This window comes from Thiothrix sp. (assembly GCF_028714775.1).
Classification (GTDB): Bacteria; Pseudomonadota; Gammaproteobacteria; order Thiotrichales; family Thiotrichaceae; genus Thiothrix.
This window is the reverse complement of the sequence record NZ_JAQTLS010000005.1, coordinates 1-114,690: the sequence shown is the minus strand read 5'-3', so window position 1 is coordinate 114,690 and position 114,690 is coordinate 1. Positions and strand designations below refer to the sequence as shown.

The 114,690-nt window shown below is 53.8% G+C and carries 106 protein-coding genes, 3 tRNA genes and 2 pseudogenes (1 of these 111 only partly in view); 66 read left to right on the top strand and 45 right to left on the bottom strand.

Annotated elements, in window-relative coordinates; genetic code table 11:
* Both PHE17_RS05940 and PHE17_RS05935 read left to right on the top strand, forming a co-directional pair.
* Positions 1-207: the 3' portion of a spherulation-specific family 4 protein gene (locus PHE17_RS05940; RefSeq protein ID WP_301014901.1), read on the top strand. It extends 561 nt beyond the left edge of the window; 207 of the gene's 768 nt are visible here — the last part of the coding sequence; its start codon lies off the left edge, out of view; its stop codon occupies positions 205-207.
* A 156-nt stretch (positions 208-363) separates the two neighbouring features.
* Positions 364-3,261, top strand: a complete 2,898-nt coding sequence (locus tag PHE17_RS05935) for a type I restriction endonuclease subunit R (RefSeq protein ID WP_301014900.1) — start codon at positions 364-366, stop codon at positions 3,259-3,261.
* Positions 3,262-3,279: 18 nt separating this feature from the next.
* Here PHE17_RS05935 and PHE17_RS05930 read toward each other — a convergent pair whose 3' ends face one another.
* The 5 genes from PHE17_RS05930 to PHE17_RS05910 form a co-directional block, all read right to left on the bottom strand.
* Positions 3,280-3,606 carry a type II toxin-antitoxin system PemK/MazF family toxin gene (locus PHE17_RS05930; protein WP_301014899.1) on the bottom strand — a complete coding sequence of 109 codons (327 nt, stop codon included), beginning with the start codon at positions 3,604-3,606 and terminating at the stop codon, positions 3,280-3,282.
* Entirely contained in the window at positions 3,603-3,836 is a 234-nt protein-coding gene (locus PHE17_RS05925; protein ID WP_301014898.1) for a ribbon-helix-helix domain-containing protein, read from the bottom strand. Before PHE17_RS05925 ends, PHE17_RS05930 begins: the two co-directional genes overlap by 4 nt.
* Positions 3,837-3,923: 87 nt before the next feature.
* Positions 3,924-4,529, bottom strand: coding sequence for a DUF1007 family protein (locus tag PHE17_RS05920; protein WP_301014897.1), 606 nt, complete (start codon positions 4,527-4,529; stop codon positions 3,924-3,926).
* A gap of 19 nt (positions 4,530-4,548) precedes the next feature.
* Complete coding sequence (locus tag PHE17_RS05915; RefSeq protein WP_301014896.1) at positions 4,549-5,079, bottom strand: HupE/UreJ family protein; 531 nt, start codon at positions 5,077-5,079, stop codon at positions 4,549-4,551.
* On the bottom strand, positions 5,079-5,669 hold the full coding sequence (locus tag PHE17_RS05910; RefSeq protein ID WP_301014895.1) for a HupE/UreJ family protein: 591 nt from the start codon (positions 5,667-5,669) through the stop codon (positions 5,079-5,081). Before PHE17_RS05910 ends, PHE17_RS05915 begins: the two co-directional genes overlap by 1 nt.
* Positions 5,670-5,877: 208 nt before the next feature.
* Between PHE17_RS05910 and PHE17_RS05905 the strand changes: the two genes are divergently transcribed.
* From PHE17_RS05905 to pnp, 4 genes are all read left to right on the top strand, one after another.
* On the top strand, positions 5,878-8,331 hold the full coding sequence (locus tag PHE17_RS05905) for a multicopper oxidase domain-containing protein (protein ID WP_301014894.1): 2,454 nt from the start codon (positions 5,878-5,880) through the stop codon (positions 8,329-8,331).
* A gap of 15 nt (positions 8,332-8,346) precedes the next feature.
* Positions 8,347-9,144, top strand: coding sequence for a caspase family protein (locus tag PHE17_RS05900; protein WP_301014893.1), 798 nt, complete (start codon positions 8,347-8,349; stop codon positions 9,142-9,144).
* Positions 9,145-9,216: 72 nt separating this feature from the next.
* Positions 9,217-9,486 (top strand): 30S ribosomal protein S15, encoded by a 270-nt coding sequence (gene rpsO / locus PHE17_RS05895; protein WP_301014892.1) that lies wholly within the window; start codon positions 9,217-9,219, stop codon positions 9,484-9,486.
* 192 nt (positions 9,487-9,678) lie between these two features.
* The gene (gene pnp / locus PHE17_RS05890) at positions 9,679-11,772 is read left to right on the top strand and encodes a polyribonucleotide nucleotidyltransferase (protein ID WP_301014891.1); all 2,094 of its coding nucleotides are present in this window, start codon (positions 9,679-9,681) and stop codon (positions 11,770-11,772) included.
* 74 nt (positions 11,773-11,846) lie between these two features.
* Here the strand turns inward: pnp and glnD are convergent, their stop codons facing one another.
* Together glnD and map are read right to left on the bottom strand one after the other, a co-directional pair.
* Positions 11,847-14,477 (bottom strand): [protein-PII] uridylyltransferase, encoded by a 2,631-nt coding sequence (gene glnD / locus PHE17_RS05885; protein WP_301014890.1) that lies wholly within the window; start codon positions 14,475-14,477, stop codon positions 11,847-11,849.
* Positions 14,474-15,280 (bottom strand): type I methionyl aminopeptidase, encoded by an 807-nt coding sequence (gene map / locus PHE17_RS05880; protein WP_301014889.1) that lies wholly within the window; start codon positions 15,278-15,280, stop codon positions 14,474-14,476. Before map ends, glnD begins: the two co-directional genes overlap by 4 nt.
* Before the next feature lie 186 nt (positions 15,281-15,466).
* On the opposite strand from map, the gene rpsB reads away from it, so the two are divergent.
* Both rpsB and tsf read left to right on the top strand, forming a co-directional pair.
* Positions 15,467-16,240, top strand: a complete 774-nt coding sequence (rpsB, locus tag PHE17_RS05875; RefSeq protein WP_301014888.1) for a 30S ribosomal protein S2 — start codon at positions 15,467-15,469, stop codon at positions 16,238-16,240.
* A 36-nt stretch (positions 16,241-16,276) separates the two neighbouring features.
* Complete coding sequence (gene tsf / locus PHE17_RS05870) at positions 16,277-17,143, top strand: translation elongation factor Ts (RefSeq protein ID WP_301014887.1); 867 nt, start codon at positions 16,277-16,279, stop codon at positions 17,141-17,143.
* Positions 17,144-17,247: 104 nt separating this feature from the next.
* Here the strand turns inward: tsf and PHE17_RS05865 are convergent, their stop codons facing one another.
* The 6 genes from PHE17_RS05865 to PHE17_RS05840 form a co-directional block, all read right to left on the bottom strand.
* The gene (locus PHE17_RS05865) at positions 17,248-17,649 is read right to left on the bottom strand and encodes a DUF3037 domain-containing protein (RefSeq protein WP_301014886.1); all 402 of its coding nucleotides are present in this window, start codon (positions 17,647-17,649) and stop codon (positions 17,248-17,250) included.
* Complete coding sequence (locus PHE17_RS05860) at positions 17,646-18,383, bottom strand: HipA family kinase (RefSeq protein WP_301014885.1); 738 nt, start codon at positions 18,381-18,383, stop codon at positions 17,646-17,648. Before PHE17_RS05860 ends, PHE17_RS05865 begins: the two co-directional genes overlap by 4 nt.
* A complete protein-coding gene (locus PHE17_RS05855) occupies positions 18,380-20,962 on the bottom strand; it encodes a hypothetical protein (protein WP_301014884.1) in 2,583 nt (860 codons plus the stop codon). The genes PHE17_RS05860 and PHE17_RS05855 overlap by 4 nt, the downstream gene beginning before the upstream one ends.
* Positions 20,963-20,964: 2 nt before the next feature.
* A complete protein-coding gene (locus PHE17_RS05850; protein ID WP_301014883.1) occupies positions 20,965-21,654 on the bottom strand; it encodes an SEFIR domain-containing protein in 690 nt (229 codons plus the stop codon).
* Positions 21,655-21,812: 158 nt separating this feature from the next.
* The gene (locus tag PHE17_RS05845) at positions 21,813-21,935 is read right to left on the bottom strand and encodes a hypothetical protein (RefSeq protein WP_301014882.1); all 123 of its coding nucleotides are present in this window, start codon (positions 21,933-21,935) and stop codon (positions 21,813-21,815) included.
* A gap of 23 nt (positions 21,936-21,958) precedes the next feature.
* On the bottom strand, positions 21,959-24,874 hold the full coding sequence (locus PHE17_RS05840) for an SEFIR domain-containing protein (RefSeq protein WP_301014881.1): 2,916 nt from the start codon (positions 24,872-24,874) through the stop codon (positions 21,959-21,961).
* A 140-nt stretch (positions 24,875-25,014) separates the two neighbouring features.
* Here PHE17_RS05840 and pyrH point away from each other — a divergent pair, with 140 nt between their 5' ends.
* The 15 genes from pyrH (at position 25,015) to rnhB (ending at position 38,488) form a co-directional block, all read left to right on the top strand.
* Positions 25,015-25,749 carry a UMP kinase gene (pyrH, locus tag PHE17_RS05835; RefSeq protein ID WP_301014880.1) on the top strand — a complete coding sequence of 245 codons (735 nt, stop codon included), beginning with the start codon at positions 25,015-25,017 and terminating at the stop codon, positions 25,747-25,749.
* Between the two features lie 4 nt (positions 25,750-25,753).
* Positions 25,754-26,311 carry a ribosome recycling factor gene (gene frr, locus PHE17_RS05830; RefSeq protein WP_301014879.1) on the top strand — a complete coding sequence of 186 codons (558 nt, stop codon included), beginning with the start codon at positions 25,754-25,756 and terminating at the stop codon, positions 26,309-26,311.
* A complete protein-coding gene (gene uppS / locus PHE17_RS05825) occupies positions 26,311-27,039 on the top strand; it encodes a polyprenyl diphosphate synthase (protein ID WP_301014878.1) in 729 nt (242 codons plus the stop codon). The genes frr and uppS overlap by 1 nt, the downstream gene beginning before the upstream one ends.
* Positions 27,032-27,835, top strand: a complete 804-nt coding sequence (locus PHE17_RS05820; protein ID WP_301014877.1) for a phosphatidate cytidylyltransferase — start codon at positions 27,032-27,034, stop codon at positions 27,833-27,835. The genes uppS and PHE17_RS05820 overlap by 8 nt, the downstream gene beginning before the upstream one ends.
* An 8-nt stretch (positions 27,836-27,843) precedes the next feature.
* Complete coding sequence (gene ispC, locus PHE17_RS05815; protein WP_301014876.1) at positions 27,844-29,040, top strand: 1-deoxy-D-xylulose-5-phosphate reductoisomerase; 1,197 nt, start codon at positions 27,844-27,846, stop codon at positions 29,038-29,040.
* Between the two features lie 3 nt (positions 29,041-29,043).
* Positions 29,044-30,417, top strand: coding sequence for an RIP metalloprotease RseP (rseP, locus tag PHE17_RS05810; protein ID WP_301014875.1), 1,374 nt, complete (start codon positions 29,044-29,046; stop codon positions 30,415-30,417).
* 2 nt (positions 30,418-30,419) lie between these two features.
* On the top strand, positions 30,420-32,711 hold the full coding sequence (gene bamA, locus PHE17_RS05805) for an outer membrane protein assembly factor BamA (RefSeq protein WP_301014874.1): 2,292 nt from the start codon (positions 30,420-30,422) through the stop codon (positions 32,709-32,711).
* 92 nt (positions 32,712-32,803) lie between these two features.
* Positions 32,804-33,322 carry an OmpH family outer membrane protein gene (locus PHE17_RS05800; RefSeq protein ID WP_301014873.1) on the top strand — a complete coding sequence of 173 codons (519 nt, stop codon included), beginning with the start codon at positions 32,804-32,806 and terminating at the stop codon, positions 33,320-33,322.
* A 6-nt stretch (positions 33,323-33,328) separates the two neighbouring features.
* The gene (gene lpxD / locus PHE17_RS05795) at positions 33,329-34,318 is read left to right on the top strand and encodes a UDP-3-O-(3-hydroxymyristoyl)glucosamine N-acyltransferase (RefSeq protein WP_301014872.1); all 990 of its coding nucleotides are present in this window, start codon (positions 33,329-33,331) and stop codon (positions 34,316-34,318) included.
* 7 nt (positions 34,319-34,325) lie between these two features.
* Positions 34,326-34,784 carry a 3-hydroxyacyl-ACP dehydratase FabZ gene (fabZ, locus tag PHE17_RS05790; RefSeq protein ID WP_301014871.1) on the top strand — a complete coding sequence of 153 codons (459 nt, stop codon included), beginning with the start codon at positions 34,326-34,328 and terminating at the stop codon, positions 34,782-34,784.
* A gap of 8 nt (positions 34,785-34,792) precedes the next feature.
* Positions 34,793-35,563, top strand: a complete 771-nt coding sequence (gene lpxA, locus PHE17_RS05785; RefSeq protein ID WP_301015003.1) for an acyl-ACP--UDP-N-acetylglucosamine O-acyltransferase — start codon at positions 34,793-34,795, stop codon at positions 35,561-35,563.
* A gap of 3 nt (positions 35,564-35,566) precedes the next feature.
* The gene (lpxB, locus tag PHE17_RS05780; protein ID WP_301014870.1) at positions 35,567-36,715 is read left to right on the top strand and encodes a lipid-A-disaccharide synthase; all 1,149 of its coding nucleotides are present in this window, start codon (positions 35,567-35,569) and stop codon (positions 36,713-36,715) included.
* Positions 36,712-37,362 (top strand): class II aldolase/adducin family protein, encoded by a 651-nt coding sequence (locus PHE17_RS05775; RefSeq protein ID WP_301014869.1) that lies wholly within the window; start codon positions 36,712-36,714, stop codon positions 37,360-37,362. Before lpxB ends, PHE17_RS05775 begins: the two co-directional genes overlap by 4 nt.
* Positions 37,350-37,889: a hypothetical protein gene (locus tag PHE17_RS05770; RefSeq protein WP_301014868.1), complete on the top strand. Its 540-nt coding sequence runs from the start codon at positions 37,350-37,352 to the stop codon at positions 37,887-37,889. The genes PHE17_RS05775 and PHE17_RS05770 overlap by 13 nt, the downstream gene beginning before the upstream one ends.
* Positions 37,889-38,488: a ribonuclease HII gene (rnhB, locus tag PHE17_RS05765; protein ID WP_363320079.1), complete on the top strand. Its 600-nt coding sequence runs from the start codon at positions 37,889-37,891 to the stop codon at positions 38,486-38,488. The genes PHE17_RS05770 and rnhB overlap by 1 nt, the downstream gene beginning before the upstream one ends.
* Here rnhB and PHE17_RS05760 read toward each other — a convergent pair.
* The 3 genes from PHE17_RS05760 to PHE17_RS05750 all read right to left on the bottom strand — a co-directional run bounded on the left by PHE17_RS05760 (position 38,430) and on the right by PHE17_RS05750 (position 43,031).
* A complete protein-coding gene (locus PHE17_RS05760; RefSeq protein ID WP_301014867.1) occupies positions 38,430-41,093 on the bottom strand; it encodes a DUF2339 domain-containing protein in 2,664 nt (887 codons plus the stop codon). The genes rnhB and PHE17_RS05760 overlap by 59 nt on opposite strands.
* Positions 41,094-41,207: 114 nt before the next feature.
* Positions 41,208-41,717 (bottom strand): TIGR00645 family protein, encoded by a 510-nt coding sequence (locus PHE17_RS05755; protein ID WP_301014866.1) that lies wholly within the window; start codon positions 41,715-41,717, stop codon positions 41,208-41,210.
* Between the two features lie 75 nt (positions 41,718-41,792).
* On the bottom strand, positions 41,793-43,031 hold the full coding sequence (locus PHE17_RS05750; protein ID WP_301014865.1) for a DUF1015 domain-containing protein: 1,239 nt from the start codon (positions 43,029-43,031) through the stop codon (positions 41,793-41,795).
* 116 nt (positions 43,032-43,147) lie between these two features.
* Here PHE17_RS05750 and PHE17_RS05745 point away from each other — a divergent pair, with 116 nt between their 5' ends.
* Positions 43,148-45,997, top strand: a complete 2,850-nt coding sequence (locus PHE17_RS05745) for a PAS domain S-box protein (protein ID WP_301014864.1) — start codon at positions 43,148-43,150, stop codon at positions 45,995-45,997.
* On the opposite strand, the gene PHE17_RS05740 is transcribed toward PHE17_RS05745, so the two are convergent.
* Entirely contained in the window at positions 45,994-47,808 is a 1,815-nt protein-coding gene (locus PHE17_RS05740) for an ABC transporter ATP-binding protein (RefSeq protein ID WP_301014863.1), read from the bottom strand. The two genes, PHE17_RS05745 and PHE17_RS05740, sit on opposite strands and share 4 nt — an antisense overlap.
* 64 nt (positions 47,809-47,872) lie before the next feature.
* Here PHE17_RS05740 and PHE17_RS05735 point away from each other — a divergent pair, with 64 nt between their 5' ends.
* Complete coding sequence (locus PHE17_RS05735; protein WP_301014862.1) at positions 47,873-48,985, top strand: transporter substrate-binding domain-containing protein; 1,113 nt, start codon at positions 47,873-47,875, stop codon at positions 48,983-48,985.
* Between the two features lie 11 nt (positions 48,986-48,996).
* Here PHE17_RS05735 and PHE17_RS05730 read toward each other — a convergent pair whose 3' ends face one another.
* Both PHE17_RS05730 and PHE17_RS05725 read right to left on the bottom strand, forming a co-directional pair.
* Positions 48,997-49,188, bottom strand: coding sequence for a hypothetical protein (locus PHE17_RS05730; RefSeq protein WP_301014861.1), 192 nt, complete (start codon positions 49,186-49,188; stop codon positions 48,997-48,999).
* Positions 49,185-50,186 (bottom strand): hydrolase, encoded by a 1,002-nt coding sequence (locus PHE17_RS05725; protein WP_301014860.1) that lies wholly within the window; start codon positions 50,184-50,186, stop codon positions 49,185-49,187. Before PHE17_RS05725 ends, PHE17_RS05730 begins: the two co-directional genes overlap by 4 nt.
* An 87-nt stretch (positions 50,187-50,273) precedes the next feature.
* On the opposite strand from PHE17_RS05725, the gene PHE17_RS05720 reads away from it, so the two are divergent.
* The 14 genes from PHE17_RS05720 (at position 50,274) to PHE17_RS05655 (ending at position 65,053) form a co-directional block, all read left to right on the top strand.
* Positions 50,274-51,473: an SUMF1/EgtB/PvdO family nonheme iron enzyme gene (locus PHE17_RS05720; RefSeq protein WP_301014859.1), complete on the top strand. Its 1,200-nt coding sequence runs from the start codon at positions 50,274-50,276 to the stop codon at positions 51,471-51,473.
* A gap of 205 nt (positions 51,474-51,678) precedes the next feature.
* Positions 51,679-52,731, top strand: a complete 1,053-nt coding sequence (gene hisC, locus PHE17_RS05715; RefSeq protein WP_301014858.1) for a histidinol-phosphate transaminase — start codon at positions 51,679-51,681, stop codon at positions 52,729-52,731.
* Entirely contained in the window at positions 52,728-53,483 is a 756-nt protein-coding gene (locus tag PHE17_RS05710) for a Nif3-like dinuclear metal center hexameric protein (RefSeq protein ID WP_301014857.1), read from the top strand. The genes hisC and PHE17_RS05710 overlap by 4 nt, the downstream gene beginning before the upstream one ends.
* A gap of 188 nt (positions 53,484-53,671) precedes the next feature.
* Entirely contained in the window at positions 53,672-54,274 is a 603-nt protein-coding gene (gene petA / locus PHE17_RS05705; protein WP_301014856.1) for a ubiquinol-cytochrome c reductase iron-sulfur subunit, read from the top strand.
* Entirely contained in the window at positions 54,274-55,701 is a 1,428-nt protein-coding gene (locus PHE17_RS05700) for a cytochrome b N-terminal domain-containing protein (RefSeq protein WP_301014855.1), read from the top strand. The genes petA and PHE17_RS05700 overlap by 1 nt, the downstream gene beginning before the upstream one ends.
* Positions 55,702-55,712: 11 nt before the next feature.
* Positions 55,713-56,477, top strand: a complete 765-nt coding sequence (locus PHE17_RS05695) for a cytochrome c1 (protein ID WP_301014854.1) — start codon at positions 55,713-55,715, stop codon at positions 56,475-56,477.
* A gap of 84 nt (positions 56,478-56,561) precedes the next feature.
* Entirely contained in the window at positions 56,562-57,191 is a 630-nt protein-coding gene (locus PHE17_RS05690) for a glutathione S-transferase N-terminal domain-containing protein (RefSeq protein ID WP_301014853.1), read from the top strand.
* Positions 57,188-57,691 (top strand): ClpXP protease specificity-enhancing factor, encoded by a 504-nt coding sequence (locus PHE17_RS05685; protein WP_301014852.1) that lies wholly within the window; start codon positions 57,188-57,190, stop codon positions 57,689-57,691. Before PHE17_RS05690 ends, PHE17_RS05685 begins: the two co-directional genes overlap by 4 nt.
* Before the next feature lie 5 nt (positions 57,692-57,696).
* Positions 57,697-58,182 carry a type 3 dihydrofolate reductase gene (folA, locus tag PHE17_RS05680; protein WP_301014851.1) on the top strand — a complete coding sequence of 162 codons (486 nt, stop codon included), beginning with the start codon at positions 57,697-57,699 and terminating at the stop codon, positions 58,180-58,182.
* Positions 58,183-58,202: 20 nt separating this feature from the next.
* Positions 58,203-59,540, top strand: coding sequence for a dihydroorotase (locus tag PHE17_RS05675; protein WP_301014850.1), 1,338 nt, complete (start codon positions 58,203-58,205; stop codon positions 59,538-59,540).
* 170 nt (positions 59,541-59,710) lie between these two features.
* Positions 59,711-60,067 carry a hypothetical protein gene (locus PHE17_RS05670; RefSeq protein ID WP_301014849.1) on the top strand — a complete coding sequence of 119 codons (357 nt, stop codon included), beginning with the start codon at positions 59,711-59,713 and terminating at the stop codon, positions 60,065-60,067.
* Between the two features lie 244 nt (positions 60,068-60,311).
* Entirely contained in the window at positions 60,312-62,237 is a 1,926-nt protein-coding gene (locus PHE17_RS05665) for a PrkA family serine protein kinase (RefSeq protein WP_301014848.1), read from the top strand.
* 9 nt (positions 62,238-62,246) lie between these two features.
* A complete protein-coding gene (locus PHE17_RS05660; RefSeq protein WP_301014847.1) occupies positions 62,247-63,536 on the top strand; it encodes a YeaH/YhbH family protein in 1,290 nt (429 codons plus the stop codon).
* A complete protein-coding gene (locus PHE17_RS05655) occupies positions 63,536-65,053 on the top strand; it encodes a SpoVR family protein (RefSeq protein ID WP_301014846.1) in 1,518 nt (505 codons plus the stop codon). Before PHE17_RS05660 ends, PHE17_RS05655 begins: the two co-directional genes overlap by 1 nt.
* Before the next feature lie 5 nt (positions 65,054-65,058).
* Here PHE17_RS05655 and PHE17_RS05650 read toward each other — a convergent pair whose 3' ends face one another.
* Together PHE17_RS05650 and PHE17_RS05645 are read right to left on the bottom strand one after the other, a co-directional pair.
* On the bottom strand, positions 65,059-65,355 hold the full coding sequence (locus tag PHE17_RS05650; protein ID WP_301014845.1) for a DUF333 domain-containing protein: 297 nt from the start codon (positions 65,353-65,355) through the stop codon (positions 65,059-65,061).
* A 104-nt stretch (positions 65,356-65,459) separates the two neighbouring features.
* Entirely contained in the window at positions 65,460-65,786 is a 327-nt protein-coding gene (locus PHE17_RS05645) for a TraR/DksA family transcriptional regulator (RefSeq protein WP_301014844.1), read from the bottom strand.
* Between the two features lie 75 nt (positions 65,787-65,861).
* On the opposite strand from PHE17_RS05645, the gene PHE17_RS05640 reads away from it, so the two are divergent.
* On the top strand, positions 65,862-66,275 hold the full coding sequence (locus PHE17_RS05640; protein ID WP_301014843.1) for a hypothetical protein: 414 nt from the start codon (positions 65,862-65,864) through the stop codon (positions 66,273-66,275).
* 90 nt (positions 66,276-66,365) lie between these two features.
* Here the strand turns inward: PHE17_RS05640 and PHE17_RS05635 are convergent, their stop codons facing one another.
* From PHE17_RS05635 to PHE17_RS05620, 4 genes are all read right to left on the bottom strand, one after another.
* Complete coding sequence (locus PHE17_RS05635; RefSeq protein WP_301014842.1) at positions 66,366-69,293, bottom strand: CHAT domain-containing protein; 2,928 nt, start codon at positions 69,291-69,293, stop codon at positions 66,366-66,368.
* A 69-nt stretch (positions 69,294-69,362) separates the two neighbouring features.
* A complete protein-coding gene (locus PHE17_RS05630; RefSeq protein WP_301014841.1) occupies positions 69,363-69,722 on the bottom strand; it encodes a hypothetical protein in 360 nt (119 codons plus the stop codon).
* 90 nt (positions 69,723-69,812) lie between these two features.
* Entirely contained in the window at positions 69,813-71,180 is a 1,368-nt protein-coding gene (locus PHE17_RS05625) for an ATP-binding protein (RefSeq protein WP_301014840.1), read from the bottom strand.
* Positions 71,161-71,844: a response regulator transcription factor gene (locus tag PHE17_RS05620; protein WP_301014839.1), complete on the bottom strand. Its 684-nt coding sequence runs from the start codon at positions 71,842-71,844 to the stop codon at positions 71,161-71,163. The genes PHE17_RS05625 and PHE17_RS05620 overlap by 20 nt, the downstream gene beginning before the upstream one ends.
* A 94-nt stretch (positions 71,845-71,938) precedes the next feature.
* Between PHE17_RS05620 and PHE17_RS05615 the strand changes: the two genes are divergently transcribed.
* From PHE17_RS05615 to PHE17_RS05595, 5 genes are all read left to right on the top strand, one after another.
* Positions 71,939-72,952 (top strand): hypothetical protein, encoded by a 1,014-nt coding sequence (locus PHE17_RS05615; RefSeq protein ID WP_301014838.1) that lies wholly within the window; start codon positions 71,939-71,941, stop codon positions 72,950-72,952.
* Positions 72,953-73,047: 95 nt separating this feature from the next.
* Positions 73,048-73,668 carry a DUF4178 domain-containing protein gene (locus PHE17_RS05610; RefSeq protein WP_301014837.1) on the top strand — a complete coding sequence of 207 codons (621 nt, stop codon included), beginning with the start codon at positions 73,048-73,050 and terminating at the stop codon, positions 73,666-73,668.
* Positions 73,665-74,933 carry a DUF4178 domain-containing protein gene (locus tag PHE17_RS05605; protein ID WP_301014836.1) on the top strand — a complete coding sequence of 423 codons (1,269 nt, stop codon included), beginning with the start codon at positions 73,665-73,667 and terminating at the stop codon, positions 74,931-74,933. The genes PHE17_RS05610 and PHE17_RS05605 overlap by 4 nt, the downstream gene beginning before the upstream one ends.
* A complete protein-coding gene (locus tag PHE17_RS05600; protein ID WP_301014835.1) occupies positions 74,933-75,100 on the top strand; it encodes a hypothetical protein in 168 nt (55 codons plus the stop codon). Before PHE17_RS05605 ends, PHE17_RS05600 begins: the two co-directional genes overlap by 1 nt.
* 28 nt (positions 75,101-75,128) lie before the next feature.
* Positions 75,129-75,341 (top strand): DUF350 domain-containing protein, encoded by a 213-nt coding sequence (locus tag PHE17_RS05595; RefSeq protein WP_301014834.1) that lies wholly within the window; start codon positions 75,129-75,131, stop codon positions 75,339-75,341.
* A 9-nt stretch (positions 75,342-75,350) separates the two neighbouring features.
* Here PHE17_RS05595 and PHE17_RS05590 read toward each other — a convergent pair whose 3' ends face one another.
* The gene (locus PHE17_RS05590) at positions 75,351-76,127 is read right to left on the bottom strand and encodes an EcsC family protein (protein ID WP_301014833.1); all 777 of its coding nucleotides are present in this window, start codon (positions 76,125-76,127) and stop codon (positions 75,351-75,353) included.
* Positions 76,128-76,233: 106 nt separating this feature from the next.
* On the opposite strand from PHE17_RS05590, the gene PHE17_RS05585 reads away from it, so the two are divergent.
* From PHE17_RS05585 to PHE17_RS05575, 3 genes are all read left to right on the top strand, one after another.
* A complete protein-coding gene (locus tag PHE17_RS05585) occupies positions 76,234-77,793 on the top strand; it encodes a polyamine aminopropyltransferase (protein WP_301014832.1) in 1,560 nt (519 codons plus the stop codon).
* 70 nt (positions 77,794-77,863) lie between these two features.
* On the top strand, positions 77,864-78,715 hold the full coding sequence (locus PHE17_RS05580) for an ATPase (protein ID WP_301014831.1): 852 nt from the start codon (positions 77,864-77,866) through the stop codon (positions 78,713-78,715).
* Between the two features lie 24 nt (positions 78,716-78,739).
* Positions 78,740-79,813, top strand: a complete 1,074-nt coding sequence (locus PHE17_RS05575; RefSeq protein ID WP_301014830.1) for a homoserine O-succinyltransferase — start codon at positions 78,740-78,742, stop codon at positions 79,811-79,813.
* Between the two features lie 11 nt (positions 79,814-79,824).
* Here PHE17_RS05575 and PHE17_RS05570 read toward each other — a convergent pair whose 3' ends face one another.
* Positions 79,825-80,247 carry a PIN domain-containing protein gene (locus PHE17_RS05570; protein WP_301014829.1) on the bottom strand — a complete coding sequence of 141 codons (423 nt, stop codon included), beginning with the start codon at positions 80,245-80,247 and terminating at the stop codon, positions 79,825-79,827.
* A complete protein-coding gene (locus PHE17_RS05565) occupies positions 80,237-80,467 on the bottom strand; it encodes a hypothetical protein (RefSeq protein WP_301014828.1) in 231 nt (76 codons plus the stop codon). The genes PHE17_RS05570 and PHE17_RS05565 overlap by 11 nt, the downstream gene beginning before the upstream one ends.
* A 132-nt stretch (positions 80,468-80,599) precedes the next feature.
* On the opposite strand from PHE17_RS05565, the gene PHE17_RS05560 reads away from it, so the two are divergent.
* Both PHE17_RS05560 and PHE17_RS05555 read left to right on the top strand, forming a co-directional pair.
* The gene (locus PHE17_RS05560) at positions 80,600-80,884 is read left to right on the top strand and encodes a hypothetical protein (RefSeq protein ID WP_301014827.1); all 285 of its coding nucleotides are present in this window, start codon (positions 80,600-80,602) and stop codon (positions 80,882-80,884) included.
* Entirely contained in the window at positions 80,874-81,284 is a 411-nt protein-coding gene (locus tag PHE17_RS05555; protein WP_301014826.1) for a PIN domain-containing protein, read from the top strand. The genes PHE17_RS05560 and PHE17_RS05555 overlap by 11 nt, the downstream gene beginning before the upstream one ends.
* A gap of 30 nt (positions 81,285-81,314) precedes the next feature.
* Here PHE17_RS05555 and PHE17_RS05550 read toward each other — a convergent pair whose 3' ends face one another.
* From PHE17_RS05550 to trpD, 4 genes are read right to left on the bottom strand one after another with little or no spacing between them, the layout of a single operon-like run.
* Positions 81,315-82,109, bottom strand: a complete 795-nt coding sequence (locus PHE17_RS05550) for a thymidylate synthase (RefSeq protein ID WP_301014825.1) — start codon at positions 82,107-82,109, stop codon at positions 81,315-81,317.
* Entirely contained in the window at positions 82,106-82,891 is a 786-nt protein-coding gene (lgt, locus tag PHE17_RS05545) for a prolipoprotein diacylglyceryl transferase (RefSeq protein WP_301014824.1), read from the bottom strand. Before lgt ends, PHE17_RS05550 begins: the two co-directional genes overlap by 4 nt.
* Positions 82,892-82,900: 9 nt before the next feature.
* Positions 82,901-83,695: an indole-3-glycerol phosphate synthase TrpC gene (gene trpC / locus PHE17_RS05540; protein ID WP_301014823.1), complete on the bottom strand. Its 795-nt coding sequence runs from the start codon at positions 83,693-83,695 to the stop codon at positions 82,901-82,903.
* Positions 83,695-84,717 (bottom strand): anthranilate phosphoribosyltransferase, encoded by a 1,023-nt coding sequence (gene trpD / locus PHE17_RS05535; protein WP_301014822.1) that lies wholly within the window; start codon positions 84,715-84,717, stop codon positions 83,695-83,697. Before trpD ends, trpC begins: the two co-directional genes overlap by 1 nt.
* Positions 84,718-84,851: 134 nt before the next feature.
* Between trpD and PHE17_RS05530 the strand changes: the two genes are divergently transcribed.
* The 3 genes from PHE17_RS05530 to PHE17_RS05520 all read left to right on the top strand — a co-directional run bounded on the left by PHE17_RS05530 (position 84,852) and on the right by PHE17_RS05520 (position 86,275).
* Complete coding sequence (locus PHE17_RS05530; protein ID WP_301014821.1) at positions 84,852-85,037, top strand: DUF2892 domain-containing protein; 186 nt, start codon at positions 84,852-84,854, stop codon at positions 85,035-85,037.
* An 82-nt stretch (positions 85,038-85,119) separates the two neighbouring features.
* Positions 85,120-85,806 carry a hypothetical protein gene (locus PHE17_RS05525; protein WP_301014820.1) on the top strand — a complete coding sequence of 229 codons (687 nt, stop codon included), beginning with the start codon at positions 85,120-85,122 and terminating at the stop codon, positions 85,804-85,806.
* 28 nt (positions 85,807-85,834) lie between these two features.
* Entirely contained in the window at positions 85,835-86,275 is a 441-nt protein-coding gene (locus tag PHE17_RS05520) for a hypothetical protein (protein ID WP_301014819.1), read from the top strand.
* Between the two features lie 63 nt (positions 86,276-86,338).
* On the opposite strand, the gene bamB is transcribed toward PHE17_RS05520, so the two are convergent.
* Genes bamB through ndk form a run of 7 tightly spaced genes read right to left on the bottom strand, consistent with a single transcriptional unit; the run spans position 86,339 to position 93,111 of the window.
* On the bottom strand, positions 86,339-87,496 hold the full coding sequence (bamB, locus tag PHE17_RS05515; RefSeq protein ID WP_301014818.1) for an outer membrane protein assembly factor BamB: 1,158 nt from the start codon (positions 87,494-87,496) through the stop codon (positions 86,339-86,341).
* Between the two features lie 6 nt (positions 87,497-87,502).
* Entirely contained in the window at positions 87,503-88,129 is a 627-nt protein-coding gene (locus PHE17_RS05510) for a tetratricopeptide repeat protein (RefSeq protein WP_301014817.1), read from the bottom strand.
* Positions 88,130-88,157: 28 nt separating this feature from the next.
* Entirely contained in the window at positions 88,158-89,462 is a 1,305-nt protein-coding gene (hisS, locus tag PHE17_RS05505; protein WP_301014816.1) for a histidine--tRNA ligase, read from the bottom strand.
* Between the two features lie 2 nt (positions 89,463-89,464).
* A complete protein-coding gene (locus tag PHE17_RS05500) occupies positions 89,465-90,784 on the bottom strand; it encodes a RodZ domain-containing protein (RefSeq protein WP_301014815.1) in 1,320 nt (439 codons plus the stop codon).
* A gap of 22 nt (positions 90,785-90,806) precedes the next feature.
* A complete protein-coding gene (gene pilW / locus PHE17_RS05495; protein WP_301014814.1) occupies positions 90,807-91,550 on the bottom strand; it encodes a type IV pilus biogenesis/stability protein PilW in 744 nt (247 codons plus the stop codon).
* 1 nt (position 91,551) lies between these two features.
* Positions 91,552-92,661 (bottom strand): 23S rRNA (adenine(2503)-C(2))-methyltransferase RlmN, encoded by a 1,110-nt coding sequence (gene rlmN / locus PHE17_RS05490; protein ID WP_301014813.1) that lies wholly within the window; start codon positions 92,659-92,661, stop codon positions 91,552-91,554.
* Between the two features lie 18 nt (positions 92,662-92,679).
* On the bottom strand, positions 92,680-93,111 hold the full coding sequence (gene ndk / locus PHE17_RS05485) for a nucleoside-diphosphate kinase (protein WP_301014812.1): 432 nt from the start codon (positions 93,109-93,111) through the stop codon (positions 92,680-92,682).
* 170 nt (positions 93,112-93,281) lie between these two features.
* Between ndk and PHE17_RS05480 the strand changes: the two genes are divergently transcribed.
* On the top strand, positions 93,282-94,958 hold the full coding sequence (locus tag PHE17_RS05480; RefSeq protein WP_301014811.1) for a hypothetical protein: 1,677 nt from the start codon (positions 93,282-93,284) through the stop codon (positions 94,956-94,958).
* A gap of 10 nt (positions 94,959-94,968) precedes the next feature.
* Here the strand turns inward: PHE17_RS05480 and PHE17_RS05475 are convergent, their stop codons facing one another.
* The 4 genes from PHE17_RS05475 to PHE17_RS05460 are packed head-to-tail and all read right to left on the bottom strand — an operon-like array spanning position 94,969 to position 97,425.
* Positions 94,969-95,388, bottom strand: coding sequence for a secondary thiamine-phosphate synthase enzyme YjbQ (locus tag PHE17_RS05475; RefSeq protein WP_301014810.1), 420 nt, complete (start codon positions 95,386-95,388; stop codon positions 94,969-94,971).
* Positions 95,388-95,558 carry a hypothetical protein gene (locus PHE17_RS05470; protein WP_301014809.1) on the bottom strand — a complete coding sequence of 57 codons (171 nt, stop codon included), beginning with the start codon at positions 95,556-95,558 and terminating at the stop codon, positions 95,388-95,390. Before PHE17_RS05470 ends, PHE17_RS05475 begins: the two co-directional genes overlap by 1 nt.
* Complete coding sequence (locus PHE17_RS05465; protein WP_301014808.1) at positions 95,555-96,121, bottom strand: zeta toxin family protein; 567 nt, start codon at positions 96,119-96,121, stop codon at positions 95,555-95,557. The genes PHE17_RS05470 and PHE17_RS05465 overlap by 4 nt, the downstream gene beginning before the upstream one ends.
* On the bottom strand, positions 96,121-97,425 hold the full coding sequence (locus tag PHE17_RS05460; protein WP_301014807.1) for a hypothetical protein: 1,305 nt from the start codon (positions 97,423-97,425) through the stop codon (positions 96,121-96,123). The genes PHE17_RS05465 and PHE17_RS05460 overlap by 1 nt, the downstream gene beginning before the upstream one ends.
* 152 nt (positions 97,426-97,577) lie before the next feature.
* On the opposite strand from PHE17_RS05460, the gene purL reads away from it, so the two are divergent.
* From purL to acpS, 4 genes are read left to right on the top strand one after another with little or no spacing between them, the layout of a single operon-like run.
* Entirely contained in the window at positions 97,578-101,471 is a 3,894-nt protein-coding gene (purL, locus tag PHE17_RS05455) for a phosphoribosylformylglycinamidine synthase (protein WP_301014806.1), read from the top strand.
* Between the two features lies 1 nt (position 101,472).
* Positions 101,473-102,162, top strand: a complete 690-nt coding sequence (gene recO / locus PHE17_RS05450) for a DNA repair protein RecO (protein WP_301014805.1) — start codon at positions 101,473-101,475, stop codon at positions 102,160-102,162.
* Positions 102,155-102,892 (top strand): pyridoxine 5'-phosphate synthase, encoded by a 738-nt coding sequence (gene pdxJ, locus PHE17_RS05445; RefSeq protein ID WP_301014804.1) that lies wholly within the window; start codon positions 102,155-102,157, stop codon positions 102,890-102,892. The genes recO and pdxJ overlap by 8 nt, the downstream gene beginning before the upstream one ends.
* Positions 102,889-103,290 carry a holo-ACP synthase gene (gene acpS / locus PHE17_RS05440; RefSeq protein WP_301014803.1) on the top strand — a complete coding sequence of 134 codons (402 nt, stop codon included), beginning with the start codon at positions 102,889-102,891 and terminating at the stop codon, positions 103,288-103,290. The genes pdxJ and acpS overlap by 4 nt, the downstream gene beginning before the upstream one ends.
* On the opposite strand, the gene PHE17_RS05435 is transcribed toward acpS, so the two are convergent.
* Positions 103,216-105,078 carry an ATP-binding protein gene (locus tag PHE17_RS05435; protein ID WP_301014802.1) on the bottom strand — a complete coding sequence of 621 codons (1,863 nt, stop codon included), beginning with the start codon at positions 105,076-105,078 and terminating at the stop codon, positions 103,216-103,218. The two genes, acpS and PHE17_RS05435, sit on opposite strands and share 75 nt — an antisense overlap.
* Before the next feature lie 142 nt (positions 105,079-105,220).
* Here PHE17_RS05435 and cysM point away from each other — a divergent pair, with 142 nt between their 5' ends.
* The 8 genes and pseudogenes from cysM (at position 105,221) to PHE17_RS05395 (ending at position 114,047) form a co-directional block, all read left to right on the top strand.
* Positions 105,221-106,114: a cysteine synthase CysM gene (gene cysM, locus PHE17_RS05430; protein WP_301014801.1), complete on the top strand. Its 894-nt coding sequence runs from the start codon at positions 105,221-105,223 to the stop codon at positions 106,112-106,114.
* Between the two features lie 20 nt (positions 106,115-106,134).
* Positions 106,135-110,019: pseudogene (locus PHE17_RS21700) on the top strand (DEAD/DEAH box helicase); the annotation flags it as partial.
* A 71-nt stretch (positions 110,020-110,090) separates the two neighbouring features.
* Positions 110,091-110,243, top strand: a pseudogene (locus PHE17_RS05420) (23S rRNA (uracil(1939)-C(5))-methyltransferase); the annotation flags it as partial.
* Between the two features lie 8 nt (positions 110,244-110,251).
* Positions 110,252-111,637 carry an RNA-binding domain-containing protein gene (locus PHE17_RS05415; RefSeq protein ID WP_301014800.1) on the top strand — a complete coding sequence of 462 codons (1,386 nt, stop codon included), beginning with the start codon at positions 110,252-110,254 and terminating at the stop codon, positions 111,635-111,637.
* A gap of 20 nt (positions 111,638-111,657) precedes the next feature.
* Positions 111,658-113,664: an NAD-dependent DNA ligase LigA gene (gene ligA, locus PHE17_RS05410; RefSeq protein WP_301014799.1), complete on the top strand. Its 2,007-nt coding sequence runs from the start codon at positions 111,658-111,660 to the stop codon at positions 113,662-113,664.
* Between the two features lie 75 nt (positions 113,665-113,739).
* Positions 113,740-113,814: transfer RNA gene (locus PHE17_RS05405), tRNA-Gly, on the top strand.
* A 48-nt stretch (positions 113,815-113,862) separates the two neighbouring features.
* Positions 113,863-113,937: transfer RNA gene (locus PHE17_RS05400), tRNA-Gly, on the top strand.
* Positions 113,938-113,973: 36 nt separating this feature from the next.
* Positions 113,974-114,047 (top strand) — tRNA-Cys (locus PHE17_RS05395).
* Positions 114,048-114,070: 23 nt separating this feature from the next.
* On the opposite strand, the gene PHE17_RS05390 is transcribed toward PHE17_RS05395, so the two are convergent.
* Positions 114,071-114,559, bottom strand: coding sequence for an SMI1/KNR4 family protein (locus PHE17_RS05390; protein ID WP_301014798.1), 489 nt, complete (start codon positions 114,557-114,559; stop codon positions 114,071-114,073).
* Positions 114,560-114,690: the final 131 nt, after the last annotated feature.

Sequence of the window (114,690 nt, the reverse complement as noted above, 5' to 3'; positions counted from 1 at the left end):
ACATGGTTATCCAATTACCCCGCCAGCAAAATAACCCATCTTGTTTATGCTACCTCAGCAGCCCAAATGCCCAATGCCGTCAAACTGGGTGCGGTGCGGAACGCCGGGGAATTGTTTGTGACCAACGACAAGCTGGATAACCCGTGGGATACCTTGCCCAGCTATTGGACGACCGAACTATCCGCGATTTTGACCGGCTGCAAATAACGCCTGTCTTGTGCTCGGAACAAGCCCTCTCCCGTTTCTTACCCCCTTCACCCCTTGCGGGGGAAGGGCTGGGGATGGGGGGGATGTTCCGCGTGAGGCTCTCCGATTCGGTTGAAAAACTGCTATGATGCTTTCCACCACCAAGGGGCATTAATCATGTGTTCAACCGAGTCGGAACAACAACTGGAAGACAAGCTGATTCAGCAACTCGGCACATTGGGCTATGAATACATCGACCTCCCCAATGAAGCCGCGCTGCTCGCCAACCTGAAAATCCAACTCGAACGCCACAACGGTATTCACCTCTCCGCCAGCGATTTCAAGCAGGTGCTAAACCATCTGGACAAAGGCAGCGTCTTTGAGCGTGCCAGAACCCTGCGCGACAAAATGGCCTTGCGCCGCGAAGGTGCAGCAGAAATGCCCGCCTATTACCGGGTGGAACAAGCCAACCAGCCTTCCAGCAGCAGCGAAACGGTCTATCTGGAATTCATCGACCAGCTTGAATGGTGCCAAAACCGCTATCAAGTCACCCGCCAAGTGACAATGGACGGCAAATACACCACCCGTTACGACATCACTCTGCTGATCAATGGCTTGCCGCTAGTGCAAATCGAACTCAAGCGCCGGGGCTTGGAACTCAAGGAAGCCTTCAACCAGACCAACCGTTACCAACGCCATTCTTACGGCGCGGGCGTGGGGTTGTTCCAGTACATCCAGATTTTTGTCATCAGCAATGGGGTCAATACCAAGTATTACGCCAATAACCGCCAGCAGTCGTTCAAGCACACCTTTTACTGGGCGGATAAGGACAATAACCTGATCACCCCGCTGGAAGCGTTCAGCAAGGCGTTTCTGGAAAAGTGCCACCTGTCGAAAATGCTCACCCAATACATTGTGCTCAACCAGACCGACAAGGTGCTGATGGTGTTGCGCCCGTACCAGTATTACGCGGTGGAAGCGATCATCGACAAGGTAAAAAATAGCACCCATCACGGTTACATCTGGCACACCACGGGTTCTGGTAAAACCCTGACTTCCTTCAAAGCGGCGCAGATATTGGTCGGTTTGCCGAAAATCCACAAAGTGGTGTTCGTGGTCGACCGCAAGGATTTGGATTACCAGACCAGCAAGGAATTCAACGCTTTTCAGGCAGGCAGCGTCGATGGCACGGACAATACCCACAAGCTGGTCAGCCAGTTGACGGATGATACCCCGCTGATTGTTACCACCATCCAGAAGCTCAATACCGCGATTACCCGCGACCGTTACAAAGCCCGCACCGATGCGCTGAAAGACAAACGCATGGTGTTCATTTTCGACGAATGCCACCGCAGCCAGTTCGGCGATACCCACAAGCGCATCACCGAGTATTTCACCGATTACCAGATGTTTGGTTTCACCGGCACACCGATCTTTGCCGATAACGTCGCCAACAACCACTTGGGCAAGCGCACCACCAAAGACCTGTTTGAAGAATGCCTGCACCAGTACGTGATTACCGATGCGATCCGCGATGAAAATGTGCTGAAGTTTTCGGTGGAATACGTCGGGCGTTACAAAAACAAGGACAGCGAAACCTACCGCGATATTGAAGTGGAGGACATTGATACCAAGGAATTGCTGGAGTCCGACAAGCGCCTTAGGCCGATTGTGGATTACATCCTCGCCAACCACGAGCGCAAGACCCATAGCCGCGATTTCACCGCGATGTTTTGCGTCAGCAGTGTGGAGGTGCTGTACCGCTACTACCAGTTGTTCAAGGAAGCGCAGGCCGGGAGATCGGATAAGTTACGCATTGCCACTATTTTCAGTTACACCGCCAACGAAGACGACAAAGATGCCAACGGTTTGCTGGATGATGACCCGTTAGCGGGGGAGGGTGCTGCGCCCAACTTGCACAGTCGCGAAAAGCTGGATAATTGCATTGCCGATTACAATGCGCTGTTTGGCAGCAGCTTCAGCACCAAAGACAGCCAGTCGTTTTACAACTATTACAACGACATTGCCAAGCAGGTGAAGGATCGCAAAATCGACATCTTGCTGGTGGTGAATATGTTCCTGACTGGCTTCGACAGCAAGACCCTGAATACCCTGTATGTGGACAAAAATCTCAAGTTTCACGGCTTGATACAGGCATTTTCACGCACCAACCGCATCCTCAACGAAGTCAAATCGCAGGGCAATATTGTCTGTTTCCGCAACATCAAGCAGGCTACCGATGACGCCATTACCCTGTTTGCCAATAAGGATGCGAAAGAAACTATCATCCTCAAGCCGTATGAAGATTACGTCGCCGATTTCAGGCAGGCGCTGGATGAACTGAAAGCGCTTGCCCCCACGGTTGAAAGTGTCAACGAGTTACCGGATGAAAAAGCCCAGTTCGAGTTCATCAAGGCATTCCGCCAACTGATGCGCTTGCGCAATGTGCTGGAAAGTTTCAGCGATTTCGACATGGCGGATGTGGGCATGGCAGAGCAGGAGTTTGCCGACTACCGCAGCAAGTACTTGGATTTGTACGACACGGTGAAAACTGAGCGCCAGACCGAGAAGGTTTCCATCCTCAATGATGTTGACTTTGAGCTGGAGCTGATCCACCGCGATGAAATCAATGTCAGTTACATCCTGCAATTACTGGGCAAGCTCAAGGACGAAAAAGACGACGGCGAACGCCAGCGCCAGAGCAAGGCCATCCTCGATATTGTTTCAGGCGATGCGCGGCTGCGCAGCAAGCGTGAACTGATCCAGAAATTCATCCACGAAAACCTGCCGAACATTACTGACTCGGCGGCGGTTGCCACCCATTTCAGTGCCTTCTGGCGGGCGGAATATGACAGTGCTTTGCAAAGCTTGTGTACCGACGAAGGGCTGGAGCCGGAAAAGGTCAAGACGATCATCCGCGACCATGTGTTTACCGAGCGCGAACCGCTGCGCGATGACGTGATTGACGCCATGACCACCAAGCCGAAGATTCTCCAGCGCAAAACGGTGGGTCAGCGGGTGCTGGACAGGCTCATGGCATTTGTACGGACGTATATTCACGACGCACCGGCGTGAAGGGATGTCGTCGCCCGCTTATTTCACGAAATCGTCCAAGCTGAGTGCAAAACTCACCGCCTGATCAACCTCTTGCAACTTGCTGGCGGAGAGTGTGGTGATCAATGCGCCCAACTTGCCTTTCTGCACGGTCTGGATGTGGTCAAAATTGATGGCGCAATCGCGGGGCATTCCGTTTTTGGTGCTTAAGACCACTTCGCTGGGGATGTCCCGAATCGTGGTGGTAATTGGCGCGATGGTGACTTCACCCAAATGTGGGATCACATCCGAACGGATCAGGATCATGACCGGGCGGCGTTTGTCCGGTTCTTTGAAGGTATACCAGCGGATTTCCCCTCGCTTCATTCATCACCCCACGCCTGCTCGTCTTCCCATACTGAAAATTCGTCGGCGGTAACAGGGTGGCGACGGTAGCCTTCACGGTGTTTTTCCACTAGCTTACGTTGGTGATAGAAGGCTATCGCCATCCGTAAGGCTTCGCGGGTAAACGCTGAACGGTTAGTCCGGGTTTCTTGGACGATCTGATCCAGTTCAGTAACAAGGTCGTCGTCGAAAGTCATTTGTACGGTGCGCATATCGGCCTCCATGTGGATAGTTATAGCTATACTAATCCACATGCATTGGTAAATGCTACGAAAGCCGAGCCAGTGGTTGGTGGGGACTCATGAAGGGCAGGTTAAACTCACGGTTTGGCTAGCTTTGCTTTGCTCTTCCGGTGTTGCATCAGCGGCTGCGGTAGCCGCACTCAAGGTGAGTTGGCAGTGGGCAGGCGGGTTTTCACCCAGCGAAAGGTGGGAACTGTCCGCGTAGCGCAAAATGCCCGAACCCTCTGGGTCAAGCATATTCCACGTCAAAGTTTTGCCTTGCATTGCCGTGGCAGCAGGTAATGGCAACAGAAAATCCAACATCAAGCGCTGGTCAGCAGTGACCGTTAATGTGTATTCCTTGGCTTCGGCGGGTTGGATCGTTTGCCCATCCAACTTCAGTTGGGTGTAGTAACCCATAGGACGCAGGTCATGCAATAAGCGCCCACCAATTTGCTGCAAGGTTTGCTCACGGTGTTCCGGCGACATGTCTTCGTCTTCCAGCATGGCTTTGGACACATTTTCATCGTTCAGCCAATGCATTTGCAAGCCGACCAACTCACCTTGGGCATTGGTTTTCAGCGCGGTATCAACGCTGATCTGGTGATGGAAGTCGTGCGCAAAACTGGGGGCCGAACACAAAGCCGTCAGGGCAAAGACCCCGGATAAAACAAACTTGTTCATGGAAACTCCGCGAATGGATTTAAGTTTTGTGGGCAAAGCGTAAGGCCAAGGTCAAGACGGCACTGGCTGTTACCCATGACCCCAATACCCGCACCGCAATGCCTTCCCACAGCTTAGACAGGTAAAAACTGAAAACACTCAAGCCCAGCAGCAAAGCGCAACTGCTAAGTGCCGAGCCTGCCAAGGTCAGGTAGATTTTATGGGCGGCAATGCCGGGTAACACCGTCGGGACAGTATCCAGCCCAATCACCGTGCTCGCCTTGACCACCAATAACCACACCAACCAACGTGGCAGCGGGTAAGCCACCACCGCCAACAGCCCCGCCAATAAGGCCACGGCCAACAAAATCAGGTTATTGTCAAACGGGAAGGGATTGCCATACACATTGCTAAGCAGTAGCCCTGCCACCAAGGTCACGGCGAAACTGGGGAAATCCAGTGTCCAATGCCGCACGCCTTGTTGCCCCAACAACAACCCCAGCGCCACCAACACGATCAGGTGCGCAGGTGTCAGTAAGGGGTGTAATGCCCCCGCCACCAAGCCATACATCACAATAGCCCGAGCAAGAAAGCGACCCCAATCAGGCTAATGACCGCCCCGCCAGCGCGGACAGCCACATGCCCCGCTGACCATTGCACCAACAAGCCCACCGCAATCCCACACAAATGCAGCAAACCCGTGGCAACTACAAAACCTACGCTATACGCCAGCGGATTCGCCGCTTGGGGCAATTCTGCGCCGTGGGCATAGCCGTGGAAAATCGCAAACACCCCGACCAAGACTGCCGCCACCCACAACGGTGGTTTTGCTGCCAGCGCCACCATCAAGCCAAGGACAATCGCGGAAACCGCAATCCCCGTTTCCACCGCAGGCACAGGAATACCCATAATCCCCATTGCCCCACCAAAGGTCATTACCAACGGGAATACCACCGGCAGCAACCAAATCGCAGGCCGCCCGAGGAACGCGCCCCACAGGCCAACCGCGACCATTGCCGCAATATGATCCAAGCCGTTTAATGGGTGGGTAAAACCACTGGCAAAACCGCCGCCGATTCCGCCGCCGGTGTGGGCAAACGCCACCGAGGTCGTCCCCACAAACAGGGCAAGCAACAATCCAGCCGAAGTGATGAAACGCATAGCTTTAATTCCGTATAGGGTTGATGGCGTAACTATAGCTGATCGCCTACCAGTCTGCGCAAGGATTCAGGCAGGTAATCGCGGGGGTGTTATTCAAATGCCTAATGTGACCTTTCGTCGGGTTTTTCCCTGCCGCGCCAGATATGCAGTTGATTCCTGACTAGTATTCAGGGAATAAGAAGTTCCACGTCAAGGAGGATGCTATCCTATGAAACCGTTGCAGACTGCGAGGCTGCTAGGTGTCTTCAGCTTATCCGCTGTTGTTACCTTGTTGGTGAATTGCCAAAAAGCCGATGTAAACCAAACCCCGGAACCACAAGCCAAAGCGGGTGAGCCGGTATGTTCGACCATTACCCAATCCAAAACTAAAAACTGTACCCTTGAATCAGGGGCGAATGGTTCTAATACCCTTAACTATTCCCTGACTGCTAGCCGTCAAGCGGTCAAAATTCCTGTGGAAAACGGTAGCCAGCCTGCGCTGACCATGAATGACGCGCTGGTTTACAACGACAGCCTTATTCCTGAGCGCTTGGAACTGCGCCGGGGTGATGAATTGCGCATCAGCTTCAAAAATATGCTGACCATGCCTGCGGACGGGCGTTTTGATGCCTTGGGTTCACACGATCCGGCGGAAAATCTGCCTGACATGAAACCGCAGTTTTCTAACCTGCATACCCACGGTTTGGTGACGGCTTGGGATTTCAAAGACAATAAGAACGGGCGTGGTGACAATGTGCTGGGCATTTTGCTGGATTCCAAACAGCAGCAGTTGCCTGCTGGGGTTAATCCTGCCGATGTGTGTTCCACCACCGGGGATAGCGTCCCCTACCGTTACCCCATCCTGCCTGACCATGAAATTGGCTTGAACTGGTATCACCCCCACCCGCACGGCACGAGCGGTTTTCAGTTGGAAGGCGGCATGTCCGGTTTGCTGATGGTTGGGGATGAACAGGCTGAAAAGCTGCTGAACCCGGTTTATTTGCAGTTGAAAGACATGCAGTCCAGCAAGCAACAGGCGGCAAATACTTACCAGTTTGAAAAGTTTGTCCCAGCAGTGGCAACCATTTGCCACGACAAAACCAGTGATGACGAATGGGCGTTTGACAGCGATACACCGGGGCGTTGCGATTACCATTCGCAGGCAAGCAAGCAGGCATATTCGTGGTTGTTCTTGGTCAACGGTCAACTTTTCCCCAGTGTGGATGTGCCGAAAGCAGCGTATTTGCGTATCGCCAACAGCAGTGCCAATGCCACTTACCGGCTGGTGCTGGAACCGGATGCTGTCCAACAGCAAAAGCCCGGTACGGAACAAACCTATTACACCCCGCCGTTTAAAGTGGTGGAAAAAGACGGTATGACAACCATCGACAAGTCGCTGACTGATGTGCAACAGGTTTGTACGTTGGCGATGACGCCCGCCACACGGGTCGGGGTTGCGGTCGATTTTGAGGCAGTGGCAGCGACTGGCTCGGCGTGTGAACTCAAAGTGGTGGTAACGGAAAAGGATGGCAATAAAACCGTCAGTTACGACGTAAAACACACCGTGCTGGATGACAGCGGCAAGAAAAAGCTGGCGGCACAAGCAAAGATTGCTTCCTATAACCTGACGCAAGAAGGCATTGATACCGGCGAAGATGATTGGCCTGCGGTGCGTTTGGCAAAGTTGACGCCCAACGACAAGCTGCACGGTGTTGATCTGGACGCTTACCAACTGGCGTTGAAGAATGCCAAGAAACCCACCAATGTCGCCCATGAGGATGTCAGAGTACCGGATGATGCTTGCACACCTAGCCAGCCGGTGGCTGACAAGGATGGGGTTAACCGTCATCTGGCCTTGTTCTATGGCGGGACAGAACCGGATGCCCAAGGTGAATTTACCAAAGAGCATTTTGGTTTAGTCGCAGCGGGTGAATTGAATGAAGGTGCGCCTGTTACTGCCGATACGATCCAGAAATGGCGCGTCGAGTACCAAAGCCAATTTGCTGACCCGGCGAAAGCAGGGCAAAGCTACAACCTCGACAAAAAGTTGCAGGAATACGGCGTTCCCAACCTTGTGGCAGATGCGCTGAAAGGCTTGGTATCCCATAAGTTCCGCATTGAAAAGACCGGGGTGATCAAAACCAATGTGTGTACCCAAACCAGCCACAAACCGGAGCGCTGGCGCGTCCATAACCTCTCGGCGCAGATACACAATTTCCACATCCACCAGATGAAATTCCATGTGGTAGGGGTGAAAGGTGCGGCATGTACGTTACCGCCGCAGGGCGATACCCCGGTCAATGCCTTCAGGTTGGTGGACAAGGATGGTTACTTGCCTGAAAACGTGGGTGATGCTGATCTGGTGGAAGGCATGGATGAGCAATGCGTGAAATCGTATGCCGAGCTGTTCCACAATGTCCCGGCTAGCTTCAAGTTGGTGGAACGCCAAGTGCCGGTAGGGACGACAGGGACAGCGGCAGCACCAATGGTAATGACCGCGCGGGTAAAGCCCGTGGAATACGGTATGCATGACACCTTCCCGGTTCCGCCGATGGGTTACATTGACATTGATGTGCTGTTCGATAAGCCGGAACAGGTGGGCGAGTATGTGTTCCACTGCCACATCCTTGAACATGAGGATGCGGGCATGATGGGCAAACTCGTTGTCAAACCGGGCGTCTGATACGGGAGGCGGGCAATGGCACAAGGCATTTCCATCCATATTGGCCTAAATGCAGTCGACCCTAGCTGCTACGATGGTAGTTGGACAGGGACGCTGGTGGGGGCGGTACAGGATGCCGAAGATATGTATGCCATTGCCCAATCCCAAGGGTTTCAGGCCAGTAAGTTGCTGGGGGAAGCTGCTACCCGTGATACGGTAACGCAGGCAATCTTTCAGGCCAGTACGGTCTTGGCGGCAGGTGACATCCTGTTGCTGTCGTTCGGTGGGCATGGCGGGGTAATCCGCGATGTATCCGGCGATGAAGCGGATTACCAAGATGAAACGTGGTGTCTGTACGACGGACATTTGCTGGATGACGAATTGTATTTGCTGTGGAGTAGCTTTGCTGCCGGGGTACGTATTTTGGTCATTTCGGACAGTTGCCACAGTGGGACGGTTACACGCGAGGCGTCTATCGGGACACCGCGTGCCATGCCGATGGATGTCGCCTTGGCAACATGGCGTAAGCAGCGGGATTTTTACCTCAACCTGATGAATGGGGCTGATGCCGATAAGGCAGTGCTGGCAACGGTGCGCCTGCTGTCTGCCAGCGCGGAAGGGGAGTTGGCTTACGACGGTATTTATGGCGGTACGCCGAATGGCTTTTTCACCAAAACGCTGAAACAGGTGTGGGATGACGGGCATTTTAGCGGTAACTATGCCAGCTTTTTCGGGCGGGTCTATGATTTGATGTATGTTTTCCAGCCGCCGGAACATTCGCTGATCGGCGTGCCAGATGTGGGGTTTGATCAGCAAAAGCCGTTTCAGGTTTAGCTGTACTGACTATCCAAGTCTATGTATAATCTCCGCCTTTTTAGCAACCTTTAATCTGGAGCCTAGGCGAATATGTCTCTGAGTGCAGAAATTAAGGCTGGTGTTGTTGAACAATACCGCCAATCAGATACAGATACCGGGTCCCCGGAAGTGCAAGTAGCGCTGTTGACAGCACGAATCAAGCACCTGACGGACCATTTTTCAACCCACAAACATGACCACCATTCCCGCCGTGGTATGTTGGCAATGGTAAACCAGCGCCGTAAGCTGCTGGACTACCTCAAGCGTAAAGACTTGGGGCGTTACCAGAAGCTGATCCTGAGCCTTGGTCTGCGCCGCTAATCAGGTGCTAGCCGACGAAACACCGCCTTTGTGCGGTGTTTTGTTATGTATAAAACGTCACTTATTATCATTCGTCACGCAGGAAGGTTGTTGATAAGGGTTTTGGGGCAAAACCTGTTGCCTCCCAAAATGTTTCTCAACAGCCTGCCCGTGACATCTCACTGTAAATAATCTCTAAGGAAAAATAACGTCATGGCAAAAATTACCAAGACATTCCAGTACGGGCAAAACACCGTTACCATCGAAACGGGTGAAATCGCCCGCCAAGCTACCGCCGCCGTTATGGTCACAATGGATGACACCAGCGTATTGGTCAGCGTTGTAGGCCAAAAAGCAGCCGTTGTAGGCCGCGATTTCTTCCCAATGACGGTTGATTACCAAGAAAAATTCTACGCAGCAGGCCGTATTCCCGGTGGTTTCTTCAAGCGCGAAGCCCGCGCGACAGAAGATGAAACCTTGATTGCCCGCCTGATCGACCGCCCTTTGCGCCCACTGTTCCCGGATGGCTTCACCAATGAAGTGCAACTGATTGCTACTGTGGTTTCCATGAACCCGGCGGTCAGCGCGGACATTCCAGCGCTGTTGGGTGCTTCTGCGGCAATGGCGCTGTCTGGTATGCCGTTCCAAGGCCCTATCGGTGCGGCACGGGTTGGCTACCGCGATGGCGCGTACTTGCTGAACCCTTCCAAAGAAGAGCTGAAAACGTCTGGCCTTGATCTGGTGATCGCGGGTACAGAAACAGCCGTGCTGATGGTTGAATCCGAAGCTGACGAGTTGAGCGAAGATGTCATGCTGGGCGCGGTCATGTTCGGTCACGAACAGATGCAAGTGGCGATCAAAGCGATCAATGAATTGGCGGCTGAAGTGGGCAACCCAGCTTGGGATTGGACTGCGCCAGAAGCGAATACTGCGCTGGCAGATGCCGTTGCCGCAGCGTGTGACGCCGACTTGGTGGAAGCCTTCCAAATTGCTGATAAGCAAGCGCGTTACGCACGCATCCACGACATTCTGGATGCAGTGGTTGAGAAACTGGCTGCGAAAGAAGGCGAAGCTGGTTTCAGTGCTGACGACATTAAAGGCGAATTCAAAAACGCTGAAAAGAAAGTCGTGCGTGGCAGTATCCTCGATGGCAAACCGCGTATCGACGGTCGTGACCTGCAAACTGTGCGCCCGATCACCGTGCGTTTAGGCGTGCTGCCGCGTGCCCACGGTTCCGCACTGTTTACTCGTGGTGAAACCCAAGCATTGGTTGTTACCACCTTGGGTACTGAGCGTGACGCGCAGGTGATCGACGCAATTACCGGCGAGTACAAAGATAACTTCCTGTTCAACTACAACTTCCCGCCGTACTGCGTGGGTGAAGTAGGCCGTTTCGGTTCCCCTAAGCGCCGTGAAATCGGTCATGGGCGTTTGGCTAAGCGTGGCGTGAAAGCCATGATCCCGCACACTGATGATTTCCCATACACCATCCGTTGCGTGTCTGAAATCACTGAATCCAACGGTTCCAGCTCAATGGCGAGCGTGTGCGGCAGCTCCCTGTCCCTGATGGATGCTGGCGTGCCGATCAAAGCCCCTGTTGCTGGTATCGCCATGGGTCTGATCAAGGAAGGCGAGCGTTTCGCTGTCCTGACCGACATCCTCGGTGACGAAGACCACCTCGGCGATATGGATTTCAAAGTAGCCGGTTCTGCTGACGGTATTACCGCGCTGCAAATGGACATCAAGATCAACGGCATCACCAAAGAGATCATGCAGCAAGCACTGACCCAAGCGAAAGCTGGTCGTTTGCATATCTTGGGTGAAATGGCGAAAGGTCTGGAAGCGCCGCGTGACGACATCTCCGAATACGCGCCACGTTACGTCACCATGAAGATCAACCCGGAAAAAATCCGCGAAGTTATCGGTAAAGGTGGCGAAACTATCCGTGGTATTACCGAAAAAACCGGCGCACAAGTTAACATCGACGACGAAGGTTTCATCAAAATTGCCGCTGTTGACGCGAAAGCCGCGTATGACGCACGCAGCATGATCGAAGCCATCACTGCCGAAGTTGAATTGAACAAGGTTTATACCGGCAAAGTTGCACGCCTGATGGACTTCGGTGCATTCGTCACCATCCTGCCGGGCAAAGATGGCCTGTTGCACATTTCCCAGATCAGCAATGAGCGCGTGGAAAATGTTACCGATTACGTCAACGTTGGCGATACCGTCAAAGTTAAGGTCATCGAAATCGACCGCCAAGGTCGTATGCGTTTGAGCATGAAAGAAGTGGGCGAAGGCGAGTAAGTTTTACTCCATCTCCCTAAAACAAAAGGCCCTTCGGGGCCTTTTGTCGTTTCTGGGGTCATGGATTGCTGCGCTTAATCCTTTAGCGCTTTTTCCAAGGTTTTACGGATCACATCTTGCTGTGCCTCATCCGTAATGCGCTCGCCGCTGCGGGTGGTGATGTAGAAAATATCTTGCGCCTGTTCCCCCAGCGTATTGATGCGGGCGTTATGCACGCGGATGCCCAAGCCATCCATCGCTTCCCCTAGCCGTGAGAGTAGCCCCGGCATATCCCCCGCGTTGATTTCCATCAGTGTCAGTCCTTTTTCGGCTTGTTGGCTAAAGATAATGCGCGTTACCACATTGAAATGGCGCAGGATGCGTGGCTTGCGGTGTACCGGGCGGCAGGGTTTTTCGCGTTCCAGATTCGCTTGCAAGGTGTCGGCAATTTGCTGCAATTCGCTGGGGCTGGTAATGACCTGATTGGCTGGCCCCAAAACGTGCAAGGTATACAGGTCGTGGCTGTCGGTAGTCGAAACAATCCGTGCCTGTACGACGTTGAGGTTGAGCTGTTCCATCGACGACAGCACACGGGTAAACAAATCGTCGCGGTCGCGGGCGTAAACGAAAATCACATTGCTGCTGCCCGAGAGGGTGCGGCGAATCTGGATAACTGTTGGATTTTCCCCGCCTTGGCGCAGGATGTGGCGGGTGTGCCAAATCACCGATTCGACCGAATGCAGTAAGTGGTAATCGCTGCCAAAGCGTTCCCACAATGATTGGCAATCGCGCTCGCGGAAGCCTTCTTGTAACAATTGTTCCAGTGCCGCGTGGCGTTTTTCTTCGATCAGCAGCGTGCTTTCGTGGGAAATGGCGGTGCGGTTGCGTAACAGGTTGCGGGTAGCGTGGTAAAGCTCGTGCAGCAGTGCTTGTTTCCAGCCATTCCACAGGGTGGGGTTAGTCCCGCGAATGTCGGCGATGGTCAGCAGGAATAGGCCGTCAAGGCGGCTTTGTGAGGCGACATGCTCGGCGAATTCTTGCACGACTGCCGGGTCGCTGATGTCCTTGCGTTGCGCGGTCAGGCTCATCAGCAAGTGGTTGCGTACTAGCCAGCCGACCAGCGAGGCATCGTGCAGGTTTAACCCGTGTTCGCGGCAGAACACGAAGGCATCTTTCGCCCCCAATTCGGAATGGTCGCCTTTGCGCCCTTTGGCAATGTCGTGGAACAGCCCCGCCAGATACAGCAGTTCCGGGTTACGCAAGGTGTTGAACACTTCCGCGCAAAACGGCAGTTCCTGTGCGCCCAACGCAGTGCTGTAACGCCGCAGGTTGCGCACCACGAACAGGGTATGCTCATCCACGGTGTACATGTGGAACAGGTCGTACTGCATCCGCCCGACGATATTGGCAAATGCGGGGATGTACGCTGCGAGAATGCCGTAGCGGTTCATCAAGCGCATCACAAAGGTAATGCCTTTGGGTTGGCGCAATATCTGGATGAATAACTGGCGGTGGCGTGATTGTTGGCGGAACCCGGCATCAATACGGTGCAAATTGTGGCGGATCAGGCGGATAGTATCCGGCGTCAGCCCCGTAACCCCCGGCGTCATCTGCAACAACAGGAACATTTCCAGCAGCGCGGTCGGGTAGAGCACGAACACATCCGGCGAGTTCACCGAAATCAGGTTGCCGCGCTTTTGATACCACTCGCCTAACATTTCTGGCGGTGGCGGATGCAAGGTCAGGATTTTCTGGCGGAAAATCCCCATCAGCATTTCACTCAAACGTTCCAACTCGGTAATGGTGCGGTAGTAACGCTGCATGAAGGCTTCTACCGCTGCATTATCGGTATCATCGGTATGCCCAAACGTATGCGCAAGATTACGCTGGTAATCGAACAGCAGGCGGTCTTCCTTGCGCTTAGCCAACTCGTGCAGGGCAAAACGGATGCGCCATAAGAGTTCACGGCCTGCCCGCAGGGTTTCAAATTCGTCGTATTCCAGCAGGCGTTTTTCATACAGCTCTTGCAGGGAAAATGTGCCGTATTCGCGCAATGTGACCCAGCCGATGGTCTGGATGTCGCGTAAGCCGCCGCGCCCTTCCTTGAGGTTGGGTTCGACCCGGTGTGAGGTGTCACCAAATTTGAGGTGGCGTTTTTGTTGCTCTTCCAGTTTGGCGAGGAAAAATTCGTGGCTGCTCCACATGCGTTCCGGCGCAATCGCGGCTTGCAGGCGCATAAACAGGCTGTCATTGCCGCTGAGGTAACGTGCTTCAATCAGGTTGGTGATGACGGTCAGGTCACGCTGCGCTTCTTCCAAGCATTCGTCGAGGGTGCGCACGCTATGGCCTACATCCAGCCCAATGTCCCACAGCAGGGTAATGAATGCGGAAAGGCGTTCGCGGCATTCCTCGCCCGGTGTTTCGGTCAGCAGCACCATCAGGTCGATGTCGGAAGCAGGGTGCAATTCACGTCGCCCGTAACCGCCGACCGCAATCAAAGTGGCACGGTTGGAAGAAATCTTGCTGTTTTCCCACAGGTGCTGGAGCAGCTTGTCGATGAATTCGGCGTGTTGCTGCAATAACTCCAGTATTTCACCCCCGGCGCGGAAGTTTTCGCCCAGCAGTTTGCGGGCATCGCGGATGGCTTGGGCGTAATCAGCAATTTTCAGCTCACTGCGTTCCAGCAGTTTATTCAAAACATCCAGCAGGGGGTTAAAGTGCATCATAGGGTTGAGCGCCAGTCTGCTTCTTCGCTGCGCAGGGTGAGGATTTCAAAACCGTTGTTGGTGACAAGCAGGGTGTGTTCCCACTGTGCGGAGAGGGAATGGTCTTTGGTGACGACTGTCCATTTGTCTGGCAATTGTTTGATGTGGCGTTTGCCCAAGTTAATCATCGGCTCAATGGTAAAGGTCATGCCCGGTTGCATGATGATTTTGTCGCTGTCTTTGCTGTAATAGTGCAGCACTTGCGGGTCTTCGTGGAAATCCAGCCCGATGCCGTGACCGCAATATTCTTCCACCACCGAGCAGCGCTGGCTGTGGGCGTAAGTTTGGATGGCGCGGCCTATGTCGCCCAAGGTTCCGCCCGGTTTGACCTGCATGATGCCTAAATAAAGGCAGCGCTGGGTCACTTCGCACAGGCGTTTTCCCGGAATGGTGGGTTGCCCGACGATGAACATCTTGCTGGTGTCGCCGTGGTAGCCGTCTTTGATCACGGTAATGTCGACATTAATAATGTCGCCTTTCTTCAAGATTTTATCGCTGGGGATGCCGTGGCAAATCTGGTGGTTAACGGAGGTGCAGATGGATTTGGGGAAGCCGTGATAGTTCAACGGGGCAGGGATGGCCTGCTGCACATTGGTAATGTAATCATGGCAGATACGGTCAAGCTCATTGGTGGAAACACCCACTTCCACGTGGGGCGCGATCATTTCCAGCACTTCTGCCGCGAGGCGTCCTGCCACCCGCATTTTCTCGATTTCTGTTGCTGTCTTGATCTTGATGTCCCGCTTCTTTTCGGTCTTCGCCATTTGCCGCACTTCCTAAGTAGCACTTAAAAGCGTTTCATGGTATAAAGCCGCCGCGCTAAGCGCAAATTGTTTTACTGATTGTTTTTTAATTCACACATACATCGACACGTCGCGCAGGGTGCTGGATGAGTTTCATCTGGTTGCGTTGATGGGATGTATGGAGGCATAACCCACAGGAGACTGACAATGCCTAAAGTTACTATGCGCCAGATGCTGGAAGCAGGTGTCCACTTCGGCCACCAAACCCGTTACTGGAACCCAAAAATGGGTCCGTACATCTTCGGCGAACGCAACAAAATTCACATCATCAACTTGGAACAGACCCTGCCAATGTTCAACGACGCGCTGAACGTGGTCGGTAAGCTGGCATCCAAAGGTGGTAAAATCCTGTTCGTCGGCACTAAGCGTTCTGCACGTGATGCAGTGCGTGATGCAGCAGTTGCTTGCAAAATGCCATACGTCAACCATCGCTGGTTGGGTGGTATGCTGACCAACTTCAAAACCGTAAAAGGCTCCATCAAGCGTCTGAAAGACCTTGAGAAAATGGCTGAAGACGGTACTTTCCAAAAGTTGGGCAAGAAAGAAATCCTGACCCTGACCCGCGAAGCTGAAAAGCTGGAACGCAGCCTTGGCGGTATCAAAGATATGCGCGGCCTGCCGGATGCTGTTTTCATCATCGACGTGGGCTACGAAAAAATCGCAGTGCAGGAAGCCAACAAACTGGGTATCCCAGTTATCGGCGTTGTCGATACCAACAACTCCCTGCAAGGCGTTGATTACATTATTCCGGGCAACGACGACGCGATCCGTGCGATCCAGTTGTACGTGTCTGCCACTTCCGATGCGGTTAACGAAGGCCACACCAGCGCTGCCGTTGCTCCACAGGAAATGGTCGCTGAAGAAACCACCACTGACGAGGCTGCTGCTGAAGCTGCCCCAACCACGGATGCAGGCGCCTAAGCCCTGTTGCCGTTGAGATAAGGAGTTATACCCCCTATGGCAATTACTGCTGGAATGGTTAAAGAACTGCGCGAACGTACTGGCGCAGGCATGATGGAATGTAAGAAAGCCCTGACGGAAACCAACGGGGAGATGGAAGCGGCAATCGACCTGATGCGTAAATCCGGTGCGGCTAAAGCTGACAAGAAAGCAGGCCGTATCGCCGCAGAAGGCCGCGTGGTCATCACCGTTTCTGACGATGGCAAACGTGCTGCGGTTGTTGAAGTCAACAGCGAAACTGACTTTGCCGCGAAAGACAGCAACTTTGCTGATTTCGCTAACGAAGTTGGCGCACTGGCATTGGCAAACGCGGTAGCAGACGTTGAAACCCTGTCTGCGATGGTGGAAGCTAGCCGTACTGCACTGATCGCTAAGATCGGTGAAAACATCCAAGTCCGTCGTTTGGTGACGGTTGATGCGGGTGAAGGCCAAATTTCATCTTACCAACACGGCGCGAAAATCGGTGTTGTTGTGTGCATGAGCGGTGGCGAAGGCGAAGTTGGCAAGCACGTTGCTATGCACATCGCGGCTAGCCGTCCGGTTTGCATCGACGAATCCGGTGTGCCGAGCGAAGTGGTTGATCGTGAACGCGAAATCCAAATCGACATCGCGATGCAAAGCGGCAAACCACGCGAAATTGCGGAAAAAATGGTTGTCGGTCGCATGAAGAAGTTCTTGGGCGAAATCACGCTGGTAGGCCAGCCGTTCGTCATGAACCCTGACCAAACGGTAGGCGACTTGCTGGCATCCAAAGGTGCAAGTATCAGCCAATTCATCCGTCTGGAAGTGGGCGAAGGCATTGAGAAGAAACAGGAAAACTTTGCTGATGAAGTAGCGGCGCAAGCGGCTGCGGCAGCGGGTTAAGGAACCCTCACCCCAACCCCTCTCCCATAGGTAGAGGGGCGAAGAGTGGAAGGGTTTTTGCGGAAAGGGGCACTGGTTGCCCCTTTCTTACGTCTGGGATTTGCTCAGGCGGCTAGCGGCTGTACCCGTTCTACGTAGCGGTTGAACAGCTCATTCGCACTGGTTTGCGGGGCATCGCCCAGAATTACGCCAGTGGGGGCGTAGCGGATAATGTCTTCGCGGGCGCGGATCAATTCTTCGTACAAGCCTGCGGGGTTTGTTACCTTGGGTAATAATTTTTGCACCCGTTGCAATTCGGTTTGCGCTAAGGCTAAGGTGCTTTGGAAAACACTGTTATCCAGTGGGCTGAAAAATCCGGTAATGCGCTGATGTTGTCCCGGTGTAAGCAGGCGGAATGCTAAGCTATGGGCGACGGGAGCGTATACGACCACGCCGATATTGGCGAATTCGCCCGTTTCCGTGTCGGGTTGGAAGCGGATGATATTGTATTGGAACGCTTCTTTCATGTGTTGAACTCCTCCCAAATAGCGCCAGTAGCGTCATGCTCCAACCGTTTTAGCACAGTTGTGCCGTCAAAAGAACCTGTGGCTTGGTTTTCGTCCAGCCATTCCTCTGGCAGTTGATCCCATGCTTGTTGCCAAGTGGCGAGTGCGTGTTGCATCTGTTGTTCAAACTGCTGTTTGTGCGGTTCATCCAGACCCCGTTGGGCGAAGGCGTGGCGGAATACGTGGGTTTGCCAGAATTCCGTCGCATCAAAGACATTGGGTAGGATGAGGTTGTAATCAATGGCGTGAAGGCTGGTCGTTGCTTTGTTCCACAATAAATTGGGGTTGCCACCAAGGTCTGAGAGGGTGCGGTCTTCATTTTGTACCCAGAAATCAAACAATAACACCGATTGTTGGATGTTGGCGGGAACCAAAGGGATTTCATCATGGCGGAGTTCGCTTGCTGCCAAAATCTGGCGGGAACCGACTGCGTAGCCTGTACCCAAATCATGGGCGGTATCATCACCGCTCGACCTGATCAGTACATCGGGAATTTCGAGTAGGCACATGGGTGGGACGGGCAAGCCGAATGCGGTTGCCAGATGGGTTCCCATCCATTCGCGGATGCGTTCACCTGTGGAAGCTGACCGACCTTTGACGTAATACACGTTGCCATCGTCGGCACGGCAAATGAAGGGGCGAGTTGCGCCTTGGTCGGTGCGGCGGATGATTTGGGTGATTTGCGGGGTGGTCATGGGGTGTTTCCTTTGGCTAATTGTTGTTGGAGTTCAGCCAGTTCGGCGTCGCGGCGGTGGTAGCCAGTTTCGTTGATCAGGCGTTCGGCTTCGGCGACGTGGTATTGAAGACCCTCACCCCCCGCCCCCCTCTCCCGCTGAGCGGTAGAGGGGGGGCAAGATGCACTTTCCCCAGTCTTAGCCCCTCGCCCGCTTGGCGGGAGAGGGGTTGGGGTGAGGGTTTCCGCCACCAACAACCGCGCCATCTCCAAATGATAATCCGTCAAATGCAGTTGCATCCCGCTGGGTTCGGCGATGTCGAAGACCTTTTGTAAGTCTTGCCGAGCGCGGGTGAATTCGTGTGTGTGGCGGTGCAGGGCAGCGCGGGCGAGCAGACCGAGTGCCACCATTTCTGCGTCTCCTGCTGCACGCAAACCAGCGACAGCCTGCTCCAGCCAGTGAAGACCCTCACCCCCAGCCCCTCTCCCAGAGGTAGAGGGGGGCAAGAGTTGTTGCAGGTGGGCGCGTCCGAGGGTGAGTTTTGGCAGTGAAAAATCCAGCAAACTCCCATTTCTAAAATGGTTCGTCCAACAATCCAAATCATATTCCGCCCGTTCCAACACCTCCGCAGTGCTGCCCTGCGCCAGCAGCAGGTCGCAGTAGCGGAAACCGGGCAGCGAATACAGGCGCGGGAACTCCGGCTGTCGTTCCTGCTGGAGTTGCTCCGCTTCCCGGAACAGGGCAAGGGCGGCGGCGGTGTCTCCTGCCTGATGCAGGGCATCGGCGTGGGTGGCGCGGAATCCCATACGCAGAAACATATCCCCGGACTGGTCGGCGTAGCGGCTGCTGCGTGCGCCGCTTTCCACCGCTTGCGCCACATCGCCGAGGGTGAGTTGCAGTTCGCTGAGGTTGCTGGCACCGATAGCTGCTTCTTTCCAATTTTTTTGCTTCACGGCTAATGCAACGTTTGCGGCCATAGGTTCTAATGCCTCATGTAACCGTCCCAATGCCCGTAAGCAGAAGCCTGCATAGCCTAACAACCTAAGTTGCCATATGTCAGGCAATTTGGCGGAAGGTTTTTTCCATACCTCGGTAAAAAAGCAGGCGATGGCGGCAAGGTCATCATTGAAAGCTCCAAGCTTCTTGACGTTATAAAATTCTTCTTTGCGCTCAATACGTGAATAATAAACTTCCGTTACCACCCGTTGATGTAAGCCTGCGGCACACCCATGTGTTACGGCATGGAATAAGGGGCGCATTTCCTCCAAAGTATCTGGGTAGGTTTTCTTAGGCAGGGCGTTGTAGTATTCATATAGTTTTTTATGTGCCTGTTGCCACGCTTTAGGTCGCTGGATTTGCAGTTGCTTGCCGAAGTACTCGCGGAGTAGCGGGTGGCAGTCGAGCAAGTCAGGACGACCTTCGTGTGTTGAGAGCAAACGATGTTTTTCACGCAAGTCACGAATAGCAACTTTCCAAGCCTTGAGCGGAATCTTATCCGTCAAACCGGGAATCTGTGCTTTCCATAACACTTCCAGCACTTCGGCCTCAATCGGGTGGTCAAACAAACTCAGCAAATACAGCAGTTGTAATTCTGGCGTATCTTTCAGCCATGTTTTATATGCCTGCATGACTTTGAAGGCGTGTCGTTCAACGTCGGTGTAGGCTTCTTCGCCAAACAACTCATCCAGTGTGTCGCGTTTGAGAATATCGCCATCCAGATAGATAGTGAGCGCATTGCCCAGCAAGTGCAGTGCCAGTGCATGACGACCGTATTCGTTTACAGCCTTGAGCAAAGCGGTGTCGCTACCTGTTACATTCAGGGATTTCAATAGCTTGACACCATCCTGCTCGGCAAGATTTTGCAAGTCATGAGAAATTACGACAGGTTGTGAATGACCACTAAGTTCGCGTATCGCAATGCGGGTGGTGATGATACAAAGGCTGGCGTGGTGCGCTGCCAGTGATTTTAACAAAGCACGCAGAGTTCGGTCTTTGAGTTCACCACGCAGTACCGCACTGGAATGTTGCAATGGCTCAAAACCATCCAGTATCAGCAAACAATTTTGCTGCCGCAGCAGATCAGCCAAATACTCGCCCATCTTTTCCGGCTGATTGGCAAAATCCGTGACCGTTTTTGATGGATCAAGCAAGTCAAACAAAAGGTTGTAAAATAGGGTTGCGCTAGGCTGCTTCTCTTCACTCGCACCTTGTGAATAGAAAGACCATGCAATCAGCTTTTCAGGGCGCACCTGATCCAGCCAGTAGCGCAGCATCTTGGTTTTACCCGTACCGCCGGGTGCTATGAATTGGATGATGTTGGTCTTGCCGTTTGTCCAAGCATCATTTAGTAGTTGTAGTTCGGCCTCACGTCCGAAGAATTCACCTTGAACGGTGGGCAGGCGGTCGATGCGGATGTTGCTGGGTGTTGGCGTTGCGCGTGAGTTTGCTGCCAACTCCTGCAAGTCTTTTTTTGTATCGCTGATAATTGCCTTGAGCCGCAACTTTTCCTCAAAACGGGTTTCTCGGTCGTATTCCTCATACAACCCCCTGAGTTTTCCCTGCAACCGCTCGCGGCGTTCCTCAATCAAGTCCGGCATCATTTTTACAATCCCTGCAAATCGCTTTCAGTCTGGTCAATGATCACCTTCATGCGCATCTTCTCTTCGACACGGGTTTCCAAATCGTATTGCTCGTATAATCGCCGCAACTTTTCCTGTAAGCGTACCCGTCGCTCATTATTGATGGATTGCATCCCTCTGCTGGGTATCGAGGTATTTTGTGTTGGTGCGGGAGCAGGTGCAACGCCGCCATTGGATACCAGTTTGCGCACCTGCCCTAGCGGTGGAGCTTGATATTCGGGTTGGGCTGTCAATACCCTGTACAGTTTATCGTAATCATCAGGTAGGCAGTAGGTTGAATAAGCTTTCAACGCTATCGGCACATTGTCCAAACTGTCATTCGCTGGGATAACCGGAATGAATTTGGTGTTGCGGTAATAGTGGTCATACAACGTTTGCGAAATGACCACGCCTTCAAACGTTACGCCGCGCCCACCTTCGGTTTCCTGCCCGCGATACCGCCGCAGGTAAGTTTCCGTGCAAACCATCAACACAAAATCAGCCGCTTCAATCTGATTTTCCATCCAACGCTGCCAGCCTTCCGGTGGAAAGCCGTTCACGTACAGGTCAATCAGGCAATCCAGCCCTTCACTGCGCAAACGGTCGGAAATACTGCGCACAAATTCGCGGTGCGCGTTTGAATCGTGGCTGTAACTGATGAAAACCTTGGTCATGTGAGTAAGTCCTGTTTTCTCGGGGCGTTAATTATGCTGTCTGTCATGACACCCTCACACATAAACATCATCATGGCTATCCCGCAATGAATCCTGATGCCCCCAGCCTTCGGTAGCATTTTTGACGATGCTGTACGCACGATCCCGGTACTCATCGGTTAGCTTTTTGAAGTCATTGAAAGCGTTACGGGCAACCGAGAACCGGGCTTAATGAGCTGTTCTTTGCTTTTCTGGGCAAGATGCTTTTTTAAATCGGTCAATGTGAAGGTTTGCTTGGTCATGTTTTCCTCGGCAATGGGTCAGTTCATACCGTCATTCCGGCTTGTTGCTTGAGTTCGGCTAGTTCTTTGTCGCGGCGGTGGTAGCCGGTTTCCGCGATCAGCTTCGCAGCGGCTTCGATGTGAGCTTGGAGAGAAATCCCCCCTAGCCCCCCTTTTTCAAAGGGGGGAACAGCAGACCCCGCAGCCTCTTGGCTTCCCCCTTTGCAAAAGGGGGATTGAGGGGGATTTTCTTCCTCCGCTACCAACAACCGCGCCATCTCCAAATGATAATCCGTCAAATGCAGCCGCATCCCGCTGCCGTCGGCGATGTCGAACACTTCCTGCAAGTCCTGCCGGGCGCGGGCGAAGTTACGGGTGTGGCGGTGCAGCGCAGCACGGGCGAGCAGACCCCACGGTAAACGAGTAATATCTCCTGCTACACGTAAACCAGCGACAGCCTGATCTAACCAGTGAAGACCCTCACCCCCAGCCCCTCTCCCGGAGGTAGAGGGGAGTAAGAGTTGTTGCAGGTGGGCGCGTCCGAGGGTGAGTTGATCCAGTGCAATGTCCAATAAACCAAGATGCTCTGTTGAAACTTTCAAAGTATATTCCGCCCGCTCCAGCACCTTCGCTGTGCTGCCCTGCGCCAGCAGCAGGTCGCAGTAGCGGAAACCCCACAGCGAATACAGGTGCGGGAACGAAGGCTGGCGTTCCTGCTGGAGTTGCTCCGCTTCCCGGAACAGGGCAAGGGCGGCGGCGGTGTTCCCTGCCTGATGCAGGGCATCGGCGTGGGTGGTGCGGTTGACCATGCGCTGGAACTGGAACATATCCCCGGACTGGTCGGCGTAGCGGCTGCTGCGTGCGCCGCTCTCCACCGCTTGCGCCACATCACCGAGGGTGAGTTGCAGTTCGCTGAGGTTGCTGACGTTGATGGCGGCTTGTTGCCAGTTTTCTTGCTTTGCGAATAAATCAACGGCTGCCTGCATCGGCTCCAGTGCCTCACGCAGCCGCCCCAAGGCGCGTAAGCCGAAGCCTGTCCAATTAAATAATTCTGCTTGGCGAGTATCTGACTGGTTTGGTGACGGTTTTTCCCAAGGGGTATCAAAAAAATGAGCAAGAGTCGCTAAATTATCACTGAATTCACCTAAGTTTCTCCAAAGGTAAAAGCATTCTTTTTGAATACGTTTCCAAAATACTTCGTCCCAAACTTGTTGATGCAACCCCGCTGCACACCCATGCGCCACCGCACTGAACAGCGGCTGCATTTCTTCCAACGTATCGGGCAATGGGTTCTCCGGCAGGGCTTTGTAGTACTCGTACAGCCGTTCATGCGCTTGCTGCCACGCTTGCGGCTGCTGCGTTTGCAGTTGCCCGCCGAAGTATTCGCGGATCAGCGGGTGGCAATCGAGGTCGCCGCCACTGTCATGCTGCGACAACAGGTGGTGTTCTTCTCGCAAACTGGCGATGGCTTCCAGCCATTCATCTTCATCAATGCCTGCGGTCAGGTGCGGAATCTGCGCATCCCACAGCATTTGCAGCACCTCTTGCCCGATGGGGTGGTCGAACAGCCCCAACAAGTGCAGCAACGCCAGTTCCGGCTCGCCCGCAAACCATTCCGCGTAAGCCTGCATCACCTTGAATGCGTGGCGGCTGTCTTGATTGCCCTTTGCTTTGACCAGTGCCTTGAGCGTATCGCGCTTGCGCACATCGCCCTGATGCCGCAGCCGCAACACATTCCCCAGCAAACTCAACGCCAGCGCATGAGCACCGTATTCACGCACCGCCTTGCCCAGTTCCGCCGCGCTGCCCGTCACCCCCAACGATTGCAGCAACTGGATGCCATCCGCCGCCGTCAGGTTTTGCAAATCGTGGCGGATGACGGTGGGCGCGTCGCGGTCACTGAGTTCATGCAGCGCAATCCGCGTGGTGATAATGCACAAGCCGCTCGGATGGCGGGTAAGCTGGCGCAGCAACTGTCGCAGTGCTTTGTCCTTGAGTTCGCCGCGCATCGCCGCGCCGCCGTGTTGCAAAGGCTCCAGCCCATCCAGCACCAGCACGTAGCGTTTGCCGTGCAACAACTCGGCGAGGTGGTCGCCCTTGTCCTCCTCCGACGCAAACCGCTCGCGGCTCGAACCCAGCTTGGCAAACGCATGGCTGAAAAACGGCGTGGCGGAAGTCTGCTTATCTTCGCTTGCACCTTGCGAATAGAACGACCACGCAATTAGCACCGGAATGTCGGCGCTGTGGTCAAGCCAGTGGCGCAGCAGTTTTGTTTTGCCCGTACCACCCGGCGCAATAAACTGAACAATGCGCGTTCTTCCTCCCCCTCGCCCGCTTCGCGGGAGAGGGGGCCGGGGGGTGAGGGCATCTTCCTGCCACGCCTCATCCAGCATTTGCAATTCCGCCACCCGCCCAAAAAATCCACCCTTAACAGTAGGCAAACGGTCGGAGTGGATGAGCGGCGATGACTGCCCATTCGCCGCAGGCATGGAACGGATTTCCCCCAATTCCGGCATTATGTACGCTGCCTGCCCGGTCAACACCCGGTAGAGCACATCATATTGGTTGGGCAGATGGTAAGTGGAATAGCCTTTCAGCGGCAAAGGCACATGATTAAGGTTGCCATTATCGGGGATGACCGGAATGAATTTGGCATTATGGTAATAGTGGTCGTACAACGTTTGCGAAATGACCACGCCTTCAAACGTCACGCCGCGCCCACCGTCTGTTTCCTGCCCACGATAACGCCGCAAATAGGTTTCGGTGCAAACCAACAGCACAAAGTCAGCCGCTTCAATCTGATTTTCCATCCAACGCTGCCAGCCTTCGGGTGGAAAGCCGTTCACGTACAGGTCAATCAGGCAATCCAGCCCTTCTTTGCGCAAACGGTCGGATAGGCCGCGCACAAATTCGCGGTGCGCGTCCGAATCGTGGCTATAACTGATGAAAACCTTAGGCATGGGGGCGTTTACCTTGGGCGGATAATCCGTCAGATGATACGGGATTTTTCCGCAACAATGAATCTGGCGCGATATTGGCTTGCCCCTTTTTCCTCCCACCTGTATAAATGCACCCAATTTTAATAAGCGTAGGCGAATCCATGTCAGCGACACCTTCCAGCCCCGAACCCCGTTTCCGCCGCATCCTGCTGAAGCTCAGTGGTGAAGCCCTGTTAGGCAAGCAAGACTCCGGCATTGACCCTGAAATCCTCTACCGTGTGGCTAGCGAAACACTGGCATTGCAACGTTCTGGCGTACAAGTTGCCGTGGTGATCGGTGGTGGCAACCTGTTCCGTGGCGCGGGTTTGGCGGAAAAAGGCATGGATCGGGTGCGTGGCGACCAAATGGGGATGCTGGCAACCGTAATGAATTCGCTGGCGATGCAAGACGCTATCGAGAAACTCGGCGGCAACTGCCGGGTGCTGACCGCGCTGGGGATTGATCAGGTCGGCGAACGCTATTCCGCCCACCAAGCCCGCCGTTATCTGGTACAAGGCGATATAGTCATCTGCGCGGCAGGCAGCGGCAACCCGTTTTTCACCACCGACACCGCCGCCAGTTTGCGCGGGGTGGAATTGCAATGCGATTTATTGCTGAAGGCCACTAAAGTGGACGGCATTTATGATGCTGATCCGAAAAAAAATCCTGATGCGAAACGCTTTGATCGGTTATCCTTCGACGATGCTATCCAACGTCAGTTGGGTGTGATGGACTTAACGGCCATGGTGATGTGCCGTGATAATAAACTTACCTTGGGTGTGTTCGATATGTTCGCACCGGGTGCGCTTGCTGCCATTGTAGGCGGTGAAGCGGTTGGAACTTTGGTTGAGGTTTGAATAAATGATTGCAGACATTAAAAAAGATGCAGAGCAGCGGATGCAGAAAAGTATTGAGTCCCTGCGCAACGATTTAACGAAAATCCGTACAGGCCGTGCACATCCGAGCTTGTTGGATCAAATCACGGTGGACTACTACGGTTCTGAAGTGCCGTTGAGCCAAGTAGCCAATATCGGTACGGAAGATGCACGTACCCTGAAAGTGACGCCGTGGGAAAAGCCGATGGCGGGCAAGATTGAGAAGGCTATCCTGACTTCCAATCTGGGTTTGAACCCATCCAATGACGGCAATACTATCCGTGTACCTTTGCCTGCATTGACCGAAGAGCGCCGCCGCGATTTGGTGAAAGTGGTTAAAGGTGAAGCCGAAGGTGCGCGGGTTGCGATCCGCAATATCCGCCGCGATGCCAATTCCGATTTCAAGGCATTGCTGAAAGAGAAAGACATTTCCGAAGACGAAGAGCGCAAAGCTGCTGACGACATCCAGAAGCTGACTGACCACTACATCAAGGAAGTGGAAACAGTGCTAGAGAAGAAAGAAAAAGAATTGATGGAGGTCTGATGACTGTTCCCCGGCATGTTGCCATTGTGATGGATGGAAACGGGCGCTGGGCGAAAGCACGCTTTTTGCCCCGCTTGATGGGGCATCATCGGGGGGTGGAATCTGCCCGCAAGGTTATCCGTGCGTGCAGCGATGCCGGGGTCGAATGCTTGACCCTGTTTGCGTTCAGCAGTGAAAACTGGAAGCGCCCAGAAGATGAGGTCAGTGGCCTGATGTCGCTGTTTGTTTCCGCGCTGGAACGTGAAGCAGCGGCCTTGCAACGCCATCAGGTGCGGATGCAGTTCATCGGAGACCGCAGTGCTTTTTCCACCGAGCTTCAAGACAAGATTGCCCAAGTGGAGGGGATGACCGCCGCTTGTGGGGGGATGCGTTTGCTGATTGCCGCCAATTACGGTGGGCGTTGGGACATCCTCCAAGCTGCGCAAACACTGGCAGCGCAGGTGGTAAGCGGTGAGCTGGCCTTGGCGGATATGGATGAGGCGCGGTTTGATGCGGCACTTTCAACGGGTGATGTGCCAACGCCTGACTTGTTCATCCGTACAGGTGGGGAACGGCGCATCAGCAATTTCCTGATGTGGCAACTGGCGTATGCCGAGTTGTATTTCACGGATACATTATGGCCGGAATTCGATGAAGCTAGCCTGCAAACAGCGTTTGCCGATTTTGCTAGGCGTCAGCGGCGTTTCGGAATGACAGGCGATCAAGTATCAGGGGCGAAAAATGCTTAAACAACGGGTGATTACGGGGCTGGTGCTGATTGCACTGATCTTCGCGGGGATTCGTTTCCTACCCACCGAATTATTTGCGCTGTTTTCCATGATGTTCATCGTCGGCTTAGGTGCATGGGAATGGGCAGGTTTGACCGGCTGTTACCTGCCAGAAAAGCGCATGATGGGAACCATGATGATCCTGATGGCATCGGTTCCGCTGGTGTTTTTGCCCTTACCTACGGTGGCGGTGTTGTGGGTAAGTGTGCCAGTGTGGGCAATGGCGCTGGTGGCTTTGTGGTACTACCCGAACCCCCAAGGTTTTTACAAGCAGCACTCCTTACAGATGCGGATATTAGGCATTTTCGTATTGTTGCCTGCGTGGTTTGCGCTGTTTAAGCTGCACGCGATGGATTACCGTTACGTGCTGTACCTGATTTCGCTGGTGGCCTTGGCGGATACGGCGGCGTATTTCACCGGGCGTAAATTGGGTAAGACCAAGCTCGCGCCTGCGCTCAGCCCCGGCAAATCACGTGAGGGTTTGTCAGGCGCGGTGGTGGCAACTGCGGTTTGGGCAGGGTTGTCTGCTTTCTGGTTGCCGTTACCGCAGGGTAAGGAAGTCCATTTCATGATCCTGTCGCTGTTCGTGGTATTGATGTCGGTGGCGGGTGATTTGTTTGAAAGCCTGCTCAAGCGCGAAGCGGGGGTTAAAGACAGCGGTAAAATCCTCCCCGGTCACGGCGGCATATTGGATCGCGTTGACAGTATGTTAGCTGCCGCACCGATTTTCACCCTTGGCCTGCTGTGGCTGAGATGAGGTCTGCAATGGTTTCCAAAGGCATTACCGTACTGGGTTCGAGTGGCAGCATCGGGGTCAGTACGCTGGATGTGCTTGCCCGTCACCCTGAACGTTTCCACGTTTTTGCCTTAACCGCCAATCATAATGTCGAACGCCTGTTAGGGCAGTGCCTGCAATTCCACCCCCGTTATGCCGTGATGGTCGAGCCAGTGGCAGCAGAATCGCTGGCAAAGCGCCTGCGGGAAGCGGGCAGCGAAACGGAAGTGTTGGCTGGTGCGCAAGCGTTGGAGATGGTTGCCAGCCATCCGCAAACTGATTACGTAATGGCGGCGATTGTCGGTGCGGCAGGTTTATTGCCTTCGTTGGCTGCTGCACGGGCAGGCAAGCGCGTGATGCTGGCGAACAAAGAGGCGCTGGTAATGTCCGGGCAGTTGTTCATGGATGCGGTGCGTGAACACGGTGCAGAACTGTTGCCCATCGACAGCGAACACAATGCCATTTTCCAGTGCCTGCCAGCTTCTTTCGCTGCCGCTACACACAGCGCACGGGATGGGATTGAAAAAATCCTGCTGACCGCTTCCGGTGGCCCTTTCCGCCTATGGCCTGCCAGCGACTTGCAGGCTGTTACCCCGGAACAGGCAGTTGCGCATCCCAACTGGTCGATGGGGCAAAAAATTTCCGTCGATTCAGCCACCTTGATGAATAAGGGGCTGGAAGTGATTGAGGCTTGCTGGCTATTTGGCCTGCCTGCCGAACGGGTGGAAGTGGTAGTACATCCGCAAAGTACAATCCATTCAATGGTGTCCTATAATGATGGTTCTGTGCTGGCGCAATTGGGCAACCCGGACATGCGTACCCCGATTGCTTACGCGCTGGGGTGGCCTGAACGTTTGGTGTCGGGTGTCGCTCCGCTGGATTTGTTTGCGACCGCACGGTTGGATTTTGAACGCCCGGATGTGGAGCGTTTCCCTTGTTTGCAACTGGCTTATGCAGCCCATGCGCAAGGGGGCTATGCCACGATTGCCCTGAATGCAGCCAATGAGGAAGCGGTGAAAGCCTTTCTCAAACGGGAGATCGGTTTCACCGATATTCCAGTGCTCGTGGGGCATGTGATGCAGCAAGCATCCGCAGGCACACCGATGAACCTAGAGGATATTATTGTTCAGGATGGGGAAAGCCGTAGCCATTCACTATCTTGGATCAAAAATAAGAAAATGCACTGAATCATGAGTTTGCTTATTATCATCCCCGCGTTTCTTGTCACGATTGGTGTGCTGGTTACAGTACACGAATTCGGGCACTATTGGGTTGCCCGCAAACTCGGCGTCAAGGTATTGCGTTTTTCCATTGGCTTCGGCAAGCCGTTGTGGCGTCGCGTTTCTAGCGATGCTGACAAGGTAGAATATGTACTCTCTGCCTTGCCACTGGGCGGCTATGTCAAAATGCTGGATGAGCGCGAATGCGAGGAAGGCGCTCAAATACCTGAAGAGGAATTGCCACGGGCATTCAACCGCCAAAAGCTGTGGAAACGTGCCGCGATTGTCTTTGCCGGGCCACTGGCTAATTTTCTGTTAGCGATTGCCGTTTATACCCTGACGTACCTGTTGGGCGTGGAAGCTTCTTACCCTGTGGTGGAAGTGCGCAATGATTCGCCTGCCGCCATTGCCGGATTCCAACTCGGTGACAAAATAAACTCCATCAACGGTACGCCGGTCGATTCGTGGGCTGACGTTAATATGTTGTTGGTGGAGGATTACTTGAAATCCACCAAACTTGATATTGGGGTCACGACGAACGAGGGCGGTGAGACGGTACGCACTTTGGAGATGGGGGATAAACCCATGTTCAAGGATGAATCAGGTTTCCTCGATAAGGTCGGTCTGTCGTTATGGGTGCATGGCGTTGGGATTAGCAATATTCTTGCTGGTTCAGCAGCGGAACGTGCAGGTTTGCAGGCTAAGGATAAAATTCTATCCGTTGATGGCAATGATTTGGATAACGTCCAACACTTTATTGCTTATGTCCGCCAGCATTTGGGGAAACCTGTTGGCCTGCAAGTAAAACGCGGTGATGACACGCTTACACTGAGTGTTACCCCCGAAACCAAAGTGGTTGATGGCGAATCGGTTGGTAGTATCGGTGCGGGGGTGGCTTCGTACATGGCCGAAGCTGACCGTGAGCGCTTGACGTTTACCCAAAGTTACTCGCCCTTAGAAGCGGTGTGGCAAGGGCTTATTAAAACCAAACAGATGTCTGTCGTGACTTTGAAACTGATGGGGCGTATGCTCACGGGCGAAGTTGCGCTGAAGAATGTCAGCGGGCCAGTGACGATTGCCCAGTTTGCGGGGGCAAGTGCATCCATTGGTTTAGTCCCCTTTTTGGGATTTCTCGCAATTGTCAGTATCAGTCTGGGGGTGTTAAACCTGATGCCAGTACCGATGCTGGATGGCGGGCACTTACTGTATTACTTGATTGAACTGGTTAAAGGTAGCCCCGTTTCGGCTGAGGTAGAAGCTGCCGGTTTCCGGGTAGGGATAGCACTCATTGCTGGGTTAATGATGCTTGCTTTGTATAACGATTTCATGCGGTTGATGAATTAATTATGAAAAAACAGACACTTGGTTTATCTATTGCAAGCTGTTTGGTGGTCTTGAGCCAGACCTCGTGGGCAGCCGCCTTTGTGGTGCGTGATATTGAGGTTAACGGTTTGGAGCGCGTTCCAGCCGGTACAGTGCTCAATTACCTGCCCGCCCGTGTTGGTCAACAGTTTGATGATGCACAGTCCTCGAATGCGATTAAAGCGCTGTTTGATACTGGCCTGTTTGAAGATGTGAAAATGGGTCGTCGTGGCGATGTGCTCATCGTCAATGTGGTTGAGCGTCCTGCCATCGGCGAGATCAATATCAAAGGCAACCGCAAGATTGAGACTGCCAAGTTGATGGAAGTCCTGAAACTGCGCAATGTCGGCAAGGGTGATACCCTCGACAAAGCCGCGCTGTTGGGAATCCAGCAAGAATTGGAAGAACAGTACCGGGCTATGGGGTATTACGGTGCAACGGTTGAAACAACCATTGAGCCGCTGCTGCGTAGCCGCGTAGCTGTCAATATCAATGTCCACGAAGGCGCGCCAACCCGCATCAAGAGTGTCAAAATTGTTGGCAACCAAGCATTCCCTGAGTCTGTCTTGCTGAACCAATTTGAATCTGGCCCACGCGGTGCGCTTTCGATCCCATTCCTGAGCAGCCGCGATAAATATTCCAAAGAAAAGCTGGTTGGCGACTTGGAAAAACTGAGTTCTTTCTACCGCGACCGTGGTTACTTGAATTTCCAGATTACCTCCACCGATGTAACGATGTCACCTGACAAAAAAGACCTTTTTGTCACAGTCGGGGTGAATGAAGGTGAGCGTTATCAGATCAGTGATGTCAATGTTGCCGAAGGGTCTGGCTTGACACAGAAGCAATTGGCAGAGTCCATCAAAATCCGTCAAGGCCAAGTGTTCTCCCAGAAAAATTTGGAAGAAACCCGCAAGAATCTGGAAAGCAAATTGGGTTCCCAAGGTTTTGCCGCCGCTAAAATCAAGGCTACACCAGAATTTGACGAAGCCAACAAGCAAGTCGGCATCACCTTGGAAGCGGATGCAGGACGGCGTATGTACGTCCGCCGTATCGACATCCGGGGTAACAACCGTACCAAAGACGAAGTTTATCGCCGTGAGCTGCGCCAATTGGAAAGCTCCCAGTTCTCCAAAGAACAGGTGGAACGTTCCAAAACCCGTCTGGAGCGCTTGCCTTACGTTGAGGAAGCGACCATTGAAGCCGAACCAGTTGCCGGAGCGGACGACCAGCTTGACCTGATCGTAACGGTTAAGGAACGCTCTTCCAACCAGTTCCGGGTGGGTGCAGGTTATTCCCAATCCGAAGGTATGTTGTTCAACATCAACCTGAACCAAGAAAATTTCATGGGTTCAGGCAAGCAGATGGATGTGAATGTTGATAACAGTAAGGTCAATAAGAACTACAGCATTAACTATACCAACCCATATTACACGCCAGATGGCATCAGCCGTGGTTTTGGGGTTTATTACAATAAGTACGATGCCCAGAAAGCCAGTATTTCCAGCTATGCATCAAACCGTTACGGCGCTAATGTAAATTACACTGTGCCGTTAAGTGAAAATGACTCGGTATATGCCAGTGTGGGTGCTGAAAAGCGCAAAATTGTGCTGGGTACTACGCCATCCACAGAAATCCAAAATTATATTACGGCGAATGGAGCTAGCTATACGCAGGTTCCGGTTACGGTCAGTTACGTCCATGATACTCGCAACCGCACCATTTTCCCGACTGATGGGCAGCACCATCGTGTGTCCCTGCAAGCAACCGCTCCCGGCAGCAAGTTGCAGTACCAAAAGTTGAGTTATAACGGTGCGCTTTATGTGCCAATCAATGACAATGTAACGTTTGCGGTCAAAGGGAAAGCGGGTGTTGCTAAAGCCTCCGGTAAGACTACGGAAGTCCCGTTTTTCGATAAATATTACGTGGGTGGCATCGGTTCTGTGCGTGGTTTTGAAGACAACAGCGTTGGTGCACGCGATTCCAACGGCGATCCAACGGGTGGTGATTCAATGGCAACAGCTTCGGCTGAACTCCAATTCCCAGTCCCGTTCGCAGAAGATGTCAAGGGTCTGAAAATGAGTACCTTCGTCGATGCAGGTAAGCTTTCCAAAGATAAAGGCACAACGCTGTCGCCGGGGCTGCGTGCTTCAGCAGGGATTGGCGCTGTTTGGTTGTCTCCTATTGGCCCGTTTGAAATCAGTTATGCTAGGCCGATAAAGTCCAAGGAAGGGGATAAGAAACAATCGGTACAGTTCAGCATCGGGGCATCTTTCTAATTCCCATGAGTGCTAACGGATTGAGTGAGCGAGTTGGAAATCGGTGGGTTAGTAGGCTTTTGTTTGCCGTGCTAGCGCTGTTAGGGGCGTCTATGGCGTTGGCAGATGATGCCGCCCGGCCTTTTCGTCTGGCGATTGTGAATGTTTCTACCTTGTTGGAAAGTTCCCCGCAATCAAAAGCTGCCAATGACAAGCTCAAGGCAGCTTTTGTGACGAGGGAAGAGGGCTTGAACAAGGAACAACAGGCGATTCAGCAAGCGGAGGAAGAACTCGCTGTGCGCCTTGAAGCAGGCAGTATTTCCGAAGAGGAAAAGTTGCAGCAACAGCGTGAATTACGTGACCGTAAACGCAAAAATACCCGAGCACTGGAAGATTTTCGTGAAGAAGTGCGTACCGCCCGTGATACGGCGGTCGATAACTTGCAGACGCAGATTGTCCAAGCGATTGGGGAAGTCCGCGAACAGGAACAGATTGATGTGGTGTTGCGCGAAAGTGATTACATCGTTGCCAGCGACCGGGGGGATATAACCGCGAAAGTCATGCAGCATCTGGAGCAGAAGTTCCAAGCAGAAAAAGCGGCTGTTTCCCCTGATTCCAAAGCAAAGGAATAGCACAGCATGGATACTGGTTTTTCATTAGCAGAACTGGCTGAGCACACGGGTTCCCGTTTACAGGGGGATAGCGGGTTCCGCTGTTATGCGGTTGCTTCTATTGAGCAGGCACAGGCAAGTGATATTAGTTATATCCGGGGTGGTAAATTCCGCCATTACCTGCAATCAAGCCAAGCGGGTGCTTTAATCCTTCCGCCTGATTTAGCCGCTGATTATTCTGGGCATTGTCTCGTTAATCCTGACCCTTATCTTGCTTACGCCAAAGTTGTTACCTTGTTTTATCCTACTACCCGTCCAGCGGCGGGTGTGCATCCGACGGCGGTGATTGCTGACGATGTGGTGTTGGGCGAAGGGGTTAGCATTGGTGCGGGTTGTGTGTTGGGAGCGGGCTGCCAAATTGGGGCGGATACCTGCATTTACCCCAATGTAACCTTGGGCTACAACACCCAAGTGGGGCAGCGTTGCATCATCCATTCCGGGGCAGTATTGGGTGCGGACGGGTTTGGTTTTGCGCCAGATCGGGGAATGTGGTACAAGATTCCCCAAGTTGGCAATGTGGTATTGGGCGATGACGTAGAAATCGGCGCGAATACCACTATCGACCGTGCGGCCTTGGGTTCCACCCGGATTGGCAACGGTGTGAAATTAGATAATCTCATCCAGATTGGGCACAACACCCAGATTGGGGATTACACCGCCATTGCTGCTTGTACGGCAGTGGCAGGCAGCGTCCAGATTGGGCGTCATTGCCAAATTGCAGGCATGTGCGCAATTGCAGGTCATTTAAGCATCACTGACCATGTGATTGTGACGGGAACCAGCATGGTTTCCCATTCGATTACCCAAGCGGGGGTTTATTCTTCTGGCACGTCTGTGACGGAAAACGCTGTTTGGCGCAAGAATGCCGCCCGCTTTAACCAGTTGGATAAATTAGCCCGGCGTTTGGCTGAGCTTGAAAAGCAACTGGCAGATTTACAGAATAAGGATACACATTGAGGCGACTATGGGCACGATGAATGTTGAACAGATTAGAAATTACCTTCCGCACCGTTACCCTTTCTTGTTGGTAGACCGCGTTGTTGAATACGAAGTCGGTAAGTCGCTCACCGCTATCAAAAACGTGACGGTCAATGAGCCGTGGGTGAATGGGCACTTTCCGCACCAGCCGATCATGCCCGGTGTGTTGATTATTGAAGCCATGGCGCAAGCGACCGGGCTGCTGGGTTTTCGCACGATGGGTGAAGAGCCGCAAACCGATACCCTATACTTGTTGGTGGCGGTGGATAAGGCGCGTTTCAAGCAAGCGGTTGTTCCCGGCGACCAATTGGTGATGCACGTTGAACTGGTTAAGCGCAAAGGCATCATGTGGGTATTCAATGCCGAAGCACGGGTCAATGGTAAGCTGGCAGTTTCCGCTGAACTGATGTGCGCGGCGAAAAAAGAAGAGAAAGCATCTGCGTGAGTGCTGATTTGATCCACCCCACTGCGATTATTCACCCTTCAGCACAATTGGCGGAAGGGGTTGAAGTCGGTGCGTATACGGTCATTGGGGCAGATGTCAGCATTGGGCGTGGAAGCCGCGTCGCTTCACACGTGGTGATTGATGGCCCGACCCGGATCGGGGCAGAAAACCAGATTTATCCGTTTGCGTCGATTGGCGCAGCACCTCAGGATAAGAAATTCAACGGCGAACCCACGGAATTGATCATTGGCGACCGCAATGTGATCCGCGAGTGCTGTACGTTTAACCGTGGTACGGCGCAGGACAAGGGTAAAACCGTTGTTGGTGACGATAACTGGATCATGGCCTACGTGCACATTGCGCACGATTGCATCATCGGCAATAACACCATTTTTGCCAACAATGCGACCTTGGCGGGGCATGTGGACATCCGTGATTGGGTCATCCTCGGTGGCTTCACGCTGGTACACCAATTTTGCGTCATTGGCGAACATGCTTTTACTGGCATGGGGTCTGCGGTGAGCAAGGATGTACCACCGTATGCGATGGTTTCCGGCGCACCTGCCGAACCACACAGCATCAATTTGGAAGGCTTGAAACGCCGTGGTTTCAGCAAAGAAGCCATCCAGCGCATCAAAGAAGCACACCGTATCCTCTACCGCCAGCACCTGTCCACCGCAGATGCGTTGGCAAAGATCGAAGCCGAGTTTGGCGAACACCAAGACATTGCCCTGTTGCTGGATTTCTGCCGCAACAGCCAACGGGGATTGATCCGTTAGCGCATGAAGCGGATTGCCATCATTGCAGGAGAAACGTCGGGGGATTTATTAGCCGCTCGCCTGATCCTTGCGTTACGCCAAGCTTACCCTGACTGCCAGTTTGAAGGCATTGCCGGGGTTGAAATGCTCGCGGCAGGCTGTATGGGCCTGTTTCCGTTGGAAAAACTTTCTGTCATGGGCTTAATAGAAGTCCTCAAACACCTGCCTGAACTCCTGTCTATACGCCAGCAGCTATTCAATCGCTGGAAAAACAACCCGCCAGATTTGTTCATTGGTGTAGATGCGCCGGATTTTAACCTGCCTTTAGCTGCTAAATTACATGCCGCCGGTATTCCGACTGCCCATTACGTTAGCCCTTCGGTATGGGCGTGGCGGGCAAAGCGGGTGCGCAAGATGCAAGGCAACCTCGACCTGATGCTGACGCTATTTCCGTTTGAAGTGGATTTTTACCACCAACATGGGATTGCTGCCGAGTTTGTTGGGCATCCGTTGGCAGATGAAGTCGACTTCGATGCCAGTCGGGAAGCAGCGCGGGCGCAACTGGGCTTGCCGCAGGATAAGCGCATCCTTGCCATTCTACCGGGTAGCCGTAGTGGGGAAATCCGTCACCTTGCTGCCGATTTTTTCCAAGCTGCCGCGCAATTGCAGCAGAAATACCCTGATGTCGTGTTTGTTACGCCTGCGGTGAATGCGCGTTTGCGTTTGGAATTGGAAAGCATTCGCCAGCAATCTGCCCCTGACTTGGTTCTTACCGTGTTGGATGGACAATCACGCACGTTGATGCAAGCGGCGGATTATATACTGTTGGCTTCTGGCACGGCGGTGTTGGAAGGGATGTTGGCAGGTAGGCTTATGGTGGCGGCTTACCGGGTTGCGCCGTTGACAGCGTGGATATTGCGTACCTTCAAACTGCTGAAAGTACGCTTTGTGACCTTGCCGAATAATTTGGCGAACGAAGCGCTTGTGCCTGAATTTCTGCAAGAACAGATAACACCCGCGAATCTGGTGCAAGCAGTGGAACAGATGTTTAACCTGCCACCAGAGCGCCGCCGCTATATTTTGCAACGTTTCCACGAACTGCATGGGCAATTGCGCCGCAACGCCAGCAAGAGTGCCGCCGCAGCACTCATCAAACGGTTTTTTCTGTCATGACCGAAGGTGTTATTCAATACCATCTGGATTTTTCTCCCCAAGCATTGGCGGATGGTTTCTTGTTGGATGAACTGAATGCTTGTCGGGCGCGGTTATTTGCACAAGGCTTGATCGGGCAAGATGACCAGCGCTACGCTGGGTTAGGCTATGGCAATGTCAGCCAGCGGGTGGTTTTACCGGGCAAGCCGGATGCCTTTCTCATTACTGGTTCGCAAACCGGGCATTTGCCAGTGTTGGATAGGCAACATTATGCGCTGGTGACGGCCTGCGACCCGGCGCAGAACCAGTTGCAGGCAATCGGCGAAACGCTGCCTTCTTCCGAAGCCATGACCCATGCGGTGATTTACCAAACTTTGCCGCAAGTACATGCAGTGATTCATGTCCATTCACCCAATTTATGGCAAAATGCACAGCAACAGGGTTTGCCGGTAACACCTAAAACAGTGGCTTACGGTACACCGGAGATGGCGGCAGCAGTCCGCCACATTTTGTTGGATAATAGTGCGATGCAAGTGGGGCTGCTGGCAATGCTGGGGCATGAAGATGGCATCGTGGCTTGGGGCACAACGCTGGCAGACGCTGAAGGGCGGCTCATGCAATTGATAAATACGACACAGTTTCAAAAGGATACATCATGGTTTATCTGACCAAACTCAAACACACTGGCTCTGTGATCAGCTCCAGTGACCAGTTTGGGGCAAAGATGTTTGAAGTATCAGCACGTTACTTCCACCACTATACACGCGGCATATTCATTGGCACTGGCAGTGGTGTAGTGGCGCAATATTTCATGCAAACACCCATGCCTTTCGCTTTTGTGGAAAAGCACCCGGCTTTTGTCCGGCAGTTCCATGAGCGCTTTGGTGCACATACCCCGTTGCTGGCGAAAGACTTTTTCACCCTGCCCGTTGATGAAAGTGGGGAAGGGCTGGCGAACTGCCTGATGGTTTCCTGTATGCCTGTTACCGGGCCGTTCTATTCCGAGAAGTTGGTGGAACAGTTCCGCGATGCGCTGAATTCGGGGTCAACCATTGTGCAGATGAGTTACACGCCGTTTATTCGGCAAATCCGCTTGTTTGACCGTTTGCAACGCGAAGGGTTTAAAGTCCAGCGGGTCAGCACGGTGTTCTTCAATATTCCGCCTGCATCCGTGTTTGTGCTGAAGAAAGCCTGATGTTGGTTGCGGGTGTCGATGAGGTCGGGCGCGGGCCATTGGCAGGTGCAGTGGTTGCGGCAGCGGTTATTCTCGACCCGCAGCAACCGATTGTTGGCCTGAATGATTCCAAAAAACTGAGTGCCAAGCGCCGTGAGCAATTGGCAGCAGAAATCCGCAGCAAAGCGCTGGCGTGGAGCCTTGGGCGGGCGGAAGTGGAAGAAATCGACGACATCAACATCCTGCAAGCCACTTTTCTTGCCATGCAACGGGCGCTGGAAGGTTTAAGCATCCAACCCGATCTGGTGAAAATCGACGGCAACCGCTGTCCGAAGTCATCCTATCCGATGCAAGCCATCGTTGGCGGGGATGCTACCGTGGCAGAAATCAGCGCCGCTTCCATCCTTGCCAAAGTGGTGCGTGACGCCGAATTGGTGGAACTGGACAAACAGTATCCGCAATACGGTTTCGCTAAACACAAAGGCTATGGCACGGCGGAACATCTGACGGCGCTGCGCGAACATGGTGCAACGCCGATCCATCGCCGCAGTTTCGCCCCGGTCAGGAATGCCCTTGCGGATCATCCTCTGGCGGTGGCAACGGTGCAAGGTAGCCAATAAACAGCAGCAGTACGCCCACGCTGATGAACGACACCACCCGCGCTAATGTGCCGGATGAGGCAAAATCTACCACGAACAGCTTGAGTACCACCATTCCCAGCAGGCTTGCCCCGGCAATCCACAATTTGCGGTTGGCGATACGGTTGCCGCGCCACGCCAGTATCATGCCCGTTAGTGTCCACAAAATTGCCAACAAGGTTTGCGTACCGGGTTCCAGCAACAAGTCGGGGAATTCCCACGGCAGGCCGTTCCAGTGATGTTGGGCGCGTAACACCAGCATGTTCAACCACACGAATGCTAGTGCCGCACCGGCATGGAGCAAGATTTCTTCCCAACCATCCAGCCGTTCGCGGTACAACGTGAACAGGGTAAAGCCCAGCAGTAGCGTGACCACATCCAGTGGATTGAGCACGGGTAGCCACGGCAGCGGGGTACTGTCGCCGGAAGCGTGCAGCGAAAACAGCACCCACAAGCCCAGTAAGCCTGTCAGCGGCAAGCCCACGTAACGTAACAACACTGCTTGGTAGTCCCACATCGGCCACAGGTTGCCGCGCATCATCAGCCACAATGCTGCAATCGCCACCAACGGCAAGCTGGCAACATACCACGCATTCATCGACAAGAAATGCGGCTGCATCTGGATATGGACTTCATGGCTTAATAGCAGCACCAGCAACCACAACAGTGCCACTTGCATAAATTCCAGCCATTGCGCAAACCATTCCCGGCGCTGGTACAAGTATAATACCCCGTACAGGCCGATAAATGCCGCAGGCCACCACCAGTTGCCATTATCATTCAGGAGCGAATGGTCTAGCCCGATAACATTGAGCGCCGCCATCCCCATCAAGCCCAAGGGCAACAGTAGTGCGTAGCGCAACAATTGCCAACAGGCAAACTGCCCCATAACCAGCAATACGCCCGCTGCAATCAGCGCATACCCCAAATGCAGCGCGGTAAAGTGCGCCTGCAACGCAAAATCAGCAATCTGCTGCTCAAACATCAACGAGAGGAACAGCAGCCCGGTGAACAGCAACGCCATTGCCGCTGACGGTTCAAACCCACGTTTACCCGCGTAATTCATCGACAGCAAACGGCTGGATACCAGCATTGCCACCGTTACCAACAGCATCGCCAGAAAATGCCCGTTGGAAAATGCCTGCGCCTCTACGGGCAAGGGTTCCGATACCATCCCAACCATCAGGGAAGCCAATGCCGCGTAATGCATCAATACCGCAAATGCCCGTTGCAACCATTGCTGTTGGCGGGTGCTGACCCACAAAATGCCCGCACCTTCCAATGCCCACGCCGTTGAAGTTACAACCCCATCGACCGCAAACGGAATTGCCAGTGTGGTGAAAATCACCCCCAAGGCGAGGAAGGTTTGCGTCAGTAATGGCTGCTGTTTGCCTAACCCTTGCCATACGCCCGCCGCGACCAGTAGGTAAAATACCCCCACGACCAAGGCGCTGATGGCATTGCCGTATTCAAAATTCTGCACCAATGCCACTTGCATAATGAAGCCGAGGATCGGTGTGCCGAATACCAATGTACCATCCACCTTGTCTTTGAAATTGACCGGGGTACGGGTGGCAAACAGCACTGCAATCGCCACGTAAAACAGGAAAAACAGGATCAGGAACGGTTCGGTCGTGGTGAAATTTTCCGGTTGGTAACTGTTCCAACCCCACAGCGAGGCAATCACGAAGGTAAACACAAAGCCCAGCAAGTTCAGCACCCGCCACGATTTGAACCACGCAATGCCGACAATCCCGGCATTGAGGATGGCGTAAAAGCTAAACAGACCGATGTAATTGTTATTGCCACTGGAGGCCAGCAATGGTGCAAGGAAACCGCCCGCTGTGGCGAATGCCGCCAGTGGCAAACTGTTTTGCATCACCGCCAAAGTAGCAGCCCCGGCAGCAATTACTACCAGCAACGTAAAGGTCAGCAACGAGGGAATCAGGTGGTATAGGCCGAATGCTGCGTACACCGTCAAATACAGTAATCCAACCCCACCCGCTTGCAGGATCAAGCCATACGCCCCTTGCCGCGCCCGCAATTTCCAGCCGTAAGCCAGTAATGCTATTGCCCCACCCGCCGCTCCAGTAAGGCGCAACTCCACTGGCAACAAACCCTGATCCAAGGAATAACGCAGCAGGAACACCACGCCGAGGAACAGCAAGATAATCCCGACGCGGACAAACGGGTTGCCACCGATCAGCCATTCCCAACCGGATGCAAAGGCTTTGTCCAAGGCATTGCCTTGCGGCGGGGTATAGGTGGGGGCAGGGCGGTAAACTGGCGGCGTTGCCGTTGTTTGCACCACAGGTTTGTTTGGCAAAGGCGGTGGGCGTTGCACAGCCGTTTCTACGGGCATCCTTTGTGGCTGGGATACGGGCATGGCTGGGCGGGAAACCTGTTGCACGGGCGTTGGCGGTGCAACTCGCGTGTCCCGCCACCGTTGTTGCTCCAAGTGCCGGATACGTTCCGATAGGGTGTAGACCCAACTCAGTAACAAGCCGAGCGCCGCCCCCACGAAGGGGGACTCGCCCAACGCTGCCAACAGGATGGCTCCGGCAATGAGGCTGAACAGTATTAGCATGGTATGACCCAATCCGTGTGTATTAGCCTTAAGTATACGTGGCTCAGGCGAAACTGGTTGTGCTGACAGGATAGGTGGCGATACGCAGGCTGCCGGGTAGCGTATGCTGCGACTTTACTGCGAATCGTGGTGGCTGAGTTTATCCATCAACGCATACAACACGCCCGACACCACAAACGTCAGGTGGATGCCCAACATCCAACCCATGTGGCGGTCGCTATACGTATCCACCGCCATGAATGCCTTGAGCAGCTCAATCCCAGAAATAGCAACGATGGAACCAATCAGTTTCAGTTTCAGGTCGGTAAAGCCGATATGCCCCATCCAATCCGGGCGGTCAGCGTGTCCGTGCAGGTCTTCCATTTTGGAGACGAAGTTTTCATAGCCGCTGAAAATGATGATGATCAGCAAGTTCATGATCAGGGAAATGTCGACGATGGAAAGTACCCCGACAATGATTTCGTTGCCGTCAGCGGTCATCACGGTACTGACCAGTACCCACAACTGTTTGGCGGTTTTGACCAGCAACACCAGCAGGGCAACGACCAAGGCCAGATAGACCGGCGCGATCAGCCAGCGGCTAGTGAATAAGAAATGCTCGAAATTGTTTTCCAGTCTTTTCATGCGGTAAGTGCTCAAGTTACTTTAAAAACAAGGGCATCTTAAGGGTGATGCCCTTGCTCAATTTGGTTGTGTGTTTTAGTCCAGCAGGTAAGAAACCACACCATCCGCCAGTTTAGGCTCAAACCACGTGGATTTGGGTGGCATGACATCGTTATTGTCCGCGACTGCCATCAAGTCCTGCATACTGGTGGGGAAAAGTGAGAAAGCTACCGCCATTTCACCGCTGCTGACGCGCTTTTCCAGCCCTTCCAAGCCCCGGATGCCGCCGACGAAATCAATGCGGTCATCGCGGCGTGGGTCGCTGATGCCCAAAACAGGTTCAATCAGGTAACGTGCCAGACGGCTGACATCCAAGCGTGCTACCGGGTCATCATTCGGCATCAATTCAGCGTTCAGGGTCAGTTTGAACCATTGCCCATCCATGTACATGCCGAAAGTGCCGGGTTCGGAAGGCTTAACGGGCATGGCGGAAGGTTCCAGCGCGAAATGCTCTTCCACGGCTGCCAGAAATTGCGCTGGTTCCAAACCGTGCAAGTCTTTGATCACGCGGTTATAGTCGAAGATTTTCATTTGGTGGTAAGGGAAAATCACTGACAGGAAATAATCCCACGGCGCTACGCCATCACTGCCATGTTGCGCATGACGCATCTTGGCAATGCGCGAAGCTGCTGCCGAACGGTGATGCCCGTCAGCAATGTACAGCGCGTGCATGGCGTTGAAAGCATCGGTCAATTGCGCAATGGTTTCAGGCTGATCAATCACCCATAGGGTGTGTTGGATGCCGTCATCAGCGGTTGCATCCAGTGCCGGTTCGGTTTGCATCGCTGCTGCCAAAATCTGGTCAACCACAGGTGCGTCAGGGTAAGCCAGTAAAACGGGGCCAGTTTGCGCGTTTACGGCATCAATCTGGCGTACCCGGTCGTCTTCTTTCACCGGACGGGTAAATTCGTGTTTGCGGATGCGGTTGGTATCGTAATCGGCAACCGATGCGCCAGCCACCAGCCCAGTTTGCTGATGCCCATTCATGATCAGGCGGTAAGCGTAATAGCACGGTGCGCCATCGCGTACCAGCAAACCAGCGTCAACCGTGCGGGCAAGGTTTTCGGCGGCTTTGGCGTAAACCGTGGTGCTGTACGGGTCGGTATCTTCTGGCAGGTCGATTTCCGGCTTGGAAATGTGCAGGAAGCTCCACGGTTTGCCTGCCGCCCGCTCACGCGCTTCGGCAGAATTCAGGACATCATACGGTGGGGCAATCACGTCAGCAGCGCGGCCTTGGGCAGGGCGCAAACCCTTGAACGGCGAAATCAAGTTCATGTTGAATTATCCATCGAAGCTAAAAACCGGGGCATTATAACGGTCATCACGTTTTGCTGCATTAACACCATTTTCTTGCTACTATCGGGCAGATAATACATACATAAAATAAAACTATGACTACCGAGAATACACGTGCGGGTCTGGGTGACGGTTTTATCACCCGTTACATTGTTTACATCCTCTCCTTCCTGTTGGTGATGGGGTCTGCGCTGGTGTTTTGGTTCAGCTACCAGAAAAACCATTCCATCAATGAACAGATTGCGGTCTACGAGGCGAGCCAGTTCACCGCGTCGGTTTCGCGTTTCCGCACCTTCTATTCCGAACAGTTTGTGCCACGGGCGAAGGAAAATGGCATCCCCCTCACGCATGATTACTTGGAGCGCAAGGATGCCTTGCCGATCCCTGCCACCATGATGATTGATTTCGCCAAGTTCCTCACCGATAGCAAAGATAGCGATTACCGTATCCGCTTTTACAGCGACCTGCCTTTTCCTTGGCGCAAGGATGGTGGGTTGCATGATGGGTTTGAAAAATGGGCGTTGGAGGAATTGCGTAAAAACCCGGATAAGGCGGTGTGGCGTTTTGAAGGCGAGGGTGATGCACAAGTGTTGCGCTATGCACGTGCTGACCAGATGGGGCAAAGTTGCGTGAATTGCCATAATTCTTACCCCGGTACGCCGAAAAGGGACTGGAAAGTGGGCGATGTGCGTGGGGTGTTGGCAGTCAGCCGCCCTCTCAGTGGGTTTGAGAAGGCTACCAAAGAAGCGATGATGGAATCCTTCCTCATGTTGCTGGGCTTGGGGGTAGCCATGCTGGTCATGCTGGTGCTGGCTTTGCGCAGTTTACGCCGGTCATTGAAGGAGTCTGAAGCGTCAGCAGATGCCGCCCGCTTGGCTAACCAGAAATTGGTGCTGGGAATCGAAGAGCGCGAGCGTTTGGCAGAAGACCTCAAGGCCAGCCAAGTCAAAACCCGCACCATTGTCGATTCGGTGCTGGACGCGATTGTGGTGATCAATTCCCGTGGGATCATTATCGAAACCAACAAGTCAGTTTACCCGGTGTTTGGTTATGAGCCGGAAGAGTTGTTGGGGCAAAACGTCAGCGTGTTGGTGGAGGGCGAGCATCAGCACAAACATGACCAATACATCCAGCGTTACCTAGAAACGGGTGAACCGGGCATCATAGGCCGCGCCCGCCAGCTTAAAGCCCGGCGTAAGGATGGCAGTATTTTCCCTGTCGACTTATCCGTGAATGAAGCACGTTTCGGCGACAATGTGGTGTTTACCGGGATCATCCGCGACATTAGCCACCGTATCCAAGCACAGCAGGAGTTGGCGAAAGCCCGCGACGAAGCACTCGAATCCGCCCGCCTTAAGTCCGAATTCCTTGCCAATATGAGCCATGAAATCCGTACCCCCATGAACGGGGTAATCGGCATGGCGGAACTGTTACTGGATGGCGCATTGTCCCGCGAGCAACGTGATCAGGTGCGCACGGTGCAGCACAGTGCTGAATCCTTGCTGCGCATCATCAATGACATTTTGGACTTTTCCAAGATTGAGGCAGGTAAGCTGACGATCAGTAATTCGGCGTTTGAAGTGTTGCCGGTGATTGAAGGGGTGATTGACTTGCTGGCGGACAATGCCCAAAACAAGGGGATTGAGTTGGCGTTTTTTGTCGACCGGAATGTTCCGGCAGCCATCGTCAGTGACCCGGTACGCCTGCGCCAGATTCTGATCAACTTGCTGAACAATGCCATCAAATTCACCGAGCGTGGTTATGTCGTACTCAAAATCAGTAACGTGGATGCATCGGTAGGGCAGGAAGGCGAACGGCAACACCTGCGTTTCGATGTGATTGATACGGGCTGCGGGATTCCCGAAGAAGCGCAAGCACGCTTGTTTACCGCTTTTTCCCAAGTGGATGGCTCGATTACCCGCCAATACGGTGGTACTGGGTTGGGCTTGGCGATCTGCAAGCAACTGGCGCACCTGATGGGCGGTGATGTCGGCTTGCTCAGTAAAGTTGGGGTGGGTTCCAATTTCTGGGTTACGATTGAGGCCGTGGTCAGCACATGTACCCATTGCGCGTTCCACCCCTGCTTGACCAGCGTTTTGATGCTAGGAGCCAAGCCGATGCTGAATGGCTACTACGAAGCGCAGCTACGCCAGTGGGGGATGGAGCCGGTGATGGTTGACAGCCTCAATACCTTGATCATGCTATTGGAGGGCAATAATGCCTTTGATTTGATTGCGTTGGATGCCGATATGGCTTATTACCGCCCCGACCATCCGCTAGGGATGGCAGCCGTGGTCAAATCGGTGCGCGAATACAGCCAAGCCCCACTGGTCATTTATGGCAGCAGCAAACAAATCGTGGCACTGGAAGGGGTGCGCTTAGGGCGGCATATCCACTTGCTGAATAAACCGCTCAAGCACTCCGTCATCCAGCGCCAATTGTCGCATTTGCAAATTGCCGTGCCAGCCGCCGAGTCGCCTGCGATTGCTGCGGAAACACCCGCCGCACCTGTCGAGGTAGTTCCGCAAGCAGGCGATGGCAGCATCCGTATCCTGTTGACCGAAGACCACATGGTTAACCAGAAAGTTGCTTTGGCGATGTTGAAAAAGCTGGGATGTAGCCATGTCGATTGCGCTGTCAACGGTGAAGAAGCCTTGCTGGCGGTGCAAAAACACCGCTACGGCCTAGTGTTGATGGATTGCCAGATGCCAGTGATGGATGGCTACGAAGCCACCCGCAAAATCCGCAAGTTGGAAGACGCCTATTATCAGGAGTTGCCGATTGTTGCCCTGACCGCGCACACCATGACTGGCGACGAAGAAAAGTGCTACGCGGCGGGTATGAATGATTACTTGTCCAAACCTGTGCGGCTGGACGAGCTACAGCGCAAACTGGAAAAGTGGTTGAAAGTGAAAGCCAAGCTGGTGGAAGAGGAAGTCGCCTAATCCACCTGCAAAAATTCGCCGCTCTGGTGCTGCCACATTTCATGGTAGCGCCCGCGCAGCGCCAGCAGTTCTGCGTGCGTGCCTTGCTCGATAATCTGTCCGTTTTCTAGCACCACGATCCGATCCATACGCAGGATGGTTGCCAGCCGGTGGGCAATCACAATCGCGGTTTTGTGTTCGATCAGGTCGAAAATGGCTACTTGGATTTGCTGCTCGGTGAGTGAATCCAAAGCACTGGTAGCTTCATCCAGCACTACAATCGGCGCGTCTTCGAGGAATGCCCGTGCAATCGCCACGCGCTGTTTTTCCCCGCCGGAAAGTTTCACCCCACGTTCGCCCACCAGCGTGTCAAAGCCTTGCGGCAGCTTGTCGATGAAGTCCAGCGCCCGCGCTTTGCGTGCCACGTCGCGCAGTTGTTCGAGAGGGATTTCCTTGCCCAGCACAATATTGTCACGGATGCTGCGGTGAAACAGTTCCGGTTGTTGTGGCACGAGCGAAATCTGCGAACGCAGCGCGGTCAGGGTAAAATCTTGCGCATCCACCCCGTCAAAGCGGATATGGCCTTGCTGCGGGTCAACGAAGCGGAACAGCAACTTGGTGAGTGACGTTTTGCCCGAGCCGGAATGCCCGACCAGCGCCACCTTTTCCCCCGCCTTGATGTGCAAGTTGAAATCACGGAACAAGCCCGCACCACCGTAAGCAAACCCGATGTCCTCGAATTGGATGTCGCCGTGGGTAATCGTGTGCGCTTGTGTACCCGGCTTGTCCTGTTCGATGTCGGCTTGGCGGAACACATCTGCCATTTCCCGCGCATCCGCCAATACCGTGAAAAAACGTCGGAAATCGCGCCCAAAATCCCACAAATGCCGGATCAGCAGCATCAAAATGGTCTGGAACAGCACGAATTCCCCGATCTCGAAGTTACCTGCTGCCCATTTGCGGATCATCAAGTACACCAGCAGCAATTCAATCCCGAACACCAGCACGCCTTGCACCGCAAACGAAACGAACATCAGCAGCCACGCGATATTGCGCCTGCGGTAGGATTCATCGGCAATGTCGCTGATATTGCGGCGTTCCTGCTGTTCTAGTGCGAAACTTTTGACGATGGAAATATTGGCAATGCCGTCGGAATACGCCCCGCCGAGTTTGGAGTCCAGTTCCGCTACCCGTGTGTCGAATTTCAGCTTCCACACCAAATAGCCCGCGCTCCAGCCCATGAAAATGGCGACCCAAATCAGGAAATACACCGCAAAGCGCGGTTGTTGCTGGTAGAAAATGACGAAAGCCACCGTGATCAGCAGCAAATTGCCGAAAAACTGGAAAATCAGCCAGTCGATAATGGTTTCAAACGCTTTGATGAAACGGTTGGCCTGCTTAACCAAACTGCCCGCAAAGTTGTTCTCGAAAAAGTGGTAACGCTGGCGCACCAGCACCTCGAAACAACGCTTGTCGAGCAGGTTTAAGCCCCAGCTTTGGAACATGATCATGCCCAGTTCCAACGCCCGCCAACTCAACCAGATGCCGACGTACATCAGCCCGATATACCCTAAACTTTGCAATAACATTGCCAACGTCGTGGGGGAATAGGGCAGCGCTAGCCCATTGGCAATATCCTTATAAAACAGCGGTACGGCGGCATCCAGCCCCACGCCGCCGCTGATGCCCAGCATCACGACTAGAAACCAGCCCCACTTTTGACGGATGATTGACCCGTATTCACGAAAGATAATGTCCATGCGCGGATGGTAGCAGACTGCGGCAGAAATTTGCGGGATACTGCGGGGGCGAGGCCAGTACTGTTCAGGCAATAATTTTAACCATTCGGATTTCCCCTGCGCAGGGTGATAAATCCGGCTAGCGAGAGGGAGTTTTATGAGGCTATGGCATGTAATCAGCGGCTTGTTGTTGCTGGTGTTTTTTGCAGCGGGTAATGTGTTCGCCGAAGAGACCTTGAAAGTGGGGGTCAAACTTTCCGAACCGTGGGTGATGTTCGACGCTAAACTGCCGCCAGAACAGCGCCAGCCGCGTGGTTTCAGCATTGATTTGTGGAATGCCATTGCTGCTGAAATGGGCGCGAAGACCCAGTGGGTGTATTTCGATACCGTGCCGGAGCTGATCCAAGCTACCCAAGAAAGTAAGGTTAATGCTGGGATTTCTGCCATCACCGTGACCAATGCCCGCGAACAGCAGGTGGATTTTTCCAACTCCATGTATGAATTGGGTTTGCAAATCATGGTTCCGGCGGATACGCGCCCCAATCCGTGGTTAGTGGCTATCCAAGAGATCGGCAAGCTGTTTACGTGGCAAGTGTTGTTGGCGGTGACATTGCTGGTGGTCGTTTTCGCCCATGTCCGCTGGTTGGTTGACCGGCGTTTCAGCGGTGGCGAACCCACTTTCCCGGAAGATTACCGTTCCGGCATCAATGAAGCACTGTGGTGGGCGCTGACCATGTTTACTACGTGGGATACGCCGCCACGCCGGGGTTTGGCGCGGTTAGTGGATTTGGGGTGGTTCCTGATGGGATTCTTGTATTTGGGCATCTTAAGTTCCGTGATCACCGCCGCGTTGACCGCGCAGAATATCGACAGCAGCATCCAAAGTCCTAAAGACCTGCTCGACAAGCGCGTGGCGGTGGTGGCGACCGATGCCCCCAAGGACTACTTGCTGAAAATGGGCGTGAACATTGTTCCGGTCAAAGATTTGGCGGAAGGAATGCAAAAAGTCATCAGCAAGGATGTGGATGCGCTGGTGCATGATGGCCCGCGCTTGGTGTATCTGGCAAACCAGCACAACAAGAGTGCGCCGGAGAAGCAACAGGTGTCAGTGTTGCCGGTCAGTTTTAACCCGCAAAGCTACGGCATCGCATTCCCGCCCGACAGCCCCTTGGTGGAACCTGTCAACCGCGCTTTGCTGAAATTGCGTGAAACGCAGGGTGTGAGTGACAGCATCCACGAAAGCCTGCGGAATAAGTGGTTGCCGAACTGATAGAGGGCTTGCTACGGCAAAATCAGCAAAATTAACAGCCCCGCCAGCAAGTAATACGCAGCATAACGGATCGACAACGGTTGCTTGAAGCTGTCGGGGATGTACGCCTCCACGAACGGGAAAAAGTGGCGGATGCCACCAATGACCAGCGTCGTGAGGCCGATCAAAACGAGCATTACAGCAATAGCCGCGAGGAAATTCATGCTGGTGTGTTCCTTTGCTTCGTGTGCGGTGTTTTAGGGGGTAAGTTGGTGCGGAGCCACGCGATAATGCGCGGTTCCAGCCAGTATTCTGCCTGCCACGGTAAGCTACCGCTGATAAACCCAACGTGCCCGCCGTGTGCCGCGAGTTCCAACGTTACGCTGTCGCTGAGCATGTCTTCGCTCGGCGCGGTGGTCGGGTGCATGAACGGGTCATCCTTGGCGTGGATAATCAGCGTCGGGGTCTGGATGCTACGCAGGAATTGTGCCGAACTGCTGCGCCGGTAGTAATCTTCCGCGTCGGCAAAGCCATTCAGTGGGGCAGTAATCCGGTCGTCGAATTCAAACAGCGTTTTCAGCTTGCTGACATCAACGGTCAGCGGGCTTGGCATCCGGCTGAATTTGTCGCGGTAGGTGCGTTTCAGGCGGTTCACCAGATGCAGCCCATACACCCGCGCAAACCCGCTTTCGAGCTTGCGGGCGCATTCCTGCAACTGGAACGGTACGGAAACCGCGACTGCCGTTTTCAAACCCGAATCTTTGCCAGTTTCCCCCAGATATTTCAGGATCAGGTTGCCGCCGAGCGAAAAACCGACCGCTGCATCCGGCATCCGCCCGCTTTGTTGCAGGTGGGCAAGCACTTCCGCGATGTCGCTGGTCAAACCGGAATGGTAGCTGCGCGGCAGGCGGTTTGGGGTTTGGCTGCGTCCGCGCAGGTGCATGAAAACGCTGGCGAACCCCTCTTCGTGCAACGCTTGCATCAAGGTCTGGGCGTAATGCGAATCCACCGAACCTTCCAACCCGTGGATCACCAGCACCAGCGGGGAATCCGGGCGCGGGTAGTGCGCCAGATCAATGAAATCCCCATCGGCGAGTTCCACCCGTTCGGCTTGCAAGGGCAAGTGTGGGCGGCGGCGGAAAAACACAGGCCACAAGGTTTGCAGGTGGGGCGAGCGCAGCCACCACGCGGGGAGGAAGGAAGACTCAGTACGTTTATTCATCTGATGAGTATAACCGACTGGGGTAACTCACTCTGAGCAATAAATGCTATCCTACGCCTATCAGCAAACCATCTACCCCACGAACCAATGCAGCAGATTTTCATCAGTTACGCCCAAGACCAATCCCACGGTCAACGCCTCGCGAAACAGGCGCAGCAGCATTTGCATGGGCAAGGCTTCACTGTGTTCCGTGACGAGACGGGTGTTCTGCCGGGGATGGAGTGGGTAAAGGAAATCGAGCGCCAATTGAAAGCCAGCCAGCTTGTGGTGTTGGTGGTATCGAATAAGGTCAAGCATTCTGAATGGGTGTTCGCCGAGTTCCAGATGGCGAAGCGGATGAATATTCCCATTGTGCCAATTTTGGCGGAAAACTTGGACGATTTGCCATTATGGTTGATCCCCTTGCAGCATTTGAACTTTTCCCAGCAAGTGGATTGGCAAAAGTTGATGCATACCATCCGTATCCACATCCCGCTGCCTGATCCGCCGAAAGTCCAGCCGTCACCGCCCATTCCTCCATCCCCAGCGCCCAAGCAAGCAGAACCCGTTTGGGCAAAGGTAATGGGTGAGGATGGCTATGGGCGATATGCCGATCTGGATGTGAAGGGTGTTATCCAACGCTTCCGCTGGATCAAACCGGGCAAGTTCCTGATGGGGTCGCCAGCCTCCGAAAAGGAGCGAGGAAGTGATGAAATCCAGCATGAAGTGACGTTGACGCAAGGGTTTTGGTTGGCGGATAGCACTTGTACCCAAGCTTTGTGGAAGGCAGTGATGGGTAACAACCCTTCCCATTTCAGCTCCATTTTCAGGAACACCGCAAACAATCCGGTGGAAACGGTCAGTTGGAATGATGTACAGGGTTTTATCCGTACACTGAATGGTATAGCGTCTGACCTGAAGGCGAAACTGCCAACCGAAGCGCAGTGGGAATATGCCTGTCGTGCAGGAACAATGCCCCGTTATTCTGTTGGTGATAACATTACGGCACAGCAGGTAAATTTCAATGACAATGTTGGGAAAACTGTTTCGGTCAAATCACTTCCTGCGAATCCGTGGGGTCTGTACGAAATGCACGGTAACGTGTGGGAATGGTGTCAGGATTGGTACAGTTCTTATCCGGCGGAGCCGGTAACGAACCCGGAGGGTTCACAGTCAGGCGTTTTGCGCGTCGTTCGCGGCGGCTCGTGGCTCTACTACGGCAGGGGCGTGCGTTCTGCCTACCGTTACGGGAACGAGCCTGATGACCGTGGCATCGACTTGGGCTTTCGCCTTGCCCTAGGTCATTGAGCTAAGGCCGGGCAGGGCGGCGGAGCCGCAGCCGCCGGAGGCGGAATCCTTGCGCGGACGTGGCGGACGTGAGCAGGCGCGTCGCGGAGCAGCGCCAGCGTGCGGCTGCAACGGGAGCGCCCGCCGCGTAGCGGTGGAGGGGGTTTCTTCTGCACCTTTTCCCCTATATCATCCCCCCTTTACACTCCCACAGCCGGAAGCACGCATGAGCCAATACTGGAGCAAGCTGGTACACGACCTCGACCCGTATGTGCCGGGCGAACAGCCCAAAGACCAGCGCTACATCAAGCTGAACACCAACGAATGCCCGTACCCGCCATCGCCGCAAGCCTTGGCTGCGATCCACGCGGCAGCGGATGAAACCCTGCGCCTCTACCCCGACCCGAACGCGGATGAACTCAAAGACGCCATCGCCGACTATTACGGTATTGCCCGCGCCAACATTTTCGTTGGTAACGGCTCGGATGAAGTGCTGGCACACATCTTCCACGGCTTGCTCAAGCACGATGCCCCGATCCTGTACCCGGACATCAGCTACAGTTTCTATCCGGTTTACGCCACCCTCTACCAGATAGCGGCACGGCAAATCCCGCTGCGGGACGATTTCAGCCTGAACTTGGCGGATTACAGCGGTGAAAACGGCGGCATCATTTTCCCCAACCCCAATGCCCCCACCGGCATGGCGGTCGGGCTGGATGCTATCGAACAATTGCTGCAAGCCAACCCGAATTCGGTAGTGGTGGTTGATGAAGCCTACGTCGATTTCGGCGCAGAAACCGCGATTCCACTGGTGGCGAAGTACCCGAACCTGCTGGTTGCGCAAACCTTTTCCAAATCCCGCTCGCTGGCTGGCTTGCGTGTTGGTTTCGCGGTCGGGCATCCGCACCTGATCGAAGCGCTGGAACGGGTGAAAAATTCCTTCAACTCCTACCCACTGGGGCGCATGGCGATTGCCGGAGCTGCTGCCGCGATGCGTGACCGCGAGTATTTCGAGGCAACCCGCCAGAAAATCATCCGCACCCGCGAAGCCACCGTGCAAAAGCTCAGCGCCTTGGGCTTTACGGTGCTGTCTTCTGCCGCCAACTTCGTGTTTGCCCGCCCACCCGAAGGCAATGCCGAGGCGGTTTATCTGGAATTGAAAAAGCGCGGGGTGCTGGTGCGTTATTTCAACAAGCCGCGCATCAACGAATACCTGCGCATCACCATCGGTACGGATTACGAAATGGCAGAATTCCTGCGGATCGTCGCCGACTTATGAAGCGCGACGAACTCGAAAGCTACCTCAATAAGCTGCTGAATGTGGCTAAGTTCCGCGATTACGGCCCCAACGGTTTGCAAGTGGAGGGCAGGGCGGAAGTGCGTCGCATTGTCACGGGCGTGACTGCCAGCCAAGCTTTGCTGGATGCGGCGGTGGAACTTGACGCCGATGCAGTATTGGTTCACCACGGTTATTTCTGGAAAAATGAATCGCCCGTCATTCGGGGCATGAAAAAACAGCGCCTTGCCGCCCTGCTCAAACACGACATTAATTTGTTCGGCTACCACTTGCCATTGGATGCCCACCCGGAACTCGGCAACAACGCGCAATTGGGCAAGCTGCTGGGTATCCTCAATGAAGGCGTGATGGACGAGCGCGAATTGCAAGGTGTTGGTAATATCGGTTCCTTGCCCGCGCCATTGTCATTGGAAACCTTCGGTCAGCAAGTGGAAGCCGTGCTGGGGCGCAAGCCCTTGTTGGTTGCGGGCGGTGAACACCCCATCCGGCGTATTGCATGGTGTACTGGTGGGGCGCAAAGTTACATCCAGCAAGCCTTTGAGTTGGGCGCTGATGCGTATTTGAGCGGTGAAGTTTCTGAGCATACCGTCCACAGCGCCCGTGAAAATGGTATCCACTATATTAGTGCGGGGCATCATGCTACCGAACGCTACGGCATTAAGGCGCTGGGGGAACATTTGGCGGGGCAGTTTGGCTTAGACACTATTTTCCTTGATCTCGACAACCCCGTATAAGTCAGGTTATTGTATATTTTCGCTTGATTTTAGGTGGAAGTTCGGACATCCTACATGGCGTTTTAGTGTGCGCTAATATAGGCACATCTTGGCAGGTAATGCAGAAATTCAACATTATTGCAAGCGGGGTTTTGCTGGTTTGCAGGAATGTGCAGGTTAAGTTTTGAACATTTGGGAGAGTGCTAACGATGGCAAATTCTGGAGTAGATACAGGCCGTCGCCGCATCCTGATTGCCGCCACTTCCGTGGTGGGTGCAGCAGGTGTGGCAGCGGTTGCGGCTCCTTTCCTTTCCTCATGGAATCCTAGTGCGCGTGCGCTTGCCGCAGGTGCGCCAGTCGAAGTTTCCGTGAGCAAGGTGGAGCCGGGTCAGTTGATTCGTGTTATCTGGCGTGGGAAGCCGGTATGGCTTGTTAACCGTACCCCGGAAATGCTGGCAGCATTACCGAGCCTCGATGGCAATTTGAAAGATCCAAATTCCGATAATGTTAAGCAACAGCCGGAATATGCCAAAAACGGGGCACGTACCCGCCAAGGTAAAGAACAGTATCTGGTGCTGGTCGGTATTTGTACCCATCTGGGGTGCTCACCCACTTACCGTCCTGAGTTGGCTCCGGCTGACTTGGGTGCTGATTGGAAAGGTGGTTGGTATTGCCCATGCCACGGCTCCCGTTTCGATTTGGCAGGCCGCGTATTCAAAAACGTTCCAGCCGGTGCAAACCTTGAAGTACCTCCATACTACTTCAAAAACGACGACACTATTCTGATCGGTGAAGATGGAGGTAAAGCATAATGGCTGAACGTCATCCCCATAATTACACAGGTTTCTTGGGTTGGGTCGAAGACCGCTTCCCGATGATGGAAACTTGGAAAGCGCATTTGGCTGAGTACTATGCGCCTAAAAACTTCAACTTCTGGTATTTCTTCGGCTCACTGGCCATGCTGGTGCTGGTAATCCAGATCGTTTCTGGCCTGTTCTTGGCATTCCACTACAAACCGGATACCACGTTGGCGTTTGCTTCCGTCGAATACATCATGCGTGATGTACCGTCCGGCTGGTTCATCCGCTACATGCACTCCACTGGCGCTTCTGCGTTCTTTATCGTGGTGTACCTGCACATGTTCCGTGGCCTGATTTACGGGTCTTACAAAGGTAAGCGCGAACTGATCTGGTTGATCGGTATGGCGATTTACCTTGCACTGATGGCAACGGCGTTCATGGGTTACTTGCTGCCTTGGGGTCAAATGTCTTACTGGGGTGCGCAGGTTATCATCAACCTGTTCAACACTATCCCAGTGATTGGTGAAGGTCTGTCTACTTGGATTCGTGGTGACTTCGTACTTGGCGATGCAACCCTGAACCGTTTCTTTGCGCTGCACTTCTTCCTGCCTTCCTTGGTGCTGCCTGCACTGGTCTTCGTCCACATCGTGGCGCTGCACGCAGTCGGTTCCAACAACCCAGATGGCGTTGAAATCAAGAAAGGCCCGAAAGGCAACCGTTGGAGCGATACTGCACCGGCTGATGGCATTCCGTTCCACCCTTACTACTCTGTGAAAGATATTCTGGGTGTTGTCGTGTTCCTGATGGGCTTCTTCGCGATCCTGTTCTTTGCGCCTGAAGGCGGTGGCTACTTCCTCGAACAGCCAAACTTTGAACCGGCTAACGCGCTGAAAACGCCGTTGCACATTGCGCCAGTTTGGTACTTCACACCGTTCTACACGGTTTTGCGTGCGATCCCTGACCCATTCTTTGGTACATTGGCGATGTTCTCGGCAATTGCAGTACTGTTTGCGCTGCCTTGGATTGACCGTAACCCAATGAAATCATGGCGCTACCGTAACAACGCGCACAAGATCAACCTGATGCTGTTTGCAGCGGTGTTCTTGGTGTTGGGTTGGATGGGCGTTGAAGCAGTAACTCCAGCCTTCAAAGAATTGGGCACTCGCATGACCCAAATCTACTTCCTGTTCTTTGTGGTACTGTGGATTCACAGCAACCCAGCGAAAGCGAAGTATGTCATGTGGTTCGGTATCCTGTTGGGCGCAGTCATTGCTTATGACTTTATCTTCCGCTTTACAGCGGGTGATAGTGGTGCAACTGTCCAGATGATTATCCAGTTTATTTGGCCTGCGGCTTATCTGGCGCTGACCCTGTTGTTGCCTGCTTTCAAAGCAAGCTGCAATGAAGAAAAGCCGGTTCCTGACCGCGTAACAGGTTGAGGTGTGACAACATGAAAAAATTTATTGCAAGTGTAATGTTCGCACTGACCGCTTCCGTGATGGCATCTGGTGCTGCGATGGCGAACACAGGTGGCGTACCACTGGAAAAGGCGAACGTCAATATCCATGACCAGTCCAGCCTGCAAGTGGGTGCGAAGTATTTCGCTAACTACTGCATGGGTTGCCACTCGCTGAATTTCAGCCGTTATAACCGGGTCGCTACTGACTTGGGGTTAACGAATGAACAGGTGGCGAAAAACCTGATCTTCACCCGTACTGACGGTGAGCCGACTAAAGTTGGTGAGCTGATGAAGAACGGTATGTCCCAGAAAGACTCGGCTGAATGGTTCGGTGCGCCGCCACCAGACCTGTCCCTGACAGGCCGTTCACGTGGCCCGGATTGGATTTACAGCTACCTGAAAGCGTTCTATGTGGACAAAACCCGTCCGATGGGTGTGAACAATACCGTGTTCGCTAACGTCGGTATGCCGCATGTCCTGTGGGAACTGCAAGGTCTGCAAGAGCAGGAATGCACTAAGCACGGTGAAGGTGAGCACGCTGTTGAGCATTGCGCACTGAAAACCGTCACGCCCGGCACAATGTCTGCTGCTGAGTACGACAAAGTAGTGCGTGACATTACCAACTTCCTGACTTACGTCGCTGAGCCTGCACAACTGCACCGTAAAAGCTACGGCATCTTTGTGTTGCTGTTCTTGGGTCTGTTCGCGGTTCTCGCTTACTTCCTGAAGAAGGAATACTGGAAGGATGTCCATTAATCCGCTTCCGGTATAACACCTCGAAGCCACTCTAGTGTAAAATAGAGTGGCTTTTTTGTTTCTAGCATAGGGAGTTTCGCGTCTATGGCTTCGCTTTCCAGCCGAAGATCTGTCATGACATTGTTTTCCGCCGCCGACTGTGCAGACAGTCACCGTGTGCGCATTGTTTTGGCGGAAAAGGATATTACCGTTGATATCCTCAATATTAATCCCGATAACAAGCCCGAAGACTTGGCGGAACTGAACCCCTATAACACCACGCCAACCCTGATTGACCGCGATCTGGTGTTGTACGATGCGCGGATCATTATGGAATATCTGGATGAACGCTTCCCGCACCCGCCGTTGATGCCGGTTGACCCGGTAACACGTGCGCACTCGCGTTTGGCGTTGTTCCGCATTGAAAAAGACTGGTTTTCACTGGTCAGCGATATTGAAGACGGTGATGAGCTGGCGGCTGCCCAAGCCCGCAAGATTTTGCGTGAAAGTGTACTGTCTGCGGCAGAAGTGTTTGCCGTTAAGCCTTATTTCCTGAGTGAAGAATTTTCACTGGTGGATTGCACCATTGCGCCGATCCTGTGGCGTTTGCCGAAATACGGTATTGATGTGCCGGAAAAACAGGGCAAACCGATCTTGCGCTATATGGATCGGGTGTTCTCGCGGGATGCTTTCCAGCAGTCATTAAGCAAGGTTGAGAAAGCTATCCGCCCATGAATATGACGCCGAAACGCCCCTACTTGTTACGCGCTTTTTACGAATGGATCGTGGATAACGGCCTGACACCGCATATTTTGGTGGATGCCCGTTCCAGTCAGGTCAGAGTGCCGCGCCAGTTCGTCAAAGATGGCAACATTGTGTTGAATGTCAGCATGACCGCTGCCAACAACTTGATGCTGCGTGATGATGAAGTAACCTTTAGCGCCCGTTTCGGTGGCAAGGCATTCTCCATTTACTTGCCCATGTGGTCGGTAATGGCGATTTACTCGAAGGAAACGCAGGATGGCATCAGCTTCCCGCCTGATGAGTATGCCGAATCGCAGGAAGCCGTTGTGCAGGATGCACCTAAATCAGCCCCGTCATTGACTAGCGTTTCTGGGAATGGTGATGATGCCGGTGCGGAAGATGATAGCGCTGCCGCTGGGCAAGACGACGATCCAGAACCGCCCAAACCCACCGCTAAGCAGCGCCCTTCCTTTTTGCGTGTGGTTAAATAAGCCCGATGTTGTCCCTGATTGTTGCCATGACGGGTCAGCAGGTCATCGGGAAAGAAGGGCAGATGCCGTGGCATTTGCCTGCTGATCTTGCTTGGTTCAAGCGTAATACCCTCGGAAAACCTGTGATCATGGGGCGCAAGACGTGGGATTCCATTGGTCGGGCGTTACCGGGGCGGCGCAATCTGGTGATTTCCCGTGACCCTGCTTTCCAACCCATCGGTGCTGAACGGGTTGCATCACCGGAAGCGGCTTTGGCGCTGGTGGCTGATGTCCCGGAAGTGATGGTGATTGGTGGGGCGCAAATTTACGAGCATTTCTTGCCTTATGCCGGGCGTTTATATTTGACCCTGATCAATGCTAATTTATTAGGTGATACCTTTTTCCCTGATTATAATCAGCACCCGTGGCATGAGCTGGAGCGCACTGATTATCCTGCCGATGCCAAAAACCCTTACCCCTATTCTTTTCTGATTCTTGAACGGGAATCCTGATCCCTAAGGAGCTTTTCCCCATGAGTTCTCTGCTGATTGTTAACGCCAAATTGGTCAACGAAGGGCAGATTACTGCCAGTGATGTGCTTATCCGCAATGGGCGTATCGAGGAAATCGGTAGCAACCTGTCTGCGCCGGATGTCAAAGTGCTGGATGCGAAAGGGCGTTACCTGCTGCCGGGCATGATTGACGATCAGGTGCATTTCCGCGAGCCGGGGTTGACCCACAAGGGCGATATGGCAACGGAAAGCGGGGCAGCAGTGGCGGGCGGAATCACCAGTTTCATGGATATGCCGAATACCGTCCCGAATACCTTGACCACGGCGGTTCTCAATGAAAAAAAACAGTTGGCAGCAGGGCGTGTGGCAGCGAACTACGCTTTCTATTTAGGTGCTTCCAGCGATAATATCGAAGCGATTAAGGCGTTAAACCCCAAAGATGCGTGCGGGATAAAAGTATTCATGGGTGCTTCCACTGGCAATATGTTGGTTGATGACCCGGAAATTCTGGAGCAGATATTCACCCATGCACCAACTTTAATCGCAGCACATTGCGAAGATACCCCCACTATTTTAGAGAATGAGGAAAGTTACCGCAGCATTTACGGCGATAATATTCCATTTTATTTGCACCCGACGATCCGCAGTGAAGCGGCCTGCTATAAGTCGTCCTCGCTGGCGATGGAGTTGGCGAAACGTTGTGGCACGCGCTTGCATATCCTGCATATTTCTACGGCTAAAGAAGCGGAACGTTTTTCTTCGCTGCCTTTGCAAGACAAGTTAATTACGGCGGAAGCTTGCGTACATTTCCTGCATTTTGCCGAGGAAGATTACGTCTCCAAAGGGGCGCTGATTAAATGCAATCCGGCAATTAAAACAGCGGAAGACCGGGCTGGCATTATCCAAGCACTGCTGGATGGGCGGTTGGATGTGATTGGCACTGACCATGCGCCGCATACGTGGGATGAAAAGCAAAATAGCAGCTATTTCAAAGCGCCTTCTGGTTTGCCGTTGGTGCAACACGCGCTGCAAACGGTGCTGGAACATTACCACGATGGCATCTTTACGCTGGAATTCATCGTCGAAAAGACTAGTCATGCCGTTGCCGAATTGTTCAAGATTAAAGACCGGGGCTATATCCGCGAAGGTTATTGGGCTGATCTGGTATTGGTTGATTTGGAAAAGCCGTTCTTGGCAACCCATGCAAACAGTTTGTCGAAGTGTGGCTGGACGCCATTCGATGGTTATGAATTCCGCTCCAGTATCGCTGCCACGATTGTTAATGGGCAACTGGTGTGGCGAAATGGGTTGTTATTGGATGTTGATCCTGTCGGGATGGCCTTGGAGTTCGACCGATAAACTGGGTATGGTTTTGAGATAAACCACATTTACCCCGATTTATGCCGTTTGTCGGAGAGTTATGAACCCATAAAACAATGTTTCAGGGACGAGCTAAACTTCAGTGTGGGGACAGGTTAAACCCCACCACTTAAGTTCCTAAATTATATTGTTTCATGGAGGAACAACAAATGATTCAGCATGTAATCGCATCCTACCGGGTCATCCATCGCCATGTTCGCCACGGTGTATGGGCTGAAATTCACCTCTATAATGCCGCCAATAAAATGATTGGTTCCTTGTACTTTATGGACGATGACGAAGACCTGCGTCCAGCCATGAGCGAACCTCGTATCATGATCTGGTGGCCTGACCGCCGTCTGGGGCCAACTATGGACTTGCTGCGCAGCGGTTCTGGGGTGGTACTGGTATACAAAGCACCCAATGAAGCCTTTTTGACTGACACATCCCGCTTGAACACACCTGCACATGATGCAGATGCGCATGTTACGGAAGAAGAATGCAGTGTATGGGACTGCCCTCCGTAAGCTAGCACTTGTGTCTTAGTCGTCTCCGGCCCCGGACGCTTAGCGTACCGGGGCTTTTTTGTGTGCGGCTGATGGCTTTTTTGCTTCCATTCATCCGTTATTTATGGGGGAAGTCGCAAGATTGGGCTAAATTATGCGCATAATAGGCTTTGAAATAAAAATTACACTTTTCGGTACATCTTTAGTCTAAAAGTAAGGATAGGCGGATTCACCAGTCCGTAGCCCACCAGCCAAGGGGAATAAAATGAGTAGCATATTCAGTCACTATCAGTCCCGCTACGAAGCATTACGAGAAGAAGAATACTCGTTGCAGGAATACCTCGACATCTGCAAACACGACCACATGGCTTATGCCACTGCCGCCGAGCGTATGCTCCACGCGATTGGGGAGGCGGAAGTTGTTGATACTTCACGCGATCCACGCATGAGTCGGATTTTTTCCAACAAGGTTATCCGCCGTTATCCTGCCTTCTACGAATTCTATGGCATGGAAGACTGCATTGAGCAGATCGTGTCCTTTTTCCGTCACGCAGCCCAAGGTTTGGAAGAAAGCAAGCAGGTGCTCTACCTGCTGGGGCCTGTCGGTGGTGGTAAGTCTTCGCTCGCCGAACGTTTGAAGGCGCTGATTGAAAAGATGCCGATTTACGCTATCAAAGGTTCCCCGATCAATGAATCCCCACTGGGATTGTTCAATGCGGAAGAGGACGGGGCGATTCTGGAAGAGGATTACGGCATCCCGCACCGTTACCTGAAAACGATCATGTCGCCGTGGGCGGTCAAGCGGCTGCACGAGTTTGGCGGTGACATCACCCAATTCCGTGTGGTTAAACGCTATCCATCGCGCATGAACCAAATTGCGGTGTCCAAAACCGAGCCGGGGGATGAAAACAACCAAGACATTTCCGCACTGGTGGGCAAGGTCGACATCCGTAAGCTGGAAGATTACCCGCAGAATGACACCGACGCTTACAGCTATTCCGGTGGTTTGAGCCTGTCGAATCAGGGCTTGATGGAATTCGTGGAAATGTTCAAAGCGCCGATCAAGGTACTGCATCCACTGCTGACCGCCACGCAGGAAGGCAACTACAACGGCACGGAAAGTATCGGTGCGATCCCGTTTTCCGGGGTAATCCTTGCGCACTCGAACGAATCCGAATGGCAGGCATTCAAAAGTAACCGCAACAATGAAGCGTTCATTGACCGCGTTTCCATCGTCAAAGTGCCGTATTGCTTGCGCGTTACCGAAGAGATCAAGATTTACGAAAAACTGCTGATTAACAGTTCATTGGCTGCATCGCCGTGCGCACCGGATACCCTCAAGTTACTGGCGCAATTCATCGTGCTGTCGCGCCTGAAAGAGCCGGAAAACTCCAACCTGTTTTCCAAAATGCGCATTTACGACGGCGAGAACCTCAAGGACATCGACCCGAAAGCCAAAACCATCCAAGAGTACCAAGATGCAGCGGGCGTGGATGAGGGCATGAATGGGCTTTCCACCCGTTTTGCCTTCAAGATTTTGTCGAAAGTGTTCAACTATGACGCGACCGAAGTGGCGGCTGACCCAGTTCATCTGATGTATGTGTTGGAGCGCCAGATCGAGAAAGAGCAATTCCAAGCCGAATTGCAGGCACGTTACATCCGCTTCATCAAGGAATACCTCGCGCCGCGCTATGTGGATTTCATCGGCAAGGAAATCCAAACTGCTTACCTCGAATCCTATTCCGAGTACGGGCAAAATCTGTTCGACCGTTACGTAACTTATGCGGATTTCTGGATTCAGGATCAGGAATTCCGCGACCCGGAAACCGGCGAATTGCTCAACCGCGCTTCGCTGAACGCCGATCTGGAAAAGATCGAGAAACCAGCGGGCATCAGCAACCCGAAAGATTTCCGTAATGAGATCGTCAATTTCGTGCTGCGGGCGCGTGCCAATAACGGTGGGCGTAACCCAGCGTGGACGAGCTACGAAAAGCTGCGGCGCGTGATTGAGATGAAAATGTTCTCCAGCACCGAAGACTTGCTGCCCGTCATTTCCTACGGGGCGAAATCCACCTCGGATGAACAGCGCAAGCACGATAACTTCGTCGAGCGTATGATGAAACGGGGTTACACTGAAAAGCAGGTACGCCTGTTGGCTGAATGGTATCTGCGGGTACGTAAGTCGCAGTAAGGGGTTAGCATGACCTATATCGTTGACCGTCGCCTGAATAGCAAAAACAAGAGCATGGTGAATCGGGAACGTTTCCTGAAGCGTTACCAGAAACAGATTCGCCGTGCGGTGTCCGATGCTGTCAGCCGCCGCAACATCACGGACATGGAGCAGGGGGAAAGTATCACTATCCCCAAGCGCGACATTTCCGAGCCGGTATTCCGCCACGGGCAAGGCGGTAAGCGCGATATTGTGCATCCGGGCAACAAGGAATTTGTACCGGGCGACCGCATCCAACGTCCACCTGCTGGGGGTGGTGGTGGCAGTGGTTCGGGGCAAGCTTCGGCAGATGGGGAAGGGGATGATGATTTCATCTTCCAAATTTCCCAGCAGGAGTTTCTTGAATACCTGTTTGAAGATTTGGCACTGCCAAACATGGTCAAGCGCCAGTTGCTGAGTATGGATTCCTTCGACTACCAACGTGCCGGGGTCAGCGAAGTGGGCAATCCGGCACAAATCAATATCGTGCGTTCCATGCGCAGTGCCCATGCACGGCGGATTGCCTTGCGCGGTAAAGAGCGCCGCCGTCGCCGCGAAGTGCTGGCAGAGATGGAAGAACTTGAACAATACGAAACCTGCGATGAGACGGAAGAGCAGCGTTTGCTGTTGGAAGCGGAGTTGCAGCGCCTGAATGTGCGCATGAACGCAATCCCGTGGCTGGACGATTTCGACCTCAAGTACAACCTCAAGATCAAAGTGCCGAAACCGTCGCCCAAAGCCGTGATGTTTTGCGTCATGGACGTGTCTGGCTCAATGACGCAAGACATTAAGGACACCGCCAAGCGCTTCTTTTTCCTGCTGTACCTGTTCCTGAAAAAGAACTATGAAAAGATTGAAGTGGTATTCATCCGTCACCACACCCAAGCGCAAGAAGTGGATGAGGAAACCTTTTTCTACGCCCGCGAAACCGGCGGCACGGTGGTTTCCAGCGCCCTTAAGCTGATGGGTGACATTATTGAAGAACGCTATTCGCCCGACCAGTGGAATATTTACGTGGCGCAAGCTTCCGACGGTGACAACTGGCATGAAGACAACGAGCGTTGCCGCACGGCATTGAGCGACCACATCCTGCCGTTTGTGCAGTATTACACCTATATCGAAATCGGCGACCGTGATCCGCAAGGCTTGTGGTATTTGTACGAACGTTTGCAGGGCGATTTCCACGACCGTTTTGCCATCCAGCGGGTGCGCAATAATGCCGAAATTTATCCAGTATTCCGCGAACTGTTCCGTAAACACGCCGGGGAGGAGGTGGGCTAATGGACGAGAAACGCTACATTTCCACCAGTTCGGAATGGACATTCGAGACCATCGAAACCTATAACCGCGAAATCGGGCGCATTGCCAAGGAAAAGTTCCGGCTCGACACTTACCCGAACCAGATTGAGATCATCCGTTCCGACCAGATGATGGATGCTTATGCTTCCATCGGGATGCCGGTATTTTACAATCACTGGTCTTATGGCAAACATTTCGTCAATGTGGAGCAAAACTACAGCCGGGGACGCATGGGGTTGGCGTATGAAATCGTCATCAATTCCAACCCGTGCATCGCTTATTTGATGGAAGAAAATACCCTGACCATGCAAGCGCTGGTGATTGCGCACGCCTGTTACGGTCACAATTCCTTTTTCAAGGGCAATTACTTGTTCCGGGCGTGGACGGACGCGGAAGCCATCATCGACTATTTGATGTTTGCCAAGAATTACATCCGCCAGTGCGAAGAGCGCTTTGGGGTGGAAGCGGTGGAAATGCTGCTGGATTCTTGCCATGCGCTGATGAATTACGGGGTTGACCGTTACAAGCGCCCATCGCCGATTTCCGCGACGGAAGAAATGGCGCGGCAGCAAGAGCGTGAGTTGTACATCCAGCAACACTTGAATGACTTGTGGCGTACTTTGCCGCACCGTAACCGCGTCAATGAAGAGGCGGCTAAAGCCGTGGGGCGCTTCCCGTCAGAACCTCAGGAAAATATCCTGTATTTCATCGAGAAAAATTCCCCGTCACTGGAAATCTGGCAGCGCGAAATCATCCGCATCGTGCGTAAAGTTGCGCAGTATTTCTACCCACAACGCCAGACGCAGGTGATGAATGAAGGCTGGGCAACCTTCTGGCATTACACCATCCTCAACGAACTGTACGACGAAGGGCTGGTGAATGAAGGGTTCATGATGGAATTCCTCACTTCGCATACCAATGTGGTGATGCAGCCCGGTTTTGATAGCCCGTATTATTCCGGCATCAACCCGTATGCGCTGGGTTTTGCGATGATGAAAGACATACGCCGTATCTGCGAAAAGCCCACCGATGAGGATAGGCAGTGGTTCCCGGATATTGCCGGTTCCGACTGGATTGCGACCTTGGATCGGGTGATGCGCAATTACCGCGATGAAAGTTTCATCCTGCAATTCCTGTCGCCCAAGGTGATCCGCGATTTCCACCTATTCGCGCTGGAAGACGATGACCGTAAGAACACCATCGACATTGCCGCGATCCATAATGACGACGGTTATCGGCAGGTGCGGGAAATGCTTTCGCAGCAATACAACCTGAGCCACCAAGAGCCGGATATTCAGGTGTACAACGTTAATGTGCGCGGCGACCGTTCGCTGACCTTACAGCATACCTTGAATAACCGCCGCCCCTTGCACGGGGAGGTGAACGAGATGCTACGCCACGTCCATCGTTTGTGGGGTTATGACGTGCATCTGCATTCGGTAGAGCCAGATGGGCGCAGTGTGCGTAGTTACCATCTGGTGGGGGATGTTGGTGCTTGAGCGGCTTAGAGGCCGAACTTTTTCATGCCAACATTGACCGTGCGGGTCGGGCAGTTGCCCCGGAACATTTCCCATTCGTCGCAACGTTTGCCGCTAGGCAGCACGCATTCGCCTTTTTCGCCTTCAGGGGTTTGAACGATTTCCAGCTTGCCATGATTTTGTATGCAGTTCATGGAAGCGGGGTTAGTGGCACGGGTAGCAGCTTGGGTTGCGACTGGTGCGGTAGGCATCGGTGGGGCAACAGCAGTACAGGCGCTTAAGGCAAAGCTCAAAGCGATAACAAAACCGACGGCTAATTTCATGTATATCTCCGTTCATGGGGTAAGTGAAAACTGTGCCATTTTACTGTAAGCACTTTCACTTTGCCTGCACGAAAAATACCAACGGATAAGCCGCCAATCTGATTTTATTTTGCGCAGTGGATACACAAGGTTGCATAAGGCAATGCTTGCAGGCGTGCAGGGCTGATGTCTGCCCCACAACTGGCGCACACGCCATATTCACCGGCATCAAGGCGCTTCAGCGCGGCACGCACCTGTTGCAGTTCCATCTTGGTTTCTTCTTGCAAGTTGCGTAGCACGTCTTCATTTTCACGCTCCGTCACTTGTTCAGCAGAGTCGGCGCTGTGCGTACTGCTCAAATCCCGAGCCAAGCCATCCACGCGCTCAGTGAGGACTTTTTCCAACTCTTTTAATTGCTTATGCTTTTCTTCGTACATGTTTTCTGTTCTCATTACATCCATTCATAGTTTGATCATAACCCATAATCGGGTTTTCGGGTTGATGAAAGGCAAGGGAGAACACGTAAAATGCGCACGCTGGGCTTGATTTTGTTGTTTGGGATACTGGCTGGCTGTTCCGGTGGTCATGCATTGGATAGCCCCATCAATACCTGCAAGGCAGTCACAGTAGCATTGGCGGGCAACAAAGGGGTGCTTTGGCAAGGCGAAAAGCAGATGGAACAAAAAGGCGTGCAACTGCAAGTGAGCCTTGATTTCGCGTTGGTCGGGCAAGCTCCCGGCGAAGTTTCACAGGCAGTGTGCATTTACGGCCTGAGCAGCCAAGACATGGATGTGCGCAATACGCTGGGCGAATACGCCAATACCCCCACTTCCATGATGATCAACGGGATGCCGATTCCGACCAATGATTTGGTGCAGGCGGTTAACCGTGCGACGGTGGATACGGCGAACAGTATTATGCAGGATGCGGTGAAACGTTAGGGGAACCCGCCACCCCCATCCCCGGCCCATTCCAGCCGCTTGAACGCGGCACTTCGCCCCCCGCAAGGGGGGCAGGGAGCGAGAGGGGAGTTATTGATCGCAGGTTAAACCGTAGCTTTCTATGAACTTCTGGATTGAATCTGCTTCTGGCAAGCGCATCCGCAGAAAATCTTGCTTGGCTTGGCAAAGCAATTCACGGATACGTTCCCGATGGGCATTAGGGTCTTTTGCCCATAACAAAGTGGCAATCCACCACATCGTCACCGCTTTTGAGCGCACATCGCCGAGCTTCTCATAGACCGGGAGTTGCTCTGTCTGCCGGATGTTGAGAGCGTCGTCGAGTTGCCCCCGCGCTTGCAGGATGTCGGCGATCTTCCCCATCGTCACCGCTTTTGAGCGCACATCGCCGAGCTTCTCATAGACCGGGAGTTGCTCTGTCTGCCGGATGTTGAGAGCGTCGTCGAGTTGCCCCCGCGCTTGCAGGATGTCGGCAAAAGCCCCCATTGTGAAGGCAGTCTCCTTTAGCATCGCGTCAGAAAGCGTTGTTTTGTCAACAGGGAGCAGTTGTACCGCTCGTTCAATGTGCTGCACCGCATCAGCACCGCTACCGAGGCTTTGCTCCGCACGGGTGAGCGTAGTCAGAATCCTGAAATCTTCGCCCAGTGTGAGTATTTGTTGGCACAAGTTTAGGGCTTCACGGTAGCGATTAGCCCAATACATCGTGTCCGCAAGGGAGTGACCGACTTCCACCGCAATGCCTTGCTCTTGCCCCAACACTGCCAGCCGCACGACTTCCACACTCCACGCTTCCGGCCTGCCGTCTTTGGTGGCTTCAAACAAATATTGGCTGGCTTTGGCGGCGAGTGGCTGGCGTTCGCTAACATCAAGGGTTTCGGCGAGCGCATTGTCCAGCAGGTTGGAGACGAAGTAGTGGTCGCCGTCGGGCGTAGGGGTGATTTCCACCAGCCCGACGCGGGCGGCGGTTTGCAGGTGTTGCGCGGTTTGTGGGTCAGCACTCAGGGCTTCGATGGCGGCAAGCACCACGGGCAGGCGATAGAGCGCGGCACAGGCAAGCGTATGGCGCACGGCGGGCGTTTGCGCGTCCACCAACTCGTTGATCAGCACGTCTTCGCGGAATCGCGCCTCTTCCTGTTCCAGCTTGTCGAGCAAGGCACTGACCGGCAGGCTGCGCTCTTGCAACACGCCATGCAGCCATTCCAACAAACGCGGATTGCCCGCCGCCACCTCCACCGCCCGCAAGCGCAAAGCATTTTCCGCATCCCTTTCATGCCCATTGCCCGTGGTGACTGGCAACAAACCCGGCAATTGCGCCAGCTTTTTCTTCAGGTCGGCAGCGTGCAGGGTTTGCGGGTTCTCGGTATGCAAGCGGCACGGGCGCGGTACTGGCACGTCAAAGCGGCTGGTGACAATTACCCGCGTGTCACTCTGGCTATCGTGGATCGCTTGCAACACGGTATACAACACCGCCAGACTCGCCGGATGGTAATCTGCCTGCCCCAGCTTGCGCCGCTCCAGCGGGATGTTTTGCTCGAAATCGTCAAACACCAGCAGCAACGGTTTTGCACACAGCTGGTTGTCTTCCGGCTCGAACAATTCACGCAGGCGTTGTTCCAGCGTTTGTCCGGCGTCGTTCAGCAGGCTTTGCGCCTTGGGCAATGCCTTGCCGAGTGCCGCCACCAGCACGGTTTCATCCAGCCCGCCGTAACACACCACCGCATCGTGGCTGTTACGCAAACGGTCAATCAGCCGTGCCGCCGTGCTGCTTTTGCCCAGCCCACCCATGCCGTGCAACAGGATACCCTCGGCATACGCCTCATCCCCCTGCCATGCCCGCAAGCACCCCAAACTGCGTTGCAACAAACGCCGCCGCCCGATAAACGCCGTCCGCGCACACACTGGCACACGCCCGCCCGCATCCAGAAACTGTTGTGGCGTATCATGCGGACGCAACCGCAGCTTGCCTTTCGCCACCAACGGATTCAGTGCCGAACCGTCCACGTAACAGCGCAACAAATGCCAATAGGGCGAATGATTTTCCAGCAATGCCTGCCGAGCCAATGCCACCGCCTCGGCAATCGCAAAGCCGGTCGCCAACTTGTCATACAACGCTGCCGCCGCTTGCGAAGCCGCCATATCGCCCACTGGCAATGCCCAGCCCAGCACTACCGGCACACCCGCCGTCACCACTTGTTCGCTGAACGACAACATACCGTCTTGCTGGCTGGATTCCCCGGTACGGCAACCGGACAGGAACACCACACGCGGCGCACTGTTCGCATCCCGCAAGGTCTTCGCCAGTGCTTGCGGGGTAGCGGGGGCGCACCGACCCAGTTCATCTTCCAGCAAAAACACCGGCTGACCGCTGGCTTTGTCAATGTCGGCATGACCGCTGAAATGGATCACATCCGGGCTATCGTCACGTTCCGTCAGCCGCTCTGCCAAGCCTTGCAAGGAACCGCTTTCTTCGACCTGCAAATCCAGCGGCTTGCGTGCCGTCGCTTGCAGAATACCGGACTCTTCCGCCTCGAAATCCAGCACCGGCTGCACATCCTCCGGCGAACTCGCCATGAACAACACCCCAAGCTGACGCTTTTGCGGCTGCCAGTCGTGTTTGCGTTCGGCGGAAGTCACGCGCCGCAACGGCGTAAACCACTGGAACGGGTCTGCACACAAAAACTGCGCCCCGTCATGCAACAATTCCCACGGCAAATGCCGCAAACCCGCTTCGCGCACATCCAGCACCAAGGTCATCGGCTGCTGCATGGCGCGTACCCGCCGCAACCAGCCATTACTGTGCCGATCGACCCAACCAAACAGGTCTTGCCCGCGTTGTTCCAGATCGGGCGCATTCACACGGTAATTTTCCGCCGCCAATGCCAACAGCGCATCAATCTCCACCTGCTCAATCGGCGGAAACGTTAACCATGTGCTATCCCACACCCGCAACTCAAAGCGCGAGTCATCCTTGCGGAACAATTCCAATGTGTAATGCTGCATGAAACTCTCTCCGTTCTTCTCTTGCTCCCCTCTACCGCTTCGCGGGAGAGGGGCTGGGGGTGAGGGTATTCAAACTTCCTTCAACACCGCCTTAATCGCCGTTAATGACCCGCTAACCTTCACTTTCTTACCATCATCGGTTTCGATATTGACTTCCACCTTGCGGCTTTCGATATACTTTTCCAGCACCTTCGCCAGTGCCGACAAACCGCCATCCTTGCCCAGAAATGCCGTGAGTGCACCACCAGCAGCCACTGCCGTTGCCACTACACCCCAGATGACTGGATCGCCGCGTGTCGTTTCTTCATTGATTGGTGTCGTGAGCTGCACATCCGCATCCAGCCCGACCCGTTGCAGGTCATCGGTGAGTTGTGCGGATAAGTCTTGCATGAATGCGGCATCGTCGCCGCGAAACTGGATAGTTGCCATCACTTGTTCCTAAAAAATCATCAGCGTGGGTGAATAGTACGCTTTTTCATAAGGGGATTCAGCGTCATACCGGCAATTATCTCAGCAGCGTTAACCCGCCAAAATCAGATTCGCCTTCAATCCGGGCTGGTTATCCTGCAACTGGATTTCCGCCCCGTGCAAATCCGCCACCGCTTTCACCAAACTCAAGCCCAGCCCATTACCGGGGGAACTGCGGGCATTATCCAACCGCGTGAAACGTTTAAACACCTGCCCGTGCTGTTCCGCAGGAATCCCCGGCCCGTTATCGGCAACACCGATGGTAATCTGATCGGCATGACGTGCGGCGGTGAGGGTGATTGCCCCGCCCGCTGGTGTGTATTTGACTGCGTTATCCAGCAGGTTGGTAATGGCTTGCGCCAGCAATTGGCGGTTGCCGTGGGTGTGTAAGCCGGGTTCGGCCTGATGGGTGAGGGTAAGCCCCTGTTCTTCCGCGACCGCCGTGTAAAGCTCTGCCAGTTCGTCGGTGAGGGCGCTTAAGTCAACGTCTGTCCAATCATCGCGCTGCACGCCGGATTCCATTTGCGCGATGCTCAGCAGGGCATTGAATGTTCGGATCAGGTCGTCCACGTCTTGGATGGTGTCTTGGATCAATTGCGGGTAATCGGTTTTTTCGCTGGCTTCGTATTGGCTGGCTTCCAAACGGTTGCGCAAGCGGTTGAGCGGGTTGCGCAGGTCGTGTGCAAGGTTGTCGGTGACTTCGCGCATCCCTTGCATCAGGTGGCTGATGCGCTCCAGCATGGTGTTCAGTACCCGGCTGAGTCGGTCGAATTCATCATTGCGGCGGGTGACGGGCATCCGCTGGTTGAGGTTGCCGTTGATGATTTCATTGGCAGTTTTGCCCACGGCATTGATGCGGTGCAGCACGTTATAACCAATGAAGCTTCCGCCGATAATAGCAAGGGTGAAAATCAGCCCAATGGCGGTCAGTACCGTGAACAGCAAGCGGTTGAGCAGGGTGTGCTGTTCCTTGAGGTCAGTCGCTACCAGCAGTTGGTAGCCGCCGGGCAGCAGGGTCAGCAATAAGCGCGTCGGTTGGTTTTGTTGGCGGTTGCCAGTAATTTTGCTCAAGGGCAGGGTGGTAAATGCTTGGGTATGGTCGCCACTGAGGCTGTCGAATTCCAGCTCGCGGGTTAAGTCTTGCTGTTGGCGGTTGACGAGATTGGCAATCAGGTAACGCGAACCGCCGTCGCTATTCCTGATTTGGATGACCTGTAACAGCCCTTCCACCGCCGTGGTGCGGTAACGGTGCAACAGCGCATCGGTTTCCAATTGCAGGCGCGTGTCGGTTTGCTCCTGCATTTGCGATTTCGCCATCCAGTAAATGAAACCCAACGCCCCGGCTGCCACGGTGCTGAATAATAGCGCGTACACCAGCGACAGGCGGAAAACGGTGGTCTTAAACAGCTTCTGGATCATGCAGCAGGTAGCCCGCCCCTCGGATGGTATGCAGCAATGGCACGGTGAAATCCTTGTCGACTTTGCTGCGCAAGCGGCTGATATGTACGTCGATCACGTTGGTTTGCGGGTCGAAATGGTAATCCCAAACCTTTTCCAGCAACATGGTGCGGGTCACAACTTGCCCGGCGTGGCGCATCAGGTATTCGAGCAGGTTGAATTCACGCGGTTGCAGGCTAATCACTGTGCCGCCACGGGTCACGCGGCGTTTCAGCAAGTCCATTTCCAAGTCACGCACCTTGAGCAATGTTTGTTCCTGCACGGGCTGGGTGCGGCGTAACAGTGCTTGCAGGCGTGCCAGCAATTCGCTGAAAGCATACGGCTTCACCAAGTAATCATCGCCACCGGCACGTAAACCTTCCACGCGGTTATCGACTTCGCCCAAAGCGCTCAATATCAGCACAGGAGTCTGGAAACCTTGCGAGCGCAGGGTCTGGATCAGCGACAGGCCATCGCGTTTGGGCAACATCCGGTCAACGATCAGCGCGTCGTAATTGCCGTTGGAAGCTAGGTGCAAGCCATCCTCGCCATCAGCAGCGTGGTCAACGGTGTAGCCACTTTCCATCAAGCCTTTCTGGATGAAGCTGGCGGTTTGGCGGTCATCTTCTACGATTAGGATATTCATGGTTTAAGCATAAAACAGTTGTGGAAGTTTGCCTTGTGAACATCCTGTAATGTTACAGTCTGGCACTCATCTTCTACGCTCAGGACAGGACATTATGCGTTATCCCTTTGCTTCAATGCTCATTGCGGAGATTGCCCCAGCTATGGGGATTACGGTGGAATTAGAGCCAGAATATAAATTTGCTGGCGAACTGACTTTTCCTGATGGACACCGCCATCTTTTCAAGAATACGAATTTCAACGTCAATCCGGCGGGTTCCAGTGAAATTGCCAAAGATAAGGGCTATACCAACTTCTTTCTGCGCAAACATGGCTTGAATGTGCCCACCAATAAGACGTTCTTTTCCGACAAGCTCAATGCTAACCTGCCTGCCGCTCGTCGCAGGGGAGTAACAGAAGCGATCCAATTCGCGGCGCAAATGGGGTTCCCGGTCTTCGTCAAGCCGAACAACCTCAGTCAAGGCGCATTCGTTACCAAGGCGTATGTGCCTACGGACATTGCCAATGCAGCCGCGCAAATCTTTGAACGTACCGACGTATTATTGGTTGAGCAAGCCTGCGGGGGGCGGGATTACCGTGTCGTAGTATTGGGCGAAAAAATCATTTCCGCGTATGAGCGCATTCCCTTGGCAGTGGTTGGTGACGGCGAACATTCCATTGAGGCATTGCTGCGGCAGTCAAAGGAACAACTCGAACACCTCGGTCGCCCCAATTCCGAGATAGACACCTCGGATACGCGCATCGACATAAAGCTGCGGGAGCTGCAATGCACGCGCAACACCATCCCAGCAATGGGCGAGCGGCTGGTGCTGCTTGATAATGCTAACCTTTCCACAGGCGGAACATCGGCGGATGTGACCGACACCCTGCATGACTCGTTTGCCGCGATTGCGGTCAAGGCAAGCAAAACGCTGGGGCTTCAGCTTTGCGGCGTCGATATTCTCTGCGATGACCTGACCAGCAACGCTTCGGAACAAGAGTGGAATATCATTGAATTGAACGACGCTCCCGGACTCGATAACTATGCGTCATTGGGGGCTGAGCAAGCCGCCCGCGTGAAGGGGCTTTATCGGCAGATACTTGAATATCTGGCTGTACAGGGTGGTTAAGGCAGCAGGCTTGGCGTGAAAAATAGTTACGGAGGTTTGCTTTGTGGACAGCCTGCAATGTTACAATGCAGCCAATACTAACAAGTGCGAACACCATGCCGCCTACCACCCATAACTGCCCGCAATGCGGTAACTTGCTACCGCTCAACTTCCGCCACAGCAAATTGGCGGTGTGTGAGTCTTGCGGCTCCACCATTTTCCTCGAAGACGATGCCGTGCGCTTGGCGGGTAAGTCTGCCGTGCTAGCGGAAATGCCGAGCTTGCTGCAATTGCACGTGCCTTTCAGTTACAAAGAGCGCAGTTACACCCCTGTCGGGCATGTGCGTTACCGCTATCAGGGCGGTTTCTGGGATGAATGGTGGGTGCTGGATGGGCAGGGCGAAGGCCGTTGGGTGAGCGTGGACGAAGGCGATTTCGCGTTTGAAGTGCCGATGAAATGGTCGTTACCGTTTCCCGACATCCGCGAAGCGCAAGTGGGCAAGCCCGTCAAACGCGGCAATCAGGTGTGGGAAATCACTGAAAAGGGTTTGTGTAGTTGTGAAGGTATCAAAGGCGAATTGCCGGAACGCATCCTGCCGGGTGAGCGCATGGGCTATTTGCACCTGTCGGCTAATAACGGTGTTTTGGTGACGTTGGAATACCCGTTCCAAAATGGTGACCCCGTGGCTTATCAAGGCAATTGGATCGACCCGTTTGAAATTACGGTGGATGCATGAGCGTTAAGCCGAAACTCGCCAGCATCCGTTGCACCTCCTGTGGCGCACCGCTGCAACTGCATGGTGGCGGGCACAAAATCCTCACCCTCAACTGCAATTACTGCGGCGCAGTGATGGATGCGCAAAAAGAATACGCCGTGCTTGCCCAATTCAAAAACCAGCGCAAGCCCGATTGCCCGCTGGAGATTGGGATGCAAGGCACGTTCAAAGGTGTGGAATTCACCATCGTCGGCATGGTCGGGCAAGATGCGGAAGGTGAGTGGGTTGATTTGCTGATGTTCTCGCCGACCCACGGTTATACTTGGCTGAGCTACGAAAACGGGCATTTCACTTTCGCCCGCCGTACCCGCGCCTGTTTGGGCAGTGCGCTGTGGACGCAAGCGGTCAAAAGTACCGTGACGTGTGGCGAGCAAACGTTTCGCCTGTACGAGCGTTACGAAGCCAAAATCACTTACGTGGCGGGCGAATTGACGTGGCTTGCCAAAGTCGGCGATACCAGCCAGCTAGCAGAAGCGATTGCCCCGCCGTGGCTATTGTCAGCAGAAAAAAGTGCCGATGAAAGCGAACTTTACCTGTGTGAATACGTGGAGCCAGAGGAGGTTTACCGCAGTTTCAAGCTGACGGATAAACCACGGATGCGTTCCGGCGTACACCCGGCGCAACCGTTTAAGTGGGCCATCAGTGAAACGGTCAGCCGCGCCAGCAGGCCATTTGCCATTTTCGCGCTGCTTGCCACATTATTCATTTGGTTGTTTCTGGATGGAAAAACGGTTTACAGCGAAACCATTCCGGTCGGTGACACACAGGCTGAGCAGCAAACCCGCGAATTTACCATTACCCAACCCGATCGGCTGGTGGCGCTCGATTTGAACACCAGCCTGTCCAACGCTTGGTTGTATTTTGAAATCACCCTGATGCACGCGGATAAAGAGGTTTATTCCTTGGGCAAGGAAGTGTCGTATTACGAAGGTTACGAAGACGGTGAAAGCTGGTCGGAAGGTAGCCGTTCCGCCACGGCCTTGTTCAAAGTGCCGGAAGCGGGCGTATACAGCCTGACGATCCAAACCCCGGAAGGCGGCGAAGGCGAAATGGTTGCCACCCCACCCAGCGGTTCGGTGACGTTGGAAGTGCGCGAAGGCTTTATCGGCAGTCGGTATTTCTTCATCCTTTTGCTGTTGTCGGGTTTGGGGGCGTTGTGGCATCCGGTGGAACGCTGGTGGTTTGAACGCCGCCGCTGGCAGGAAGTTGAGGAGGACGACGACTGATGGCACGCTTTATCGCCTTGTTGTTTGCCGTGCTGACGGTTGGCGCAGCAGCCTTGACTTACTACAACGTCGGTATGGAAGAAACCCATTTCGACGACCCCACTAGCGTGCGCTCCGGTAGCCACGGCGGTGGTTTAGGCTCTGGTGGCTACAGCCCCGGCAAATGATTTGACTAAAAATACACAAGGAAACCTTATGGCAGACCTGTCTTTGGAACACATTATCTCCAGCCTCGTCTACGGACTGATTGGCATGGGGCTGTTCGTGCTTACCCTGTTCATACTGGAATGGATACGCCCTTTCCCGCTGGAAAAGAAGATCGTGGAGGAAAACAATACCGCCGTGGCGATTGTGGTGGCAGCGGTGATCATTGCGCTGGGGATGATTTATTCGTCAGCGATCCGTTGAAGGCGCGGTTTAGATCAGTTTCATGTATACCGACTTGACCAAATCCGACCCGTAGGTACGCTCCAAACGGCGCACGATAAAATGCCCCCGGCTCATGTTCTGGAAGTGGTCGATGAATAAGGTGTTGACCAACGCGCCACCCGCAGCACCCGCGACCGGAACGGCTTGCGCAATGGCTTTTTGCGTTACCGGAATGCCGAAACGTGCCGTAATTTGGGCAATTAATTGCACTAACGGCGGTGCGGTTTTTTGTGCTACACCACTGCTGGCAAGGTATTGGGTGGCATTAGAAAGCGTTTTAGCAAGCGCGGCACGCACGGCGAAATAGGCCGATTCGGCGGCATCGTCTTGGTTGGAACTGCTGCTACCCAAGGCGAACACTTCCAAGCAGGCCAAGCGTGTTTCCGGCAACTTGATATTTTCACCTTCGCTGCGGGCAATGTCGGCGATGGAACGCAGGATAATGCTGGTCGAAATCGGTAATTCAATCGCCAACGCAGGCAAACCAAACGCACCGCCCGCCGCACCCGTTACCCCCGCAATCGTTTTGTGCAACCAATTGGTGGCCTGTTGCGGCTGTTCGTCAAGGGTTGAAACGGCGAAATCCAGCGCGGTTTCCAAGGCTTTCTGGGTGGCTTTGTTGATGATTTCCTGTGCGCCGTGGGGAAGCATCGCCAACCCTTTTTCCAGCGGTGCGCCAATCGCGTTGCTGATGCGGATCGCAAGGCCGGGGTTTTCCAGCAGGGATTGGGCGTAGCGCAGATCTTCAAGGTCGTCGTGGGTCATGGTTATGCCGGGTGGTGGATAGTAATGCTACTTAGTGTAACGCGAGTCATGGTCAAACCTTGATATTTCCCTCTAAAATGCAGTTTAGAATAAATCCGGTATAGCTATGAACTCTACTTTAGCCCCCCACAAACACCAACAACTCGCACTGCTCTTTTCCACGTTCGTTATTGCCATTTGCGGGCTGATTTACGAGCTGCTGGCGGGTACGTTGTCGAGCTATTTGCTGGGCGATTCGGTGTACCAGTTTTCGCTGGTGATTGGGCTGTTCATGAGTTCGATGGGCGCGGGGGCGTGGTGGTCGCGGTTTATTGAGCGGGAATTGCCCTTGCAGTTTATCCGCTTGCAATTGCTGATCGGTTTACTGGGTGGGTTGTCTGCGCCGCTGCTGTTTTTTGCCTTTGCGGTGTTGGATAACTACACACCGTTGCTGTTCGTGTTGGTGTTTTTGCAGGGGGCAATGCTGGGTATCGAAATCCCGCTGATCATCCGCATCCTCAAGGAACATTTTTCGCTCAAGGTAAACGTGTCGAACGTGTTCACGGCGGATTATATCGGTGCATTGCTGGCTGCGTTGTTGTTTCCGCTGGTGCTGGTTCCGCAGTTAGGTTTGCTGCAAACCGGGTTTCTGACGGCTTCGCTGAACGTGGGCGTAGGCTTGTTGGCGCTGTATGTGTTTCGGGCGGAAATGCCGCGTTTGCGCCCCATGTTATTGCTGGCTGCGGGTTTGCTGGTGCTGTTGGCGGTCGGGTTTGCGGTTTCGGAGCGTTTCACCACGCATCTGGAAAACAAGTTGTATCAGGATGAAATCATTTTCACGCAGGATACGCCATTCCAGCAACGCCTGATTTTGACCCGGCGCGGCGAACGCATCCGTTTCTACATCAATGGTGCGCTGCAATTTGACAGTTTCGACGAATACCGTTACCACGAAACGCTGATCCACCCGCTGATGGGGCTGGTGCGTAACCCGGAAAATGTGCTGATTTTGGGCGGGGGTGATGGCTTGGCGGCGCGGGAATTGCTGCGCTATCCGGCGGCGAAGCACATTACCTTGGTTGATCTTGATCCAGCAGTGACGCAATTGTTCAAAACCAACCCATTGCTGCGCCCATTGAACAAGGATTCGCTCAATGATGCGCGTGTGCAGGTGGTGAACCAAGATGCGTGGAAATTCCTCGAAGCCAGCCAGCAACTTTACGATGCGGTGTTTATTGACCTGCCCGACCCGAATAATGCTAGCCTGTCGCGGCTATACAGTGTGCCATTTTACACACTGGTCAAACAACATTTGGCGCAGGATGGGGTAATGACGGTGCAGGCGACTTCGCCGCTGTATTCGCGCAAGGCGTTTTGGTGCATTGATGCCACGCTGCAACAGGTGGGTGGCGAGTTGGTGGCGCAGGATCACTGGGTTACGCTGCCTTACCATGTGCATGTGCCGAGCTTTGGTGAATGGGGTTTTGTGATGGCTTCGCGCCAACCATTGCGCCCGCCACAGATACAGCTTGCGGGGCTGGATTACCGTTTTCTCAATGCGCCGATGTTGCCGCAGTTGTTTGAATTTCCGTCTGATATGGGCAAAGTGGCGGTGGAAACTAACCAGCTTGCCACGCATCCGCTGCTAGGTTACTACGATGCGGGCTGGGATGAGTGGTATCAGTAGGTGCTATGAAATGGCTTGGTTGTGGTAAAGTATCGCTCCATCAAGCCAACCACCTGCACGGAGATCAAGTGTGCGTCTGACCAAAGAACAATACCGCAATTGGGAACACAAGAAAGTCACCCTGCTGGGCATGTCCGGCGTGGGTAAAACCCATATTTCCAGTATGTTACGTGAACATGACTGGTTCCATTATTCCGGCGATTACCGCATCGGGACTTGTTATCTGGACGAGGACATCCTCGACCTGATTAAGGAACAGGCGATGAAAGTGCCGTTCCTGCGTGAATTATTGCGTAACGATTGGATTTACATCCGCAACAATATCCGCGTGGATGATTTGGGGCCGGTGCTGTCATTCGTAGGCAAACTGGGCAACCCGGAACTGGGCGGCGTACCGCTGGATGATTTCATGCATCGCCAATCGGTGTACCGCCAAGCGGAAATCGCCGCGATGCGCGATGTGCCGGAATTTATCCGCAAAGCGCAGGTGATTTACGGTTATTCGCACTTCGTCAATGATGCCGGTGGCAGCTTGTGCGAACTCGAAGAGCCTTCCGTGTTTGAATTGCTGGCGGAAAATACCTTGATCCTTTATATCAAGGTCACGACCAGCGAAGAAGAGCAGAAACTCATCGACCGCGCCCGTAGCGACCCGAAGCCGCTGTATTACCGCCCGACCTTCTTGCGTGAACATCTGGCTGTTTATTTGCAGGAACAGGGTCTGGAATACGCCGCGCAAATGGAACCGGATGCCTTCACTCGCTGGGTATTCCCGCGCCTGTTCCATTCACGCTTGCCGCGCTATGAAGCTATTGCCCGCGATTACGGCTACACCGTCACCTCGGAAGAAGCCGCGCAAGTGCGTGACGAAAACGATTTCAACGCGCTGGTCGAAATGGCGATTGCCCGTCATGGCGCATAAATTCTTGGGGGTGGGGGATTCTTCATGCCATTAGTCGCACACACCGCGCTGCCAACCTTCGAGCGCTTGCGCCAAGAAGGGCAGATCGTCCTGAGCGAAGATTACGCTTTTAATCAGGAAATCCGCGAACTGCATATCGGTTTCCTCAATATGATGCCGGATGCGGCGTTGGCGGCGACTGAGCGGCAGTTTTTCCGTCTGGTGGGTTCGTCCAACCTGATTGCGCAATTTCATATTCACCCATTTACGCTCGACACCTTGCCGCGCAGTGACAAGGCGCAGGCGTATATCCAGCAGTACTACGAAAAGTTTGAGGACTTGAAGGTGCAGGGTTTGGATGCGCTGATCATTACCGGGGCAAATCCGGCAGCAGAGCATCTGGAAGACGAGCCGTTTTGGGATGGTTTGTGCGAGGTGGTGGCGTGGGCGCAGGAAAATGTCACTTCGACCCTGTGTTCCTGCCTTGCCAGCCATGCACTGGTGCAGCATTTGTGGGGCATCCGCCGCCGTCCCTTGGGTTTCAAACGTTGGGGCGTGTACAGCCACGCCGTCACCATGCCGGAACACCCGCTGGTCAATGACCTCAACACCCGTTTCGACGTGCCACATTCGCGCTTCAACCAGATTGACCGCGAAGCGTTGGAAGCCGTGGGGGTGCAAGTGTTGGTGGAAAGCGCGGAAGCCGGTGTCCACATGGCAGTCAGCCCCGACCTGTTCCGTATGGTATTCATGCAAGGCCACCCGGAATACGACCAAGTTAGCCTGCTGAAAGAATACCGCCGCGAAACCATGCGCTGGTTTAATGGCACGCGGGAAGATTACCCGCCCTTCCCAGAAAATTACCTGCGCCCAATGGCAAAAGCAGTCCTCAACGAATACCGCTTGGAACAGGAACGTTGCAAGCGTTTAGGCGAGCCGCTGCCGGAATTCCCCGAAAAGTTGCTGCTCCCGATGCTGCACAATACGTGGCGCGACACAGCGAAAGTCTTTTTCAGCAACTGGATTGGCAAGGTCTACCAACTGACCAACAACGACCGCCGCAAGCCCTTCATGGAATGGGTGAACCCGGATGATCCGCTGGGACTGCGTGGTGAGTAGGTAAACGCGATTTAATCAGCGAAAGGGTTGCGGATGGTAAGTTGTCCAATTTGCCTGCCGTCCTGCATGTCTTCGCTGAATAATATTCGGCAGTTGGCTTGCAGTGCGGCTTCCACAATCAAGCTGTCCCAAAATGAAAAGGCATCATCGCGGGTACGGCTGATCGCCCGCAGGACCAGTTCAGACGTGATTTGTACCATCGGGTAGATGCTAAATTGCTGGACACAAGCGTAAGCATCCTCAATGGAAAGTGGTTTAGCCAATTTGCGGGTGACAGTGACGAAAAATTCCTGCAATACCTGCGTACTCAGCATCAGGTCGCCGTTGCTGCCTTGTTCTTCCAAAATCTGTAGGGCAACTTGTTGTTTTTCAGGCTCACTACTGTCGAAGGCATAGACCAGTACATTGGTGTCGACAAAATACTTAGCGTTCATACAACTCATCCCGTGTCCAGCGACGGCCTTGGCTAGCAGCCGATGAGCGTTTGGCTATTGCCAGCAGGGTAGTGGTGGCTTGGCGGTAGGGCTGCCCTCTGCTGATATAACGTTCCAGATAATCACGCAAAAGTGCATTAACGGATGTGCCGTCTTCCAAAGCCCGCATCCTTGCTTGTTTTAACACCGCTTCATCAATGGAAATGGTTAGGTTACTCATGGCGTATACCTGTAATGTCGTGTTACACGGGATCAGTGTAGCACAGTCAGCAGTGATGGGGCAGTTTCCTATCCAAATGCCAATCCTGCTATAATGCTCCCAGTCGCTTAAAGTCTTCTAAGGAGACGCACCATGTCAACGATAAGCCCTTTGCGGGAGCAGTTGGTGGAAGAAATCCTCCTGATTCCTGATACAAAACTAGCTGAACTATTGAATTTTATCCATTGCTTCCGGTTGGGCTTACAGGTATCCCAACAAACAGCAGCGAACACGGTCGCACAACCTGCCGAAGAGGATGCCGTGCTGGAAAATTTACGCCGTTGTGTTCATCAGCCCAGAAAAACGGTTGCGTTGGGTAATTTTCGTTTGAATTTGGATGGTTTTCGTTTTGACCGGGAAGAAGCGAATGCCCGCTGATTATTTTGTCGACACCAACATCCTGCTGTACCGCTATTCTACACAGGATGAACAAAAGCGAGCGGTTGCGACCAATTTGCTGGAAAGTGGTCAAGTAATGGCAAGCGTTCAGGTCTTGAATGAATTTTGTAACGTTACTCGCCGCAAATTCCCAGATAGTTTTCTACACATTGAGGCAACGTTGGCAGAAATCCAAGGCTTTCTGTCGGTTGTGCCGCTGGATGCTACAGATACCGGGAATGCCATCCGTATTTCTAAACGCTACGGTTTCAGCTATTACGACTCACTGATTGTTGCCAGTGCGGGACGACACGGCTGTAAAGTGGTGTTGAGCGAAGACTTACAGCATGGCATGGTGTTGGATGACGGGTTGCGGATAATCAACCCGTTTGTGTTGTGAGAAAAATTATCAGTTTCTGAAGGAACGAACTTACACCGCCACAGGCGCTTTGATATGCGGGTGATGTTCATAACCCACCAGCTCAAAATCCTCATATTTAAAATCAAACAAGTCAGTGACTGCCGGATTCAATTTCATCTGTGGCAGCGGGAACGGTTCGCGGCTGAGTTGCAGTTCCACCTGTTCCATGTGGTTGGAATACAGGTGCGCGTCCCCTAACGTATGCACGAAATCGCCTGCTTGCAGTCCGGTGACTTGCGCCATCATCATTGTCAGTAAAGCATATGAGGCAATGTTGAACGGTACACCGAGGAAAATGTCGGCACTGCGTTGGTAGAGTTGGCAAGATAGCTTGCCATCAGCGACATAAAATTGGAAAAATGCATGGCAGGGCGGCAACGCCATGTTGTCGATTTCTGCGACATTCCATGCGCTTACGATGATGCGGCGCGAGTCGGGATTGTTCTTTAACTGCTGGATGACCTGTGCGATCTGGTCAATGTGTCGTCCGTCTGGGGTAGGCCAGTTGCGCCACTGCGAGCCGTAGACTGGGCCGAGATTGCCGTTTTCATCCGCCCATTCGTCCCAAATGCGCACGCCGTTTTCTTTCAGGTAGCGGATATTGGTGTCGCCTTGCAAGAACCACAGCAATTCGTGGATGATCGAGCGCAAATGCAGCTTCTTGGTGGTGACGACCGGGAAACCCTGGCTCAAGTCAAAACGCATCTGGTAGCCGAATACCGAGACCGTGCCCGTACCCGTGCGGTCTTCCTTTTTTACCCCGTGGTCACGCACATGGCGCATCAGGTCGAGGTATTGTTTCATGCTTTGGCCTTTTTATACGCAGCCCACATGAATACCCCTCCCAACAACACCATTGGCAGGCTCAGGACTTGCCCTTCCGTTACCCAACCCCACGCCAGATAACCGATTTGGGCATCGGGTTCGCGCACGAATTCCGCCAGAATACGCGCCACACCGTAGCCAGCAAGGAACAGCCCAGAAATCGTCCCAACGGGTGGTGATAATTTTCTGAACCAGTTGAGCAGGATGAAGAGCACCAGTCCTTCCAGAAACGCCTGATACAATTGGGAAGGGTGGCGCGGCATGTCATCAACCGCCGGGAATACCACACCCCACGGCAGGTCGGTATGCCTACCCCACAATTCGGCATTGATGAAATTGCCGATGCGCCCCGCGCCCAAACCGATGGGTACGAGTGGCGCTACGAAGTCACTGACTTGGAAGAAATTCAGTTTCCATTTCCGCGCCAGCAAGAACATCGCCAAAATCACGCCCAGCAAGCCGCCGTGGAAACTCATGCCACCGTCCCACACCTGAAAGAATGACAGCGGGTCTGCGACCAAGCCTTTCAGGTTGTAAAACAGCATGTAGCCCGTGCGTCCGCCCAGCACCACGCCGATTGCGCCCCAGAACATCATGTCATCCACACGGTCTGCGTCCATCACGCTGCCCGGTTCTTTGGCGCGTAGCTTGCCGATGATGAGGAAACCGAGGAAACCGAGTACGTACATCAGCCCATACCAATGGACTTTCAGGGGGCCGATGGAGAGTGCTACCGGGTCAATTTGAGGGTGAATGAACATAGTCGCTCGCTAAAAGAAGAGTTTTTGTAGTTCAGTGCCGGGGTCTTGCGCCCGCATGAAGGCTTCCCCTACGAGGAAAGCGTGGACACCGTGTTCGCGCATTAACTGCACATCCGCTTGCGTGTGGATGCCGCTTTCTGTGACCAGCAACACGCCTTCCGGCACATCCGCCAGCAGTTCAATGGTGGTTTGCAAGCTGGTGGAGAAGGTACGCAAGTTGCGGTTATTGATGCCAATCAGCGGTGCGTTTAGGCGCAAGGCACGTTGCAGTTCCTCACGGTCGTGCACTTCTACCAGCACATCCATGCCTAACCCGGTCGCTAGTGTGTAAAGCTCCAGCATTTGCGCATCTTCCAGTGCCGACACGATCAGCAGGATGCAGTCTGCACCAATGGCACGCGCTTCGTAAACCTGATGCGGATCAACGATGAAATCCTTGCGGATAACCGGCAAGCTACAAGCCGCCCGTGCCGCTTGCAGGTAGCTTTCATGCCCCTGAAAGTATTGCGCATCGGTCAAGATCGACAGGCAAGCCGCGCCACCTTGGGCGTAACTTTTGGCAAGTGCAGGCGGGTCGAAATCGGCACGGATCACGCCTCGGCTGGGGGACGCTTTTTTGATTTCCGCGATGATTGCCGGGTTGCCTGCTGCAATTTTGGTTTGCATGGCTCGCAGGAAACCGCGCACCGGATCGGCAACCGCAGCCTGTTCGCGTAATTGTGCGAGGTTGGTAACGGCAGAACGGGCAGCGATTTCTTCCTGCTTGGTGTGCAGGATTTTTTGCAGGATGTCAGGTGTACTCATCAGGCTTTAAAGGTATTGGTTAAATCAATCAGTTGTTGCAGGCGTTGGGTGGCTGCACCGGAATCAATCGCTTGCTGGGCTTTTTCAACCCCTTGTGCGTGGCTGTTTGCCACACCAGCGACGTAAATGGCAGCACCTGCGTTAAGGCATACGATGTCGCGTGCCGTGCCGGGCGTACCTGCGAAGACTTGCTGGATTAGCTCAAGGCTTTCCTGCGCGGTGTTGACGCGGAGGCTGTCGAGGCTGGCGCGTGGCAGACCGAAATCTTCCGGCTGGAGGGTGTATTCCCGCACCACACCGTCTTGCAGTTCAGCGACGAACGTGGGGCTGGCAATGCTGATTTCATCCAAACCATCTTCGGCATGTACCACCATGACGTGGCGGCTACCCAAGCTTTGCAGCACTTCTGCCATCGGGCGTACCCATTCCTTGGCAAACACGCCCAACACTTGGTTGGGGGCATTGGCAGGGTTAGCCATCGGCCCTAGCAGGTTGAACAGGGTACGGATGCCCAATTCGCGACGCGGGGTACTGGCGTGCCCCATCGCGGCATGATGGCGTTGGGCAAACAGGAAGCCGACCCCTAAGGTATTGATGCATTGGGCAACTTGTTCAGGGCTGATGTTGAGGTTTATCCCGGCTGCTTCCAGCACGTCGGCACTGCCGGATTTGCTGGAAATGGAACGGTTGCCGTGTTTGGCGACCCGCGCCCCTGCCGCTGCACTGACAAACGCACTGGCTGTGGAAATATTGAACGTGCCAGATGAATCGCCACCCGTGCCGCAGGTGTCGACCAAGTGCTCCGGGCTGACTTCCACCCGCGTGTACAGCTCGCGCATGACACGGGTGGCGGCGCTGATTTCTGTGACGGTTTCGCCGCGCATCCGTAAAGCGACCAGAAAACCGCCAATTTGTGCCGGAGTCCCTTGCCCTGTCATGATGGTGCGCATGGCTAGGGTCATTTCTTCGGCAGTTAATGGCTGATTCGCAATAATTTTCTTGATAGCGTCCTGAAATTCCATATTTTCTTCGTGCTGTTGCATACTATTGAATGTGGGGATGCTAGCATGATTTGCACGAGCTTGCTAAAGCGCGATGCGTAAAAAGCTCGGTACTGTTACAACCCGACTCAACCTTTGTTAATGTGAGGTATTACATGGAAAAGAATGTTGGTGGCATGGATAAAAATATCCGTATGGGTGCTGGTGCTGTCCTGTTAGTTCTGGGGCTGCTGGTAACGAAAAGTTGGCTCTTAACCATTATTGGTGTGGTATTGCTGGCGACGGGCTTCCTGAACTTCTGCCCTGCGTACAAACTGATTGGTATGAATACCAACAAGTAAGTTTTCCCATTGGCTGCTGCTAACTGGCGGCAGCCAGCCATTTATGCGATATTCCTTCTGTTTCGTTCGGAAAAGGAAGGTCATGATTATCAAAACAAGCGGGCATCCCGGTTCGCACGAGCGCCATTTGTTGCGCAAAGCAGGCAACCCCCTGTTCGCCGACGCCATAGAACTCAATGATGATACTTTGCTGGCTGCCCAGCAGCGCGACCATGAGGAACTGACAGCGTTCCACGCGGAATTCCGTAGTCTGCTGGAAGCAACCACCGCGATGGCGGGCAATGTTGACAGCGAAGTGATCCTGCAACTCAAAGACCGGCTCGACCAAACCTACGAATTGGCAGCGACCGTTGCCGAAGACCAGTCCAAAGCCAAAGAAGCTATCCACAAGCTGTTGCGTTACATCATGGCAGCAGTACGCCAAGGTGCGGGCAGTGATTTTCAGGCCCATCAGGAGCTGGATCAGGAAGAAGCTGCCCGCGAGGCGCATTTCACCTTGCTGGAATCCAAACTGGTGGCAGATTTGCTGAACCCACATTCGCCCATCCACACTGACGAATTGATTCCCACGCTGTTATCATCCAGTAAAGATGAGTTGCAACTGGCTTTGCAAATTTTCGACGAAATGCAATTGCTGATGGTGTTGAGCGAAGGTGCGAAGCTGCTGGAACAATTGCAAGATAATGGCGTCAATGTTGATGACGCCCAGCAAAAACTGGCCTTTATGCAGGGCTATGCGGAGTTTGCCGGAGAGATGGGCAAGCTGTGAACAATAAAACCGAACTAGGAGTATTTTGATGAAACAAGTGCTAAAAACCGTTGGGCTGAGTGTGCTGTTGGCATTCGCAGGGCAAGCCGTCGCTGACGAAGCGTGGGACACCAACGTGGGCAGGATTGTTTACGCCGACGAAATTGGCCCTACCGCCGTGTTTGCTTATGGCCCCAAGGAAGACCCCGGTGTCATGTACCTGTTGGGGCTTGCTAAGGTCTACCAAAATCGGGGCACTTACGACGGGTATTGGGCAAAAGAAAAGTCCAAGCAAGAATGTTCCACCGAACGTCCGGGTATTTACGGCAAAATGACCCGTTACTGGGGGCGCGTGCAAGTGAAGTTCATCGACAAGAGTTTCCCGTCACGTTGGGAAGCGATTTGGAGCTACTGTGAAGACGCAAAGCAAGACATGAAAATCACTGCTACCCCTCAAGTCGCCGGTCAAACAGCCACCACCACCAAGTAATCCCCTTCTTTCTCTAAGCTCCTCGCCCGCTACGCGGGAGAGGGGTTTGGGGTGAGGGTCTTTTTACTGCACCCCAAACGCCGACAAAATCCCACTTCTACCCAGCGTATAAACCACACCACCATCCTGTATTGGCGCGGCAATGTAACCAGCAGAATCCCCCCGACTGCGAGCCGCCAATTGACCGCTGCTGGCATTCACCCAGTGCAGATAACCTTTCGCGTCTCCCACGACAAGGTAGTTGCCAATCACGGTTGGTGCGGTGGGTTGGCGGTATTCCAGATCATCCATTTTCCACAACGGTGCACCGGATTGCGGGTTTAGTTTCCACAAGTCACCATTAGCATTGGTCGTGTACAAACCGTTGGCGTCAGCATCGACTCCGGTGTAACTGGAATAGGGGGCAGACCAGCCAATATTGCCGTTACGCATGTCGATGCCCGCGATTTGACCGTTGTAACTGGCAGCGAACAGGGCTGCACCTTGCGCTTTCAGTTTGCCATCCACGTCTGTCATGCGGGTGAGGTCGTTTGTGCCTTGTGGAATGGATAGGGTCGCTTCCCACAGGGCATTGCCGTTTTGCATATCGAAAGCGGTCACTACGCCGCTGTCAAATCCGGCAATGACCATGCTGCCCGCGACGATGGGTGTGCCTGCGCCGCGCAGGGAAATCGTCGAGCCTTGACGGGCTTGTTGCCACAGGCGTTCACCGCTTTGGGAAGATAAACCGTATAAGTGCCCATCACCCGTGCGGAATACCACCACACCATTACGGGCGGCTGAAACCGTGAGGACTTCGCTGCTCAAGGGGGTTTTCCAACGGACTTGCCCAGTTTGGCGGTCTAACGCTACGGCACTGCCGTTGCCCGTGCCGAGGTAAACGTTACTGTCACCACCGTTGATCCCACCCGTGATGTCGCCATCAATCGGGGTTTGCCAGACACGTCCGCCGTTGGTTTTGTTCCATGCACCGGCAGTATTGCTGCCTGCCACGAAGATGAGGCTGTCATCAACGTATGGGTTGATGCGCACATAATCCTTAGCGCTGCCGCGTCCGGCGCTGGCTTGCCACAAGACTTGCACATGGGCGGTCGGGGCAAATTCCTTTAATGCTTTGGGTGGGTGTGCGTCGGAAGCGGGTAGGATGTCCGACGTGGCTTGTTCAATAGTACCGCATCCCGCCAAGGCTAGGGCGAGGAATACGGCAATGTTTAGCCGCATCTGGCCTTAGCCCTCACCCAGCGAATCACGTTTCATTTTGATGAGTTCGGTTGAGCCGCCAGTACTGCCGAGGATTGCTTTGTCGTAAGCAGCGCGGGCTTCTGCCGTTTTCTTTTGTGCGGTGTAAATGTCCCCTTTCAGCTCTTCAATCAAGGATTGGTAAGCGGCAGGGTACGTCTGGTTGGTCAGGCCAAGGGCATCATCGGGTTTGCCCATTGCCAGCAGGACACGCGCCAAGCGGATGTTGGCAATGTGTTTGAAGGCGTCTTCTTTGCTGTTGTCGAGCACCCAATGTAAGGCAGTGGCAGCTTGCTCATACTGGCCTTTTTCCGCGTATTGCTGTGCCATTTTCAGGCTGGCAGTAGCCGCATACGGGGTGGAAGCGTAATTATTTTGCAGGGTTTGCACTTGCGGGAGCGCCTGATCCAGCGCTGCGGCGTCAACTTTGCTCACTTGCGCATACAAGGCTGAAGCTTCTGCCGCCGTGTTGGTTTGGTAGTCTTTCCAGTACTGCCAGCCAAACAAGCCTGCAATCGCCAGTGCTATCCCGGCAATCACGGAAGTGCCGTTTTCTTTCCACCACGCTTTGAGTTCTTCAACTTTTTCGTCGTCTGTTTTGTAATCGCTGCTCATCAGTTTGCCCCTGAAGACTGTTTAAATATTACTGTTGTTGTGCTGCTGCCATAAGGAGTGGCAATTGTTCCACCAACTGGCTTATCGGCAGATTAATTTGCTCGCCGCTACCACGCAAGGGTTTCAGACCGATTTCAGCGCGTTGCACTTCATTTTCGCCCAAAATCAGTGCGAAATGGGCGTTGGATTTGTCGGCGCGTTTCATTTGTGTCTTGAAATTGCCGCCACCGCAATTGCTGACGAGGTTCAAGCCGGGGATTGCGTCGCGTAATTGTTCGGCAATCGCCATGCCAGCGCGTAACGCGGCATCACCTGCCATGATGAGGAATACGTCAGGTGCAGCGCTTGGGGTTTGGATACCTTGTGCTTCCATCAGCAGGATCAAACGCTCCACACCCATTGCGAAACCGCAAGCTGGGGTAGGGCGTCCGCCCAGTTGTTCCACCAGCCCGTCGTAACGCCCGCCCGCGCAGACCGTACCTTGGGAGCCAAGCGCATCTGTTACCCATTCAAACACCGTGCGCGAATAGTAATCCAAGCCGCGTACCAGCCGTGGGTTGATACGGTAGGGGATGCCCATGCCGTCCAGCAGGTTTTGCAATTGGGCAAAGTGTTCGGCGGATTCGCTGTCCAAATGTTCGTGCAAGTTAGGTGCAGCCGCCACCAAGTCACGCATGGCGGGATTTTTGGTATCCAGAATGCGTAAGGGGTTGGTGAGCAAGCGGCGCTTGGAGTCTTCGTCCAGCAACTCATGGTGGGCGCTGAAATATTCCACCAATAGCTCGCGGTAGGCTTGGCGGGCTTCCAGCGTGCCTAAGGAATTGAGTTCCAGATGGATATTGGTTAGCCCCAACTGTTTCCACAGGCGTGCGCCCATTGCAATCAATTCGGCATCAATGTCCGGGCCTGCAATGGCAAACGTTTCCACCCCCACTTGGGTGAATTGGCGGTAACGCCCTTTTTGCGGACGTTCGGCGCGGAACATCGGGCCTGCATACCATAAGCGTTGCTGCTGATTGAATATCAATCCTGCTTGGATACCTGCGCGGACACAGCCAGCCGTGCCTTCAGGACGTAAGGCCATGCCGAAAGCTTCGCCACCTTCCGTGTCTTGGCGGCTTTCCAAGGTGTACATTTCTTTTTCGACAATATCGGTGACTTCGCCGACCGCACGTTTGAACAGGTCGGTTTGTTCAACGATGGGCATACGGATTTCGCTGTAACCGTAGCCATTGAGTAAGGTGCGGACGGTCTTTTCAAAATATTGCCACGCGGGAGTAGCATCCGGCAGGATGTCATGCATCCCCCGGATGGATTGGATATTTTTCGCCATGCTTATTCGACTTTGAAACGGGCAACGCTGCCTTTGATGTGGGGGGCTTGGTCATACAACTGACCATTCAGGTAGACTTTAACCCCCGGAGCATTGCCAATCTTGAAATTCAACGGCGTGGTCGCTTTGAATTCTTTGGTTGTACCCTTGGAGTTGAGGGACTCAAACACCGTTTTTTTGCCGTCGTCTTTGACTTGCATCCAGACATCATCCGCAAATTCCAGTTTGACGTTAACTTCACCAGCAATGGGTGGGATTGTTGGTGCGGCAGCGGCATCTGTCGGTGTTGCAGGTGTTGTGCCATCAGCAGCCGTTGCAGGTGGTGTCGCTGTTGTAGCTGCTGTGCTGTCAGTAGTTGTTGCTGCCGCAGGTGCTGTGGTCGGTGCGGTCGCTGTTGCTGGCGGTGTAGTAGCGGTAGCTGGTGTGGCTGCTGGCGTTACCGTTGTAGTGTCAGTAGCCGTTGCCTTATCTGCCGTGCTGCTAGCCGTTGTTGTAGTGGCAGCGGCAGGTGTGGCAGGTGTTGTGCTGCTGGCAGTTTCTGTCCCTTTTGCCTCTTTGCTGTCAGGAACGGCAGTCGTTGTAGCTGTAGCCGTAGCCGTGTCAGTAGCGGGGGCAGCAGGGGAAGCTGTCGGCGCGGTGGTATCTGCCGTAGCACTTGCAGTTGGTGTCGCTGGGGCAGTGCTTGTTGCCGCACTATCCGTTGTGCTTGCTGCTGCCGGAGTGGCTGGTGTAGTTGCCGCTGCATTGGAAGCTGCGGTCTGCTGTTCTGCGGCGACTTTTTCTTCCGCATCTTTTTGGGCAGCGAAAGTTTCCAGCGCTGGGGCAGGGCGTACCACTTGCGGCGGGGCTGTTTGGGCAGAGAATGAAGTCCACGTATTGCTAGCCCACTCTTGGACGCCAGAGGACATGACAACCGCCCCAAGGCCAATGATCACTGCCGCCAACAAGACCAGTTTGATAACGACGGGGGAAACACTGGGCTGCGCTACCCGGCTCAATGAGCGGGCGGGGGCAAAGTGATGGGCAATTTCATCCGGGTCAGCACCGCGCAGGGCTTCGTAAATGCGGATCAAGTCCTTGGCATCAACGCTAGCCAGTTTTGCATACCCACGCAGGTAGCCACGCACGTAAGGCGGCTCAGGCAGGCGGGCAAAATCTTCCTTTTCCAGTGACCGGAGGAGGTTGGCGGACAAATGCATTTCGTCAGCAGCTTGTTCGAGGTCAAGCCCCGCTTTTTCGCGGCACTCTGCCAGCTTGGCTGTCAGGTCACCGGGCTGCACCGCAGAAGATTGCTCTTCAACTGGGGTTGTGGTTTCCGTCACGTTTCCTCCCATCACTCAAGTATCAGTTAATCTGGCTGGCAGCATCGCTTTCCGGGAAGCGTCCACGTAAGGCAACTGCGCAGCTCTCCGCTTTTTCATGTTCATTTAGTGCTGCTTCAATTTGGTAGCATAGCAGCAATGAGTCCGCTGTGGCGGGTGCGGCTTCATTATAGCGGTAAAGGAAAGCCTGTGCTTTGGGGTTATCACTTTTTTCATGGTTCAATTTTGCCATTTGATAAAGTGCTTCCGAAAACTGACCATTCGCCTGCAATGCTTGCCGGAAATAGCCTTCCGCTGTGGCGGCATCACCGCGTTTGCGCACACAAATACCTGCATTAGTATAGGCAAATTCCGGTGTTTTATAGAGTGGGTCGTGCACGGCTGAGAGGAAAGCGTTCTCTGCCCCAGCGAAATCGCCCACTTTGCACAGGTATGAGCCGTAATTGTTCAGCAGTTCAGGATTTTTGCCATTCAGTTGCAAGGCGCGGCGGAAATGTTCCGCTGCTTTGGCGTTGTCGCCAAGACGTTCTTGCAGCAAGGCGTAGTAATGGTGCGCGTCAGCAGAGCCAGCATCTTGGACAATGGCTTTTTCGAGGTTCAAGCTTGCCAGATCAATGCGGCCTTTTTGCAGGTAAGCAACGCCCAGTTGGGTGTAATAACTGCCTGCGCTACCCGAGGATGACGACGATGATGTCGATTGGTTTGAACAGCCCCCCATCATGCCGAGTGCCAGCATTAAAAGAAGTCCCCATTTTTTGTTTGTCATTTTAATCTTCCCGTTCAATGCGGGCGAAATGCACGTCTCTGCGGCTGATGTCGTTAACCTTTCCGGCTAGTTGCCCACATGCCGCATCAATGTCTTCGCCACGTGTTTTTCTTGTTATGACAGTGTACCCCGCTTCAATGAGAATGTCGCGGAAGCGGTGTATGCGGTTGTTGCTGGAGCGGGCGTAACGGGTTGCCGGGAACGGGTTGAAAGGGATCAGGTTCACTTTCGACGGGATTCCCCGCAACAGTTTCGCCAATTGGTGCGCGTGCTCGTCGCGGTCATTGATGCCATCCAGCATGACGTATTCCCACGTTATATGGTTACGCTCTGTGGTTTTTTTAGCAAGGAATTGCCGACAGGTTGCCATTAATTCCTTGATCGGGTATTTGCGGTTCAAAGGAACCAGTTGGTCACGCAACTCATCATTCGGTGCGTGCAGGGAAACTGCCAGCGATACATCAAGGGTATCTGCCAGCCGGTCGAGTGCCGGTAACACACCGGAAGTGCTTAAGGTCACGCGGCGCTTGCTCAAGCCATAAGCGTTGTCGTCCAACATCAGGCTCAAGGCATTGACGGTATTGTCGAAATTCAGCAGTGGTTCGCCCATGCCCATCATCACCACGTTACTGACGACTCGTGGGCCTTTCGGGTCGGCTTGCAGGGTACGTTTGGCGACCCAAAGCTGACCGATGATTTCGGCGGTGGTGAGGTTGCGGTTAAAGCCTTGGCGGGCGGTGGAACAAAACGTACAGTCCAGCGCACAGCCGACTTGCGAAGAAATGCACAGCGTTCCCCGGTCGTCTTCCGGGATGAACACGGTTTCAATCGCATTGCCATCTTCCAGCCGCAGCAGCCATTTGTGTGTGCCATCGGCAGATTGCTGGTCAATGACGATTTCCGGGGCGCGGATTTCGGCCTTTTCCAGCAGCAATGCCCGCAAGGTTTTGCTGAGGTTAGTCATCTGGTCGACACTATCGACGTTCATCTGGTGCAGCCATTTGATCACTTGCGTGGCGCGGAAAGGCTTCTCGCCGATGGAGGCGAAATAGTCTTTTAGCGTTGCATGGCTAAAATCCAGTAAGTTGACTTTACTAACAGTGTCGGACACAGATGACCTTACCTTAAATTAACGTGTGCGTGGGCACAGACCTTCTTCACCGAAGAAGTAAGCGATTTCGATAGCGGCATTTTCCAAGCTGTCGGAACCGTGGACGGCGTTTTCGTCGATGGAATCAGCGAAATCAGCGCGGATAGTGCCAGCGTCAGCGTTCTTAGGGTTAGTAGCACCCATCAGTTCGCGGTTTTTAGCAACAGCGTTTTCTCCTTCCAGCACTTGTACCATGACCGGGCCAGAAGTCATGAATGCCACCAGATCAGCAAAGAAAGGGCGTTCTTTGTGGACAGCATAGAAGCCTTCTGCTTTGGCTTGGCTCAGGTGCAGCATTTTGGCAGCAACGATTTTCAGGCCAGCGTTTTCAAAACGGCTGTAGATTTGGCCGATGACATTTTTCGCTACGGCGTCAGGTTTGATGATGGAAATGGTTTGTTCGATAGCCACAGTTGCGTACTCCAATAGTAAGTGTTAGGTCCAGTAAGGGCGCAATTGTAATGGCTGCGTCCTGCACTGGCAAACAGATTGCGCGTGCGCATTAATCCGTCAGCAGGGAAGCGCGTTTTAAAATTCCCCCAGAAAATAAAATCACGCGAATAATGGGGAAAACTAGGGCTATGCGGAAAGGTTCCTTACGGTGGGCGGGCGCGGCAGGTTTGCTGTGGTTTGCGGTGCAGCCAGCGCTGGCTTATTTCAATCTGGAGTCCGCGTTGGGGACGAACACCAATGAGGTGAGCGAAGGCGATTCCAGTGTGCCCTTTGTTGACCTGTTCCGCGCCGCGCTGCCGTTTGAAGATGCGCGTCCGTGGCTGACCAATGGCAATGTGCAGTATGACGCCGATGGTTGGGTGCGTGATTTGCAGGGTGGGCAAGCGGGGACGCGCTTTCTGGCTGGGTTGCCCGCGCAAACCGTGCCTGACGGGGAGTATACCGTTTTATATGAAGGCGATGGCGAACTCCGCTACGGCAATGATGCGGTCTTGCTCAAACACGCGGCGGGGCATGACACTATCCGTATTACTGCTGGTTCTGACAAGTTATTGAATGCCACGCTGTCGATCAGCCGCACCAACCCGCAGGATTATGTGCGTAACATCCGCATCCTGCCGCCGGGAGGGATTTGCGACGACGATCCGTTCACGCGCATTGCGGATGAAACCGGGTGTGCGGCGGGGCATTACCGCGCTTTTGCTGAGCATTACACGAAAATCCTATTCAACCCCGATTACCTGAATTTCATGAAAGATTTTAAGGTAATCCGCTTCATGAACATGGCGGGCATCACCCAAAGCCCGATCAAATCATGGTCTGAGCGCTCCCAATTGACACAGGCAACGTGGGGCGGCAAAGAGGGGCAGCGCGGCGTGCCGCTGGAAATCATGGTGGAATTGGCAAACCGCCTCAATGCGCACCCGTGGTTTTCCCTGCCGCATGAAGCCGACGATGATTTTGTCATCCAGTATGCCCGCTACGTCCGCCAACACCTGAACCCCGACCTCAAACCGCACATCGAATACAGCAATGAAACTTGGAATACCTTGTTCGCGCAAGGCAATTACGTGCGCGAGATGGGGATGAAGTTAGGGCTGGACACCAACGCCAACCGTGCGGGTTTCCGCTATTACTCCCAACGTTCGGTGGAAATCTTCAAGTTGTGGGAGGAAGCTTTTGGCGGTAAACAGCGGTTGGTACGCATCCTTTCTGGCTGGACAGTGAATCCGCAATTGACCGAAACTGTGCTGGGCCACCAAGACGCCTATAAAAATGCCGATGCGTTTGCTATTGGCCCGTACTTTTTCGGCGGGCATGAAGAAATCCGTAGCGTGAAAAACCTCGAAGAGGTGTTCAAGTTGCTGACCGACGACCAATACCGTTACTCCCTTAATAAGGTGTTGGGGTATATCAAGGAACAAAAGGCGCTGGCTGACAAATACCACCTTGACCTGATTGCCTACGAGGGCGGGCAGGGGCTGGTCGATTTCAAAACCCGCAACGATACCGAAAACCCCAATCCGCTGCTGTATGCCGCCAACCGTGACCCGCGTATGGGCGAGTTTTACACGCGCTTCCTGAATGGCTGGAAAGAGGCCGGGGGCAAGTTGTTTATGCATTATTCTTCGCCGCGCACTTACCAAAAATACGGCACGTGGGGAACCAAGGAATACATTACCCAACCGCCAGAGGAAGCACCGAAATATCAGGCGATCCTCAATTTCATGCGCAGTAATCCGTGCTGGTGGGCGGGGTGCGGGACGGATACTTATGTTTCGTATACGGATTTTTGGAACCGTTGAGGCGTAATGCTTATTCGCCGTAAAGCGTGATGGTCAGTTTGCGGTGGAAGCGTCCTGTGCGGTGCTCGTAAAGGTACAAGCCCTGCCATGTCCCTAAAGCGGATTGCCCACGGGTGATGGGGATGGTCAATTCGGTGTGGGTCAACATACACCGCGCATGGGCGGACATATCGTCCACGCCTTCATCTTGATGCTGGTACGCCGGGTCGCCATCGGGCGCAAGGCGTTTGAGGACAGTTTCCAGATCGCGGCGCACATCCGGGTCGGCATTTTCCGTGATGACCAACGACGCACTGGTGTGGTGGATGAAAACGTGGCACAGGCCGGTTTTGATGCCGCTTTCGCGGATCAGGGCGTCCAGTTGCGCGGTGATGTTGTATGTGCCGCGCCCAGTGGTGGCGATGGTTAGCATTTGTTGGTGGATGGTCATCAGGGGAGTGCCACTGCTTGTTTTGGTGCATCCTCCCCGATCAGCATGGGTTTGCCATTCTGCCAGATGACAGCGTACTGACCGAGGCGCTTTTTCCTCTCCAGTGCTTTCTCTACCGCTTTGCGCATGGTATCTAGCATTTTTTGGGTGTCTTGAGATGGGATATTCATCGTCCTGCCTCCTGCAAAAGTTGTTGGTAGTGACTGTCATGTAGTATGACGCGCTGATCGCCTTGTTGTTCAAATACAAGTTCGGGGGCGTCGCTGTTCATGAAACAGCGGGTACGGTTGGCCTTGTGGCTGAAATCATCCAATAAGTTACGCAGGCTACGTGCAAAACGTCGCTCAATATCTTTGGTGGGAATGTTATGCCCGCCGTGTGCTACCCGCTCGGCGACACGCAGTTTGGACATTTCCATACTGGGCAGGGCAAGGTAGATCAGTTCTACTTGCCAGCCTGCTTGCTGCAATTGCCCGATCAGTTTCAGGTAACTTCTGCCTGCCAGTGTGGTTTCAAAAGCAAAATCTTCCCGCTTGCGGATGTGTGTATCAATTTCTTGCAGGAAAATACGGCTTGCTGTGACCAGTTCGCGTTCAGGTGCGAGCGGCGATAGTCCGGCTGCAATCAGGTCGGCATTGATGAAATGTTGGCAAGCTGCTTGTGGCAGGTATTCCATCGCGAAAGTGGTTTTACCCGCCCCATTGGGGCCAGCGATTATCCAGCAGGTCGGCATCAAACTTCCCCTTGTTTATCTTTGTCAGTTTTTTGTGATTTTAATAATGCAGATGGTGATTTTATGCTGGATATGCCTGTCTTGGTGATTTCAATAAATTGATCTTTAAGCTCAGGGATTTGATCCATTGCCTTCCTGAAAACTTCGGATGTAATAAGCTCGTGCCAAGGACTTCCATGAGTGGTTTGCTCCATAAGCCGCAATGGTGCTTCCTCCAGTCGTGTTAGTGCTGAGCTAAACAGGCGTGCCTCGAACGCCTCATCTATTCTGGCAGCTTCTTTTCGGTAGCCTTCATAGGCTTTGGCGACTGAGGCTTTAAATGCGTAGTCTTCTGCCAACCTAAAACGTTGTCCTATCTGTTTGGTTGCCATCCATGCGAACCATAATGGAGCACCAATACTTAGCATGGAAAGCACCGCCTGCATCCAAATTACTCCCCATTGTGGGGTCGCGGTGTTGATAGCTGCGGATAGCAGTTCTAAGCGATGAGAGCCGATATATGCACCGACGGCTAAGGCAAATAATAGACCGATAACCCAGCCTCTGAGTGACCAAGCCAGACTTGATGCTCGCTGGTCAAATGCAGCAGCAAGCCCTTTGGTTGTAGTGATGTGGTAAGCCTCTTCACATTGCTTGACCAATTTGTCAGTTTCTATTCGGCATTGGGTAATATGATCGGTGGAAGTTTTGGCTTCTTGGTGCTCTGTATTAATTTTTGAATAAAGTTCTGTTGATGATGTTGCAAGTTGATCTACTTTATCCCGAGCCGCCTGTAATGCCTTTAAATCAGTGGGTAATGATTCCGCTGCTTCTGTCGCATTATTTATTAAGTGGACTTGTGATTGAAGGTTTTCCATGTCTGGAGAAATTTGTTCGAGCTGGTCTTGAAGTGAACGAATTCGCCTGGCAATATGAGCAGGCATAGCCTTGCTATCATTGATTATTTGCCATGTAAGCAGTGGCTCTAATGTTTTTTCAACCCAGTTCAAAGTTGCAATGTAAGCTGGTAGAGCTTGATGAGCGTTGCCGTTGAATAAGTGGGGAATATTGCTTGTTTGTAACTTATTTAACTTTTCAGGAATGCTTTCTATCTGGATAATAAGATTATCATCAATGGCTTGTGGGGAAATATGTCTGATTTTTTCTGCCAAATTATAAGATAAAAGGGATATGTCTTGACGAGTTAGCGCGGGGTGATGCCATCCATGTGTATCAATTAATAGCTGTTTACCTTTACCTTGACCGGCAACGGCAGATGTAAGTGCATCAAGTGCATGGCAAACATCTTCTAATATTTCATGCATAAAGGGCATCCTGTAGATTTTTACGTTAGAGTTGCTGCTAAACGTAAGGCTTGGAGGCAGGAATTTCAAGTACAATCCTCATGCGCTACACCCCGCCCGCACTTTCCGCTATCATACCCCCCTTGATGAACTGCCTTTGTTGGTTGAAACCTATGCTGATCCTTTCCGGTAGTGTTGCCCTTTCCGATTTTCGCCGCAACAAGCTGCTGAATGCGCTGCAAGCCGCTACGCCTGCGGTATCTGGTTTGCAGGCTGAATACGTCCACTTCGTGCGCGTGACCCGCGAGCTGAACGCCGATGAACACGCCCAGTTGCAGGCATTGCTGACCTACGAAGAAGTGCAGGGCAGCCATGATTTCAAGGGGACGATATTCCTCGTTACCCCGCGTGCTGGCACGATTTCGCCGTGGTCGAGCAAGGCCACCGACATTGCCCACAACTGCGGCCTGTCGATGGTGGAACGTATCGAACGTGGCGTTGCCTACGATGTACAAACCACTGCCGAGTTGTCCGGTTCCGACCGCGCCGCTATCGCTGATTTGCTGCATGACCGCATGACCGAAATGGTATTGGCGGATATGCAAGATGCCGTGGTGCTGTTCAGTGAAGCCGAACCCGCGCCGTTGCGCTACGTGGACATTTCCATCGACCCGAAAGCCGCGCTGGCGAAAGCCAACACCGATTGGGGCTTGGCACTTTCTCCCGACGAAATCGACTATCTGGCAGAAAACTACGCGGAACTGGGGCGCAACCCCACCGACGTGGAATTGATGATGTTCGCGCAGGCCAACTCGGAACATTGCCGCCACAAGATTTTCAACGCTGACTGGATCATCGACGGCAAGGAACAAACCAAGTCGCTGTTCGGCATGATCCGCAATACTTATGCTCATGCGCCCGAAGGCATTCTTTCTGCTTACAAAGATAACGCCTCCGTCATCGAGGGCCCCTTGGCAACGCGCTTTTTGACCGACGTAAAAACCGGCGAATACCACTACACCAACGAACCCGTCCATATATTAATGAAGGTGGAAACCCACAACCACCCTACCGCGATTTCCCCGTTTGCAGGGGCCGCGACAGGTTCAGGTGGCGAAATCCGCGACGAAGGCGCGACAGGCAACGGCTCCAAACCCAAGGCGGGTTTGAGCGGTTTCTCGGTTTCCAACCTGCGCATTCCGGGCTACGAACAGCCGTGGGAGCGCGATTTCGGCAAGCCGGGGCGAATCGTTTCCGCACTCAATATCATGCTCGAAGGGCCGATTGGTGCTGCGGCGTTCAACAATGAATTCGGTCGCCCCAATATCACCGGCTATTTCCGTACCTTTGAAATGCAAGCGCCCGGCGCGAAGGGTGTGGAATTGCGCGGCTACCACAAGCCGATCATGATTGCAGGCGGCATGGGCAACATCCGCGAAAACAATATCGAAAAGAACCCGCTGCCAGAAGGTACACCCATCATTGTTCTTGGCGGCCCTGCGATGTTGATCGGTTTAGGTGGCGGTGCGGCTTCGTCAATGGCGAGCGGCACGAGCGCGGAAAACCTTGATTTCGCTTCCGTGCAACGTGGCAATCCTGAAATGCAACGCCGTTGCCAAGAAGTCATTGACCGCTGCGTGGCTTTGGGCGCTGAAAACCCGATTCTCTCGATCCACGACGTAGGCGCTGGCGGCATTTCCAACGCTATCCCCGAAATTATCAACGATGCCGGGCGTGGTGGGCGCTTTGAACTGCGCACCGTGCCGAACGACGAACCGGGCATGGCTCCGATGGAAATCTGGAGCAATGAAGCGCAGGAACGTTACGTGCTTGCCATTGCCGAAGAACGCCTTGATGCTTTCCGCGCCCTGTGTGACCGCGAACGCGCTGTTTATGCGGTAGTCGGTGCGGCAACCGCTGAACAGCAATTATTGCTGGGCGACTCGTTGTTTGAAAACAATCCGGTCAACCTGCCGATGAACGTGCTGCTGGGCAAACCGCCGAAAATGCTGCGCGATGTACATCACCAGACTTTCCACAAGCCGGAAATCGACCTCAGCCAGATTGAGCTGGGTGATGCGATTGAGCGTGTCTTGCGCCTGCCAACGGTGGCTTCCAAATCCTTCCTCATCACTATCGGCGACCGCACGGTAACGGGCATGGTCACACGCGACCAGATGGTCGGGCCGTGGCAAGTGCCTGTGGCGGACGTGGCGGTGACGGCTACTGATTACACTACTAACTTCGGCGAAGCGATGGCAATGGGCGAACGCACCCCGATTGCGCTGGTGAATCCGGCGGCTTCCGGGCGCATGGCGATTGGCGAAGCACTGACCAATATCGCGGCGGCTGACATCGCCAACCTGCGTGACATCCGCCTGTCTGCCAACTGGATGGCGGCGGCTGGCTACCCCGGTGAAGACGCGGCGCTGTTCGATACCGTGAAAGCGGTCGGCGAAGAACTGTGCCCGCGTTTGGGCTTGGCGATTCCGGTCGGCAAAGATTCCCTGTCGATGAAAACCGTGTGGCAGCAAGATGGCGAAAACCGCGAAATGGTTGCGCCGCTGTCCTTGATCGTCACCGCCTTTTCTCCGGTACAGGATGTCCGCAAGACCCTGACCCCGCAATTACGCACCGACGAAGGTGATACCGACCTGATTCTGGTTGACCTCGGTAAAGGCCGCAACCGCTTGGCAGCATCCGCGCTGGCACAAGTCTACGGGCAAGTCGGGCATCACGCGCCGGACGTGGACAACCCCGCCGCGCTGAAAGCGTTTTTCGACACCATTCAAGATTTGCGCGGCGAAAACCTGATCCTTGCTTACCACGACCGTGCCGACGGCGGCTTGCTGGCAACGTTGGCGGAAATGAGCTTCGCAGGGCATGTGGGCGTGACCGCTTGCATCGGGCAAATCAGTGGGCAAATGTTGCCTGCGCTGTTCAACGAAGAACTCGGTGCGGTGCTGCAAGTGCGCCATTGTGATACCGACACCGTGCTGGAAGTGTTCCGCGAAGCTGGGCTGAGTCATTGCACCCACGTCATCGGCGAACTCAACGATACCGACGAACTGGTGCTGACCTTTGCCCACGATGAAGTTTACCGCGCCCCACGTGCTACTCTGCAAAAAATCTGGGCAGAAACCAGCTATCAGATGCAAGCCTTGCGCGACAATGCCGATTGCGCCGCGCAAGAATTCGAGCGCGTGTCTGATGTGCAAGACCCCGGTTTGCCGTGCTCCAGTCGCTTCGACCCGGATGACGATGTGGCAGCGCCGTATATCCGCACGGGTGTGCGCCCTGCTATGGCGATCCTGCGCGAACAGGGCGTGAATGGTCAGGTGGAAATGGCGGCGGCGTTTGACCGTGCTGGATTCAAAGCCGTCGATGTCCACATGACCGATATTATCAGCGGGCGCGTTAGCCTGAAAGATTTCAAAGGCTTGGTGGCGTGCGGTGGCTTCTCCTACGGTGACGTATTGGGCGCAGGCGGCGGCTGGGCGAAAACTATCCTGATGAACCCGCGAGCCAGTGATGAATTCGCTGCCTTCTTTGCGCGGCAAGATTCCTTCGGCTTGGGCGTGTGCAATGGCTGCCAGATGTTCTCGCAGTTGCGCGACATGATCCCCGGTGCTGGGCATTGGCCGCGTTTCTACCGTAACCGTTCCGAACAGTTTGAAGCGCGTTACTCCGCTGTCGAAGTGTTGGAATCGCCGTCACTGTTCCTGCGCGGCATGGCGGGTTCCATCCTGCCGATTGCGGTGGCACATGGCGAAGGTCGGGCGGTATTTGATGCTGATGTTGCGCCGGAAAGCGTGCTGGCAGAAGGGCTGGTCGGTTTGCGTTACGTCGATAACTACGGCAAGGCCACCACGCATTACCCGGAAAACCCGAACGGTTCACCGTTGGGTATTACCGGCTTAACCACCGCCGATGGACGTTTCACCATCATGATGCCGCACCCTGAACGCTTGTTCCGTGCTGTGCAACACTCGTGGCTGCCGGAAGGCTGGGGCGAAGATGGTGCGTGGTTGCGGATGTTCCGTAATGCGCGGGTGTGGGTAGGGTGAGTTGACCCCGGATTTATCCCCAGCCTTCATCCTCCGCCGTAACCCCTACCGCGACACCAGCTTTTTGCTGGATATGTTTACCCGCGATGCAGGCAAAATGACCTGCGTCGCTAAATTCAGCAAGGGCAAAGGCACGCGCACCAAAGGGATGCTCGAACCTTTCCGCTTGTTGGAGGTAAGTTGGACGGGGCGGGGTGAAGTTTTCACCCTGTTCCATGCTGACGAAACTTGCCGCTATGCGCTGAAACAAGGCGCTTTGATCCGCGCGGTGTATGCCAACGAGTTGCTATTACGCGCCCTGTGGCAACACCAGCCGCAACCGGAATTGTTCGCCCACTACCAGCAAACCCTATCGCGTCTGCAAGACCCCGCCGATACCTTCGTATTGCCCCTGTTTGAGCTGGAGGTGCTGGCAATGGCGGGCTATGTGCTGAACTTGTGGCACGATGATGCATCAGGGGAAGACATTCGCGCGTCTGTGCGCTATCGTTTTCGTCCAGAACACGGTTTGTACCCAGACGTAGCCGATGGCAAGGGCGTGCCGATGAGCGGCAATTTGCTGATTGCCCTGCGCGAACCGGAATTAATGAATGCCGAACAGCGGTTGGAATTGCGCCATGTGCTTGACCACCTGATCCAGATGCTGTTGAAAGGCAAACCTTTGAATGCGAGAAAGTTGCTCAATGAATAAGATCGAACTCGGTGTCAACATCGACCATATCGCTACCTTGCGCCAAGCGCGTGGTACGGCATACCCCGACCTGCTGGAAGCGGTACGGTTGGTGGAAGATGCAGGCGCACATGCCATTACCATCCACTTGCGCGAAGACCGCCGCCATATCCAAGACGCGGACGTTTACGCCATCCGCAAAGCTTGTACCCGCCGTCTGAATCTGGAGCTGGCAGCGACTGATGAAATGGTTGGCATTGCCTGCGATGTGCTGCCGAATGATTGCTGCGTCGTGCCTGAAAAGCGCGAAGAACTCACCACCGAAGGCGGCTTGAACATCATCGGGCAGTTTGAGCGCGTGCGTAGTGTTACCCAGCGTTTGAACGCCGCCAATATCCGCGTGTCGCTGTTCATCGAGCCAGATATTGAGCAAATCCGTCGTGTGCCGGACATTGGTGCGCCGGTGATCGAATTGCATACTGGTACTTACGCCAATGCTACGGGTGACGCGAAGGTGCACGAACTCAAGCGTATCCGGGAAGCTACCGACTTTGCGCACAGCCTCGGTATTCAGGTAAACGCGGGGCATGGTTTGGATTATCAGAATACCCAAGCGGTTGCGGCGATTGCCAATATCCGCGAACTAAACATCGGGCATTCGATGGTAGCGCGTGCGGTATTCGTCGGCATCCGCCAAGCGACGATGGAAATGCTGGAATTGATGCAGTTGGCGCGTGCTAGTGCTGCATGAGCATCATCGGCATCGGCACGGACATCGTGGAAATTTCCCGCATCGAACAGATGTTGGAACGTCACTCCGAACGCTTTGCCGAGCGCATTTTGCACCCAGCGGAACGCGAACGCTTTGCTAGTGCCAGCAACAAACCCGCGTGGTTGGCAAAACGTTTCGCCACCAAAGAAGCGGTTGCCAAAGCCTTGGGTACTGGCATCGGTGCGGAAGCCCGTTTACAGGAAATCGAAACGACCCACGACGCACGCGGCAAACCCATCCTGCAATTGCATGGGGTGACGTTGGCAACAGCCACGGCGTTGGGCGTGACTTCCGTGCAATTGTCAGTCGCAGACGAGCGCACCCACGCGCTCGCATTCGTCGTGTTGGAGGGTGGGGCAGCGGCAGCCCCCCTGTAACCACTTTTTCAATTCGTTCGCCAAAGTCTGTGTATCCAGCGGTTTACCCAGATGGCTATTCATCCCGGCACTCAGACAGGCTTCAATGTCAGTGGTCATGGTGTTGGCGGTTAAGGCAACTACCGGAATCGCGGGGTTGCGCACGGCATCCATGCTCGCGTGGATATTTGTTCCCCGGATATGTTGGCAGGCTTCCAAGCCATCGCATTCAGGCATTTGCACATCCATTAACACCAGATCGTAATCCCCATCCACCAGCCGTTGGATGGCCTGTTTACCATTTTCCACCGTATCGACATGGCTCAACCCCAGTGATTCCAGCATGGCTTGGGCAATGATTTGGTTGATGAGGTTGTCTTCCGCCAACAGAATCCGGCATGAGGTTTTGAATGGGATGTCGGATGCCGTTAGTGTTGTGCCGTTTTCCTTGGTGGGTGTTTTATCTGCTACTTGGTAGGGAACTTCAAACCAGAAACAGGAACCTTGCCCCGCTTCACTTTGTACGCCAATTTCCCCCTGCATGAGGTCGACCAACTGTTTTGAAATCGCTAGGCCAAGACCTGTGCCGCCGTATTTGCGTGCTGTTGATGACTCCATTTGCTGGAAACTTTTGAACAGCAGTTGCTGTTTTTCTGGGGGAATGCCAATGCCAGTGTCCCTGATCTCGAAGCGTAGCCGTTGTGCGTTTTCAGCCAGTTTGACGCTGAGTGTAACCTCGCCTGCTTGGGTAAATTTGATGGCATTGCCGAGTAAGTTGAGCAATATCTGTTGGGTGCGGATTTCATCGCCGATCAGGTAAGGGGCTACGGCATCGCTGATGGTGGTGGTAAAGCTCAGCCCTTTTTCCTTGGCGCGGATCGTCAGCAAATGCTGTAAATGGGCAACCATGTCGCGGATAGGATAGGTCGCCTGTTCCAATTCCATCTTGCCTGCTTCAATTTTGGAAAAGTCGAGCAGGTCATTCAACAGCGACAGCAGCGTTTTGCCACTGCTATGGATCAGGGAGACATACTGTTTTTGCGCGGCAGTGTTGACCAACGGTACAAGCAACTCACTTGCACCTAGGATTCCGTTCATGGGGGTGCGCAATTCATGACTCATGTTCGCCAGAAATTGGCTTTTGGCTTGGTTGGCGATTTCTGCCGCCTCCTTAGCTGCTGCCAGTTTGGCAGTCTGTTGTTCCAGCAAGTCATTTTTGTACAGGAGTTGGTAGTAGTCACGGTGGAGGCTCTTGCCAAAGGTCTGGGTGACAATGCTGAACAGGAGTAACGATAGGGCGACGGTGTAAGCACTGGCAGTACCCATGTTCAACAGCACAACGATCTGAGGCATGATCATGATATTGACATAGGCGATAAACAAGGGGTTGTGGGGGGCAAGGCTGGTGGTAGTGCCGACGCAGAGCATTAGCAGCGGTAGCAGCATGATAGTCCCTTGTTCTGCTAGCCCAATATTCGCGAGTCCCCAAGCGGTAAATAGCGCCCATACGCTGGCGGAAATTATCAGGTTGATGCCGAGCAGGAGTCGCGCAGTGTCTGGTCGTGTCTGGTAGAGGATAGGAAACTGTTTCATCAACAATAAGCGCATAGCGCCGAGCATCAGCATCAACAGGCCAACACTGTAGACGAGGGTAGGGTTAATCTGAACGATATTCGTTCCCAACACCACAACAACCCAACTAATGATGTAAGGGAACACACCATTGACCGAGCGGCGGCTCAGGTCGTAGTCGCTTTGGGCGTGCATGGCGGCTGATACGGGAATGTTTCCTACGGATATAGACTTCACGCGACTTCCGGTTATTTTTATGATGAGTGGTATGACGTTACCGCATTACGGCCTAAGGTCAAGCCAAATCCGCCAGTAGGTAGCGAATCCGTGGGATGGCTGGTAAGCTCTTTGCCTCGACACAAAATCAAGAGCGACGGATATGCATTACCCCACCATTGAAGCTTTCATCGGCAACACCCCGCTGGTACGCCTGCAACGCCTGCCGGGTGAAACCACCAACACCATTTTGGTCAAACTGGAAGGCAATAACCCTGCCGGTTCGGTGAAAGACCGCCCCGCACTTTCCATGATCCAACGAGCCGAAGCGCGTGGCGACATTAAACCCGGCGACACCCTGATTGAAGCCACCAGCGGCAATACTGGCATCGCGCTGGCAATGGCTGCTGCGATCAAGGGCTATAAAATGGTGCTGATCATGCCCGAAACCATGAGTGCGGAACGTCGCGCTTCCATGAAAGCCTACGGTGCGGAACTGATCATTGTCAGCAAAGCAGCCAGCATGGAAGGGGCGCGTGACCTTGCCCTGCAAATGGAACGCGATGGCAAAGGCAAGGTGCTGAACCAATTTGCCAACGAAGATAATCCGCTGGCACATTTCCATTCCACTGGCCCAGAAATCTGGCGCGATACCCACGGGCAAGTTACCCACTTTGTCAGCAGCATGGGAACCACAGGCACGATCATGGGGACGGGGCGTTTTCTCAAGTCCAAGAACCCGGATGTGCAAATCATTGGGGTGCAACCCGCGACCCAAACTGACCAAATCCCCGGCATCCGCCGCTGGACACCGGAGTATTTGCCGGAAATCTTCCACCGCAATGAAGTTGACCGCGAAATCGACATGAGCCAGCCGGAAGCGGAAGACACCATGCGCCGCCTTGCTTCGGAAGAGGGCATTTTTTGTGGCGTGTCGTCGGGTGGTGCGGTGGCGGCAGCATTGCGGCTATCCAAAGAAGTCGAGAATGCGACTATCGTGGCGATTATTTGCGACCGGGGCGACCGTTATATTTCCACCGGGGTTTTTCCTGCCTGATACGCGATAGATACCAATCCATGTTTGACGAAAAAAAATTTCTCCAGCTACCGGAGAGTACCCAGCATTTGCTGGAGTTTATGTCTATTCTCTACGCGCCAGTCGCAGCCACACCCTTGTCCAAACTCTCCCCAGTGGCGATGGATGTCAAAGTGTTACGCCCGTTGCTGGATGAGTTGGTCAAAGCCAAATTATTGACCGTCAGTAAGCAAGGCTATTACGCTTGTGCTGAAGGTGTCGGGGATGAACTGACCCGCCGGAGTATCCGTGAGGGGCGTTTTGCTGCATTAGCAAAAATCGTGGATATTCACTTCACGCCTGAACAGCCCAAACACTGGTGGTATGGTCAGCAAATCTGGTCACAGGCGGAAGCAGCGTTACGCGACCTGCGGCTCGCGGTGCTTTTAGGGAAAGACAAAGATTTGCCCCAATTGCTGCAACGCTCAGGCCAGCAATACCAGAACAGCCCCAAATTCCAGCCACACCCGTGGTTCAAGCTGTGGGGTAATCCTCTGGATACAGCTTGGCTACCGTTTTTCCCGGACAGCACCTTCTTGCAGTTGATTGCGCCGCCTTACCTTGCTTTGGCGGAAAAAGAGATGGGTGATGCCAATGCTTTGTGGGGGCATTGTTTGCAACGGCTGCAAAGCACAACGATGGATACTGCTTCGTTGTGGGTGGTTTTTGGAAATACTTATTACGGGCAACTGTTCTTGCGCGGGCAATGGGCAGATGCTTTAGCCGCCCAGCCATCATTGGCAGATGGAGCGGTGCGTCAAGAACAATGGTATGTGTTTGCTGCCGCGCAAGCCATTTCACAGGGTAAACGTGACGAAGCGATCCTCACTTACCAGACTGGTCTGAAACTGATGCGCAAGCGTCAGAATAGCCGCAAAGCCCTGTTCGGTAGCAAGCCTGAAATTTTGTATGTGTTGGCCTTGTTACTGGATGGCAAGGACAAAGCCTTCAAAGATGCGATTACCGCTATCAAAGAACTATCCCGCCAAGACCCCGTATACACCATTCTGGCTTATTACGCCGACAGCCAGTTGACGGGGAAAATCCCTTCGATGCCGGATGATGTTGATTTCTATCTGGATTCTTCGCTGACGCTGCTATTCGGTATGATCGTGCGCTACTGGTTAGGACTTGAAACTACTGCGTCGTGGTGGGATCAAGCGGCGACGCACTACCGTAAAACGGATGAGGCAGGATATGTCTGGCTGGCTAGTGAATACGCTGCCGTTTTGGCGCAACTGTTGCCGGATAAGGATAAACGCAAGCCTCTGTATGTCGGTTTGTCCGCTGCCGCACACGCCAAGGCAGGTACTCAACCGCTGATTGCCCTGTACCAGCCGCAGCCAGCATGGGAACGTACCTTGCTGGCCTTGCAACGTTTGGGGAAAGCGGCTACACCAGCAGCCAGTCAAGCGCCCAAAGCAGGAGCAGAGCGCATTATCTGGACGTTGAATAAAATTCCCTACGGCATAACCAGTTCGGTTTATAACATCAGCCCAAAACTCCAGAAAAGCACCAAAGCCGGTTGGTCGGGTGGGCGTAACGTAGCCTTGAAACGCTTGGCAACCGAGCCAGAAGCCTTCCCTTTCCTCGCCCCGGAAGACTTACGGATTTGCCAAGCCATCCGCCAGACTTACGACTATTACCACAGTGGCTACGATCTGGACGTTGATAATGCGTGGCCTTTCTTGATTGGGCATCCACGTGTGTTCTGGGAAACTGCGCCGAATACTCCGCTCGACATCCAGCAAGGCCGTGAAGAGCTGCTGATCCTCAAGGAAAAGGGCAAGCTGCGCATCAAATTATTCCCTGAATTATCACCCGACCGGCAATATAAGCCGGACAGTTATCTGGTGGTGGAAGAAACCACCCTCCAGTTGAAGTTGTATAAATTAACCCAAGGGGTGCTGCAACTGCACAGCATTTTGGGCAAAGACGGCCTGCTTGTCCCTGCCGAAGCCGAAACCAGTGTGCGCCAAACGCTCGAAGCGCTTGCACCCATGATTACCATCCAGTCCGACATTGCGGGCATGGATAATGCTGAAACTGTCGACCCTGATCCGCGCCTGCACATCCATTTGCTACCGTGGGGCGAAGGTTTGCGCCTGTTGATGCGGGTACAACCGTTGGGTGTTGGTGGCCCGATCTTCCCGCCAGGCAGTGGGCGCGGCAATGTACTGGCAGAAATCGACCGCAAGCTGCTCAAAGCTACCCGTAACCTCAAGCAGGAACGCAAACAGGCCGAAACGCTGGTGCAGGATTGCCCCGCGTTGGCAAGTTGGGAAGACCCCGGCGACGACCTGTTGCTGGAAGAACCCGAGCAATGCCTCGAAGCCTTAGGGCAATTGCACACCCTCAGCGAACGGGTGGTGCTGGCATGGCCTGAAGGTGAAAAGCTACGCATCACCCAACAAGTCGGCGCAAGCAACCTCTCACTCAAGGTCAAGCAATCCGGCGACTGGTTTGAACTGGACGGCAAGTTGCATGTAGATGAACACCTCGTGCTGACCCTGCGTCAGTTGCTTGACCTCAGCCGTGCTGCGACTGGGCGCTTCGTACCACTGGCAAACGGGCAATTCCTCACCTTGACCCGCCAGTTCCAGAAAAAGCTTGAAACCCTGCGGGCGTATGCGGAAGAAACCAAACACGGCCTGAAAGTTGGCGCACTCGCAGGCATGGCGTTGGAAGATTTCATTGACGAAGCGGGCGAAGTCGAAGCCGATAAGCAATGGAAAGCACAAGTTACCAAATTGAAAAAAGTCCGCCAAAGCCAGCCTGTGGTTCCGGCTACGTTGCAAGCCGAATTGCGTGACTATCAGGAAGAAGGCTTCCGCTGGATGATGCGCCTTGCCGAATGGGGCGTAGGTGGTTGTCTGGCAGATGATATGGGTTTGGGCAAAACTGTGCAGACGCTGGGTGTATTGCTGGCGCGTGCCGACAAGGGTGCAGCTTTGGTGGTTGCCCCAGTATCGGTATGTAATAACTGGTTCAGTGAGTGCCAACGTTTTGCCCCGTCCCTACGCCCCATTTTCTACCGTGGCAAAGACCGCCAAGCCTTGTTGGACGGTTTGCAACCCCATGACTTGCTGATTGCCAGCTACGGTTTGTTGCAGCAGGATGTGGAAGCTTTCCAGAACATCCGTTGGACAACCATCGTGCTGGATGAGGCGCAGGCGATCAAAAACACCAATACCAAGCGTACCCAAGCGGTTTACCAGTTGCAGGGCGATTTCCGGCTGGTGACAACAGGCACGCCGATTGAGAACCATTTGGGCGAACTGTGGAGTTTGTTCCGTTTCCTCAATCCGGGGTTGCTATTCTCGCAGCAAAAGTTCAGTGAACGTTTCCAAGCCCCAATTGAACGCGGTGATGATGACAAAGCCCGCCAGCATTTGAAAAAACTGGTGCAGCCTTTCATGCTACGCCGCACCAAAAATCAGGTGTTGCAGGAGTTGCCACCGCGTACTGAAATTACCCTGACCGTCAGCTTGAGTGACGCCGAAATGGCGCTGTACGAAGCCTTGCGCCAACAAGCCTTGGAGCGTCTTGCCCAAGAAACGGACGAGGGTGAAAACAAACATCTGGAAGTATTGGCAGAAATTACCCGCCTGCGCCTTGCTGCTTGCCATCCACAACTGGCAATGCCGGGAAGTGCCTTGCCTTCCAGCAAATTGCAGGCATTCGGCGATTTGGTTATCGAATTGCGTGAAAACCAGCACAAAGCTTTGGTGTTCAGCCAATTTGTCAAGCACTTAACACTGTTGCGCGAATGGCTGGACGGGCAGGGCATCGCTTACCAATACTTGGATGGTTCGACCCCGATGGAACAGCGCAAAAAACGGGTGGATGCGTTCCAGCGTGGCGAAGGCGACATCTTCCTAATCAGCCTCAAGGCGGGCGGCTTTGGCCTCAACCTCACAGCGGCAGAATTGCGTATTTTGGTAAGCTCAACGCCGGGCGGATTGTGTACGTGTCCTGCGACCCGGCAACGCTGGCGCGGGATACTTACGAACTGGTGCATGAACATGGCTATCGGCTGGTTGGGGCAGGGGTGATGGATATGTTCCCGCATACCTCGCACGTCGAGTCTATTGCTGTTTTTGAGAAATAGGGGAGGGGATGGCAATGACCCTTCTCGACCAAATCCACCAAGGTGAAAGTAAAACGCTAGAGTTGAAACGCCAACTGCCCCGTCATGAGCAAATCGCTCAGACAGCGGTCGCTTTCGCCAATACCAGCGGTGGTAAGCTGGTGATCGGTGTGGATGACCAACGCCGTATTACTGGCATTGCCGAGACGGATATTTTCGCCCTGCAAGATCAGATTACGAGCATCATTCTCGACCGTTGCTACCCGCCCTTATTGCCAGAAATCTATGCCACTAACCTCAGTGGCAAGTTGGTGCTGGTCGTGGAAATTTTTCGCGGCAACCTGATGCCTTACTACCTCAAGACAGAGGGCAAGAATAACGGTACATACCTGCGTATCGGTGCTTGTAACCGTAAGGCTGAACTGTTGCAACTGGTGGAATTGGAGCGCCAGCGCGTCAACCAGAGTTTCGATGAGGAAATTTTCCCCGAATACCGACTACAGGAGCTGGATTTGACTCCGCTGCAAACCCGCTTTGCCGCCAAAGGTAAGCCACTGGATGAGGAAAAGCTCAAAAACCTGAAACTTGTCCGTCAGGAACAGGGGCATCTGTTCCCCACGCAAGGTTTACTGATCCTGCTTGGGCTGTTTCCCCACGTCACGACTAAATGCGCCCGCTTCAAAGGTACGGACATGAGCCTGTTCCTTGACCGCAAGGAGTATACAGGCGACCTGTTCAGCCAATTGGAGCAAGCGGAAGCCTTCATCAAAAACCACATCAACTTACGTGGTGAAATCAAAGGGTTGCAACGTACCGATACCTACGAACTTCCTGAAGCTGCTTTGCGCGAAGCCCTGACCAATGCCATCATTCACCGCGATTACACCAATCAGGGGCGTGACATCAAAGTCGGCGTGTACGATGACATCGTAAATATCGTTTCCCCCGGTGGCTTTCCCAATACTTTGACGGCAGAAGGGTTACGCGAAGGCCGTTCTGAAATCCGCAATCGTGTCATTGCCCGTGTTTTCAAAGAATTAGGTTATATCGAGCAATGGGGGACTGGCCTGCAACGTATTAAGAAAGCCTGCATTGACCACGGTTTGCAAGAGCCGCGTATCCGTGAAATCAGCGATTCCGTCGATGTCGAGTTCCAGCGTCCACGAGTATCCGGCATTTCAGAACCGCCGGATACCGCCGGATACTACCGGATACTACCGGATACTAGCTCACAAGAATCCGTAGTCCTCAAGCAGCTTGAGCAGAACGGCATGATTACTGCTGCTCAAGTGATGGATTTGCTCTCAGTCAAAGAGCGGCGGGCGCGGGAGATTTTAAAAAACCTCTCTGAAAAACGCCTGCTCGAAAAGCGCGGTAGTGCCCGCAGCACTTATTACACCAAAGCCAGCCACTGACCAACAAGGACAAAATAAGCATGTCAGCCATACAAGCGCAACTCGAAACCCTGCGCCAGCAACTCCGCCACCACAACCACCTGTACTACGTGCTGGACGATCCGCAAATCCCCGATGTGGAATATGACCGTCTGTTCCGCGAGCTACAAAGCCTCGAAGCCGCGCACCCGGAACTGATTACCGCTGACTCTCCCACCCAGCGTGTCGGGGCAGCGCCGTTAAGCGAATTCGGCGAAATCCGTCATGCGATCCCGATGCTTTCCTTGGGGAACGTGTTCAGCGATGAGGAATTGTTGGCCTTCGATAAACGCATCCACGACCGTTTGAAATCGGATGCGGAAACCGAATTTGTCGCAGAACCCAAGCTCGACGGCCTTGCGATCAGCATCCTCTACGAAAACGGCATTTTTACCCGTGCTGCTACCCGTGGTGACGGAGAAACCGGCGAAGACGTGACGCAAAACGTGCGCACCATTAAATCCATCCCCCTGCATTTGATGGGTGAAGGTTGGCCTGCGAAGCTGGAAGTGCGCGGCGAAATCTACATGCCCAAGGCGGGGTTTGAAGCCTTTAACGCCAAGATGCGGGCGTTGGGCGAGAAAACTTTCGTCAATCCGCGTAACGCCGCAGCGGGCAGCTTACGCCAACTTGATCCGCGCCTCACTGCGCAACGTCCGCTGGATATGTTTTGCTATGCGGTAGGGTTGGTGGAAGGCGGTGCAGTGCCGGATACGCATTACGCGATCCTGCAACAATTCCGTGCGTGGGGGCTGCGGGTTTGCCCTGACATCTGCGTCGTGTCGGGGGCGCAAGGGTGTCTGGCGTATTTCCGTGAGATTGGCGCGAAACGTAGCAGTTTGCCCTATGACATCGACGGCGTGGTTTACAAAGTCAACGCTATTGCGACTCAGCAGGAACTGGGTTTTGTCAGCCGCGCCCCGCGTTGGGCGATTGCGCACAAATTTCCGGCGCAAGAAGAGATCACCGAACTCGAAGGCGTTGAGTTCCAAGTCGGGCGTACTGGCGCACTCACACCTGTTGCCCGCCTTAAACCCGTGTTCGTCGGTGGCGTTACGGTCAGCAATGCCACCCTGCACAACATGGACGAAATCGAGCGTAAGGACGTGCGTATCGGCGACTACGTGATCGTGCGCAGGGCAGGGGACGTAATCCCCGAAGTTGCCCGCGTGATCCCTGACCGCCGCCCCGCTGATGCGCAAGTGATTGTGATGCCCACGCATTGCCCGGTATGCGGCTCGGAAGTGGAACGCCCCGCAGGTGAAGCGGTCGCCCGTTGCACAGGGGGCTTGTATTGCCCCGCGCAGGTCAAGGAAGCGATCAAACACTTCGCCTCGCGCAAAGCCATGAATATCGACGGGCTGGGCGACAAATTGGTCGAGTTGTGTTTTGAGCAAGGCTTGATCCGCCACGTCGATGACCTTTACCGCCTGCAAGCCGCGCAAGTCGCCGCGCTCGAACGCATGGGCGAAAAGTCCGCCGAGAATCTCATCAACGCCTTGGAAAAGAGCAAAGCTACGACGCTGGAACGCTTTATTTTCGCGCTAGGCATCCGCGAGGTCGGCGAATCCACCGCCAAGGTGCTGGCACGCCATTTCGGCTCGTTTGAAGCCTTACAAGCCGCTGACGAGGCTGCGTTGCTGCAAGTGCCGGATGTCGGCCCGGTGGTCGCCACCAACATTGCCCATTTCTTCAGTGAGCCGCATAACCGCGACACCATTGGGCATTTGCGCGAACTCGGCATCCATTGGCAAAACTACGTGGTCAAGCCCATTGAAGCCTTGCCGCTGGCGGGGAAAACTTACGTGATTACGGGCACGCTCAGCCGTTCGCGTGATGAGATCAAAGCTGATCTGGAAGGTTTGGGTGCGAAAGTGGCGGGCAGCGTTTCCAAAAAGACCACGGCACTGATTGCAGGCGAGAATGCCGGTTCTAAGCTGGAAAAGGCTGAAAGTCTCGGGGTGGCGGTGCTGGATGAAGCTGCTTTGTCGGTGCTTTTAACCCGTTAGTAACAGCTATGTAAAAAAAGCAGGCTGGATGGTTGACAGTATCGGTGCTGATCTTTATTATTCGCAACCTGTTCAGCGGGAATAGCTCAGTGGTAGAGCACAACCTTGCCAAGGTTGGGGTCGCGAGTTCGAATCTCGTTTCCCGCTCCAAATTTTAAAAATGCCCAATATGGGTGTTTTGCTTCAAGTCTGCATTAAGCGGGAATAGCTCAGTGGTAGAGCACAACCTTGCCAAGGTTGGGGTCGCGAGTTCGAATCTCGTTTCCCGCTCCAATTTTTTCTGCACAGTGGTGTAAACCACAATCCTACGGCTGGGTGGCAGAGTGGTCATGTTACGGATTGCAAATCCGTCTACCCCGGTTCGATTCCGGGCTCAGCCTCCATATCTTCCGTCAGTTCAACGCATTTACAGGTCGTAGGCGTCGCCGAGTGTGACGAAATCATCTTTCAGCCAATACGAAGATTCGCCGCTGTTTGCTAATAGCCGGGTCAATAGGTCGGCGAAGGAAGTGGCGATGATGGCAGTGCGACCCTCCATAGCATACAGCTCGTGGTAGGTGTCGTAGCAATACCCCGTCTTTTCCTTTGCGCAGTTGACACTGAGGTAATCGCCGTTGCCGTCCATCACAATCACGTACCAATTGGATGAAATGCTATCCTCGTTGACTTCACCCGCAATCGCAATGTCGGATTGCTGGAATTCTTCCGGGCTTAAAATGGTGTAGGGTTGTTCGCTGTCTTGGAAAAGGACAGCACCGCCCGCCAGTTTATAAAATTCGCTGACATCTTCTGGTAGGACGTGGTTTTCTGATAATTGCGGGAAGCCCATTGGCGGGTTAATAACGCAATCACTTCTTTTGCTGATCTGATCAATGAGTTGTCTTATGTTGTCCATGTAGGCTCTGTACACGACAATTTTCCTAATCAGCGGTTTTCAGCAGCAAGGTGACATTGCCATTTGCCTTAGCGATTAAGTTTGGAGGCCATAAAAACAGCATCCACAAGCGGAGGTTTTCTGCCACTGCA

Coding starts and splice junctions, on each gene's coding strand:
- PHE17_RS05935 (WP_301014900.1), top strand. CDS start 364: ATGTGTTCAACCGAGTCGGAACAACAACTGGAAGACAAGCTGATTCAG.
- PHE17_RS05930 (WP_301014899.1), bottom strand. CDS start 3,606: ATGAAGCGAGGGGAAATCCGCTGGTATACCTTCAAAGAACCGGACAAA.
- PHE17_RS05925 (WP_301014898.1), bottom strand. CDS start 3,836: ATGCGCACCGTACAAATGACTTTCGACGACGACCTTGTTACTGAACTG.
- PHE17_RS05920 (WP_301014897.1), bottom strand. CDS start 4,529: ATGAACAAGTTTGTTTTATCCGGGGTCTTTGCCCTGACGGCTTTGTGT.
- PHE17_RS05915 (WP_301014896.1), bottom strand. CDS start 5,079: ATGTATGGCTTGGTGGCGGGGGCATTACACCCCTTACTGACACCTGCG.
- PHE17_RS05910 (WP_301014895.1), bottom strand. CDS start 5,669: ATGCGTTTCATCACTTCGGCTGGATTGTTGCTTGCCCTGTTTGTGGGG.
- PHE17_RS05905 (WP_301014894.1), top strand. CDS start 5,878: ATGAAACCGTTGCAGACTGCGAGGCTGCTAGGTGTCTTCAGCTTATCC.
- PHE17_RS05900 (WP_301014893.1), top strand. CDS start 8,347: ATGGCACAAGGCATTTCCATCCATATTGGCCTAAATGCAGTCGACCCT.
- rpsO (WP_301014892.1), top strand. CDS start 9,217: ATGTCTCTGAGTGCAGAAATTAAGGCTGGTGTTGTTGAACAATACCGC.
- pnp (WP_301014891.1), top strand. CDS start 9,679: ATGGCAAAAATTACCAAGACATTCCAGTACGGGCAAAACACCGTTACC.
- glnD (WP_301014890.1), bottom strand. CDS start 14,477: ATGATGCACTTTAACCCCCTGCTGGATGTTTTGAATAAACTGCTGGAA.
- map (WP_301014889.1), bottom strand. CDS start 15,280: ATGGCGAAGACCGAAAAGAAGCGGGACATCAAGATCAAGACAGCAACA.
- rpsB (WP_301014888.1), top strand. CDS start 15,467: ATGCCTAAAGTTACTATGCGCCAGATGCTGGAAGCAGGTGTCCACTTC.
- tsf (WP_301014887.1), top strand. CDS start 16,277: ATGGCAATTACTGCTGGAATGGTTAAAGAACTGCGCGAACGTACTGGC.
- PHE17_RS05865 (WP_301014886.1), bottom strand. CDS start 17,649: ATGAAAGAAGCGTTCCAATACAATATCATCCGCTTCCAACCCGACACG.
- PHE17_RS05860 (WP_301014885.1), bottom strand. CDS start 18,383: ATGACCACCCCGCAAATCACCCAAATCATCCGCCGCACCGACCAAGGC.
- PHE17_RS05855 (WP_301014884.1), bottom strand. CDS start 20,962: ATGATGCCGGACTTGATTGAGGAACGCCGCGAGCGGTTGCAGGGAAAA.
- PHE17_RS05850 (WP_301014883.1), bottom strand. CDS start 21,654: ATGACCAAGGTTTTCATCAGTTACAGCCACGATTCAAACGCGCACCGC.
- PHE17_RS05845 (WP_301014882.1), bottom strand. CDS start 21,935: ATGACCAAGCAAACCTTCACATTGACCGATTTAAAAAAGCATCTTGCC.
- PHE17_RS05840 (WP_301014881.1), bottom strand. CDS start 24,874: ATGCCTAAGGTTTTCATCAGTTATAGCCACGATTCGGACGCGCACCGC.
- pyrH (WP_301014880.1), top strand. CDS start 25,015: ATGTCAGCGACACCTTCCAGCCCCGAACCCCGTTTCCGCCGCATCCTG.
- frr (WP_301014879.1), top strand. CDS start 25,754: ATGATTGCAGACATTAAAAAAGATGCAGAGCAGCGGATGCAGAAAAGT.
- uppS (WP_301014878.1), top strand. CDS start 26,311: ATGACTGTTCCCCGGCATGTTGCCATTGTGATGGATGGAAACGGGCGC.
- PHE17_RS05820 (WP_301014877.1), top strand. CDS start 27,032: ATGCTTAAACAACGGGTGATTACGGGGCTGGTGCTGATTGCACTGATC.
- ispC (WP_301014876.1), top strand. CDS start 27,844: ATGGTTTCCAAAGGCATTACCGTACTGGGTTCGAGTGGCAGCATCGGG.
- rseP (WP_301014875.1), top strand. CDS start 29,044: ATGAGTTTGCTTATTATCATCCCCGCGTTTCTTGTCACGATTGGTGTG.
- bamA (WP_301014874.1), top strand. CDS start 30,420: ATGAAAAAACAGACACTTGGTTTATCTATTGCAAGCTGTTTGGTGGTC.
- PHE17_RS05800 (WP_301014873.1), top strand. CDS start 32,804: ATGGCGTTGGCAGATGATGCCGCCCGGCCTTTTCGTCTGGCGATTGTG.
- lpxD (WP_301014872.1), top strand. CDS start 33,329: ATGGATACTGGTTTTTCATTAGCAGAACTGGCTGAGCACACGGGTTCC.
- fabZ (WP_301014871.1), top strand. CDS start 34,326: ATGGGCACGATGAATGTTGAACAGATTAGAAATTACCTTCCGCACCGT.
- lpxB (WP_301014870.1), top strand. CDS start 35,567: ATGAAGCGGATTGCCATCATTGCAGGAGAAACGTCGGGGGATTTATTA.
- PHE17_RS05775 (WP_301014869.1), top strand. CDS start 36,712: ATGACCGAAGGTGTTATTCAATACCATCTGGATTTTTCTCCCCAAGCA.
- PHE17_RS05770 (WP_301014868.1), top strand. CDS start 37,350: ATGGTTTATCTGACCAAACTCAAACACACTGGCTCTGTGATCAGCTCC.
- rnhB (WP_363320079.1), top strand. CDS start 37,889: ATGTTGGTTGCGGGTGTCGATGAGGTCGGGCGCGGGCCATTGGCAGGT.
- PHE17_RS05760 (WP_301014867.1), bottom strand. CDS start 41,093: ATGCTAATACTGTTCAGCCTCATTGCCGGAGCCATCCTGTTGGCAGCG.
- PHE17_RS05755 (WP_301014866.1), bottom strand. CDS start 41,717: ATGAAAAGACTGGAAAACAATTTCGAGCATTTCTTATTCACTAGCCGC.
- PHE17_RS05750 (WP_301014865.1), bottom strand. CDS start 43,031: ATGAACTTGATTTCGCCGTTCAAGGGTTTGCGCCCTGCCCAAGGCCGC.
- PHE17_RS05745 (WP_301014864.1), top strand. CDS start 43,148: ATGACTACCGAGAATACACGTGCGGGTCTGGGTGACGGTTTTATCACC.
- PHE17_RS05735 (WP_301014862.1), top strand. CDS start 47,873: ATGAGGCTATGGCATGTAATCAGCGGCTTGTTGTTGCTGGTGTTTTTT.
- PHE17_RS05730 (WP_301014861.1), bottom strand. CDS start 49,188: ATGAATTTCCTCGCGGCTATTGCTGTAATGCTCGTTTTGATCGGCCTC.
- PHE17_RS05725 (WP_301014860.1), bottom strand. CDS start 50,186: ATGAATAAACGTACTGAGTCTTCCTTCCTCCCCGCGTGGTGGCTGCGC.
- PHE17_RS05720 (WP_301014859.1), top strand. CDS start 50,274: ATGCAGCAGATTTTCATCAGTTACGCCCAAGACCAATCCCACGGTCAA.
- hisC (WP_301014858.1), top strand. CDS start 51,679: ATGAGCCAATACTGGAGCAAGCTGGTACACGACCTCGACCCGTATGTG.
- PHE17_RS05710 (WP_301014857.1), top strand. CDS start 52,728: ATGAAGCGCGACGAACTCGAAAGCTACCTCAATAAGCTGCTGAATGTG.
- petA (WP_301014856.1), top strand. CDS start 53,672: ATGGCAAATTCTGGAGTAGATACAGGCCGTCGCCGCATCCTGATTGCC.
- PHE17_RS05700 (WP_301014855.1), top strand. CDS start 54,274: ATGGCTGAACGTCATCCCCATAATTACACAGGTTTCTTGGGTTGGGTC.
- PHE17_RS05695 (WP_301014854.1), top strand. CDS start 55,713: ATGAAAAAATTTATTGCAAGTGTAATGTTCGCACTGACCGCTTCCGTG.
- PHE17_RS05690 (WP_301014853.1), top strand. CDS start 56,562: ATGGCTTCGCTTTCCAGCCGAAGATCTGTCATGACATTGTTTTCCGCC.
- PHE17_RS05685 (WP_301014852.1), top strand. CDS start 57,188: ATGAATATGACGCCGAAACGCCCCTACTTGTTACGCGCTTTTTACGAA.
- folA (WP_301014851.1), top strand. CDS start 57,697: ATGTTGTCCCTGATTGTTGCCATGACGGGTCAGCAGGTCATCGGGAAA.
- PHE17_RS05675 (WP_301014850.1), top strand. CDS start 58,203: ATGAGTTCTCTGCTGATTGTTAACGCCAAATTGGTCAACGAAGGGCAG.
- PHE17_RS05670 (WP_301014849.1), top strand. CDS start 59,711: ATGATTCAGCATGTAATCGCATCCTACCGGGTCATCCATCGCCATGTT.
- PHE17_RS05665 (WP_301014848.1), top strand. CDS start 60,312: ATGAGTAGCATATTCAGTCACTATCAGTCCCGCTACGAAGCATTACGA.
- PHE17_RS05660 (WP_301014847.1), top strand. CDS start 62,247: ATGACCTATATCGTTGACCGTCGCCTGAATAGCAAAAACAAGAGCATG.
- PHE17_RS05655 (WP_301014846.1), top strand. CDS start 63,536: ATGGACGAGAAACGCTACATTTCCACCAGTTCGGAATGGACATTCGAG.
- PHE17_RS05650 (WP_301014845.1), bottom strand. CDS start 65,355: ATGAAATTAGCCGTCGGTTTTGTTATCGCTTTGAGCTTTGCCTTAAGC.
- PHE17_RS05645 (WP_301014844.1), bottom strand. CDS start 65,786: ATGAGAACAGAAAACATGTACGAAGAAAAGCATAAGCAATTAAAAGAG.
- PHE17_RS05640 (WP_301014843.1), top strand. CDS start 65,862: ATGCGCACGCTGGGCTTGATTTTGTTGTTTGGGATACTGGCTGGCTGT.
- PHE17_RS05635 (WP_301014842.1), bottom strand. CDS start 69,293: ATGCAGCATTACACATTGGAATTGTTCCGCAAGGATGACTCGCGCTTT.
- PHE17_RS05630 (WP_301014841.1), bottom strand. CDS start 69,722: ATGGCAACTATCCAGTTTCGCGGCGACGATGCCGCATTCATGCAAGAC.
- PHE17_RS05625 (WP_301014840.1), bottom strand. CDS start 71,180: ATGATCCAGAAGCTGTTTAAGACCACCGTTTTCCGCCTGTCGCTGGTG.
- PHE17_RS05620 (WP_301014839.1), bottom strand. CDS start 71,844: ATGAATATCCTAATCGTAGAAGATGACCGCCAAACCGCCAGCTTCATC.
- PHE17_RS05615 (WP_301014838.1), top strand. CDS start 71,939: ATGCGTTATCCCTTTGCTTCAATGCTCATTGCGGAGATTGCCCCAGCT.
- PHE17_RS05610 (WP_301014837.1), top strand. CDS start 73,048: ATGCCGCCTACCACCCATAACTGCCCGCAATGCGGTAACTTGCTACCG.
- PHE17_RS05605 (WP_301014836.1), top strand. CDS start 73,665: ATGAGCGTTAAGCCGAAACTCGCCAGCATCCGTTGCACCTCCTGTGGC.
- PHE17_RS05600 (WP_301014835.1), top strand. CDS start 74,933: ATGGCACGCTTTATCGCCTTGTTGTTTGCCGTGCTGACGGTTGGCGCA.
- PHE17_RS05595 (WP_301014834.1), top strand. CDS start 75,129: ATGGCAGACCTGTCTTTGGAACACATTATCTCCAGCCTCGTCTACGGA.
- PHE17_RS05590 (WP_301014833.1), bottom strand. CDS start 76,127: ATGACCCACGACGACCTTGAAGATCTGCGCTACGCCCAATCCCTGCTG.
- PHE17_RS05585 (WP_301014832.1), top strand. CDS start 76,234: ATGAACTCTACTTTAGCCCCCCACAAACACCAACAACTCGCACTGCTC.
- PHE17_RS05575 (WP_301014830.1), top strand. CDS start 78,740: ATGCCATTAGTCGCACACACCGCGCTGCCAACCTTCGAGCGCTTGCGC.
- PHE17_RS05570 (WP_301014829.1), bottom strand. CDS start 80,247: ATGAACGCTAAGTATTTTGTCGACACCAATGTACTGGTCTATGCCTTC.
- PHE17_RS05565 (WP_301014828.1), bottom strand. CDS start 80,467: ATGAGTAACCTAACCATTTCCATTGATGAAGCGGTGTTAAAACAAGCA.
- PHE17_RS05560 (WP_301014827.1), top strand. CDS start 80,600: ATGTCAACGATAAGCCCTTTGCGGGAGCAGTTGGTGGAAGAAATCCTC.
- PHE17_RS05555 (WP_301014826.1), top strand. CDS start 80,874: ATGCCCGCTGATTATTTTGTCGACACCAACATCCTGCTGTACCGCTAT.
- PHE17_RS05550 (WP_301014825.1), bottom strand. CDS start 82,109: ATGAAACAATACCTCGACCTGATGCGCCATGTGCGTGACCACGGGGTA.
- lgt (WP_301014824.1), bottom strand. CDS start 82,891: ATGTTCATTCACCCTCAAATTGACCCGGTAGCACTCTCCATCGGCCCC.
- trpC (WP_301014823.1), bottom strand. CDS start 83,695: ATGAGTACACCTGACATCCTGCAAAAAATCCTGCACACCAAGCAGGAA.
- trpD (WP_301014822.1), bottom strand. CDS start 84,717: ATGGAATTTCAGGACGCTATCAAGAAAATTATTGCGAATCAGCCATTA.
- PHE17_RS05530 (WP_301014821.1), top strand. CDS start 84,852: ATGGAAAAGAATGTTGGTGGCATGGATAAAAATATCCGTATGGGTGCT.
- PHE17_RS05525 (WP_301014820.1), top strand. CDS start 85,120: ATGATTATCAAAACAAGCGGGCATCCCGGTTCGCACGAGCGCCATTTG.
- PHE17_RS05520 (WP_301014819.1), top strand. CDS start 85,835: ATGAAACAAGTGCTAAAAACCGTTGGGCTGAGTGTGCTGTTGGCATTC.
- bamB (WP_301014818.1), bottom strand. CDS start 87,496: ATGCGGCTAAACATTGCCGTATTCCTCGCCCTAGCCTTGGCGGGATGC.
- PHE17_RS05510 (WP_301014817.1), bottom strand. CDS start 88,129: ATGAGCAGCGATTACAAAACAGACGACGAAAAAGTTGAAGAACTCAAA.
- hisS (WP_301014816.1), bottom strand. CDS start 89,462: ATGGCGAAAAATATCCAATCCATCCGGGGGATGCATGACATCCTGCCG.
- pilW (WP_301014814.1), bottom strand. CDS start 91,550: ATGACAAACAAAAAATGGGGACTTCTTTTAATGCTGGCACTCGGCATG.
- PHE17_RS05480 (WP_301014811.1), top strand. CDS start 93,282: ATGCGGAAAGGTTCCTTACGGTGGGCGGGCGCGGCAGGTTTGCTGTGG.
- PHE17_RS05475 (WP_301014810.1), bottom strand. CDS start 95,388: ATGACCATCCACCAACAAATGCTAACCATCGCCACCACTGGGCGCGGC.
- PHE17_RS05470 (WP_301014809.1), bottom strand. CDS start 95,558: ATGAATATCCCATCTCAAGACACCCAAAAAATGCTAGATACCATGCGC.
- PHE17_RS05465 (WP_301014808.1), bottom strand. CDS start 96,121: ATGCCGACCTGCTGGATAATCGCTGGCCCCAATGGGGCGGGTAAAACC.
- PHE17_RS05460 (WP_301014807.1), bottom strand. CDS start 97,425: ATGCATGAAATATTAGAAGATGTTTGCCATGCACTTGATGCACTTACA.
- purL (WP_301014806.1), top strand. CDS start 97,578: ATGCTGATCCTTTCCGGTAGTGTTGCCCTTTCCGATTTTCGCCGCAAC.
- pdxJ (WP_301014804.1), top strand. CDS start 102,155: ATGAATAAGATCGAACTCGGTGTCAACATCGACCATATCGCTACCTTG.
- acpS (WP_301014803.1), top strand. CDS start 102,889: ATGAGCATCATCGGCATCGGCACGGACATCGTGGAAATTTCCCGCATC.
- cysM (WP_301014801.1), top strand. CDS start 105,221: ATGCATTACCCCACCATTGAAGCTTTCATCGGCAACACCCCGCTGGTA.
- PHE17_RS05415 (WP_301014800.1), top strand. CDS start 110,252: ATGGCAATGACCCTTCTCGACCAAATCCACCAAGGTGAAAGTAAAACG.
- ligA (WP_301014799.1), top strand. CDS start 111,658: ATGTCAGCCATACAAGCGCAACTCGAAACCCTGCGCCAGCAACTCCGC.
- PHE17_RS05390 (WP_301014798.1), bottom strand. CDS start 114,559: ATGGACAACATAAGACAACTCATTGATCAGATCAGCAAAAGAAGTGAT.